At 56.5% G+C, this 110083-nt stretch carries 126 protein-coding genes and 2 pseudogenes (2 of these 128 cut by a window edge); 73 read left to right on the top strand and 55 right to left on the bottom strand.

All coding sequences use genetic code 11. The features are described 5' to 3' along the window. A protein-coding gene (locus QN399_RS01475) for a sensor histidine kinase N-terminal domain-containing protein (protein ID WP_322181541.1) crosses the window boundary here: on the top strand, nucleotides 1-1213 show its 3' portion. 197 nt of this gene lie to the left of the window's left edge; 1213 of the gene's 1410 nt are visible here — the last part of the coding sequence; its start codon lies off the left edge, out of view; its stop codon occupies nucleotides 1211-1213. Here the strand turns inward: QN399_RS01475 and QN399_RS01470 are convergent. Both QN399_RS01470 and QN399_RS01465 read right to left on the bottom strand, forming a co-directional pair. Next, nucleotides 1207-2028 carry an HDOD domain-containing protein gene (locus QN399_RS01470; protein ID WP_322217663.1) on the bottom strand — a complete coding sequence of 274 codons (822 nt, stop codon included), beginning with the start codon at nucleotides 2026-2028 and terminating at the stop codon, nucleotides 1207-1209. The two genes, QN399_RS01475 and QN399_RS01470, sit on opposite strands and share 7 nt — an antisense overlap. A gap of 106 nt (nucleotides 2029-2134) precedes the next feature. Then, complete coding sequence (locus QN399_RS01465; protein ID WP_322181537.1) at nucleotides 2135-3076, bottom strand: folate-binding protein YgfZ; 942 nt, start codon at nucleotides 3074-3076, stop codon at nucleotides 2135-2137. 159 nt (nucleotides 3077-3235) lie between these two features. Between QN399_RS01465 and QN399_RS01460 the strand changes: the two genes are divergently transcribed. Both QN399_RS01460 and QN399_RS01455 read left to right on the top strand, forming a co-directional pair. After that, nucleotides 3236-3490: a succinate dehydrogenase assembly factor 2 gene (locus QN399_RS01460; RefSeq protein WP_322181535.1), complete on the top strand. Its 255-nt coding sequence runs from the start codon at nucleotides 3236-3238 to the stop codon at nucleotides 3488-3490. Continuing rightward, nucleotides 3474-3942 (top strand): annotated as a pseudogene (locus QN399_RS01455) (protein YgfX). Before QN399_RS01460 ends, QN399_RS01455 begins: the two are co-directional and overlap by 17 nt. Here the strand turns inward: QN399_RS01455 and nadB are convergent. Next, nucleotides 3911-5527, bottom strand: a complete 1617-nt coding sequence (gene nadB / locus QN399_RS01450; RefSeq protein WP_322181531.1) for an L-aspartate oxidase — start codon at nucleotides 5525-5527, stop codon at nucleotides 3911-3913. The pseudogene QN399_RS01455 and the gene nadB sit on opposite strands and share 32 nt — an antisense overlap. Nucleotides 5528-6035: 508 nt before the next feature. On the opposite strand from nadB, the gene rpoE reads away from it, so the two are divergent. The 11 genes from rpoE to pdxJ all read left to right on the top strand — a co-directional run bounded on the left by rpoE (nucleotide 6036) and on the right by pdxJ (nucleotide 16451). Then, nucleotides 6036-6617 carry an RNA polymerase sigma factor RpoE gene (rpoE, locus tag QN399_RS01445; protein WP_219062107.1) on the top strand — a complete coding sequence of 194 codons (582 nt, stop codon included), beginning with the start codon at nucleotides 6036-6038 and terminating at the stop codon, nucleotides 6615-6617. A 31-nt stretch (nucleotides 6618-6648) separates the two neighbouring features. Further along, on the top strand, nucleotides 6649-7242 hold the full coding sequence (locus QN399_RS01440; RefSeq protein WP_322181529.1) for an anti sigma-E factor RseA C-terminal domain-containing protein: 594 nt from the start codon (nucleotides 6649-6651) through the stop codon (nucleotides 7240-7242). Between the two features lie 8 nt (nucleotides 7243-7250). Continuing rightward, a complete protein-coding gene (locus QN399_RS01435) occupies nucleotides 7251-8219 on the top strand; it encodes a MucB/RseB C-terminal domain-containing protein (protein WP_322181527.1) in 969 nt (322 codons plus the stop codon). A 312-nt stretch (nucleotides 8220-8531) separates the two neighbouring features. Continuing rightward, nucleotides 8532-9953, top strand: a complete 1422-nt coding sequence (locus tag QN399_RS01430; protein WP_322182832.1) for a DegQ family serine endoprotease — start codon at nucleotides 8532-8534, stop codon at nucleotides 9951-9953. Nucleotides 9954-10132: 179 nt separating this feature from the next. Next, a complete protein-coding gene (gene lepA, locus QN399_RS01425; RefSeq protein WP_322181525.1) occupies nucleotides 10133-11932 on the top strand; it encodes a translation elongation factor 4 in 1800 nt (599 codons plus the stop codon). Nucleotides 11933-11937: 5 nt separating this feature from the next. Next, a complete protein-coding gene (gene lepB, locus QN399_RS01420; protein WP_322181523.1) occupies nucleotides 11938-12792 on the top strand; it encodes a signal peptidase I in 855 nt (284 codons plus the stop codon). 109 nt (nucleotides 12793-12901) lie between these two features. Then, nucleotides 12902-13279, top strand: coding sequence for a DUF4845 domain-containing protein (locus QN399_RS01415; protein ID WP_322181521.1), 378 nt, complete (start codon nucleotides 12902-12904; stop codon nucleotides 13277-13279). After that, a complete protein-coding gene (gene rnc / locus QN399_RS01410) occupies nucleotides 13276-13965 on the top strand; it encodes a ribonuclease III (protein ID WP_322181519.1) in 690 nt (229 codons plus the stop codon). Before QN399_RS01415 ends, rnc begins: the two co-directional genes overlap by 4 nt. Further along, nucleotides 13958-14860 (top strand): GTPase Era, encoded by a 903-nt coding sequence (gene era, locus QN399_RS01405; protein ID WP_322181517.1) that lies wholly within the window; start codon nucleotides 13958-13960, stop codon nucleotides 14858-14860. The genes rnc and era overlap by 8 nt, the downstream gene beginning before the upstream one ends. Nucleotides 14861-14968: 108 nt before the next feature. Then, nucleotides 14969-15652: a DNA repair protein RecO gene (recO, locus tag QN399_RS01400; protein ID WP_219062098.1), complete on the top strand. Its 684-nt coding sequence runs from the start codon at nucleotides 14969-14971 to the stop codon at nucleotides 15650-15652. A gap of 52 nt (nucleotides 15653-15704) precedes the next feature. Further along, nucleotides 15705-16451 carry a pyridoxine 5'-phosphate synthase gene (gene pdxJ / locus QN399_RS01395; RefSeq protein ID WP_322217638.1) on the top strand — a complete coding sequence of 249 codons (747 nt, stop codon included), beginning with the start codon at nucleotides 15705-15707 and terminating at the stop codon, nucleotides 16449-16451. A gap of 56 nt (nucleotides 16452-16507) precedes the next feature. On the opposite strand, the gene cmoB is transcribed toward pdxJ, so the two are convergent. The 5 genes from cmoB to QN399_RS01370 form a co-directional block, all read right to left on the bottom strand. Next, on the bottom strand, nucleotides 16508-17467 hold the full coding sequence (cmoB, locus tag QN399_RS01390) for a tRNA 5-methoxyuridine(34)/uridine 5-oxyacetic acid(34) synthase CmoB (protein WP_322217636.1): 960 nt from the start codon (nucleotides 17465-17467) through the stop codon (nucleotides 16508-16510). Beyond that, on the bottom strand, nucleotides 17464-18207 hold the full coding sequence (gene cmoA, locus QN399_RS01385; protein WP_322217634.1) for a carboxy-S-adenosyl-L-methionine synthase CmoA: 744 nt from the start codon (nucleotides 18205-18207) through the stop codon (nucleotides 17464-17466). Before cmoA ends, cmoB begins: the two co-directional genes overlap by 4 nt. 116 nt (nucleotides 18208-18323) lie before the next feature. Then, nucleotides 18324-18716: a protease inhibitor I42 family protein gene (locus QN399_RS01380; protein WP_322181508.1), complete on the bottom strand. Its 393-nt coding sequence runs from the start codon at nucleotides 18714-18716 to the stop codon at nucleotides 18324-18326. Nucleotides 18717-18833: 117 nt separating this feature from the next. Beyond that, a complete protein-coding gene (lon, locus tag QN399_RS01375) occupies nucleotides 18834-21224 on the bottom strand; it encodes an endopeptidase La (RefSeq protein WP_322182829.1) in 2391 nt (796 codons plus the stop codon). A 306-nt stretch (nucleotides 21225-21530) separates the two neighbouring features. Continuing rightward, entirely contained in the window at nucleotides 21531-23975 is a 2445-nt protein-coding gene (locus QN399_RS01370; RefSeq protein WP_322181506.1) for a glucose/quinate/shikimate family membrane-bound PQQ-dependent dehydrogenase, read from the bottom strand. A 485-nt stretch (nucleotides 23976-24460) separates the two neighbouring features. Here QN399_RS01370 and QN399_RS01365 point away from each other — a divergent pair, with 485 nt between their 5' ends. Continuing rightward, a complete protein-coding gene (locus tag QN399_RS01365; protein ID WP_219062087.1) occupies nucleotides 24461-24688 on the top strand; it encodes a VF530 family DNA-binding protein in 228 nt (75 codons plus the stop codon). A gap of 42 nt (nucleotides 24689-24730) precedes the next feature. Then, the gene (locus QN399_RS01360) at nucleotides 24731-25393 is read left to right on the top strand and encodes a Pr6Pr family membrane protein (RefSeq protein WP_322181503.1); all 663 of its coding nucleotides are present in this window, start codon (nucleotides 24731-24733) and stop codon (nucleotides 25391-25393) included. 39 nt (nucleotides 25394-25432) lie between these two features. Here the strand turns inward: QN399_RS01360 and QN399_RS01355 are convergent, their stop codons facing one another. The 3 genes from QN399_RS01355 to QN399_RS01345 form a co-directional block, all read right to left on the bottom strand. Beyond that, nucleotides 25433-26203, bottom strand: a complete 771-nt coding sequence (locus tag QN399_RS01355; RefSeq protein ID WP_322181500.1) for a siderophore-interacting protein — start codon at nucleotides 26201-26203, stop codon at nucleotides 25433-25435. Then, a complete protein-coding gene (locus QN399_RS01350; RefSeq protein ID WP_322181498.1) occupies nucleotides 26203-26790 on the bottom strand; it encodes a PadR family transcriptional regulator in 588 nt (195 codons plus the stop codon). Before QN399_RS01350 ends, QN399_RS01355 begins: the two co-directional genes overlap by 1 nt. Nucleotides 26791-26867: 77 nt before the next feature. Then, nucleotides 26868-29993, bottom strand: a complete 3126-nt coding sequence (locus QN399_RS01345; RefSeq protein ID WP_323565659.1) for a transglycosylase domain-containing protein — start codon at nucleotides 29991-29993, stop codon at nucleotides 26868-26870. A 532-nt stretch (nucleotides 29994-30525) separates the two neighbouring features. Between QN399_RS01345 and QN399_RS01340 the strand changes: the two genes are divergently transcribed. Next, nucleotides 30526-31947, top strand: coding sequence for an amino acid permease (locus tag QN399_RS01340; RefSeq protein ID WP_322217629.1), 1422 nt, complete (start codon nucleotides 30526-30528; stop codon nucleotides 31945-31947). Between the two features lie 53 nt (nucleotides 31948-32000). On the opposite strand, the gene QN399_RS01335 is transcribed toward QN399_RS01340, so the two are convergent. Together QN399_RS01335 and QN399_RS01330 are read right to left on the bottom strand one after the other, a co-directional pair. Continuing rightward, nucleotides 32001-32459: a hypothetical protein gene (locus QN399_RS01335; protein ID WP_330200465.1), complete on the bottom strand. Its 459-nt coding sequence runs from the start codon at nucleotides 32457-32459 to the stop codon at nucleotides 32001-32003. 112 nt (nucleotides 32460-32571) lie between these two features. Further along, on the bottom strand, nucleotides 32572-33699 hold the full coding sequence (locus QN399_RS01330) for an OpgC domain-containing protein (protein WP_322217624.1): 1128 nt from the start codon (nucleotides 33697-33699) through the stop codon (nucleotides 32572-32574). A 242-nt stretch (nucleotides 33700-33941) separates the two neighbouring features. On the opposite strand from QN399_RS01330, the gene QN399_RS01325 reads away from it, so the two are divergent. Beyond that, complete coding sequence (locus QN399_RS01325) at nucleotides 33942-35534, top strand: glycosyltransferase family 39 protein (RefSeq protein WP_330200464.1); 1593 nt, start codon at nucleotides 33942-33944, stop codon at nucleotides 35532-35534. 66 nt (nucleotides 35535-35600) lie between these two features. On the opposite strand, the gene QN399_RS01320 is transcribed toward QN399_RS01325, so the two are convergent. Then, the gene (locus QN399_RS01320) at nucleotides 35601-37217 is read right to left on the bottom strand and encodes an FMN-binding glutamate synthase family protein (RefSeq protein ID WP_322181484.1); all 1617 of its coding nucleotides are present in this window, start codon (nucleotides 37215-37217) and stop codon (nucleotides 35601-35603) included. A gap of 239 nt (nucleotides 37218-37456) precedes the next feature. Continuing rightward, a complete protein-coding gene (metR, locus tag QN399_RS01315; protein WP_322181482.1) occupies nucleotides 37457-38374 on the bottom strand; it encodes a transcriptional regulator MetR in 918 nt (305 codons plus the stop codon). 107 nt (nucleotides 38375-38481) lie between these two features. On the opposite strand from metR, the gene metE reads away from it, so the two are divergent. The 3 genes from metE to QN399_RS01300 all read left to right on the top strand — a co-directional run bounded on the left by metE (nucleotide 38482) and on the right by QN399_RS01300 (nucleotide 42638). Continuing rightward, the gene (gene metE / locus QN399_RS01310) at nucleotides 38482-40794 is read left to right on the top strand and encodes a 5-methyltetrahydropteroyltriglutamate--homocysteine S-methyltransferase (RefSeq protein WP_330200463.1); all 2313 of its coding nucleotides are present in this window, start codon (nucleotides 38482-38484) and stop codon (nucleotides 40792-40794) included. A 122-nt stretch (nucleotides 40795-40916) separates the two neighbouring features. Beyond that, nucleotides 40917-41909: an alpha/beta hydrolase gene (locus tag QN399_RS01305; protein WP_322181478.1), complete on the top strand. Its 993-nt coding sequence runs from the start codon at nucleotides 40917-40919 to the stop codon at nucleotides 41907-41909. A 72-nt stretch (nucleotides 41910-41981) separates the two neighbouring features. After that, on the top strand, nucleotides 41982-42638 hold the full coding sequence (locus tag QN399_RS01300) for a DsbA family oxidoreductase (protein ID WP_323565661.1): 657 nt from the start codon (nucleotides 41982-41984) through the stop codon (nucleotides 42636-42638). 5 nt (nucleotides 42639-42643) lie between these two features. Here the strand turns inward: QN399_RS01300 and QN399_RS01295 are convergent, their stop codons facing one another. From QN399_RS01295 to QN399_RS01275, 5 genes are all read right to left on the bottom strand, one after another. Next, on the bottom strand, nucleotides 42644-44041 hold the full coding sequence (locus QN399_RS01295; RefSeq protein ID WP_322181474.1) for a sigma-54 dependent transcriptional regulator: 1398 nt from the start codon (nucleotides 44039-44041) through the stop codon (nucleotides 42644-42646). Next, nucleotides 44038-45789: an ATP-binding protein gene (locus QN399_RS01290; protein WP_322181472.1), complete on the bottom strand. Its 1752-nt coding sequence runs from the start codon at nucleotides 45787-45789 to the stop codon at nucleotides 44038-44040. Before QN399_RS01290 ends, QN399_RS01295 begins: the two co-directional genes overlap by 4 nt. A gap of 165 nt (nucleotides 45790-45954) precedes the next feature. Continuing rightward, nucleotides 45955-46830 carry an alpha/beta fold hydrolase gene (locus tag QN399_RS01285; RefSeq protein ID WP_322181470.1) on the bottom strand — a complete coding sequence of 292 codons (876 nt, stop codon included), beginning with the start codon at nucleotides 46828-46830 and terminating at the stop codon, nucleotides 45955-45957. Next, nucleotides 46827-48221, bottom strand: a complete 1395-nt coding sequence (locus tag QN399_RS01280; protein ID WP_322181467.1) for an aminotransferase class III-fold pyridoxal phosphate-dependent enzyme — start codon at nucleotides 48219-48221, stop codon at nucleotides 46827-46829. Before QN399_RS01280 ends, QN399_RS01285 begins: the two co-directional genes overlap by 4 nt. After that, entirely contained in the window at nucleotides 48214-48912 is a 699-nt protein-coding gene (locus QN399_RS01275; protein ID WP_322181465.1) for an MtnX-like HAD-IB family phosphatase, read from the bottom strand. The genes QN399_RS01280 and QN399_RS01275 overlap by 8 nt, the downstream gene beginning before the upstream one ends. 248 nt (nucleotides 48913-49160) lie before the next feature. On the opposite strand from QN399_RS01275, the gene QN399_RS01270 reads away from it, so the two are divergent. Beyond that, the gene (locus QN399_RS01270) at nucleotides 49161-49946 is read left to right on the top strand and encodes a MipA/OmpV family protein (RefSeq protein WP_322181463.1); all 786 of its coding nucleotides are present in this window, start codon (nucleotides 49161-49163) and stop codon (nucleotides 49944-49946) included. A 28-nt stretch (nucleotides 49947-49974) separates the two neighbouring features. Here QN399_RS01270 and QN399_RS01265 read toward each other — a convergent pair whose 3' ends face one another. The 13 genes from QN399_RS01265 to QN399_RS01205 form a co-directional block, all read right to left on the bottom strand. Continuing rightward, a complete protein-coding gene (locus QN399_RS01265; protein WP_322181460.1) occupies nucleotides 49975-50373 on the bottom strand; it encodes an EamA family transporter in 399 nt (132 codons plus the stop codon). A 7-nt stretch (nucleotides 50374-50380) separates the two neighbouring features. Next, nucleotides 50381-50755: a transporter gene (locus tag QN399_RS01260; RefSeq protein WP_322181458.1), complete on the bottom strand. Its 375-nt coding sequence runs from the start codon at nucleotides 50753-50755 to the stop codon at nucleotides 50381-50383. A 115-nt stretch (nucleotides 50756-50870) separates the two neighbouring features. Then, nucleotides 50871-51200, bottom strand: a complete 330-nt coding sequence (locus QN399_RS01255; protein WP_219062347.1) for a GlpM family protein — start codon at nucleotides 51198-51200, stop codon at nucleotides 50871-50873. Between the two features lie 48 nt (nucleotides 51201-51248). Next, nucleotides 51249-52574 carry a sigma-54 dependent transcriptional regulator gene (locus tag QN399_RS01250; RefSeq protein WP_322181456.1) on the bottom strand — a complete coding sequence of 442 codons (1326 nt, stop codon included), beginning with the start codon at nucleotides 52572-52574 and terminating at the stop codon, nucleotides 51249-51251. Between the two features lie 24 nt (nucleotides 52575-52598). Continuing rightward, on the bottom strand, nucleotides 52599-54509 hold the full coding sequence (locus tag QN399_RS01245) for a cache domain-containing protein (protein WP_322181455.1): 1911 nt from the start codon (nucleotides 54507-54509) through the stop codon (nucleotides 52599-52601). Nucleotides 54510-54575: 66 nt separating this feature from the next. Further along, nucleotides 54576-55310 (bottom strand): amino acid ABC transporter ATP-binding protein, encoded by a 735-nt coding sequence (locus QN399_RS01240; RefSeq protein ID WP_219062062.1) that lies wholly within the window; start codon nucleotides 55308-55310, stop codon nucleotides 54576-54578. Next, the gene (locus QN399_RS01235; protein WP_322182827.1) at nucleotides 55307-55975 is read right to left on the bottom strand and encodes an ABC transporter permease subunit; all 669 of its coding nucleotides are present in this window, start codon (nucleotides 55973-55975) and stop codon (nucleotides 55307-55309) included. Before QN399_RS01235 ends, QN399_RS01240 begins: the two co-directional genes overlap by 4 nt. Next, a complete protein-coding gene (locus QN399_RS01230; RefSeq protein ID WP_330200462.1) occupies nucleotides 55972-56718 on the bottom strand; it encodes an amino acid ABC transporter permease in 747 nt (248 codons plus the stop codon). Before QN399_RS01230 ends, QN399_RS01235 begins: the two co-directional genes overlap by 4 nt. Before the next feature lie 88 nt (nucleotides 56719-56806). Then, the gene (locus QN399_RS01225) at nucleotides 56807-57721 is read right to left on the bottom strand and encodes a glutamate/aspartate ABC transporter substrate-binding protein (protein WP_322181453.1); all 915 of its coding nucleotides are present in this window, start codon (nucleotides 57719-57721) and stop codon (nucleotides 56807-56809) included. 320 nt (nucleotides 57722-58041) lie between these two features. Next, nucleotides 58042-59580 carry a glycerol-3-phosphate dehydrogenase gene (glpD, locus tag QN399_RS01220; RefSeq protein WP_322181451.1) on the bottom strand — a complete coding sequence of 513 codons (1539 nt, stop codon included), beginning with the start codon at nucleotides 59578-59580 and terminating at the stop codon, nucleotides 58042-58044. A 299-nt stretch (nucleotides 59581-59879) separates the two neighbouring features. Continuing rightward, nucleotides 59880-60635 (bottom strand): DeoR/GlpR family transcriptional regulator, encoded by a 756-nt coding sequence (locus QN399_RS01215; RefSeq protein ID WP_219062058.1) that lies wholly within the window; start codon nucleotides 60633-60635, stop codon nucleotides 59880-59882. A gap of 113 nt (nucleotides 60636-60748) precedes the next feature. Beyond that, entirely contained in the window at nucleotides 60749-62254 is a 1506-nt protein-coding gene (gene glpK / locus QN399_RS01210) for a glycerol kinase GlpK (RefSeq protein ID WP_322181448.1), read from the bottom strand. Between the two features lie 30 nt (nucleotides 62255-62284). Then, on the bottom strand, nucleotides 62285-63151 hold the full coding sequence (locus QN399_RS01205) for an MIP/aquaporin family protein (RefSeq protein ID WP_322217606.1): 867 nt from the start codon (nucleotides 63149-63151) through the stop codon (nucleotides 62285-62287). 385 nt (nucleotides 63152-63536) lie between these two features. On the opposite strand from QN399_RS01205, the gene ybaK reads away from it, so the two are divergent. Continuing rightward, nucleotides 63537-64007, top strand: a complete 471-nt coding sequence (ybaK, locus tag QN399_RS01200) for a Cys-tRNA(Pro) deacylase (RefSeq protein ID WP_322181444.1) — start codon at nucleotides 63537-63539, stop codon at nucleotides 64005-64007. A 95-nt stretch (nucleotides 64008-64102) separates the two neighbouring features. Further along, the gene (locus tag QN399_RS01195) at nucleotides 64103-64885 is read left to right on the top strand and encodes a PhzF family phenazine biosynthesis protein (RefSeq protein WP_322181442.1); all 783 of its coding nucleotides are present in this window, start codon (nucleotides 64103-64105) and stop codon (nucleotides 64883-64885) included. A gap of 16 nt (nucleotides 64886-64901) precedes the next feature. Here QN399_RS01195 and QN399_RS01190 read toward each other — a convergent pair whose 3' ends face one another. The 17 genes and pseudogenes from QN399_RS01190 to QN399_RS01110 form a co-directional block, all read right to left on the bottom strand. After that, nucleotides 64902-65966 carry an ABC transporter ATP-binding protein gene (locus QN399_RS01190; protein ID WP_322181440.1) on the bottom strand — a complete coding sequence of 355 codons (1065 nt, stop codon included), beginning with the start codon at nucleotides 65964-65966 and terminating at the stop codon, nucleotides 64902-64904. Continuing rightward, nucleotides 65963-66883, bottom strand: a complete 921-nt coding sequence (gene argF / locus QN399_RS01185; protein ID WP_322181438.1) for an ornithine carbamoyltransferase — start codon at nucleotides 66881-66883, stop codon at nucleotides 65963-65965. Before argF ends, QN399_RS01190 begins: the two co-directional genes overlap by 4 nt. 216 nt (nucleotides 66884-67099) lie before the next feature. Beyond that, nucleotides 67100-68230, bottom strand: coding sequence for a tyrosine-type recombinase/integrase (locus QN399_RS01180; protein ID WP_330200461.1), 1131 nt, complete (start codon nucleotides 68228-68230; stop codon nucleotides 67100-67102). Nucleotides 68231-68475: 245 nt separating this feature from the next. Further along, entirely contained in the window at nucleotides 68476-69033 is a 558-nt protein-coding gene (locus tag QN399_RS01175) for a hypothetical protein (RefSeq protein WP_330200460.1), read from the bottom strand. A 175-nt stretch (nucleotides 69034-69208) separates the two neighbouring features. Beyond that, a complete protein-coding gene (locus tag QN399_RS01170) occupies nucleotides 69209-69799 on the bottom strand; it encodes a hypothetical protein (RefSeq protein ID WP_330200459.1) in 591 nt (196 codons plus the stop codon). Nucleotides 69800-69853: 54 nt separating this feature from the next. After that, nucleotides 69854-70513 carry a hypothetical protein gene (locus tag QN399_RS01165; RefSeq protein ID WP_330200458.1) on the bottom strand — a complete coding sequence of 220 codons (660 nt, stop codon included), beginning with the start codon at nucleotides 70511-70513 and terminating at the stop codon, nucleotides 69854-69856. Beyond that, entirely contained in the window at nucleotides 70506-70865 is a 360-nt protein-coding gene (locus tag QN399_RS01160; RefSeq protein WP_330200457.1) for a hypothetical protein, read from the bottom strand. Before QN399_RS01160 ends, QN399_RS01165 begins: the two co-directional genes overlap by 8 nt. Continuing rightward, nucleotides 70862-72502: a YqaJ viral recombinase family protein gene (locus tag QN399_RS01155; protein WP_330200456.1), complete on the bottom strand. Its 1641-nt coding sequence runs from the start codon at nucleotides 72500-72502 to the stop codon at nucleotides 70862-70864. Before QN399_RS01155 ends, QN399_RS01160 begins: the two co-directional genes overlap by 4 nt. Next, nucleotides 72499-73386, bottom strand: coding sequence for a recombinase RecT (gene recT, locus QN399_RS01150; RefSeq protein ID WP_330200455.1), 888 nt, complete (start codon nucleotides 73384-73386; stop codon nucleotides 72499-72501). Before recT ends, QN399_RS01155 begins: the two co-directional genes overlap by 4 nt. A gap of 55 nt (nucleotides 73387-73441) precedes the next feature. After that, entirely contained in the window at nucleotides 73442-73639 is a 198-nt protein-coding gene (locus QN399_RS01145; protein WP_330200454.1) for a hypothetical protein, read from the bottom strand. Continuing rightward, on the bottom strand, nucleotides 73636-73839 hold the full coding sequence (locus tag QN399_RS01140; protein ID WP_330200453.1) for a hypothetical protein: 204 nt from the start codon (nucleotides 73837-73839) through the stop codon (nucleotides 73636-73638). Before QN399_RS01140 ends, QN399_RS01145 begins: the two co-directional genes overlap by 4 nt. Beyond that, complete coding sequence (locus tag QN399_RS01135) at nucleotides 73836-74255, bottom strand: hypothetical protein (RefSeq protein WP_330200452.1); 420 nt, start codon at nucleotides 74253-74255, stop codon at nucleotides 73836-73838. Before QN399_RS01135 ends, QN399_RS01140 begins: the two co-directional genes overlap by 4 nt. 26 nt (nucleotides 74256-74281) lie before the next feature. Continuing rightward, nucleotides 74282-74584: a hypothetical protein gene (locus QN399_RS01130; protein WP_330200451.1), complete on the bottom strand. Its 303-nt coding sequence runs from the start codon at nucleotides 74582-74584 to the stop codon at nucleotides 74282-74284. A 694-nt stretch (nucleotides 74585-75278) separates the two neighbouring features. After that, complete coding sequence (locus QN399_RS01125) at nucleotides 75279-75608, bottom strand: hypothetical protein (RefSeq protein ID WP_330200450.1); 330 nt, start codon at nucleotides 75606-75608, stop codon at nucleotides 75279-75281. 50 nt (nucleotides 75609-75658) lie between these two features. Beyond that, nucleotides 75659-75865, bottom strand: a pseudogene (locus QN399_RS01120) (repressor LexA); the annotation flags it as partial. A 60-nt stretch (nucleotides 75866-75925) separates the two neighbouring features. Next, the gene (locus QN399_RS01115; RefSeq protein WP_330200449.1) at nucleotides 75926-76423 is read right to left on the bottom strand and encodes a hypothetical protein; all 498 of its coding nucleotides are present in this window, start codon (nucleotides 76421-76423) and stop codon (nucleotides 75926-75928) included. 59 nt (nucleotides 76424-76482) lie between these two features. Continuing rightward, the gene (locus QN399_RS01110) at nucleotides 76483-76884 is read right to left on the bottom strand and encodes a hypothetical protein (protein ID WP_330200448.1); all 402 of its coding nucleotides are present in this window, start codon (nucleotides 76882-76884) and stop codon (nucleotides 76483-76485) included. 172 nt (nucleotides 76885-77056) lie between these two features. On the opposite strand from QN399_RS01110, the gene QN399_RS01105 reads away from it, so the two are divergent. Beyond that, nucleotides 77057-77251 carry a hypothetical protein gene (locus tag QN399_RS01105; RefSeq protein WP_330200447.1) on the top strand — a complete coding sequence of 65 codons (195 nt, stop codon included), beginning with the start codon at nucleotides 77057-77059 and terminating at the stop codon, nucleotides 77249-77251. On the opposite strand, the gene QN399_RS01100 is transcribed toward QN399_RS01105, so the two are convergent. The 3 genes from QN399_RS01100 to QN399_RS01090 all read right to left on the bottom strand — a co-directional run bounded on the left by QN399_RS01100 (nucleotide 77241) and on the right by QN399_RS01090 (nucleotide 79819). Next, nucleotides 77241-77414 carry a hypothetical protein gene (locus tag QN399_RS01100; protein ID WP_330200446.1) on the bottom strand — a complete coding sequence of 58 codons (174 nt, stop codon included), beginning with the start codon at nucleotides 77412-77414 and terminating at the stop codon, nucleotides 77241-77243. The two genes, QN399_RS01105 and QN399_RS01100, sit on opposite strands and share 11 nt — an antisense overlap. Nucleotides 77415-77915: 501 nt before the next feature. Then, the gene (locus QN399_RS01095) at nucleotides 77916-78926 is read right to left on the bottom strand and encodes a ParA family protein (protein ID WP_330200445.1); all 1011 of its coding nucleotides are present in this window, start codon (nucleotides 78924-78926) and stop codon (nucleotides 77916-77918) included. Between the two features lie 164 nt (nucleotides 78927-79090). Next, the gene (locus QN399_RS01090; protein ID WP_330200444.1) at nucleotides 79091-79819 is read right to left on the bottom strand and encodes an XRE family transcriptional regulator; all 729 of its coding nucleotides are present in this window, start codon (nucleotides 79817-79819) and stop codon (nucleotides 79091-79093) included. A gap of 52 nt (nucleotides 79820-79871) precedes the next feature. On the opposite strand from QN399_RS01090, the gene QN399_RS01085 reads away from it, so the two are divergent. The 4 genes from QN399_RS01085 to QN399_RS01070 are packed head-to-tail and all read left to right on the top strand — an operon-like array spanning nucleotide 79872 to nucleotide 80798. Next, nucleotides 79872-80084 carry a Cro/CI family transcriptional regulator gene (locus QN399_RS01085; RefSeq protein ID WP_330200443.1) on the top strand — a complete coding sequence of 71 codons (213 nt, stop codon included), beginning with the start codon at nucleotides 79872-79874 and terminating at the stop codon, nucleotides 80082-80084. Between the two features lie 31 nt (nucleotides 80085-80115). Beyond that, nucleotides 80116-80322 (top strand): hypothetical protein, encoded by a 207-nt coding sequence (locus tag QN399_RS01080; RefSeq protein WP_330200442.1) that lies wholly within the window; start codon nucleotides 80116-80118, stop codon nucleotides 80320-80322. A gap of 19 nt (nucleotides 80323-80341) precedes the next feature. Then, complete coding sequence (locus QN399_RS01075; protein ID WP_330200441.1) at nucleotides 80342-80563, top strand: hypothetical protein; 222 nt, start codon at nucleotides 80342-80344, stop codon at nucleotides 80561-80563. Nucleotides 80564-80600: 37 nt separating this feature from the next. Next, nucleotides 80601-80798 carry a hypothetical protein gene (locus QN399_RS01070; protein WP_330200440.1) on the top strand — a complete coding sequence of 66 codons (198 nt, stop codon included), beginning with the start codon at nucleotides 80601-80603 and terminating at the stop codon, nucleotides 80796-80798. Here QN399_RS01070 and QN399_RS01065 read toward each other — a convergent pair. Further along, nucleotides 80770-80964, bottom strand: a complete 195-nt coding sequence (locus QN399_RS01065; RefSeq protein ID WP_330200439.1) for a hypothetical protein — start codon at nucleotides 80962-80964, stop codon at nucleotides 80770-80772. The two genes, QN399_RS01070 and QN399_RS01065, sit on opposite strands and share 29 nt — an antisense overlap. Before the next feature lie 156 nt (nucleotides 80965-81120). Here QN399_RS01065 and QN399_RS01060 point away from each other — a divergent pair, with 156 nt between their 5' ends. The 38 genes from QN399_RS01060 (at nucleotide 81121) to QN399_RS00875 (ending at nucleotide 105317) form a co-directional block, all read left to right on the top strand. Continuing rightward, nucleotides 81121-81924, top strand: coding sequence for a phage antirepressor protein (locus QN399_RS01060; RefSeq protein WP_330200438.1), 804 nt, complete (start codon nucleotides 81121-81123; stop codon nucleotides 81922-81924). Beyond that, nucleotides 81924-82745, top strand: a complete 822-nt coding sequence (locus QN399_RS01055) for a DUF1376 domain-containing protein (protein WP_330200437.1) — start codon at nucleotides 81924-81926, stop codon at nucleotides 82743-82745. Before QN399_RS01060 ends, QN399_RS01055 begins: the two co-directional genes overlap by 1 nt. Beyond that, nucleotides 82726-83511 carry an ATP-binding protein gene (locus QN399_RS01050; protein WP_330200436.1) on the top strand — a complete coding sequence of 262 codons (786 nt, stop codon included), beginning with the start codon at nucleotides 82726-82728 and terminating at the stop codon, nucleotides 83509-83511. The genes QN399_RS01055 and QN399_RS01050 overlap by 20 nt, the downstream gene beginning before the upstream one ends. Continuing rightward, nucleotides 83511-83732, top strand: coding sequence for a hypothetical protein (locus tag QN399_RS01045; RefSeq protein ID WP_330200435.1), 222 nt, complete (start codon nucleotides 83511-83513; stop codon nucleotides 83730-83732). Before QN399_RS01050 ends, QN399_RS01045 begins: the two co-directional genes overlap by 1 nt. A 151-nt stretch (nucleotides 83733-83883) precedes the next feature. After that, the gene (locus QN399_RS01040; protein ID WP_330200434.1) at nucleotides 83884-84123 is read left to right on the top strand and encodes a hypothetical protein; all 240 of its coding nucleotides are present in this window, start codon (nucleotides 83884-83886) and stop codon (nucleotides 84121-84123) included. 89 nt (nucleotides 84124-84212) lie between these two features. Next, nucleotides 84213-84353: a hypothetical protein gene (locus tag QN399_RS01035; RefSeq protein ID WP_330200433.1), complete on the top strand. Its 141-nt coding sequence runs from the start codon at nucleotides 84213-84215 to the stop codon at nucleotides 84351-84353. After that, the gene (locus QN399_RS01030; RefSeq protein ID WP_330200432.1) at nucleotides 84350-84574 is read left to right on the top strand and encodes a hypothetical protein; all 225 of its coding nucleotides are present in this window, start codon (nucleotides 84350-84352) and stop codon (nucleotides 84572-84574) included. Before QN399_RS01035 ends, QN399_RS01030 begins: the two co-directional genes overlap by 4 nt. Further along, nucleotides 84571-85236, top strand: coding sequence for a hypothetical protein (locus QN399_RS01025; protein ID WP_330200431.1), 666 nt, complete (start codon nucleotides 84571-84573; stop codon nucleotides 85234-85236). Before QN399_RS01030 ends, QN399_RS01025 begins: the two co-directional genes overlap by 4 nt. Then, on the top strand, nucleotides 85233-85415 hold the full coding sequence (locus QN399_RS01020; RefSeq protein WP_330200430.1) for a DUF1382 family protein: 183 nt from the start codon (nucleotides 85233-85235) through the stop codon (nucleotides 85413-85415). Before QN399_RS01025 ends, QN399_RS01020 begins: the two co-directional genes overlap by 4 nt. Continuing rightward, complete coding sequence (locus QN399_RS01015) at nucleotides 85408-85923, top strand: hypothetical protein (protein ID WP_330200429.1); 516 nt, start codon at nucleotides 85408-85410, stop codon at nucleotides 85921-85923. Before QN399_RS01020 ends, QN399_RS01015 begins: the two co-directional genes overlap by 8 nt. Further along, complete coding sequence (locus QN399_RS01010; RefSeq protein WP_330200428.1) at nucleotides 85920-86171, top strand: hypothetical protein; 252 nt, start codon at nucleotides 85920-85922, stop codon at nucleotides 86169-86171. The genes QN399_RS01015 and QN399_RS01010 overlap by 4 nt, the downstream gene beginning before the upstream one ends. 186 nt (nucleotides 86172-86357) lie before the next feature. Beyond that, nucleotides 86358-86882, top strand: a complete 525-nt coding sequence (locus QN399_RS01005; RefSeq protein ID WP_330200427.1) for an HNH endonuclease signature motif containing protein — start codon at nucleotides 86358-86360, stop codon at nucleotides 86880-86882. Further along, the gene (locus tag QN399_RS01000) at nucleotides 86879-87208 is read left to right on the top strand and encodes a hypothetical protein (RefSeq protein WP_330200426.1); all 330 of its coding nucleotides are present in this window, start codon (nucleotides 86879-86881) and stop codon (nucleotides 87206-87208) included. Before QN399_RS01005 ends, QN399_RS01000 begins: the two co-directional genes overlap by 4 nt. Further along, the gene (locus tag QN399_RS00995) at nucleotides 87205-87789 is read left to right on the top strand and encodes a recombination protein NinG (protein ID WP_330200425.1); all 585 of its coding nucleotides are present in this window, start codon (nucleotides 87205-87207) and stop codon (nucleotides 87787-87789) included. The genes QN399_RS01000 and QN399_RS00995 overlap by 4 nt, the downstream gene beginning before the upstream one ends. Further along, complete coding sequence (locus QN399_RS00990) at nucleotides 87786-88448, top strand: hypothetical protein (protein WP_330200424.1); 663 nt, start codon at nucleotides 87786-87788, stop codon at nucleotides 88446-88448. The genes QN399_RS00995 and QN399_RS00990 overlap by 4 nt, the downstream gene beginning before the upstream one ends. After that, entirely contained in the window at nucleotides 88445-88765 is a 321-nt protein-coding gene (locus QN399_RS00985) for a hypothetical protein (protein WP_330200423.1), read from the top strand. Before QN399_RS00990 ends, QN399_RS00985 begins: the two co-directional genes overlap by 4 nt. Before the next feature lie 697 nt (nucleotides 88766-89462). Beyond that, entirely contained in the window at nucleotides 89463-89789 is a 327-nt protein-coding gene (locus QN399_RS00980) for an MFS transporter (protein ID WP_330200422.1), read from the top strand. Continuing rightward, on the top strand, nucleotides 89786-90115 hold the full coding sequence (locus QN399_RS00975; protein WP_330200421.1) for a hypothetical protein: 330 nt from the start codon (nucleotides 89786-89788) through the stop codon (nucleotides 90113-90115). The genes QN399_RS00980 and QN399_RS00975 overlap by 4 nt, the downstream gene beginning before the upstream one ends. Then, nucleotides 90112-90381 (top strand): hypothetical protein, encoded by a 270-nt coding sequence (locus tag QN399_RS00970; protein ID WP_330200420.1) that lies wholly within the window; start codon nucleotides 90112-90114, stop codon nucleotides 90379-90381. Before QN399_RS00975 ends, QN399_RS00970 begins: the two co-directional genes overlap by 4 nt. Nucleotides 90382-90392: 11 nt before the next feature. Next, complete coding sequence (locus tag QN399_RS00965; protein WP_330200419.1) at nucleotides 90393-90851, top strand: terminase; 459 nt, start codon at nucleotides 90393-90395, stop codon at nucleotides 90849-90851. Further along, the gene (locus QN399_RS00960) at nucleotides 90832-92040 is read left to right on the top strand and encodes a PBSX family phage terminase large subunit (RefSeq protein WP_330200418.1); all 1209 of its coding nucleotides are present in this window, start codon (nucleotides 90832-90834) and stop codon (nucleotides 92038-92040) included. Before QN399_RS00965 ends, QN399_RS00960 begins: the two co-directional genes overlap by 20 nt. After that, the gene (locus QN399_RS00955; RefSeq protein WP_330200417.1) at nucleotides 92037-93506 is read left to right on the top strand and encodes a DUF1073 domain-containing protein; all 1470 of its coding nucleotides are present in this window, start codon (nucleotides 92037-92039) and stop codon (nucleotides 93504-93506) included. Before QN399_RS00960 ends, QN399_RS00955 begins: the two co-directional genes overlap by 4 nt. Nucleotides 93507-93546: 40 nt before the next feature. Further along, nucleotides 93547-94185: a phage minor head protein gene (locus tag QN399_RS00950; RefSeq protein ID WP_330200416.1), complete on the top strand. Its 639-nt coding sequence runs from the start codon at nucleotides 93547-93549 to the stop codon at nucleotides 94183-94185. Between the two features lie 6 nt (nucleotides 94186-94191). Continuing rightward, entirely contained in the window at nucleotides 94192-95472 is a 1281-nt protein-coding gene (locus QN399_RS00945) for a DUF2213 domain-containing protein (RefSeq protein ID WP_330200415.1), read from the top strand. A gap of 14 nt (nucleotides 95473-95486) precedes the next feature. Further along, the gene (locus QN399_RS00940) at nucleotides 95487-95981 is read left to right on the top strand and encodes a hypothetical protein (RefSeq protein WP_330200414.1); all 495 of its coding nucleotides are present in this window, start codon (nucleotides 95487-95489) and stop codon (nucleotides 95979-95981) included. Nucleotides 95982-95994: 13 nt separating this feature from the next. Further along, a complete protein-coding gene (locus tag QN399_RS00935) occupies nucleotides 95995-96993 on the top strand; it encodes a DUF2184 domain-containing protein (RefSeq protein WP_330200413.1) in 999 nt (332 codons plus the stop codon). A 12-nt stretch (nucleotides 96994-97005) separates the two neighbouring features. After that, nucleotides 97006-97272 carry a hypothetical protein gene (locus QN399_RS00930; protein WP_330200412.1) on the top strand — a complete coding sequence of 89 codons (267 nt, stop codon included), beginning with the start codon at nucleotides 97006-97008 and terminating at the stop codon, nucleotides 97270-97272. Nucleotides 97273-97274: 2 nt separating this feature from the next. Next, nucleotides 97275-97658: a DUF4054 domain-containing protein gene (locus tag QN399_RS00925; protein ID WP_330200411.1), complete on the top strand. Its 384-nt coding sequence runs from the start codon at nucleotides 97275-97277 to the stop codon at nucleotides 97656-97658. After that, complete coding sequence (locus QN399_RS00920) at nucleotides 97655-98143, top strand: hypothetical protein (RefSeq protein WP_330200410.1); 489 nt, start codon at nucleotides 97655-97657, stop codon at nucleotides 98141-98143. The genes QN399_RS00925 and QN399_RS00920 overlap by 4 nt, the downstream gene beginning before the upstream one ends. A gap of 3 nt (nucleotides 98144-98146) precedes the next feature. Beyond that, complete coding sequence (locus tag QN399_RS00915) at nucleotides 98147-98518, top strand: hypothetical protein (protein ID WP_330200409.1); 372 nt, start codon at nucleotides 98147-98149, stop codon at nucleotides 98516-98518. Between the two features lie 3 nt (nucleotides 98519-98521). Next, nucleotides 98522-99073, top strand: a complete 552-nt coding sequence (locus QN399_RS00910; RefSeq protein ID WP_330200408.1) for a hypothetical protein — start codon at nucleotides 98522-98524, stop codon at nucleotides 99071-99073. A gap of 18 nt (nucleotides 99074-99091) precedes the next feature. Then, entirely contained in the window at nucleotides 99092-100573 is a 1482-nt protein-coding gene (locus QN399_RS00905; protein ID WP_330200407.1) for a DUF3383 domain-containing protein, read from the top strand. A gap of 16 nt (nucleotides 100574-100589) precedes the next feature. Continuing rightward, the gene (locus QN399_RS00900) at nucleotides 100590-101030 is read left to right on the top strand and encodes a phage protein (RefSeq protein ID WP_330200406.1); all 441 of its coding nucleotides are present in this window, start codon (nucleotides 100590-100592) and stop codon (nucleotides 101028-101030) included. Further along, on the top strand, nucleotides 101030-101491 hold the full coding sequence (locus tag QN399_RS00895; RefSeq protein WP_330200405.1) for a phage tail assembly chaperone: 462 nt from the start codon (nucleotides 101030-101032) through the stop codon (nucleotides 101489-101491). Before QN399_RS00900 ends, QN399_RS00895 begins: the two co-directional genes overlap by 1 nt. Nucleotides 101492-101677: 186 nt before the next feature. Further along, nucleotides 101678-103426, top strand: a complete 1749-nt coding sequence (locus QN399_RS00890) for a phage tail tip lysozyme (RefSeq protein ID WP_330200404.1) — start codon at nucleotides 101678-101680, stop codon at nucleotides 103424-103426. Nucleotide 103427: 1 nt separating this feature from the next. Beyond that, nucleotides 103428-104030, top strand: coding sequence for a phage baseplate protein (locus QN399_RS00885; protein WP_330200403.1), 603 nt, complete (start codon nucleotides 103428-103430; stop codon nucleotides 104028-104030). Beyond that, nucleotides 104023-104334 carry a hypothetical protein gene (locus QN399_RS00880; protein WP_330200402.1) on the top strand — a complete coding sequence of 104 codons (312 nt, stop codon included), beginning with the start codon at nucleotides 104023-104025 and terminating at the stop codon, nucleotides 104332-104334. Before QN399_RS00885 ends, QN399_RS00880 begins: the two co-directional genes overlap by 8 nt. A gap of 2 nt (nucleotides 104335-104336) precedes the next feature. Further along, nucleotides 104337-105317, top strand: a complete 981-nt coding sequence (locus QN399_RS00875) for a hypothetical protein (protein WP_330200401.1) — start codon at nucleotides 104337-104339, stop codon at nucleotides 105315-105317. Here QN399_RS00875 and QN399_RS00870 read toward each other — a convergent pair. Continuing rightward, nucleotides 105314-105745, bottom strand: coding sequence for a hypothetical protein (locus QN399_RS00870; RefSeq protein WP_330200400.1), 432 nt, complete (start codon nucleotides 105743-105745; stop codon nucleotides 105314-105316). The two genes, QN399_RS00875 and QN399_RS00870, sit on opposite strands and share 4 nt — an antisense overlap. A 12-nt stretch (nucleotides 105746-105757) precedes the next feature. Between QN399_RS00870 and QN399_RS00865 the strand changes: the two genes are divergently transcribed. The 6 genes in view from QN399_RS00865 to QN399_RS00840 are tightly spaced (at most 16 nt apart) and all read left to right on the top strand, a layout consistent with a single transcriptional unit that may run on beyond the window. Beyond that, the gene (locus QN399_RS00865) at nucleotides 105758-106477 is read left to right on the top strand and encodes a Gp138 family membrane-puncturing spike protein (protein ID WP_330200399.1); all 720 of its coding nucleotides are present in this window, start codon (nucleotides 105758-105760) and stop codon (nucleotides 106475-106477) included. Nucleotide 106478: 1 nt separating this feature from the next. Then, entirely contained in the window at nucleotides 106479-106832 is a 354-nt protein-coding gene (locus QN399_RS00860) for a hypothetical protein (protein WP_330200398.1), read from the top strand. After that, nucleotides 106832-108010, top strand: a complete 1179-nt coding sequence (locus tag QN399_RS00855; RefSeq protein ID WP_330200397.1) for a baseplate J/gp47 family protein — start codon at nucleotides 106832-106834, stop codon at nucleotides 108008-108010. The genes QN399_RS00860 and QN399_RS00855 overlap by 1 nt, the downstream gene beginning before the upstream one ends. Before the next feature lies 1 nt (nucleotide 108011). Then, nucleotides 108012-108671, top strand: a complete 660-nt coding sequence (locus QN399_RS00850) for a DUF2612 domain-containing protein (RefSeq protein ID WP_330200396.1) — start codon at nucleotides 108012-108014, stop codon at nucleotides 108669-108671. 16 nt (nucleotides 108672-108687) lie between these two features. Then, nucleotides 108688-110034: a hypothetical protein gene (locus QN399_RS00845; protein WP_330200395.1), complete on the top strand. Its 1347-nt coding sequence runs from the start codon at nucleotides 108688-108690 to the stop codon at nucleotides 110032-110034. Nucleotides 110035-110044: 10 nt separating this feature from the next. Further along, nucleotides 110045-110083, top strand: the 5' end (the start) of a protein-coding gene (locus tag QN399_RS00840; protein WP_330200394.1) for a tail fiber assembly protein. Its footprint extends 318 nt past the window's final position; only the first 39 of its 357 coding nucleotides appear in the window; the start codon lies at nucleotides 110045-110047; its stop codon lies beyond the right edge, outside the window.

Here is a 110083-nt window from a genome sequence, read left to right as displayed (position 1 = left end):
TTTGAGCGCGGATGTGCCGTATGTCGCACTGGACACCTTTGCGTATGACAGTGCGGGGCGGATCTATTACCAAGTCAACGACATCGACAAAAAGCTGATCTCTGGCTACGAAAATCTACCCGCGCCGCCGCCGGGCACCTTGCGCACAGATGACTACCCGGCGCTGGCGAGCTTTTACAATGGGCGGTATCAGGGGCAGGACGTACGGGTGGTCAGCCTGCTCAAGCCCGTCAGTGAACCGAACATGAACGGTATGGCGGAGATTCGCGTGGCCGAGACGGAGGAAGCCCGGGTGCGTATGGCGCGCAGCCTGATGGCTGACACGTTATTGCGTCTGGGCATGCTCGGCATGGGCGCGTTGGTGTTGGTGTGGTTCACCGTCAGCGCGGCGTTGCGTCCGCTGGAGCGTTTGCGTACTGCGGTCGAAGAGCGCCAGCCCGACGATCTAAGGGCGTTGCCGCTTGTGGAAGTCCAGCGTGAGTTGCGCCCGCTGGTGGGTGCGCTCAATCACTTCACCGAACGTCTGCGCGTGCAGTTTGAGCGTCAGGCGCAATTCATCGCAGATGCCGCCCATGAGTTACGCACACCATTAGCCGCGCTCAAGGCGCGTATCGAATTGGGGTTGCGTGATACCGATCCGGCAAACTGGCGCACCACTCTGGAATCAGCTGCGCAGGGCACTGATCGTCTGACGCATCTGGCCAATCAATTACTGTCTCTGGCACGTATCGAAAACGGTGCGCGGGCGATTGCTGAAGGGGGCGCCCAGTTGCTCGACTTGAGCCAACTGGCTCGCGAGCTGGGCATGGCCATGGCGCCGCTGGCCCATGCGCGTGGTGTTGCGTTGGCGCTGGAGGCCGAAGACCCTGTGTGGCTGCGCGGCGAGCCGACATTGCTCAACGAATTGCTGAGCAATCTGGTGGATAACGCCCTGGCGCATACTCCGACGGGTGGCAATGTGATTCTGCGGGTGAGGGCACCCTGCATTCTTGAAGTCGAGGACGACGGCCTGGGGATCCCTGAAACAGAGCGTGAACGGGTGTTTGAACGCTTCTATCGGCGTCAGCAGCAGGGTGCGGGGTCAGGCTTGGGTTTGGCGATTGTCGGTGAGATCTGTCGCGCACATCTGGCGCAGATCAGCCTGCATGACGGTGCCGAAGGCGGTTTGAAGGTGCGGGTGAGTTTTGTCCCTGTTCAAAACGGCGCTCAATAGAGCATGTTCATGGCTTCATTCATTTCGGAAACAAGACGGCCATCGCCAAGGTCCAGACCCAGCCGGGCGAAGGCAGGCAAGCTGCTCAGTTCAATTCCAGCATAAGGATGGCTGGTGCCGTGGTAGCTGTGCACCGTTGCAATCTGCACCAGATCGACGTAATCGGCACACTCCGACTGGCGGGTGAAATCCTGGAACTGCCCCGGCACCTTGGCGAGCGGCTCCGGGAACTCCCAGCTGATGAGCAGTTTTTCACCGATAATCGGGTGAATATGCTCGATCACATGGTTGAGGCTGACGGAGTCCGAGAGCAGTTCGTAATGGTCTTCGGCGTACGTCAGGATTGGCAGTACACCAATCAGGTGCACCATGCCCGCCAAGGTCGCTTGATCCGGTTTAAGCTTCGAGTAGGTGCGGCACAGCTTGTAGCTGATACCCGCAACTTGCAGGCTTTGCTTCCAGATATCGCGCATCTTGCGCTCTACCACCTTGGATTTGGCCTGAAACATCTGCTCCACCACCAGTCCGATTGCCAGATTGCAGCTGTAATTGATCCCCAGCCGGGTGATGGCGGTGTGCAGGTCGCTGACCTCGACACTGGCGCGCATCTGCGGGCTATTCACTACTTTGATCAGGCGTGCTGAAAGCGCGGTATCGCCGCCGATTACCTTGCTCAGTTCGCTGACGCTGATGTCAGGATTTTCGGCGGCGAGACGAATTTTCAGCGCAACTTCCGGCAGTGTTGGCAGAAACAGAGCATCGTTATTGATCGCCTTGATCAAGTCCGCTTGCACGTTGTCAGCCATGTCGCTCATGTCGAATCTCTTGGTATTGCGTGATCCGAGCCCTAAGCGCTCGACGAGCGCTTGGGGTGATTTTTCGGTTTTTTGGTTTGAGCGGGGAAGAGGGTACTTGCCGCGATCAACGCTGGGTTTCGAGCTTGGCGTCCAATGTATAAGGCAGGTCGGTCAACAGCAGCGCCGGGCCTTCCAGAGTGCCGAGTCGGATATTCCCGTCCTCCACCGCTTCGGCCTGCAACACCGCCAACAGCTCGATACCGTTGGTTGCCTGCGCGGCAATCACGACTTCGCCCACGGCGCTGGCATGAACCGGCGAGAACAGTGGCGTGCCGGGCTCAGGGATTTCAGCGCCAGTCAGGGTCAAGCGATACAGTCGTCGCTTGAGTTTGCCCAGGTACTGCATGCGCGCGACGATTTCCTGGCCGGTGTAGCAGCCTTTCTTGAAGCTCACGCCGCCCACGGCTTGCAGGTTGATCATCTGCGGAATGAAGGTTTCCCGAGTACCGCCCGTCACTTGACCGATGCCGGCGCGAATCTGACCCAGCAGCCAGTCATTCAATGTGCCCTGAGCCAGTTGCGCCGCAAGACGAGCCCGTACGTTTTCGGCCTGATCGGCCGGCACCCACAGTTCAGTACGGGCAGGAGATACGCGAATGGCGATCAGGCCATTGGCCCGCGTCACGCTGTCTGACGCTTGCGGCACATCCAGCCCCAGCGCTATCAGTGTGTCGTCGCCGTTGCTGAGGCCGAAACGGACCCAGGCCGGGCTTTCGTCGGTCAGCTTTGATTTGGAGAACACCGCATATTTCTTTAAATCAGCCAATTGCGGCTCAATCAGTTCAGACGCCATTGCCAGCAGGCAGCCATCGCCTTCAAGCAGGATGCGGAAGCTCGATTGCATGCGGCCTTTCTGCGTGCAGCGTGCACCCAGGGTCGCGGTGGTGTCGTTCAGGTAATTGAGATTGCAGCTCAATTGGCCCTGTAGGAACTTGCTGGCGTCAGGACCGCGGACGGCGAGAATGCCCTCGTGGGACAGCGTGCAGAAAAAAGCTGAGTCGGCCATTAGTCATCGCAGAGTAAAAAGTCTGGGCACCATGATAGTGCGGTGTCTGCAGAATGGGTACAGGCGCGATCACACGTCGTTGAAAACTGCTGCGACCAAAGCGCAGTGCGCCTTCTGGAACTGCGCCTGTATACTTGCCGCCTATTTGAGGAGCGCTCCATGGTCGATGACGTTGAACTCAACCGGCTTTATTGGCACAGCCGTCGTGGCATGCTTGAGCTGGACGTGTTGCTGGTACCTTTTGTAAGGGAGGTTTATTCCACCCTTAATGCCGAAGATCGCGATCTTTATCGCAAATTGCTGACGTGTGAAGATCAGGATATGTTCGGCTGGTTCATGCAGCGCGCCGAATCTGAAGATCCGGAGCTGCAGCGCATGGTTCGCATGATTCTGGATCGTGTCCAGCCGAAGTGATCGTTTCGAATGCCGTTGGCAGGCCTCACGGCTCCTGCTGACGGCCTATCTGATCGCTCAGGCGTTGGCCCTGGTTTCGTTATATTTTCTTGATGTCCCCGACTGGGCAGGCGCGCTCGGTGTTTTGCTGTGCCTGATGCATGGAGGCTGGGCACTGCCGCGCTTCATTTTACTGAGCAGTCCCTCGGCGTTCACCGGTTTACGCCGTGATGCTGACGGTTGGCAGCTTTGGAGTGCTCGTTCAGGCTGGAAGGCGGTGCAACTGCGTCGAGACAGTCTGGCGCTGCCCTTTGGCGGTGGTGCTGCGTTTTCGTCTGGCAGGAGCGTCTGGCGTCGTTGGGCGGCGGGTGCGCAGTGTGTGCATTCCACGCGACGCGTTGGCGCCGGAAGTACACCGGCGTTTGCGCGTGCGGTTGAAGTTCAGCCGACGTAGGTGGGCGGCACCAGAATAGTGTCCAGGGCCTCAGGCAGCATGTCTGGGTAGTCCAGCGTGTAGTGCAATCCCCGGCTTTCCTTGCGTTCCATGGCCGAGCGGATCATCAACTCTGCCACTTGCGCTAGGTTGCGCAGTTCGATCAGGTCGCGGCTGACTTTATAGTTGCTGTAGAACTCGTCGATCTCGTCCAGCAGCAAGCGCACCCGATGCTGGGCACGTTGCAAGCGCTTGTTGGTGCGCACGATACCCACGTAGTCCCACATGAACCGCCGCAACTCATCCCAGTTGTGGGCAATGATCACGTCTTCGTCGGAGTCGGTGACCTGGCTTGCATCCCAGGTCGGTAGCGCCTCAGGCTGGGGTACATTGGGCAGTTGCTCAACGATATCGGCGGCGGCAGAGCGGGCGTAGACGAAGCATTCCAGCAGCGAATTACTGGCCATGCGGTTGGCGCCGTGCAGGCCGGTGAAACTGGTTTCGCCGATGGCGTAAAGGCCTGGCACGTCGGTGCGGCTCTGTTCGTTGACCATCACGCCGCCACATGTGTAATGCGCGGCCGGCACCACCGGGATCGGCTGCTTGGTGATGTCGATGGAAAACTCAAGGCAGCGCTCGTAGACCGTCGGGAAATGGGTCTTGATGAATTCTGCCGGTTTATGGCTGATGTCCAGGTACACGCAATCAACGCCCAGACGCTTCATTTCATGGTCGATAGCTCGGGCCACGATGTCTCGTGGCGCCAGTTCGGCCCGAGGATCGAAGCGCTGCATGAAGCGCTCGCCGTTCGGCAGTTTTAGCCAGGCGCCTTCTCCGCGCAGGGCTTCGGTTACCAGAAAACTTTTGGCTTGTGGGTGATACAGGCAAGTAGGGTGAAACTGGTTGAATTCCAGATTCGCCACCCGGCAACCGGAGCGCCAGGCCATCGCTATGCCGTCACCGCAGGCTCCGTCAGGGTTGCTGGTGTACAGGTAAACCTTCGCCGCGCCACCGGACGCCAAGGCGGTAAAGCGCGCGCCGTAGGTGTCGACTTCGCCGGTGGCGCGATTGAGCACGTAGGCGCCCAGGCACCGTTGACCGTCCAGACCCAAGCGACGTTCGGTGATCAGATCGACCGCGACGCGCTGTTCCAGTAGTTCAATGTTGGGCCTGAGCCGGGCTTGCGCGAGCAGGGTTTTGAAAATCGCAGCGCCTGTTGCATCGGCGGCATGGATGATACGCCGATGGCTATGGCCACCTTCTCGGGTCAGGTGAAACTCGAAACCGCCGTCTTCCGTGGTTGACTGGTCATCGCGAGTAAACGGCACGCCTTGGTCGATCAGCCACTGAATGGCCTCGCGGCTGTGCTCGACGGTGAAGCGCACAGCGTCTTCATGGCACAGGCCACCGCCAGCATTCAGGGTGTCTTCGACATGGGATTGCACGGTGTCGGTGTCGTCCAGCACGGCGGCAACGCCGCCCTGGGCCCAGAATGTCGAGCCGCTGGCCAGGTCGCCCTTGCTCAAAACGGCAACGCGTAAATGGCTCGGTAAGGTTAGCGCAAGGCTCAGCCCTGCGGCACCGCTGCCAATTACCAGGACGTCGTGTTGGAAATGTTGGCTCATGTCTGAATTCCGAGCTTGGCGGCCACTAGTATATAGAGGGGTGGATCGGCACAATAGCCGCGCTTTTATGGCATTGTGAAACCACGGCGGGCTCGGATTGTGCTCCAGTCGGAACGATGATGCACACCGTTTTCCCTGCAAAAGGGTCCGTGTTGCGATTGTTTCAAGGCTGAATCAGCATTTACTCGAGAGCCGCAGTGAGCTTCTTACACCTGAGCGCGGACCCCGGGAACTTTTCATGCACGCCTGGGCTCAATAGCAGGTTGCCTATAAAGGAACATGTTGGGTATTTGCGGGGGGTCAAAAGCAGCTTCCACCACGCGCGTATTCGACGACAAGATTATTCACGTAGCCGGCCATGTCCGGGCTGCGTTTTTCGTGCGGGTCTGATGACTGCCCGCAGGAAACTTGCTGAGAGGGGAGAACTTTTGCGCAAAGCCCGAGTCTATGTTTGCAAGCCTGTTCAAGGGTTGATGCAACACTCCTTCAGCTTCAATGAGGAGCGTTCATGTTGACCCAGGAAGAAGATCAGCAGCTGGTCGAGCGCGTACAACGCGGCGACAAGCGAGCTTTTGATCTGCTCGTGCTGAAATACCAGCACAAGATTCTTGGTTTGATCGTGCGATTTGTGCACGACACCCATGAAGCGCAGGATGTTGCACAGGAGGCCTTTATCAAGGCTTATCGTGCACTGGGTAACTTTCGCGGCGACAGCGCTTTTTATACATGGCTGTACCGCATCGCTATTAATACGGCAAAAAACTATTTGGTGTCGCGCGGTCGGCGACCACCGGACAGCGATGTAAGGTCTGAAGACGCGGAGTTCTACGATGGCGATCATGGCCTCAAGGATATCGAGTCGCCAGAGCGCGCATTGTTGAGGGATGAGATCGAGGGCACTGTCCATCGAACTATCCAGTTACTTCCAGAAGATTTACGGACAGCCCTAACTTTACGTGAATTCGATGGTCTGAGTTACGAGGACATTGCGAGCGTCATGCAGTGTCCGGTGGGTACCGTGCGCTCTCGCATTTTCCGCGCTCGGGAAGCCATAGACAAAGCCCTGCAACCCTTGTTGCAGGACTCCTGAGACAGCGGCGATAGCCAAGAGAGGAACCGCCATGAGTCGTGAAGCCCTGCAGGAATCGCTGTCCGCGGTGATGGATAACGAAGCGGATGAATTGGAATTGCGCCGGGTATTGAATGCCTTCGGCGATGCGGATACACGTGCCACATGGTCGCGTTATCAAGTTGCCCGTGCAGCCATGCACAAAGACTTGTTGCTGCCTCATCTGGATATATCGGCGGCTGTTTCTGCTGCGATCGCCGATGAAGTTACTCCGCTCAAGACAAGCCGTAGCCCTTGGCGCAGCTTGGGCCGACTGGCCGTTGCCGCGTCGGTAACCGTTGCTGTGTTGGCCGGTGTACGTTTGTACAATCAGGATGAAATCGCGGGTGTTGAATTGGCGCAGCAAGCCGCTCAGCCAGCGAATCTGTCGGTACCACAAGTAAAAGGCCCTGCAGTATTGGCCGGTTACAACGAAAGCGCCGAGCAAGCCCCGGGTCCGATGGCCAGTGGTGTCTTGCAAGGTCAGACTGGCTGGCATGATCAGCGTCTGCCAGGCTATCTGCGTCAACATGCTCAGCAAGCCGCTTTGAAGGGCACCGAAAGTGCCTTGCCGTATGCTCGTGCTGCCAGCCTGGAAAACCGTTAAGGAGGATCATGCGCGCCATCCCTCTATTACCGCTTCTACTCGTTGGATGGCTGGTTCTTCCGGCGCATGCCGATGACGCGCAAAACATGCTCAAGCGTTTTGCGCAGGCTGACCAGACACAAAGTTTCCAAGGCACTTTCGTTTACGAGCGTAACGGTAGTTTCTCTACCCACCGTATTTGGCATCGTGTGACTGATGGCAAGGTTCGTGAGCATCTGCTTCAGCTGGATGGTTCTGCACAGGAAGTGCTGCGCGTTGATGGGCTTACCCAATGCGTCAGCGGCACGCTTGTAGCCGGGGTAGTCAATGTGCGCGACTCGTCGGCACGGGGTCTTGACTCGAAAAAGCTATCTGCTTGGTATGATATGAAAGTCGTCGGGAAATCGCGGGTTGCGGGTCGTGATGCAATCATCATTTCGATGACGCCTCGAGATCAACACCGCTACGGCGTCGAATTGCACCTGGACAGCGAAACAGCATTGCCGTTGAAGTCGTTGCTGTTGAACGATAAAGGTCAGCTGCTCGAACGCTTCCAGTTTACCGAGCTTGATACCCGGGACATCCCAACCGATCAAATGCTTGAAGTCAGTCCTGATTGCAAGCCGGTACAGATGGTCAAAACCAGGGACGAAGCACCGAATGTTCGTTCCACGTGGCGCTCTGACTGGTTGCCGGACGGCTTCGAGTTGAGCAGCAGTGCGGTGCGCAAGGATCCGGTTACCAAGACTTTGGTGACTAGTTTGATGTACGACGACGGGCTTGCACGATTCTCTGTTTTTATCGAGCCGTTGAACGGAGATGCTGTTACTGATATCCGGACCCAGTTCGGTCCGACAGTGGCGGTGTCGCGTCGGGTGACGACAGCTGTCGGAGACGCCATGGTCACTGTGGTGGGAGAAATACCGATAGGCACCGCAGAGCGGATTGCGCTCTCGATGCGTAGCGCTGATGATCAAGCCCAGCCAGCCACCAAGTGAGCGGCTGGGTAAGCAAGGATTGGAGGCAGTGCCCGGGATGAGAGACGTTTATTTCAGGCTGTTTTCTCTGCAAGGCAAGCCTGTGCTTGTCTTGCGGCCGAGATGCTGACATGTTTGGTGATACTTCCAGGTTGCAAAAAACTTCGATTTTTTTTATAGGTCATGGCTTGGCAGCTCTGGCCTTCGTCGTTTCTGGGGTAAAAAAATGCCCCACAGAGGCGCGCAGCGATTGCTTGTGATGCGCACATGCTCCGCGGGCCCCTTGGCCCGTACTGTTTAACCATGCTCGTTGTGAACGGGAGCCGTATGTTGATTCCACGCTTGAAGTCTTACCTGTCAATTGTCACTGCAGTCCTGATACTGGGTCAGATGGCCACCGCGCAGGCGGAGGCTTTGCCTGACTTCACCGATCTGGTTGTGCAGGCCTCGCCCGCTGTAGTGAACATCAGTACCCGCCAGAAAATGCCTGAGCGCTCTGTCGCGAACGCTCAAATGCCTGATCTGGAAGGGTTGCCACCTCAGCTTCGAGAGTTCTTTGAACGCAACATGCCTAAGGGGCAACGCACGCCCAAAGGTGATCGTCAGCGCGAAATCCAGTCTTTGGGTTCCGGCTTTATTATTTCTGCCGACGGTTATGTGTTGACCAACAACCATGTCATCGACGGCGCGGATGAAATTCTCGTGCGTCTTTCCGACCGTAGCGAGTTGAAGGCCAAATTGATTGGCACTGATCCGCGTACGGATGTCGCGGTCTTGAAGATCGAGGGCAAAGACCTGCCAGTCGTCAAGATTGGCAACTCCGACAAACTGAAAGTCGGTGAGTGGGTGCTGGCCATTGGTTCACCATTCGGCTTCGATCACTCGGTGACCAAGGGTATCGTCAGCGCCAAGGGCCGCAGCCTGCCGAACGATACTTATGTACCGTTCATCCAGACCGATGTCGCGATCAATCCGGGTAACTCCGGCGGTCCGCTGTTCAACATGTCTGGCGAAGTGGTCGGGATCAACTCCCAGATATTCACCCGCTCCGGTGGTTTCATGGGTTTGTCGTTTGCCATCCCGATCGACGTCGCGATGGATGTCGCGAACCAGTTGAAAGCGGGCGGCAAGGTCAATCGTGGCTGGTTGGGGGTGGTGATTCAGGAGGTCAACAAAGACCTGGCTGAATCCTTCGGTCTGGATAAGCCGGCCGGTGCGTTGGTGGCTCAGGTGTTGGAGAACGGTCCTGCGGCGAAAGGCGGCGTGCTGGTGGGTGACGTTATCCTCAGTGCCAATGGTCAGCCGATTGTGATGTCTGCCGACTTGCCACATCTGGTCGGCAATCTGAAAGACGGCAGCAAGGCCGATCTGGAAGTGATCCGTGACGGCAAGCGTAAACACTTGACCGTGACCATCGGCGCGCTGCCCGAAGAAGGTCAGGAAATGGATGTTCCGGATTCTGGCGTCGAGCGCAGCAGCAATCGCCTGGGTGTGTCGGTAGCCGATCTGACCGCTGAACAGAAAAAAAGCTACGACCTCAAGGGTGGCGTGGTCATCAAGGAAGTGCAGGACGGTCCTGCAGCCTTGATCGGCTTGCAACCGGGCGATGTGATCACTCATCTGAACAATCAGGCGATCACGTCGGCCACGAACTTCACCGAGGTTGCCAAGGAGTTGCCGAAGAATCGTTCCGTGTCCATGCGCGTTCTGCGTCAGGGTCGGGCTAGCTTCATCACCTTCAAATTGGCCGAGTAACAGATTGGCGTGACGAAAAGGGCGGTGATCACCGCCCTTTTTTGCACCTGTCGTCCAGAGAATGCGGTTACTGACCGCTGGTGTGGCCTGCGAACGTGACGCCCCAGTCTTCCATCAGGTACAATTCCCGGCTATTTTTCGGCGGGCAATCTGCCTGCAACCTTTTTGAGTGTTGATCCGTGAGTGATTTGAGTCATATCCGCAATTTCTCCATCATCGCCCACATTGACCATGGCAAGTCGACGCTGGCCGACCGCTTCATTCAGATGTGCGGTGGCTTGTCCGAGCGCGAAATGGAAGCTCAAGTCCTCGATTCCATGGACCTGGAACGCGAACGCGGCATCACCATCAAGGCCCATAGCGTTACCCTGTATTACAAAGCGCTGGACGGCAAAACCTACCAGCTGAACTTCATCGACACCCCAGGTCACGTAGACTTCACCTATGAAGTCAGCCGGTCTCTTGCGGCCTGCGAAGGCGCGTTGTTGGTTGTCGATGCGGGTCAAGGGGTCGAAGCCCAGTCCGTCGCTAACTGCTACACCGCTATCGAGCAGGGCCTTGAGGTCATGCCGGTACTCAACAAGATCGACTTGCCGCAGGCCGACCCGGACCGCGTCAAGGAAGAAATCGAGAAAATCATCGGTATCGATGCAACCGACGCGGTCGCCTGCTCGGCCAAGACCGGTCTGGGCGTCGATGAAGTGCTTGAACGTCTGGTTCACACCATTCCCGCGCCGACCGGCAACATCGAAGATCCGCTGCAAGCGTTGATCATCGATTCCTGGTTTGACAACTACCTGGGCGTTGTCTCGCTGGTGCGTGTACGCCACGGTTGCGTACGCAAGGGCGACAAAATCCTGGTCAAGTCCACCGGCAAGGTGCATCTGGTCGACAGCGTGGGTGTTTTCTCCCCCAAACATACGCAGACCGTTGACCTGAAAGCCGGTGAAGTAGGCTTCATCATCGCGGGTATCAAGGATATTCACGGCGCCCCTGTCGGCGACACCCTGACCTTGAACACTACGCCCGACGTGGATGTACTGCCAGGCTTCAAACGTGTTCAGCCGCAGGTGTATGCCGGTCTGTTCCCGGTCAGCTCGGATGACTTCGAGGACTTCCGCGAAGCGTTGCAAAAACTGACGCTCAACGACTCGTCCCTGCAGTATTCGCCAGAAAGCTCCGACGCACTGGGTTTCGGCTTCCGTTGCGGATTCCTGGGCATGCTCCACATGGAGATCATCCAGGAGCGTCTGGAGCGCGAGTACGATCTGGACCTGATCACCACCGCGCCAACGGTAATTTTTGAATTACTGTTGAAGACCGGTGAAACGATTTACGTCGACAACCCGTCCAAGCTTCCTGATCAGTCCGTAATCGAAGACATGCGCGAGCCGATCGTGCGGGCGAATATTCTTGTGCCGCAAGAGCACCTGGGCAACGTCATTACATTGTGCATTGAAAAGCGTGGTGTACAGCACGACATGTTGTTCCTGGGGACTCAGGTGCAAGTGACTTACGACCTGCCGATGAACGAAGTGGTCCTGGACTTCTTCGACCGTCTCAAGTCAGTGAGCCGTGGTTATGCGTCTCTGGACTATCATTTCAACCGTTATCAGTCAGCAAATCTGGTCAAGCTCGATGTATTGATCAACGGTGAAAAAGTCGACGCCCTGGCGTTGATCGTGCATCGCGATACGGCGAATTATAAAGGTCGCGCGTTGACCGAAAAGATGAAGGAACTGATCCCGCGGCAGATGTTCGACGTAGCAATCCAGGCCGCCATTGGCGGGCAGGTTATAGCGCGTACATCCGTCAAGGCACTCAGAAAGAACGTACTGGCCAAATGTTACGGCGGTGACGTAAGCCGTAAGCGTAAACTGCTCGAGAAGCAAAAGGCCGGTAAAAAACGCATGAAGCAAGTAGGTAACGTGGAAATTCCACAGGAAGCCTTCCTTGCAGTGCTCAGGTTGGATAGTTAGGTCCTATGTCACTAAATTTCCCGCTGTTGTTGGTCATCGCTGTCGTCGTATGCGGTTCACTTGCATTGCTCGATTTGCTCATTCTGGCACCACGCCGGCGGACTGCCATCGCGACTTATCAGGGCAGCGTCAGCCAGCCGGATGTCGCGGTATTGGAACGCCTGGACAAAGAGCCTTTGCTGGTTGAATACGGCAAATCATTCTTTCCGGTGCTGTTTATCGTGCTGGTGCTGCGCTCATTTCTGGTCGAGCCCTTCCAGATCCCTTCAGGGTCGATGAAGCCAACACTGGACGTGGGTGATTTCATCCTCGTGAACAAGTTCTCCTACGGTATTCGCCTGCCGGTGCTGGATCAGAAAGTGATTCGGATCGGTGATCCTCAACGCGGCGATGTGATGGTGTTCCGTTACCCAAGCGACCCGACCGTCAACTACATCAAGCGTGTGGTCGGTTTGCCAGGTGATCAGATCCGTTACACCAGCGACAAGCGTCTGTTCGTCAACGGTGATTTGGTGGCCAAACAACTGATTGGCTCCGAGCCGGGGACCTTGGGCAGCGCGGATCTTTATCTTGAGCAGCTTGGTGCCGTTGAACACCAGATTCGCCAGGAAATGAGCCGCTACCGTGCACCACCAGATCATGAGTGGACTGTGCCGGCCGGGCACTACTTCATGATGGGTGACAACCGGGACAACTCGAACGACAGCCGTTTCTGGGATGATCCAAACATTCCCAAGGATGAGCTGGGCATGGTTCCCGACAAGAATATCGTCGGCAAGGCCTTTGCTGTCTGGATGAGCTGGCCTGAGCCGAAACTGAGCCACCTGCCGAACTTCTCGCGGGTTGGGCTGATCAAGTAGCCAATACGGCGCTGTACTCAACAGCGCCGTACGTCGTTTGGGCTGCGTTGAAACGATGGCAATGGAACACCTTGCCGGCACTATGGAACAGCTACGCTTGAGGTCGAACATGACACCTGCCGGTTCGCAGAAAGGCTTGTCGTTCGTGGGGTGGTTGCTGGCTTTGGCTTTGATCGCGTTTGCGGCAAGCACGGCCTTCAAACTGATTCCGCATTACCTCGACTATATGTCGATGAAGAAAATCATTAGCTCGGTCGAAACCGACAAAACGCTGGAAATTACAACGGTCAGCGATTTTTACAGCCATGTCAGTAAAGGCATGCAGGTCAACAGCATTCGGGATTTGGATTTGAACAAGGCGTTAAGTGTGACGGTGGAGAACAACAAGTTTCTCGCCCATTTGAAATACGAAAATCGTGAGCCACTGATCCAGAACATTGATCTGGTGGTCAAGTTCGACCACGAATTCAGCGTGGGCAAACCGTGAGCGTTTCCTTGAGTCGCCTGGAGCGTCAGCTCGGCTACACCTTTAAAGACCAGGAACTGATGATCCTGGCCCTGACTCACCGCAGTTTTGCCGGGCGTAATAACGAGCGCCTGGAATTCCTCGGCGATGCCATTCTCAATTTCGTCGCCGGTGAAGCCTTGTTCGACCGCTTCCCTCTGGCGCGCGAAGGCCAGTTGTCGCGCTTGCGGGCGCGGCTGGTGAAGGGCGAGACACTGGCCCTGCTGGCCCGTGGTTTCGACTTGGGCGAGTACTTGCGCCTGGGCTCCGGCGAATTGAAAAGCGGTGGTTTTCGCCGCGAATCGATTCTGGCCGACGCCCTGGAAGCGCTGATCGGTGCGATCTACCTGGATGCTGGCATGGACATGGCGCGTGAGCGCGTGTTGGCCTGGCTGACCACCGAGTTCGACAGCCTGACCCTGGTCGATACCAACAAAGATCCTAAAACCCGGCTGCAGGAGTTTCTCCAGTCGCGTGCCTGTGACCTGCCGCGTTACGAAGTGGTGGATATCCAGGGCGAGCCGCACTGCCGAATGTTTTTCGTCGAGTGCGAGATTAACTTATTGAATGAAAAAAGCCGGGGTCAGGGTGTTAGCCGTCGTATTGCCGAACAGGTAGCAGCGGCCGCAGCACTCATTGCCCTTGGCGTGGAGAACGGCCATGACTGATTCAACTGCAACACGCTGTGGCTATGTTGCCATTGTTGGCCGGCCCAACGTGGGCAAGTCCACGCTGCTGAACCACATCCTTGGGCAAAAACTGGCGATCACGTCGCGCAAGCCGCAGACCACTCGCCACAACATGCTCGGTATCAAGACCGAAGGCTTGGTACAGGCGGTCTACGTCGATACCCCGGGCATGCACAAGAACGGCGAGAAAGCGCTCAACCGTTACATGAACAAGACTGCCTCGGCCGCGTTGAAAGACGTCGACGTGGTGATTTTCGTGGTTGACCGTACCCGTTGGACCGATGAAGACCAGATGGTGCTCGAGCGTGTGCAATACGTGCAAGGCCCGGTGATTCTCGCGATCAACAAGACTGACCGCCTTGAAGACAAAGCCGCGCTGATGCCGCACCTGGAGTGGCTGCAAGGCCAACTGCCGAATGCGCAGATCGTGCCGATTTCTGCTCAACAGGGTCATAACCTCGAAGCACTTGAAGGCCTGATCGCCGCCCATTTGCCGGAAAACGATCACTTTTTCCCGGAAGATCAAATCACCGACCGCAGCAGCCGTTTCCTGGCCGCCGAGTTGGTCCGCGAGAAGATCATGCGTCAGCTCGGTGCCGAGTTGCCATACCAGATCACCGTGGAAATCGAAGAATTCAAGCAGCAGGGCAAGACCCTGCACATCCACGCGCTGATTCTGGTCGAGCGTGATGGTCAGAAAAAAATCATCATTGGCGACAAAGGTGAGCGGATCAAACGTATCGGCACAGATGCACGCCGGGACATGGAGTTGTTGTTTGACTCCAAGGTCATGCTCAACCTGTGGGTCAAGGTCAAAGGTGGCTGGTCCGATGACGAGCGCGCCCTGCGTTCGTTGGGCTACGGCGACCTGTAAGTCTCATGGCCTGGTGATTGGTCGCTTAGCCGTCGATCACCGGGCAACGCCGCATCTTTTCCTGGCTATGCCCTTCCTACTGCTGCGATCTGCGAGCCTGCCTGAACGATGAGCACGCCCACCGGCCAACTTGCTTATGTGCTGCACAGCCGGGCGTACCGCGAAAGCAGCGCATTGGTCGATTTCCTTACCCCGCAAGGCCGATTGCGAGCTGTGCTGCGCAGCGCTCGCGGCAAGGCCGGCACCCTGGCACGTCCCTTTGTCCCGCTTGAAATCGAGTTTCGCGGGCGGGGCGAACTGAAAAATGTCGGGCGCATGGAAAGCGCAGGCCTTTCCACCTGGCTGGTTGGCGAAGCCTTGTTCAGCGGTCTTTACTTGAATGAACTGCTGATCCGTCTGCTGCCCGCCGAAGATCCTCACCCCGCTGTTTTCGATCATTACGCCGCCACCTTGCTGGCACTGGCTGAAGGTCGGCCGCTCGAACCCTTGTTGCGCTCCTTTGAATGGCGACTGCTCGATGATCTGGGCTACGGCTTCGATCTGGACGCTGACATCAACGGTGATCCGGTGGAAGCCGACGGCTTGTATCGCTTGCAAGTGGATGCCGGGCTGGAGCGAGTATGGTTGTTGCAGCCGGGGCTGTTTCAGGGGGCTGAGTTGTTGGCCATGGCTGAAGCCGATTGGAGCGCCACGGGTGCCCTGGCAGCAGCCAAGCGATTGATGCGTCAAGCGTTGGCCGTGCACCTTGGCGGTCGCCCGTTAGTCAGCCGTGAACTGTTTCGCAAGCCGTGAGCAAGCTTTATGCTTGCGCGGTCTGTTTTGATCAAATTTCTAGGAGCGATCCGTGACCCATAACACTCGCATTCTTCTTGGCGTGAACATCGACCATGTCGCCACCCTGCGTCAGGCCCGTGGTACCCGCTATCCGGACCCGGTGAAAGCAGCGCTGGATGCTGAAGAGGCGGGTGCCGATGGCATCACCGTGCATTTGCGTGAAGACCGTCGGCATATTCAGGAGCGCGACGTACTGTTGCTCAAGGATGTACTGCAAACACGCATGAACTTCGAAATGGGCGTCACCGAAGAAATGCTCGTGTTCGCCGAGCGTCTGCGTCCGGCACACATTTGCCTGGTCCCGGAAACCCGTCAGGAACTGACCACCGAAGGCGGTCTGGACGTTGCCGGTCAAGAGGCGCGGATCAAGGCTGCAGTGGACCGTCTGGCGAAAGTCGGCTGTGAAGTATCGTTGTTCATCGACCCTGATGAGCGGCAGATAGCCGCGTCGAAACGCATAGGTGCGCCCGCCATCGAGTTGCACACCGGCCGTTATGCCGACGCGCAAACACCGAGCGAAGTCGCGGAAGAATTGAAACGCATCGCTGACGGGGTGGCGTTTGGCCTGGCCCAGGGCCTGATCGTCAACGCGGGTCACGGTTTGCACTACCACAACGTCGAAGCGGTGGCGGCGATTAAGGGCATCAACGAGTTGAACATTGGCCACGCGCTGGTGGCTCATGCGCTTTTCGTCGGCTTCAAGTCCGCCGTGGCTGAAATGAAGGCATTGATACTGGCAGCGGCTGCCAAGGGCTGAATTAGATAGACCTCCATTCAACCCATTCGCGAAGACCGATTTTCAGACGATGAGGTCTAAGGCTTGCGCGCCACGATCACCGCGCGCATCGGTGCGGGCAGGCCTTCCACCGTGCGACTGTGGTCGGCCGGGTCGAGGTAGTCGCTCAATGACTGAAAGCGCATCCAGTCGGTGCCACGCTGTTCCTCGACGGTGGTAATGCTGACATCCACGCAGCGCACATCGACAAATCCGGCACGGCGCAACCATAGTTCAAGGGCCGGTACCGACGGCAGGAACCAGACGTTGCGCATCTGCGCGTAGCGATCTTCCGGCACCAGCACTTGCTGCACATCACCTTTCACCACTAACGTCTCCAGCACCAGTTCGCCACCTTTGACCAGGCAGTCTTTCAACGCCAGTAAATGGTCAATGGGAGAGCGCCGGTGATAAAGCACGCCCATGGAAAATACTGTGTCGAAGCCTTCGAGATTGGCTGGCAGGTCTTCCAGGGCGAACGGCAGGTGCCAGGCAGGCAGGTCGGGCAAATAGCGTTGCATCGCCTGGAACTGGCAAAAGAACAGCCAGTTTGGATCGACGCCGATCACGCTGTCGGCCCCGGCACCGAGCATGCGCCATTGGTAATAGCCGTTGCCGCAACCCACATCCAGTACGCGCTTGCCCTTTAAATCGAGGTGCGGTGACACCCGCGACCATTTCCAGTCCGAGCGCCATTCGGTGTCGATATGCACACCAAACACATCGAACGGTCCTTTGCGCCACGGTGACAGGCCCATCAGCGCTTTGTGCAACTGCGCCCGCGTATCGGCATCGCAGTCGTTATCAAGGGTGAAGCTTTCAACCAGATCAATGCGTGTCGGCACTAATTCAGGCAGGGCGTCCAGCGCGCTTTGCCAGCGCTGCAGGTCGCCGTGGCTTTTGCTCATTTTGGCATCAAGTTGTGCTTGCAGGCCGTTGGCCCATTCAGCCAGGGGAGTGCCCGCCAAACGGCGGACCAGTGGAGCGAGATCAATCATGGCAGGGCAATCAACGAGGCAAAGTTAAGGCATTGAAACCATGGGACCACCTTGGAAAACCCGGCCGCCAATAGGCGATCACGGTGTTCTTCGAGGCTGTCTGGTTTCATGACGTTTTCAATGGCGCTGCGCTTCTGGGAAATCTCCAAGTCGCTGTAGCCGTTGGCGCGTTTGAACGCGATGTGTAAATCAGTGAGCAGGGCATGTTCCTGATCATCGTTAAAACGCAGTTTTTCCGAAAGAATCAGCGCGCCACCGGGCACCAGTGCCTGGCGGATGCGACCGAGTAAAGCCAACCGTTGTTCCGGGGCAACGAACTGCAAGGTGAAGTTCAGCGCCACCACCGAAGCGGGCTGGAATTGCAGCGCAAGAATATCGCCCTCAATCACTTCAACCGGCAACAACTCCTGGAACATCGAGTCTTGAGCTTTCAGGTATTCACGGCAGCGCTCAACCATCGCGCTCGAGTTATCCACAGCGATCACGCGACAGCCTTCACTGCGCACGTGACGGCGCAACGATTGGGTGACGGCACCGAGGGAGCTGCCCAGGTCATAAAGAATGCTATTAGGTTGAGCGAATTGCGCCGCAAGCACACCCAGGTTTTCGACAATAGTCGGGTAGCCCGGTACCGAACGTTTGATCATGTCCGGAAACACCCGCACCACGTCCTCGTTAAAGGCGAAGTCCGGCACCTGGGCCAGGGGCTGGGCGAAAATGCGGTCGGGTTCTTTGCTCACGGCGGTTCCAGCGGAGAGGGCGAAAAGGCGGGCATTTTAGCCAGTTTGCGCTCAGGATGCGACGTGTCCTGTCAGACGGGTCGCATCAGGGCTTTCGCGAATGTGGGCGCTGAGCCTCAGTTAACCGTGATCGCACAATCGAAGGTCTGAACAGGTGCCACTTCAGGCGCCCACGGCTGTTGATACATCATCAACAGCTGCCCATCTCCCGCGCTGGCAGCCTGGTAGCGCCATACCGATTGCCCGGAGCTCCCCACAAGCCCTGCCTCTTCCGGGTTGCTATAGACCTCCGGCCCTAAACTGCGCAGCACGCCCGACGCAGGCGTCTGCACCTTCCATCGATAACCGGTAGTGGGTGTACTGGGCAGGGTCAGGATCAAGGTTTGCCCGGTTTTCAGCTTCAACGGGCACTGGCTTTGCTTTTCAACGGAGACGATTTGCCTTGGTTGTTGCGCACACGCAGCAAGCAGGACAAGGCTCAGAGGGACGAGCAGGCGGACAGCAGTCATGGAAGCTCCAGTCGTTTTCAACGAACAGGGAGCATAACCTTTCTCACCATCAAGTTGGCGCCTACAGATAAGCGAGGTCTTCTGTAGGGGTCAACGTGCTGGCGAGACCATTGGCGCTTAGAACAAAATCTTCGCGACGTCAGCAAAGCGTTTAGCGAAGTGCACGGTGATGCCTTCCTTGAGGTAGTCGGGCAGTTCTTCGAAGTTGCCACGGTTTGGCTCAGGCAAGATCAACTCGTGGATCTTCTGCCGACGCGCCGCGATAACCTTTTCGCGCACACCGCCAATCGGCAATACATGCCCTGTCAGTGTCAGTTCGCCGGTCATGGCCACGCCTTTTTTTGGCGCTTGATTGCGGGCCAGGGACAGCAACGCGCTGGCCATGGTCACCCCTGCACTCGGGCCGTCTTTAGGCGTCGCGCCTTCGGGCACGTGCACGTGCACAAAAGCCTCGTCAAAGAAACGCGGATCACCACCGAATTGCGCCAGGTTCGCGCTGATGTAGCTGTAGGCAATTTCCGCCGACTCTTTCATCACATCGCCCAGCTGCCCGGTGAGTTTGAAGCCGCGGTTGAGCGTGTGGATTCGGGTCGCCTCGATCGGTAATGTGGCACCACCCATGCTGGTCCACGCCAGACCGGTGATGACGCCGGTACCTGACAGCACTTGTTCGTTACGAAATACTGGCATGCCCAGCGAAGCTTCCAGGTCTTTGGGCGCGATCTTGATCACCGAATTCGGCTCATCCAGCAGCTTGACCACGGATTTACGCACCAGCTTGCCCAGTTGTTTCTCCAACTGCCGGACCCCGGCTTCACGGGCATATCCATCGATGACGGCCCGCAACGCAGTGTCACTGATGGACAGGCTGCTTTTGGCCACACCAGCCTTCTCCAATTGCTTAGGCCACAGGTGGCGTTTGGCGATGGCGACTTTCTCTTCGGTGATATAGCCAGACAGGCGAATCACTTCCATTCGGTCGATCAATGGGCCGGGGATTGAATCCAGGGTGTTGGCGGTGCAGATGAACAGGACTTTCGACAAGTCCAGACGCAGGTCCAGGTAGTGATCGAGGAATTCCACGTTCTGTTCCGGGTCGAGGGTTTCCAGCAACGCCGAGGCTGGGTCGCCCTGGTAGCTCTGGCCCATCTTGTCGATCTCGTCGAGCATGATCACCGGGTTCATCACTTCGACGTCTTTGAGCGCCTGGACCAGTTTGCCCGGTTGCGCGCCGATGTACGTGCGACGGTGGCCCTTGATCTCTGCCTCGTCGCGCATGCCGCCGACGCTGAATCGATAGAACGGCCGACCCAATGATTCGGCAATCGAGCGGCCTACGCTGGTTTTGCCCACGCCCGGCGGGCCGACCAGCAAGACGATGGAGCCGCTGATCTCCCCCTTGTAAGCGCCCACCGCGAGAAACTCGAGAATTCGGCTCTTGATGTCATCCAGGCCCGCATGGTGCTGATCGAGCACCTTGCGCGCGTGCTTCAAATCGAGCTTGTCCTTGCCATAAACGCCCCACGGCACCGAACTGGCCCAATCCAGATAGTTGCGCGTCACCGCGTATTCCGGTGAGCCGGTTTCCAGTATCGAGAGTTTGTTTATTTCTTCGTCGATCCGCTTGCGTGCCTGAGGCGGCAGGGTTTTGCCCTCCAGGCGCTGCTCGAACTGCTCGATGTCGGCGCTGCGATCATCTTTGCTCAAGCCCAGCTCTTGCTGGATCACTTTGAGCTGCTCCTTGAGGAAAAATTCGCGCTGGTGTTCACCGATCTTGCGGTTCACTTCAGCAGAGATTTCTTTCTGCAGGCGCGCGACTTCGACTTCCTTGCGCAGCATAGGCAGGACTTTGCCCATGCGCTTGAGCATGGGTACGCAATCGAGCACTTCTTGCAGTTCGACGCCGTTGGCCGAGGTCAGTGCTGCTGCGAAATCGGTGAGCGGCGACGGATCGTTTGGGCTGAAGCGGTTCAGATAGTTCTTCAGCTCTTCGCTGTACAGCGGGTTGAGCGGCAGCAGTTCCTTGATCGCATTGATCAGGGCCATGCCATAGGCCTTGACCTCATCAGTCGTCTCATTGGGTTGATGCGGGTACTCGACTTCCACCAGATACGGCGGGCGATGGTGCTTGAGCCAGGTGCGAATACGTACCCGACTTAGACCCTGGGCCACGAATTGCAGTTTGCCGTTCTCGCGACTGGCGTGGTGGACCTTTACCAGCGTGCCGTATTCAGGCAGGGCATTGGTGTCGAAATGGCGGGGATCGTCGGGGGGCGTGTCCATGAAAAACAGCGCCAGTGAATGATGGTCCGACTTGCTGACCAGCTCGAGGGTCTCGGCCCAAGGCTCTTCGTTGACAATGACCGGCAGCACTTGAGCCGGGAAGAACGGGCGGTTGTGGATCGGGATGATGTAGACCTTGTCCGGGAGGTTTTGCCCCGGAAGGGCCAGGCTGGTGTTGGTTGAACCCTGGTCTATGTCGTGCTCGGCATTAACGTCATCTGACAAATTTTGTGAGTCTGTTTGCTGGTCGCTCATGGGGCACCTGCACAATTGAACATGGAGTTTAGATGGGGCGCAGCAGCAAGGGTTTCAATGGTGAGTACAAATAGATTCGGTCGAGCCTGGATTCTCGTTCAATGCGCCGATAATTTTTTGTAAGCCCTGGCAGGATGATAGTTAAAGGCCGTGCTCAGTATAGGAGCGCTTGTGGCAACCCCATGGCAGATGTCCACAAAGCTCCGAACGGGACAAGCCCTGCAAAAAAGGCGGCTACTTTTCGGTAGCCGCCTTTTTCATTGGGTCACTGCATCATCAGTCCGGCAGTTTGAACGCCAGGATGTAATCGCCTTGTTTGGTGCCCAGTGAACCGTGACCGCCCGCCATGACCAGCACGTACTGCTTGCCGTCCTTGCCGGTGTAGGTCATCGGCGTGGTCTGGGCGCCTGCTGGCAGGCGACCTTCCCACAGTTGCTTGCCGTTACGAACATCGTAGGCGCGCAGGTACTGGTCGAGGGTGCCGCTCAGGAACGCCACGCCACCCTTGGTGACAAACGTTCCGCCCAGGCTAGGTACGCCCATGGTCAACGGGATCGGTACTGGCGCACTGTCACGCACAGTGCCGTTCTGGTGTTTCCAGATCGTGGTGTGATTGGTCAGGTCCACGGCTGCGACGTAACCCCAGGCTGGCGCTTGGCAAGGCAGGCCCATCGGCGACAGCATCGCTTCGAGGATCACACCATAAGGTGCTCCTTTGTTGGGTTGTACGCCTTGGGTTTCGCTTTTACGGCCTGGGCCACCTTCAACTTCGGCTGCTGGAACCAGTTTGGATTTGAAGGCCATGTAGCTTGGGTTTACGAACGCGATCTGACGCACCGGATCAACCGATATACCGCCCCAGTCGAACACGCCGAAATTGCCTGGATAGACGATCGAACCTTGCAGCGATGGGGGAGTGAAGGGGCCGTCATAGCGCAGGGATTTGAAGTCGATCCGGCACAGCATTTGATCGAATGGCGTCACGCCCCACATGTCGCGCTCTTTCAGGGGCGGCGGCATGAAGTTCAGGTCGGACTTGGGCTGGGTCGGCGACGTGTGATCGCCGGCAACCGCGCCTTGTGGTACCGGGATTTCGTTGATCGGCACGATCGGTTGACCGTTGCTGCGGTCCAGCACGTAGATGCTGCCCTGCTTGGTCGATGCCAGGACGGCTTGTTTCATGCCATCCGCGGTTTTCATGTCCATCAGCGTCGGTTGGCCGCCAACGTCCATGTCCCACAAATCGTGATGGGTGAACTGGAAGTTCCAGCGTACGTGGCCGGTAGCGATGTCCAGCGCAACGAGGCCGGCGCTGTACTTCTCTGATTCAGGGGTGCGATTGCCGCCCCACTGGTCAGGCATCTGGTTACCCATCGGCAGGTAAAGCATGCCGAGTTTTTCGTCGACGCTGAACATCGACCACATGTTGGGAGAGTTACGGGTGTAGGTTTTGCCCGCAGCAATCGGCGTGGTGTCGTTCGGATTGCCGCTGTCCCAGTTCCAGACCAGACGACCGGTGTGCACGTCGAACGCGCGAATCACCCCGGACGGCTCATCGGTGGAGAGGTTGTCAGTGACATGACCACCGATGACGACCAGATTTTGGGTCACGGCAGGCGGCGAGGTGGAGTAGTAGCCACCTGGCGTGAAGGCACCGATGTTGGCGCCCAGATCAATCGAGCCGTTAACACCGAAGTCTTCGCACGGCTTGCCGGTGTCGGCGTTCAGCGCGATCAGACGGGTGTCCGCGGTTGGCAGTAACAGGCGACGTGGGCACGAGTTTGCGCTGGTCGCCGATGTTGCTGCTGGCACGGGGCTTCGCGCAGGTACTGCCGACGGCGCGGGAGCGGGAGCGGGAGTCGCAGCGTAAGCGGCGTCATCGTGATACGACACGCCGCGGCAGGTCATGTGCGCCCAACCCTTGAAGTTAGCCGCTTTCTGCGTGCTGATCTTCGGGTCGAAACGCCAGATTTCCTTGCCTGTGTCCGGGTCCAGTGCGATCACCTGGCTGTGCGGTGTGCACACATAGAGCATCCCGTTGACCTTGAGCGGGGTGTTCTCGGCTGTGGTTTCACCCGGATCGTTCGGTCCAGGGATATCCCCTGTGCGGTAGGTCCAGGCAGGCACCAGCTTACCCGCGTTTTCAGGAGTTATCTGCGCCAGCGGCGAATAGCGATCACCGAACGCGGTGCGCCCATAGGATTGCCAATCACCGTCGGGCATGGCCGGGGCGGTGTTGGTGGTGCCTGCGGTTTCGCGGTCCAGTTGGCCTTTGATCTCACCAGGGTGGGTGAACTGGCTGGCCAACGCTGTAAGGCCGGCCAGCACCACGGCGATGCTTAATGCGCCGGTGGCCATGGGGGCGGGTTGCCCACGCAGCAGGGGACGACGGAACCACGGCAGCAAAAGCACGATGCCCAACGCGAACCACAGCGCCAGACGCGGCACCAGTTGCCACCAATCCAGGCCCACTTCCCACAGCGCCCAGAGCGTGCTGGCGAGCAGAAGCAGCGCGTACAGGCCTAGCGCGGCACGGCGTGCTGCGATGAGCAACACGCCAGTCAGGGCAAAGCCGATACCGGCCAGCAGGTAGTACAGCGAGCCGCCCAGCAGCGTCAGCTTGATGCCTCCTGCCAACATGGCCAGGCCCATCAGCAGCAACACCAGACCGAGCAATGTCGGTAACAGGCGTGTTCTGCTTAAAGCACCATCAGTGCTCATAATGTGTTTCTCCAGGACGATTAAGGGGATGTCGCTTGGTGCGTAACGTCTGTTTGTGAGCCTAGTCCAGTCACATGCATGCGCATTGAAGCCACTGATTTTGGCGATTGGATGCGTTCCATCGGCGGGGGCGCAGTCAGGATTTGACGGGGTTATTTCATAGGCAGCTATCGATGCACAGAGTTCAGGCCTCTGTGCCAAACATGAGGCGTATTCGTTGATTAATCGATTCAGCAGTGATTTGTAATGATAGAGACCTGAGCCAATAAGCGAAAGGGAAGGATGCGCCAAGGTTTGTTGCGGATTTAGTAACAGTGAAAGGCAGGCAGTGCAGGTGACGGGGTTATGTCCTACAACTTCTATCGGTGTTCGTCTGATGCCAATCTGATGCCTTGGGGCGTTAAGCTCTTCCCGCTACGGGGAGGCTCGGCTAAGGTGCGCACCTTACGGGGCAAACCCCGCTTAAATCAGTTCGAAGGCCTGGTATGACGACATCCAACAACAACCCTCTGCATGGCGTAACACTGGAGCAGATCCTCACCGCGCTGGTGGCGCACTACGAATGGTCGGGATTGGCGGAGCGCATTGATATTCGCTGTTTCAAAAGCGATCCGAGCATCAAGTCCAGCCTGACGTTTTTGCGCAAGACCCCGTGGGCGCGGGAGAAGGTCGAAGGTTTGTACGTGAAGCTGGCACGCAGCAAAGGCTGGTGAGGGCCCTGCTTTCTCTGCCGATACCCAAGGATGATTAAAACGATGCACAGCGAACATTCGCAACAGTCGCAAGGACAGCGCAGCTTCATCATCATCGCAGCACTGCTGGGATGGTCGGCATTGGCTATCCAGCTGTATCTGATTTTTTTCGCGCGGTGGGCGGATCAAGCGAGTCTGCTCGGTGGGCTGGTAAGGTTCTTCAGTTTTTTTACCATACTCACTAACACCTTGGTGGCGATTGCCCTGACCTGCGCGGTCGTTAGCAGAAGCGATGGTGTTCATCGCTTTTTCCGAACGCCTTGGGTGTGCAGCGGCATTGCTGCCAGCATTGTCCTGGTGGGGCTCGCTTACAACGTGCTCCTGCGCCATTTGTGGCAGCCCCAGGGCTGGCAATGGATCGCGGACGAATTGCTGCACGACATCATGCCGCTGCTGTTTCTTGTGTACTGGTGGCTATACGTCCAGAAAGGGGGATTGCGCTTGAGCCACGTGCTGCTGTGGGGGATTTACCCGCTGGTGTATTTCGCTTACGTGCTGTTGCGGGGGGATTTGATTGGCGACTATATGTACCCCTTTATTGATGTCGGCACCCTCGGTTATGCCAAGGCCTTTATCAATGCAGGTGGCGTGCTGGCCGGGTTTTTCATGATCTCGCTGGTACTGGTCGGGCTGGACAGGGTCAAGGGCCACAGCGTCAGACGGTGAAGGAATGCGGTCTGTTCAAGACCGCATCGCCGACATCGTTCAACCGTTGTCGGCCTCATTCAGGCGCCAGTAACCGACGGTTTTTACCAGACTTTCCTCCAGGCCAAATTCATTCAGCAATACACGACGAATCTTGCGTGACAACGCCGCTTCAGTTGCCACCCAGGCGTATAGCTTGCCTTCCGGCATTTCCAGCCTGCGGGTAACCTTCACCAGATCCTGCTCGCCCCGCACAATCCAGATCACGTCGACCTGAGCCAGACTGTGCAAGGTCTGCTGCTCGGACGAGTCGGCGATCTCGACCACCACCAGCGCACTGCGGTTTGCCGGCAGGCTTTCTACACGGCGGGCAATGGCGGGGAGGGCGGTTTCATCGCCGATCAGCAAGTAGCTGTCGAAGATATCCGGGACGATCATCGAGCCCCGTGGCCCGGCGATGTACAGCGTTTGCCCCGGTTTGGCCTGCGCTGCCCACGTGGCGGCAGGCCCCTCGCCGTGGAGGACGAAATCGATATCCAGTTCGCCAGCCTCTGCGTCATGGCGCCGAGGCGTGTAGTCGCGCATCGCCGGGCTTGGGCCATCGCTTGGGGAGCCGGGGACGAAGGTCTCGAGTGCCGCCTGCTCTTCGGCCGTTTGCGCGAAGATCAACTTCACGTGGTCATCGGTGCCCAGGCTGACAAAGCCCTGCAGTTGCGGCCCGCCCAAGGTGATGCGGCGCATCCGGGGTGTCAGGTCGATGACGCGCAGCACCTCCAGCTTGCGGCGTTTGATGTCATGGCTGACGCGGTGAATGGTCTGTTGCAAATTCATCAAGACTTCTCCGTGGCGCTGACAGGGCCGTCAACGATAGCTTTGGCGGTGTCGTTCAGCAGGGTGCTCACGCGCAGGATTTCTGCCGCATCCCAGCGCCCGTGATGCAGTTGCAGCGCATGCCGCAGGTTGTGCACGGCTTCATGGATTTGCGGCGGCCGATCATGTCCGCGCAAGGCGCGCTTACTGACGTCGATGCGCATGTGCACCCCCTCCAGCGCGATGGCCTGTTCAGTCAGCGAATGCTCACCACTCGGGGTCACGACGTAGCGTTTTTTCCCGCCGAAGGCGTCGCCGAGGATCATTTCGCTTTCTTCAAGAAAGGTCAGTGTCGGGTAGATCACCCCCGGGCTTGGGCTGTAGGCGCCGTCGAACATACCTTCGATCTGGCGGATCAAGTCATAGCCGTGGCTGGGTTGTTCGGCGATCAACGCGAGCAGCAGTAATTTCAGGTCGCCGGGAGCAAAGACCCGCGGGCCGCGTCCTCCGCGCTCACGGCCGGGACGTTTTTCGAAACCATCGCGGCCGTCACCGTGATCGCGGTGGTCTTGATGGGCATGGTGAGTGGGGTCACCTGGTTCGCTCATTTCTCTGTCTTCTGCGTAAGTTAGATATACCTTAAGATATATCTAACTTTTAGCGCAAGAGATAAATAGAATCATTATTATTGAGTGCTGGCCTGCAATGACACGGGCGGGGCGTTACAGGCGGTGTGGCTGCCCGGCACGAGATAGGGGTTAAGGATCGGCGCCATGCCTTTGAGCACCTGCACGGGCAACGCTGACGTGAACTTGAAGGCTTCGGACGCGCGACCGGGTACGAACGCCGTCAACGTCCCGAAGTGATTGGCGCCGATGTAGAACACAAACGTCGCCGTGCGGTTGATTGACCGCGACCCGAGGATTCTGCCTCTGGCGCCAATGCTCTCGATCCGGTTGTCACCGGTCCCGGTTTTGCCGCCCATGGCCAGCACGGTGCCGTCCTCGAGTTTGAAGCTGCCCTGTACACGCCGCGCCGTGCCGGCATCCACCACTTGCGACAGCGCTTCACGCATGGCCGTTGCGACCTCGACCGGCAGCACACGCTTACCCAGATTGGGATTATTCGCCAACTGCGTTTCGTAGGGCGTGCCGGCAGCAAAATGCAGGCTGTCGACGCGCAGTACAGGCAGGCGGATACCATCGTTCTGAATGATCCCGATCAACTCGGCCAATGCTGCCGGACGGTCCCCCGAGCTGCCGATGGCGGTCGCCAGTGACGGCACCAGATGATCGAACGGATAACCCAGTCGTTGCCAGCGGCTATGAATATCGAGGAACGCTTCGATCTCCATCATCGTGCGAATCCGCGTGTCGCGGGCGCTTTTGTGCCGACTTTTGAACAGCCAGCTATACACCTCTTGACGCTCGTTTTGACTGGCGACAAGTGCTTCGCTGAACTTCGCTTGCGGGTGTTGCAGCAGGTAGCCCACCAGCCACAGATCCAAGGGGTGAACCTTGGCGATATACCCTTGATCCGGCAGGTTGTACGCGCCCGGCCCGTAGTTTTGATACAGCTCGCCAAGGCGCTTGTCGGTCAATTTGTCGACCGCCGCTTTGTCATCGGCCAAGTGCGCGCGAACGAAAGCGTTAAACGCGCTCTGATCGGCATTGGGCAATAAGTAACGGTGCACGGCGGCCAGGCGAATCGCCGTGGGGTGCATGCCGTCGAGGAAGGTATCCAGCCGGTCCTGGGTGGACTTGTTCTTGTAGCGCTTCCAGAAGCGCAGAAGAAACACCGTGCCCTCGCGATCGGCAAACTGGCTCAGGTATTCCTGGCGTCTGGGGTCGTTATCATCCTTGAGCAACAGGGCGTTGCTGTTGGCCGACTGATAGATGCTGTAACGCACAAGGTCACGCATCAAGCGTATGAACGGCAGGTTGATGGACTCGCGTATCGCGTCGCGCAAGCTTGGGCTCCGACCATTGTCTTCTTTGCGAAAGTTATTGAAGTGATGCATCCCGCCGCCAGTGAAAAAACTTTCGCCGGGGCTGGCGGAGTACTGCCGATCCAGCGCTGCGGCGAGCATCTTCGACAGGTCTTGATCCTTGTTCTGCATCAGGTAATCGAGGGCCCAGCGGGTTAGCCGGTCCTGGTCTTCGACCGGGACTTTTTTCAGTTCGGAGGGCATTTTTCCGGCGTAGCGTTGATGCAGCTCAGACATGATTTCCAGGTAGGTGGTCAGCACCCGCATTTTTGCAGTAGAGCCCAGTTCCAGCTTGCTGCCCTCGTTGATGTCGAACGGTTGGTCGGTGCTGTCGGTCTGCACCCGCACCCGAGAACCATCCGGGTCGCGTTCGAACAAGGTGAAGCTGTAACGCACCTCCTGGGTGCTGGTCGGCGTCAGCAAATGTTCACCGATCAAGCCCATTTTTGTGGCGAAGGCCGGGTCCGCAAGATCCCGCAGGTATTGACTGACGCTGGTTTGCAACTCCCCTTGCAAGGTACTGGTCGCCGCCAGATCCAGACGGTCGAGGTCATACAGAGGGCGATTGAGCAGAGTGGACAGACGACTGCGGGCGACACTGATGCCCTTGTTGGTTTCGATGGGCTGAAGGGTCGGTTGCTGGGCCCAGTCACGATAGGTCACAGCGCTGGCCAGCGCTGCATTCGACAGCGCTTGATCAATGACATTGTTCTGCGCCAGCAGGCGGATATGGCTGTCAGTCAGTTGCGCCAACTCTTCGCGACCTCGGGCCAGATAATGCGAAGGCCGACGTTGGGCGATCACCAGTGACAACACCTGACGCAACGCCAGACCGCGTTCAGCGAGGCTTTTCGGGTCGTTGGCAGTGTCAGTCAGTTGCTGATTGACCTTATCGAAGTCTGCGCCATACCAGACGCGTAAACCCTCAGCCAGGCCATGCACTTCACCATGCCCCGGCACGGCTGACAGCGGGACACTGTTGAGGTAATCACGGACCACGCGCTGCCGTGCCTCCAGTGTCTGCGGGCCATCTTGATAGGCACGGACGCTGGCGGAAATCATCTGCCGCAGCTTCTCTGCACCGGACTGGGTCAATCCATCGGGTGAATGGCGATACTTTTCCAGTTGCGTGGCGAGTGTACTGCCGCCAGCGGATTGGCCGGGCAGGGCGAAAAGCTTGGCGACCTGGGAGAGCGCGGCCTTGGCAAAGCGCGGCCAGTCGACGGCAGGGTTGGCCAAGGGTTGTTGCGGGTCAAGCAGGTCGCGGTTCTCGATAAACAGCAAACTGTGGACCACCAAGGGCGGGATCGCCGCAAAGCTGGAATAGAGCTGCTGCGGATAACGGAACTGATAGAGCGGAGCTCCCCGACAATCAGTAATCGACAACCCTGCCTGAATTTTCTCTTGATAGGGCACGAAGAAACCGCGCTGGCTATAGGCGAGCAGGTCGGGAGAGAACCGGGTTTGCCGGGTCACTAGATAATCGCGTTTGAGCAAGCGTGGCAGAAACTCACCCAGCGCCGAATACCCCAGACGTCGATCGAACGGGCCCTCGCCGGGGTACATGATTGAGTTGCTCGGACCGGGCTGCATCGAATAACTGAGCGTGGCGGCGAAGCGGCTGAACTCACGGGCTTGCAGTTTTGAACTGCGGGTTTCGGCAGATATGGCAAGCCCTAGAGCGGCCAGCCCTATCAGCGACAGCAACCAGAACAGACGCCAGCCATACCGTTTACGGCGTGGACGTTTAGGCAGGGGAGCGTCATCAGGACCGTCAGCAGGAACCACGGTCTTCTTTGAATCGGAATGCCATAAAGCGCCCATAGTCGATTGGCCCGGTTAAGCGTGTTAATCGCACCTGTCACAAGCTTAGACGCTGGTCGCGATTGGTGAAAACTTTGTCATACGCATGTAGGCAAATTCCCTTGAAACCTCTCGCTCGATATCGAGGCATCAACCGTGCGTCAGGGTAGGGCGTGTGGGCGATACAAACCCTGTTTGCGCACGAGATAGATTAAAACCCTGCGGCAGAATATATCCCTCTTCTAAAGCGGTTTTTGCCGTGAATTATCGCCAAATTTAAGTGTTTATATAGTGAAAGCCACTGGCTGTGGATTTTTATACTGCGCGACCATCGCGAGAGTACGTATCTGGCCTTTTCCGATGGATGTTCTTTTTTGAGGCGTGATGCGCACGTTTGTTGTGCTGGGCTCGCCTCCGATTTCAGTAGGACCATTCGCGCATGACGGGCTCGCTCATAAGGACGAACCTGATAATGCGACGCGCAGGCTTACCCGCCGGTGCTTTGAATCGTCGACTGACTACATATCCAATAACAATATGAGGTTGTAAATTTATGCCAGTCGGCAAGCACACTTTGCACACCGAGACCGCTCAAGGCGGGCCTCTGAAACGAGAGTTGGGCGAGCGCCACATTCGTCTGATGGCCTTGGGTGCCTGTATTGGTGTCGGCCTGTTTCTCGGTTCCGCCAAAGCCATCGAGATGGCCGGGCCCGCGATCATGCTGTCGTACATCATCGGTGGCCTGGCCATCCTGGTGATCATGCGCGCGCTCGGCGAAATGGCCGTGCACAACCCGGTCGCTGGCTCTTTCAGCCGCTACGCACAAGACTATCTCGGCCCCTTGGCGGGCTTCCTTACCGGCTGGAACTACTGGTTCTTGTGGCTGGTGACCTGCGTTGCGGAAATCACCGCCGTGGCCGTTTACATGGGTGTCTGGTTTCCCGAGGTTCCGCGCTGGATATGGGCGTTAGCGGCACTGATCAGCATGGGCTCCATCAACCTGATCGCAGTCAAAGCCTTCGGTGAATTCGAGTTCTGGTTCGCCCTGATCAAAATCGTCACCATCATCGCCATGGTCGTCGGCGGTATTGGCGTCATCGCCTTCGGTTTCGGTAATGACGGTGTCGCGTTGGGCGTTGCCAACCTGTGGAGCCACGGCGGCTTCATGCCCCACGGCGTGCAAGGCATCCTGATGTCACTGCAAATGGTGATGTTCGCCTACCTCGGCGTTGAAATGATCGGCCTGACCGCCGGTGAAGCGAAGAACCCACAGAAAACCATTCCCAGTGCCATCGGTTCGGTGTTCTGGCGGATTCTGTTGTTCTACGTTGGTGCGCTGTTTGTGATCCTGTCGATCTACCCGTGGAACGAAATAGGCACCCAGGGCAGCCCTTTTGTGATGACCTTCGAGCGTCTGGGTATCAAGACCGCCGCCGGCATCATCAACTTCGTGGTCATCACTGCGGCACTGTCGTCCTGCAACGGCGGCATCTTCAGTACCGGACGCATGCTCTACAGCCTGGCGCAGAACGGCCAGGCACCGCGTGGCTTCGCCCAAACCTCGAGCAACGGCGTACCACGTCGTGCACTGCTGCTGTCGATTTTTGCCTTGTTGATCGGCGTATTTCTCAATTACCTGGTGCCGGAAAAAGTCTTCGTCTGGGTAACGGCCATCGCGACCTTCGGTGCGATCTGGACCTGGACCATGATCCTGCTGGCGCAACTCAACTTCCGCCGAGGCCTGAGCAAAACCGAGCGCGACCAACTGAAATTCCGTATGTGGCTATGGCCGCTCAGCTCTTATCTGGCGCTGGCGTTCCTGATCCTAGTGGTAGGCCTGATGGCTTACTTCGAAGAAACCCGCATCGCGTTGTATGTCGGGCCAGCGTTCCTGGTACTGCTGACGGTACTGTTCTACGTGTTCAACCTGGCGCCGAAAAACGAAGCAGTGGGCGCTATACGTCCGGCGTTGTAACACCGCCTGAAACGCAAAAAGCCCTGGTCGGTTCATAATGATCGGGGCTTTTTTTACCCCTCACTGTCTCCGGTATTTGGTGGGCTGATTTCGCAGGCGAGCCTGCTCCCACAGTTCTTGTAGTTTTTTGACAATTCAGCGTTCGACAAACCAAGATCGGCTTTGAAAAGGATCAGTTCGGATTTTATGTGTTCAAGCTCTATCTCGGCATCCCATCTCAATGCCCATGTTTGGAACATACGGCATGTCCAGCAGCACTCTTTTTCTGTCAGCGGGATCATATCGGTTCCCCACGGATCTACCTCTCTCGTGTTGATCTCTGAAAGTTGGTCCTCCGACAGGGTTACAGGAAAACAACTTTTGGGTAAAAGCTTTTCCAGGGTATACATTTTAGGGCGCGTCATTGCCGCCAGATCTTCCGGACAATTCCAGTTTTCAGGCAGCGGTAGCAGCGGCTCCTCAATTGCCTGATATCCCCCTACCCAAACGGCAGTACCTTTGATTTCCATCATCCTTCCCTCACTGATTCGTTCACTCTCCTTGCATAACGACCCACCTTCAAAAAACTTGGCCTGATAAACCCGTAGGAAATTTCCGAGAGTGCGTTTCAGTGAGACGGCGTTCTCAAACTGCCACCACCTGCCCCGGCGTCCCCAGCCTTTTATTCAATTCCAGCCCGCTCGCCATGAGCATCATCAAGCCCAAACCCAGCAGAGCGGTAAAGACTTGCATCGGCCAGGTGTCGCCAGCGAGAGCGTTGGCCATGTCGGCCAGCGGCGCGAGCAGGACGCTGAGGCAGAAGACTTCCAGGGAATAGCGACCCATGCGGCAGGTTTGCTGGGCCGGCCAGTTGTTCAGCCATGCCTGACCTGTCGGCAGCAGTTTCGCGGCGCAGTAAGCCAGCGCCAGAAAGTGCAGCAGGCGCGCGGGCGAGAGGTCGGTTTTGCTGATCGGGTACAGCAGGTCGGAGATGGCTTTTGGTATCAACATCTCGTGCAGCCCCGGCCATTTCCACGACAGGGTAATCAGCCCGGAGATCACCACGTATGTCGCGCAGACGATGAACAACGGTTGCTGCTTCAGCGGGCGTGGTTGCGGGGCGCTCGGTCGTTGCCCACGAATTGCGCAGGCACCGCCGAGGACGAACAGCAGTTGCCAGGCCACGGGGTTGAAGTACCAGACGCCGCCTTCATAAGCCGAGAGATTCCAGCCAAATAGCGGCACCATCAGGTACAACGCAACGGACAGTCCGACCACGTATTCGGTCCGGCGCAGCATCCAGGGCAGGATCAGTGGCAAGGCCAGCAACAGCAGAATGTAGAGCGGCAACGGGTCAGTCAGGTTGGGTTTGAAGCGCAGGAGTAACTCATCGGCCAAGGCTTGTTGCGGGTTTCTGACGAAGTAGCTCAAGCCCATCTCCTGGATCATGTCGCGGGTTTCGACATGATTGTTGGCGACGAACACGATACCCATCAGCAGCGTCAACAGGAAGATATGCACCACATACAGCACCCACGCCCGCCGCAGGATGCGGACGCAGGCGACGACAAAACCGTCGCGCAAGGCGATGCGTCCATAGGCCAGCACTGCTGCATAACCGGCGAGAAATACAAAGATCTCCGCCGCATCGCTGAAGCCGTAGTTGCGTACAGTAAGTTGGGCGAAGGGGTTGCCAGGCACGTGATCCCAGAAAATGAAGATCAGCGCCAGACCTCGAAAGAAATCGATTCGAGGATCGCGTCCGTTAATCATGTCAGCGGGCTCTTCAGCGGGTGTTCGATCGGGAGGTGGGTGCGGCCTTGGAGGTTCCAAGTAGCACATCGGCGGCGCGCAGGGTGGCGTCATTGGTGAATAAATGCAAAAACAGGCTATTACTTAATGTCTCAGGAACATGGGGGCTGCTGCGGTAGAACCTTAGGCAATGGTCACAGTCTGCAGGGTATGCAGTGCTCATGATCGGTCTGGAAGCTTAAGCGCAAGTCGGGGGGATTCGCATGATGGAGCTACTTCAGCCCCAAAAAAGCACGAGTGCTGAACGTGTTGCATGGTTATTTCGGGAGCGCTGGGTGCTGCTGACCATCCTGGCCCTTGCAGCTTTGGTGCGCTTTTATGAAGTGACCGGGCCGGCCATCTGGTACGACGAAGCTGCCAGCGTGCTGATGAGTGAGTTTTCGTTCCCTCTCATCTGGTCTCACACCACATACGATGTTCATCCGCCTCTTTACTACCTGCTGCTGCATGGGTGGACGGCTGCATTTGGCAGCGGGGTTTTTGCGCTTCGGGCCATGAGTGTGTTGGCGGGCGGGGTGACTGTTGGGTTAGGTGTCTGGCTGGTGAGGTTGATTGCAACGCGTCGTGCCGCGATGCTGGCCGGGCTGCTTCTGGCACTTCTGCCTATTGCCGTGCGTTACAGCCAAGAGGTGCGGATGTACGCACTTCAGGGGGCCTGGCTGATGGGGGCGACGATAGCCCTGATTTACTGGATTAAACATCCGCAGCAGCGTCGATACCTGATCGTCTACACGCTGCTAATGGCTGCGGGGCTTTATACCCACTATTTTGCGGGGCTGTGTGTGGTCTCGCATTGGCTCTATCTGCTGTTGCTACGTTTCCAGCACTCGCGTACATGCCACCTCATTTCACGACCTGCGTGGTGGACCGCCAACGCTGCCGTGGTGGTTCTTTACTTGCCCTGGGTCCCTCATTTAATCAATCAATTGTCGTTGACCGGGGAAGTGGGCTGGATACCGCCTGTCACAGTCTTCAGCGTGCCTTCCATTATTTGGGAATCGTTAACGCTCGATGATGGGAGAAGTCTGCCCTGGCCGATATTTATTGCCCTGCCTGTGTGGGTGTTGCTGGCTTCCGGATGGAGTGTCCTGCGCGACAATCAGCCTTACAGGCTTCATGCGTTACTGGCCATCTATACCTTTGTGCCAATAGGGGTAGTGTTTTTAGTTTCGTTTAAACATTCGTTTTTTGTGCCCCGTTATTTCATGTTCGCGGTGATCGGGTTGCCGCTGATCCTGTCCATCGCACTGGATCGACTGGCGCATCGGTATCGAACGCTTGCCATTGTATGCCTGACAGTTTTAGTCAGTGGGGAGGGGGTAGGGCTCTACAACGTTTATAACCAGACGAATAAATTGAATGACACAGTCAATCAACCAGACAATCAGATCGACAAGACGACCGATTACATTAATCAGCACTTCGCTACGGGTGACCGCATCGTGGTAAACGATATTTATTGGTACTTGAGCGTTGCCTACTACAACAAAACCGGGACGATTCCGTTGCTCTACACCCCGCCGTTGCCGACTGGGGAGTCTGGACGTCCTGGCGAACAGGCTGAGGGTGCTCTGTTGTATCAAGATGCGGACGCGCTGTATGTCGATAACCTTGGCTCACTGCCTTCCGAGACAAGGCGGGTATGGGTGGTCCAGGGCAGTGAACCGGACGAAGCCATGACAGTCCCGAAAAACTGGCTGCCAGTCAGCGCGTTGACCACGGGTGACACGCAAGTCTGGCTTTACGCCGTCTGCACAACGGCCGTGTGTGGGCCGTTGAGAGCAGCCAGTAACTAAGTGCAGTGTCAGTAACGTTGAGCCTCGACCATCGTTCCTCGTCGGGGCTCAACGCATCAATCGGCCTCAGGCTGCGGCAGTGTTGGGCTCAAAACTGTCGGCTCGCGCCATCTGCCACATGTTCGAGTAGAACTCGCCATCCACTTCGCCGGTCAGCAATTCGCCAGGCTTGAGGAATACGTGGGACTGGGAGAACAGTTTGATCTCTGTGGCGGACATCCGTCGGACCAGATGCTTGGCCTCAAGCTGCGAAGGGTGATCGAGGCCGGCTGCAGCCAGCATTTCGGCCAATGCCTTGAGCGTGCTGCGGTGGAAGTTGAACACCCGCTGCGCTTTGTCTGGCACTACCAGTGCCCGTTGACGCAATGCATCCTGGGTGGCAACGCCGGTCGGACATTTGTTGGTGTGGCAGCTTTGCGATTGAATGCAGCCAATTGCGAACATGAAGCCGCGTGCCGAGTTGGCCCAATCGGCACCAATCGCGAGCACGCTAGCGATATCGAACGCGCTGACAATCTTGCCGCTGGCACCCAGCTTGATTTTGTCCCGCAGGTTCAGGCCGACCAGGGTGTTGTGCACGAACAGCAGACCTTCACGCATAGGCACGCCCATGTGGTCGGTGAATTCCACGGGTGCCGCGCCGGTGCCGCCTTCTTTGCCGTCGACCACGATGAAGTCTGGAAGGATGCCGGTCTCGAGCATGGCTTTGGCGATGCCCATGAACTCCCACGGATGCCCCAGGCAAAACTTGAAGCCCACGGGTTTGCCACCAGACAGTTCGCGCAGTTGAGCAATGAAGTGCATCAGTTCGCAAGGGGTCGAAAACGCACTGTGTCGCGAGGGTGAGATGCAATCTTCGCCCATCATGATGCCGCGGGTTTCGGCGATTTCCTTGGTCACTTTGCCTTTGGGCAAGATGCCGCCGTGGCCCGGTTTGGCGCCTTGGCTCATCTTGATTTCGATCATTCGCACTTGCGGATCTTTTGCCTGTGCGGCGAAGCGCACCGGATCGAAACGGCCATCCGATGTCCGGCAGCCGAAGTAGCCGCTGCCCAGTTCCCAGGTCAAATCGCCGCCGTTTTCCCGGTGATACGGGCTGATGCTGCCTTCGCCGGTGTCGTGGGCGAAATTGCCGAGTTTGGCGCCCTGATTCAGCGCGCGAATCGCATTGGCGCTAAGCGAGCCGAAGCTCATCGCCGAGATATTGAAGACCGAGGCCGAGTACGGTTGTTTGCACTGCGGACCACCGACCAGCACGCGAAAGGCGTGGGGATCGCTCAACGGTGCGGGGCGCATCGAGTGGCCGATGAATTCGAAACCTGTCTGATAGACATCGATCAACGTGCCGAAAGGCTTGTCCGCCGTTTCATTTTTGGCGCGCGAATATACCAACGAACGCTGGGCCCGAGAGAAGGGCAGAGCGTCGCTGTCGGACTCCAGCAGGTATTGGCGGATCTCCGGGCGGATGCCTTCGACCAGGTAACGGATGTTGCCCAGAATCGGGTAATTGCGGCGTATCGCGTGCGGGGTCTGCAGCAGATCGCCGATGCCGATCAGGCTGAGTACACCGGTGACCAGGGTGAATGGCCAGAGCCATTCGTGGTGCCAGAACGGAATGCTGGCGAAGGTGAAACATACGCAAAACACAAAAAAAGCGTAACGACTGAGGAGGGACAGGCTCATGCGGAATCCTGGGGCTTTATGACGGTTAATGACGAAAATGCTGGCGCTGTTCCGCGCCTATCAATCAGTGGTTTCACCCCGGGTCTCTATGGACCGGCAATGAAACCTTCCCTCGGTGCAGACGAATGTAGCGCCGATAATACTCTGTCAGCTCAAAGTGTTTCGGCGAAGATCACGCTAAGCCCATCGGATAACGGCCTGTCTCTGCTTCCGGGGAGGCGCTAGCGGGCCGTACATCCTCACCTGACTGCACTCACCCCATCCAGCGTCGAGAACGAGGTGTCTTTGGCGGTCAGCAGGAAATCACGCATGTACGGCGCATCGAGCATGTCGGCGCGGATGCCGGCATACAGCGTGGCGAACAGGCCTTTTTCGCCTAATCGCTTGGCTTTCACATAGCCCCGCGAGCTGTATTCATGCAGCGCCCAATGGGGCATGCCACACACGCCGCGTCCGCTGGCGACCAGTTGCATCATCATCACCGTCAGTTCTGAGGTTCGCACCTGCGCCGGTTCAACATCGGCCGGCTCCAGAAAGCGGGTGAAGATGTCCAGACGGTCGCGCTCAACCGGGTAGGTGATCAAGGTTTCCTTGAGCAGGTCTTCCGGGACAACATACGCCTTGTTCGCCAGCGGATGCTGATTGGCCACCGCCAACATGGCTTCGTAGGTAAACAATGGGACGTAGGTGATGCCCACCAGCTCCAGTGGGTCGGAGGTCACCACCAAGTCCAGATCGCCGCGGGCCAGTGCCGGCAGCGGCGCGAAGGAAAACCCGGACGACAGGTCCAGCTCGACTTCCGGCCAGGCATCACGGAACTGGTCGATGGTCGGCATCAGCCACTGGAAGCAACTGTGACACTCGATAGCCATGTGCAGGCGCCCCGCAGTTCCGCCCGCCAGACGGGCGATGTCACGCTCGGCACCCCGCAATTGCGGGAGGACTGAATCAGCCAGCTGCAACAGGCGCAGCCCTGCACTGGTGAACCGTACGGGTTTGGTTTTGCGCGTGAACAGCGACATACCCATGCGCTCCTCCAGCTCCTTGAACTGATGGGACAAGGCAGATTGCGTCAAGTGCAGGCGCTCGGCCGCTTCCACAAGGCTGTCGGCCTCGCGCAAGGCGTGGAGGGTTTTCAGGTGGCGGATTTCCAGCATGGAGGTCTCCATGAATAAACTTTGTGATCAATACGAATACAATGAGTTTGTCTCATGTTGGTCGAGCTGTCGACAATAGCGCCATCTTTTATTGGGAGGACGTTGTCATGGCCTTGGCCCACACGCTTGGATTTCCGCGCATCGGCGCAGACCGTGAATTGAAAAAAGCGCTGGAAGCGTACTGGAAAGGCGACCTTGATCAAGCGGGCCTGCGTGCAGTTGGTCGTGAGTTGCGTGCTACCCACTGGCGTTTGCAGAAAGACGCCGGGATTGACCTGCTGCCAGTCGGCGACTTTGCCTGGTACGACCAGGTGCTGGCGCATTCGCTGACTTTCGGCGTGATCCCTGAACGCTTCGCTGGCGCCAAAGACGATGCTGGCTTGCCAACCCTTGATACGTTGTTCGCCATGGCCCGTGGCGCCAGCGATCATTGCTGCGGCGATAGCCACGGCAAGGCGCAATACGCTCAAGAGTTGACCAAGTGGTTCGATACCAACTACCACTATCTCGTCCCTGAATTCACTGAGGACCAGCGTTTCCAGCTGAGCTGGGAGCAGTTGTTCGAGGAGGTCGACGAAGCCCGGGCGCTGGGTTATGCAGTCAAACCGGTATTGATCGGCCCTTTGACGTACTTGTGGCTGGGTAAAGCCAAGGGCGACAGCTTCGACAAACTTGATTTGCTGGAACGCCTGCTGCCGTTGTACGGCGAAATTCTCGGACGTCTGGCGGCGCAGGGCGTTGAATGGGTGCAGATCGATGAACCGATCCTGACCCTCGACCTGCCACAAGACTGGAAAAACGCGTTCGAACGGGCGTATCACAGCCTGCAATACTCGCCGCTGAAAAAGCTGGTCGCCACTTACTTCGGCGGCCTGGAGGACAACCTTGGGTTGGCGGTGGCGCTTCCGGTAGCGGGGTTGCACATTGATCTGGTGCGCGCGCCGGAACAGCTGGCGGCAGTGCTTGACCGTCTGCCGACCTATAAAGTGCTGTCGTTGGGCGTGGTCAACGGGCGTAACGTCTGGCGCTGCGACCTGGACAACGCACTGGAGCAACTGCAACACGCGCACGTCCGCTTTGGCGACAATCTGTGGGTCTCCGCGTCATCCTCGCTGTTGCACAGCCCGGTGAGTCTCGACCGCGAAGACACGCTGGATGCCGAACTGAAAAGCTGGCTGGCCTTTGCCGTGCAGAAGTGCGAAGAAATCGCGGTGCTCAGCGCGGCCTTGAACGATCCGCAGGCTACGACAGTGCAGGCCGCTTTGGTTGCGAGTCGCGCTACACAGCTCAGCCGCCAGCAATCACCGCGTATTCACAAACCCCACGTCGAGGCACGTCTGGCGGCGATCACTGCGGCTGATAGTCGGCGTCAGTCAGTGTTTGCCGAACGCATTGAGCTGCAACGTGCGCGGCTGAATCTGCCGCTGTTTCCGACGACTACCATTGGCTCGTTCCCACAGACCGCGTCCATTCGTCTGGCGCGTCAGGCGTTCAAACAGGGCACCTTGTCGGCCGCTGATTACACCGAAGCCATGCACCGGGAAATACGTCATGCGGTGGACGTTCAGGAGCGTCTTGGGCTGGATGTACTGGTGCATGGCGAGGCTGAGCGTAACGACATGGTCGAGTACTTCGCCGAGCAATTGGACGGGTATGCGTTTAGCCGGTTTGGCTGGGTCCAGAGCTACGGTTCGCGCTGCGTGAAGCCAGCGGTGATATTCGGTGACGTGAGCCGTCCGCAGGCGATGACCGTTGAATGGACGCGCTACGCGCAGAGCGTGACCGGCAAGGTCATGAAGGGCATGCTCACAGGCCCGGTGACCATGCTGATGTGGTCGTTCCCGCGTGAAGATGTTTCACGCAAGATTCAGGCGCAACAGCTGGCGCTGGCGATCCGTGACGAAGTGCTGGATCTGGAGCAGGCGGGAATCAAAATCGTGCAAATCGACGAAGCAGCCTTCCGCGAAGGATTGCCGCTACGCCGTGCACAGTGGCAGGAATATCTGGAGTGGGCGGTGGAGGCTTTTCGCCTGTGCGCGTCTGGCGTGCGTGATGAAACCCAGATCCACACCCACATGTGTTACAGCGAATTTAACGACGTGATCGAATCAATTGCTGCCATGGACGCCGACGTAATTACCATTGAAACGTCACGCTCGGACATGGAGTTGCTGGAGGCCTTCAACGCATTCGACTACCCGAATGACATCGGGCCGGGGGTCTATGACATTCATTCGCCGCGCGTGCCGGAGACCGCCGAGATGGTCAAACTGATGACCAAGGCGGTCAGGCACATCCCTGCTGAACGGTTGTGGGTCAATCCGGATTGCGGCCTGAAAACCCGCGGCTGGGTCGAGACAGAAGCCGCGTTGGCGAACATGGTGGCGGCGGCACGGCAACTGCGGTGCGAATGGGTTTGATCGCAGGCTGAACCCCGACCACCGGGCAGCATTCATCAAATTGTCATGCAACTGTGGCGGCGCGCTTTGAAAAACATCATCAAACTTCGCACCTACTGGGGATTTGCGGCTTGGTGTTTTTCATGCGGGTGTTAATTTTCTGGATCGCACTGTTGTGCGGCCTGCCGTCTTTTGCGGCTTCTCGATGCGACGTCAACGTCCCCACGCAAGTGGCCGACCTCAAAGAGGTGCACCTGGCGTATCAGAGCATCGGGCGTAACTCCGATCCGGCCCTGGTTTTGGTGATGGGGCTGGGAGGCCAGTTGATTCACTGGCCGGACGAGGTGGTGGTCGCGCTCTGTCAGCAAGGCTTTCGGGTCATCCGTTACGACAACCGCGACGTGGGTTTGTCCACCTGGACACAGGCGCCAGCCAGTCCCAACCTCACCTATGAAGTCCTGCGCTACAAGCTTGGCTTACCGGTTTCTGCACCGTATAGCCTGACAGATATGGCCGACGACGCCCTGGGCTTGATGGATTCGCTGCATGTTCGGCAATTCCATGTGCTGGGCGCGAGTATGGGCGGGATGATCGCTCAGCACCTGGCGGACATTGCGCCTGATCGCGTAGAAAGCCTGACCCTGATCATGACCAGTTCCGGCGCGCAGGGGTTGCCTGCACCGAGCCCGGCGTTGCTGCAACTGCTGGCCAGACGCAGTGCGCCGAGTCGCGAGGTGGCCATAGAACAACAGGCCGACTTGCTTGCCGCACTGGGCAGCCCTCAGGTGTTGGATGATCGCAAGAAGCTGTTGCAGCAGGCGGCAACTTCTTATGACCGCGCCTTCAATCCTGATGGCGTAAAGCGCCAGATTCTGGCGATTCTGGCCGAGTCCAGCCGTGTCGAACTGCTCGACCGTTTGCGCCTGCCAACGCTGGTGGTGCACGGCACCGCCGATCCGTTGTTGCCGGTGATGCACGGCATCCATGTCGCTGCGCATATCCAGGGCAGTCAGTTGCGCTTGATTCCGGGGCTGGCTCATCGCTTTCAGGAAGCGTTCAAGGCGCCGCTCCTGGCGGCGGTTCTGCCGTATCTGAAAGCGCATCAACACGACGGCAGTCACGTCGCGCAGTTGTAGCTCAGGTGAAAAGGACGCCGACGAAGGTGTAAGGTGCGAGCTTTCCCACTGCAATACGTGAGCGAGGGTTCCATGAGCACACCCCTGAAAATCGATTTCGTTTCTGATGTGTCCTGCCCTTGGTGTGTGATCGGCCTGCGCGCTTTGACCCAGGCGCTGGAAGGGCTGGGTGATGAGGTCAAGGCCGAGATCCATTTCCAGCCGTTCGAGCTCAACCCGAACATGCCCGCTGAAGGTCAGGACATCAACGAGCATATCTTCGAGAAATACGGTTCGACGCCCGAACAGTCCCGGCAGAATCGCGAAGTGATTCGCCAGCGCGGTGCCGAGCTGGGGTTTACCTTCTCACAGGGTGACCGACGCATCTACAACACCTTCGACGCCCACCGCCTGTTGCATTGGGCTGAACTGGAAGGCAAGCAGCAAGCGTTGAAAGAGGCCTTGTTTGCAGCGTACTTCACGGATCATGCCAACCCTTCGGATCATAACGTGCTGGCAGCCGTGGCTGAACGGGTGGGCCTGGACCGCCAGCGTGCCGAAGCAATTCTGGCTTCAGGCGAATATGCCGCCGAGGTCCGTGAGTTGGAACAGCTGTGGGTGTCGCGTGGGGTCAGTTCAGTGCCGACCATCGTCTTCAACGACCGCTATGCTGTGTCTGGCGGGCAACCGGTGGAAGCGTTCACCGACGCCATTCGTCAGATCATTGCGGAGGCTGCCGAGCCGCAATAACGCGTCTACCGGACAATCTTATCCACGTGGATGGCCAGTTTTTTCAGGCGATACCATAGGCTGCGCTCGGAGACCCCGATCAAGTGTGCGGCAGCGGCCTGGACGCCGTGGGTTTCATGCAGGGCGGCGAGGATGTAGGCTTTTTCCACTTCGGCGAGGGCCGCATCCAGATCTTTCGGGATATTTGCCCCTTCGCTGACTAGATTGATGACGCTGCTGTCTAGCGGGCGCGAGCCGAACAGGTAGGCCGGTAGGTCGCTTTCTTCAATGATGTGGCTGGAGGCGACGATGGTGGCGCGCTCTACACAGTTTTGTAGCTCGCGAATATTGCCCGGCCAAGGGTAATTGGTCATCGCCAGCATGGCTTCCGGGCTGAAACCGGTGATGCGTTTGCCTGCTGCGGCGCCCAGGGTGTGGGCAAAATGCATGGCCAGTGGTGCGATGTCGTCGGCCCGCTCGCGCAGGGGGGGCAGGGGGATCGGGAACACATTCAGGCGGTAGTAAAGGTCCTCACGGAACTCCTTTTTCGCCACGGCGTCGAGCAGGTCTTTGTTGGTCGCGGCAATCACCCGCACATCAACCTTGCGCTCACGTGAATCACCCACGGGCTCGATCACCCGTTCCTGTAAGGCACGCAGGATTTTCGCCTGCAGTGCCAGCGGCATGTCGCCGACTTCATCAAGAAATAGTGTGCCTTTGTCGGCCTGCATGAACCGTCCGACGCGATCAGCCACTGCGCCAGTGAAGGCGCCCTTGCGATGGCCGAACATTTCGCTCTCAAGCAAGCCTTCAGGGATTGCCGCGCAGTTGACCGCAATAAAGGGCTGGTCCGCGCGGTTGCCGTGTTTGTGGATCGCCCGTGCGACCATTTCTTTGCCGGTCCCGCTTTCGCCGGTCAGCAAGATGGTGGCGTTGCTTTCTCGCACCGAATCCACTGCCTGCAGCACCCGCTGAAAGGCCGGACTCTCGCCCACCAGGCTGTCGATCTGCTGATGCTGATCGAGTTCGGCGCGCAGACGTGCGTTGTCACGCAGGATGTCGCGAAATTGCAGGGCCTTGTTGACCGTGATGTCGAGTTCATCGATATCAAAGGGCTTGCTGATGTAGTCATACGCGCCGTTGCGCATCGACTGCACAGCGTTTTTCACCGTGCTGTAAGCGGTCATGACGATCACCGGCAGCAGAGGGAAGCGGAGTTTTATTTCAGCCAGCAATTGCGGGCCATCCATGCCTGGCATGCGCCAGTCAGTGATCACCAGATCGATCTCTTCGCGTTCGAGCACCGCCAAGGCATGCAGGCCGTTGCCGGCAGTGAACACCTGGATATCATTCTGGCTCAGGGCCGAAGCCAGCAGTTCGCAGAGCTTGGGCTCATCATCAACCACCAGCACGTTATGGCTCATGACCACTCTCCATCATAGGCTGGGATATACAGATTGAAGGTCGCCCCGACCCCCACCTGGCTGACGCATTCTACCCGGCCATCGTGGTTTTCCATGATCGAGAAGACCTTCGCCAGGCCCAATCCTGTGCCGGATGCCTTGGTCGTGACAAATGGGCTGAAGATACGTTCGATCATGTCCGGTTCAATACCGTGGCCTGTGTCGGAAATACTGATGACCGTAGTGTCTTCAACGATAGCAATACCGATCGTCAAGCGACCGCCCGAGGGCATCGCGTCGATCGCATTGAGGACCAGGTTCAGACAGGCCTGGGTCAGTTGCCGGGCGTCGGCATAAATCATGGCATTGGCATCGTGCTCGACGATCACCGCTTCGATATTATGGGTCGATAGTTCCGGCGCACAAAACCCCAGCAAGTCATCCAGCAGAGGCCTGGCCCGTTGCGTGGAGCGGATCGGCGCACTGGGTTTGGCGAAGTCGAGGAACTCGGTGATCAGGTCGTTGATCCGGGTGACCTCTGAAATCACATACTCCAGGTGGCGCTTGTCGGTTTCCGGCAGCTGCGCACGGCGGTGCAGCAATTGGGTGGCCGTTTTGATGATGCCCAGCGGGTTGCGGATCTCGTGGGCCAACCCCATCGCCACTTCGCCCAAGGTATGCAGACGGTCACGGCGGCGCAGTTGTGCTTCCAGATGCTGAAGCTCTTTGAGGCGTTCGGTCATGTCGTTGAAGGTCACGCTGAGTTCAGCCAATTCGTCAGTGCCGATGACCTCGACGCGCTGACGGTAATCGCCAGCGGTCACAGCCCTTACGCCTTCGGACAAACCGCGCAGTGGCTTGGTCAGTCGTTGTGAAATCAACCAACCGACGCTCAGCGACAGGGCCGAGCCCAACAGCAGGATCAGCATGAATAAATTGGTCTGATTGACCAGTCCGACCAGAGAGGTATGCCGTAGCAGGCCGCTGAAAATGATGCCTTGAAGCTCCCCGGTGTCATTGAAAATCGGCGTGTAAAGACCGGCATAGCTGGTGGTGAACTGCTCGCTGGGCTCTTTAGTCTCGCGCAATGTCTGTTCGATTTCGGGTGGCACGATCGCCGGGTGGTTCATAAAGCGCTGTGTTGAAAAAATCTCGCTGAAGCCGCCCGTGTCTTTCATGTACAGCCGCAGGTCGAGGGAGTGCACATCAGCCACGCTGGTAAGGAAGCTGTTGTCCAGATAGGTCCCGACCAGTAACTCATAATCGACGTCATCCTGAGTCGACTGATAGGTCGAAACAACGACGCCCGTGAACACGCTGCCGTTATGGATGGTTTGCATTACAGCGTTGGGCGCGATACTGATCTGCTCGATGATATTGTCGGCAACGGTGGAGAAAACCACTTTGTGGTCACTGCTGCGGATCAGCGCGACAACTTCGATGCCCATCGCATTAGCGAGGTCGGTGGTCAATTTGTTGTGCCGGGCGGCAGAGGGGGCCGACGGGCGGGTATTTTGCAGGAACAACTGAGAGACCCTGTTGTTAACCCGCAGGATTTCGCTGATCTCGTCCTGGACGATCCGGGTCGATTCCTGCAACCAAACACTGACGTTACTTTCAAAAATCTGCGACACGGTGGTCGCCGCCAATTCGGCGGCGATCATTGTCGGAATGACGCTGACCAGCCAGAACGCGAGGACCAGTTTGCGCTGTACGGTCCAGTGCGAAAGGGTAAACGTTTTTCGGGTGCGGCTTTTTTCTTCGCTCATCAACGCTCGCTTATTGCAGCAGCCGTGCCAGGGTCGAATCGCTCCTGTGTACAGCGAGTTTGCCCCGTTTCAATACAGTGCTCCAGCGCCCCGGGAAAACAATTATTGCAGGCGGCGCTGCTTGCCCAAAGACGGAAGAAGGCAGGTGGGGTGAGCATGTTGAGCTCAGGCCAGTTGCCGATGATCATTCAGAGGAACAGCCTGGAGGGACGGTTGCTCGGTCAGGCTGTCGATAAAGTCTGCGCTCAGCGTGATCACCTTACGGTACTGCAGGTCGACGGTAATCATGTGATAGCAGTTGTCGAGCAGTACTTTAGTGACCTTGCCGCCAAGGTGCTTCTCGACATAATCAGCATTCCAGCGGCTGGTGATGTCGTCTTCGATGGAGTGCAACACTAACGCAGGCGTGGTGACCGAAGGCATTTCTCGTTTCACGACGGCAACCAATCGATGCAGTTCGCGAACATTGACACCTGACATGGTCAGTAATCCGGCATTGCTGCTTTCGCCGGCTTTCATCTGGCGTTCGACGATAGCCCGCAAGCGCTTGTCTTTGATGCCGTAAGGCGATGTTTCGTTGAAACGGCACAGGTGCACGCCGAATGGAATGGCCATCAGTAGCGGTGTCAGTACCGCAGCTTTTGGCATGTTCCAGCCGTCGTAGCGCAAGGTCGTCGAATACAGCAGCAGGCCGGCGATTTGCCCCGGATGCTCGGCAGCCATGTGCATGGACATCACGGCGCCCATCGACAGCCCGCCGACGAACACCTGCGCGTGGCGTTGGCGTATGCCGACAAAGGCCTTGCGCGCGCTCTCGTACCAGTCTTTCCAACCTGTGGCTTGCAGGTCGGCGTTGTCGCCGCAGTGCCCGGCAAGCGTGGGTACGTACACGGTGTACCCACGCTTGGCCAAGCCTTGGGCAACCCGACGTAACTCCGTCGGGGTGCCGGTCAGGCCGTGGATCAACAACACCGCGACCGGACCACTGCCGAGAACGAAACTGGCGTTACCTTCGCCCATATCGATCTCTGGCAGGTTCACCGCTTCATGGCTCTATGCAGCAGGCGGTCGAGCAGGGCAATGCCCAGATCGATTTCTGCGTAGCTGATTTCCAGCGACGGAGCCAAGGTGATGACGTTCTTGTAGTAACCGCCCACATCGAGGATCAGGCCTAAGCGCTTGCCGTCGATTTCGATGTCGCCCTTCATGCCTTCGTCAACCATGAAGTCGAGTGTGGCCTTGTCCGGGGTGAAGCCATCCGGGCCGCAGATTTCTGCGCGCAGTGCCAAGCCCAAGCCGTCGACGTCGCCGATGATCGGGTAGCGTTTTTGCAGGTCTTGCAGGCCAGCCAGGAAGTACTTGCCCTTTTCCATGACCATCGCGCCGTAGTCGACTTCGGAGGTCATTTTGAACATTTCCAGACCTACCGCAGTACCCAGTGGGTTGGAGGCGAAGGTGGAGTGAGTCGAACCTGGCGGGAAGATTTTTGGGTTGATCAGTTCTTCGCGAGCCCAGATACCGCCCAATGGGTTGAGGCCGTTGGTCAGCGCTTTGCCGAACACGATTACATCAGGTTTGACGTCGAAGTGCTCAATGGACCACAGCTTGCCGGTGCGGAAGAAACCCATCTGGATTTCGTCGACCACCATCAGGATGCCGTGCTGATCCAGCACTTGCTTCAGTTCTTTGTAGAAGTTCATCGGCGGGATAACGTAGCCGCCAGTGCCCTGAATCGGCTCGACGTAGAATGCCGCGTATTCACACTGGTTGGTTTTCGGGTCCCAGACACCGTTGTATTCAGTCTCGAACAGGCGGGCGAACTGCTGTACGCAGTAGCTGCCATATTCTTCTTTGGTCATGCCTTTCGGACCACGGAAGTGGTAAGGGAAAGGAATGAACTGCGCTCGCTCGCCAAAATGGCCGTAGCGGCGACGATAGCGATAGCTGGAAGTGATTGACGAAGCGCCCAGGGTACGGCCGTGATAACCGCCTTCGAAAGCGAACATCAAGCTTTTGCCGTTGCTGGCGTTACGGACCACTTTCAAGGAGTCTTCGATGGACTGCGAACCGCCGACGTTGAAGTGAACTCGACCGTCAAGACCGAACTTGTTCTTGGCGTCTACGGCGATCATTTCTGACAGCTCGATTTTGCCACGGTGCAGGTATTGGCTGGCAATCTGCGGCATGGAGTCGATCTGTTGCTTGAGTGCGTTATTCAAGCGTGGGTTGGCGTAACCGAAGTTGACCGCCGAGTACCACATTTGCAGGTCGAGGTAAGCCTGGTCACTGGTGTCGTAGACGTACGAACCTTCACAGCGATTGAAAATGCGCGGCGGGTCGATGTAGTGAACGGTGTCGCCAAAGGAGCAATACTTAGCTTCTTTCTCCAGAAGAATCTGGTCTTCAGGGGTTGCGATACGAATTTCAGACATGGTGGAAGAGTTCCTGCTGTTCAAGAGGGAGGCTGATTGCGCGGGCCGGTTCGCTGTGAGGCAAGCGGGCGAGCAAAGCGGGTAAGTCGGCGAACGAGTCGAAGCGGGCATACGGAATGCCAGTGCGTTCGCAATGTTCGGCCAGGCGATCTTTGGCGAAAACGAAGTCGGCGGTCCCGGCCACGCACATGTCGGATTGACCGTCACCGATCACCAGGATGCGTTTGCCTTTGGGGGCGGACTTGCATTTGCAGTTGCCGGAGGCTGCGCGGCAGGCATCGCTGGAATGCGGGAACTCGATGCGCCAGCTGTCCTGATCGACCTGGCGCAGGCGATTGGCAATGATTGGCAGCAGCGGGCACTCATGCCGCGAAAGAACGCGGGCGATGCCTTGTTCGATGCCGTCGCTGACGATGTCCAGCGTCGCGCCGCGACTCAGGATAAGTTCGACGAAGTCAGGAAATGCCGGGTCTATATCGACGGTGTCGAAATAGCCGAGGAGCTGGGATGGTGAGGCTTTCACCAGCGCGAGCTGCCGACCCAGGCATTCTCGCGAGCCGATCTTGCCAGAGAGCCATTCGTCTTCGATGGCCTCCCAGCTAGGGTCGGCGAAACGCTCGAGGATGTTATCCACAGCGTCGGTCCGGGTGACGGTCCCATCGAAATCACACACGATATGCCAGTGCATCATCTGCAGGTGCCTATTTGATAAGGTCGATCAGGTAAGTAGAGCGCGCGCTTTGCGCTTGCAGTGGGGTACAGCATGGACTGTGCCAATATGCGCAAATCCCTCTATCAGTGGTTTTTGGCAGCCGCCGCCGAGCACAGCAGACCAGCAAGCTACAATTTTTGTAGGTTGCTACAAACAACATAAGTGCTTGCATTGGGGGGGTGTTTAGGCATTGATGCGCGCATGTTTTTCTGTTTGAGTTAGTTTTTATGCCTACTTTCGGGCTAAATCGCTGTTTTTTACTCACAAGTTTTGCGTGTATTTTCGGTTTCAGCTCGCCTGGACAGGCTGAGCCAATCGTTGGCGATCTTGGTATGGCTCTTAGCTATGGACCTCATGATCCCAGCGGGAGCAGTTACGAAGTCCGGCCTTTGCCCTATATGGACCTGACCTGGGGTGACCTCGGTCTCAGTTCGGACGATGGCTTGTCCTGGAAGGCGCTGAAGGGGGGTGGCTGGAGCGCCGGGCCGTTCCTTAACTATGTTCCGGGCCGGAATGCCAATGGCTTATTGCGCGGCTTGCGTGATGTATCGGACATGGGCGAGGCCGGTGGTTTCGTGCAATACAGCCCTGATGATTTCTGGCGTGTATATGCCCAAATGGGGCATGCGCTGGGTGGTAGCGATGGTCAGGGCGGGGTGCTGGGCCGGATAGGTGGTGAGCTGGGTTATCCACTGGGGTTGGGCATTATTGGCGATACGTCGGTGACGGCGAATTATGCGGATGGCCGGCAAGCCCAAACTTTTTACGGCGTGAGTGCACAGGAGGCCCAGGCCTCGGGCATTCGTCAATACGACGCCAGCGGCGGCCTGCAGAACGTTACCCTGACCCAGAGCGCGCAGTTCCCCCTTGGCCGAGGCTGGCTACTGCTGACCAGCGCCAGCTGGACTCATCTGGTCGGTTCAGCTGCGGACAGTTCAATCGTCAAACAACGAGGCAACGATAACCAGGGCGAGGTCAGTATCGCCGTGGCTTATCATTTCAACGGCCTCTAGAGTCGTCGGTTAGAAGCGGGCACGACCCTTACGTGGCCGCTGGTTGTTGCCCTTCCGCCAGCAGCACAATCCCGCCAATGATCACGCACACACCCAGCCAGTGCATCGGGCTGATGGTTTCGCCCAAGCCGAGCCATGAGCCGAGCAGTACTACCACGAACACCAGTGAGCTCAAGGGAAAGGCCAGCGATAGGTTGCTGCGGCGCAGGATCAGCATCCAGCTGAGGAACGAGCCGATATAGCAGACAATTGCGACCATGACCGCCAGATTGCTCACCGCAGCCAGTAGCCAGCTCACACCGAACGGAATGGAGGCCAGTCCGTCTCCGCCCACTTTCAGTGATATTTGCGCGCCGCTTTCAAAGGCGATCAATAGTGCCCAGAGGCCAATGCTTGCGCCACGCCCTTCAATCCAACTCTTTGTCATAGAGGCCTCAAATGCCCGTTGCGCAAACCAGCATGACGCCGGTAGTGATGACGAAAGTGCCGAGCCAGCGCCGTCGACTGACGGTTTCGCCCAACACCAGGCGTCCACCCAGCACCACGCCGCAATAGCTCAGGCTGATCGCCGGAAACACCAGGCTCAGCGGTGCCAGTGACAGTACCTCCAGCCAGGCAACGAAAAGAACGGAATAACAGGCGACCCCACACCATAGCAGGGGCGCACCGGCGATTTGTCGCCAGAAATTGCGCAAACGAAAGCCGCCCACGTGCTCGGGCAGCCGATCCAGGCCGAGCTTGAAAGCGAGTTGGCCAATTACATCGAGCACGATGCATAGCGCGATCAGCAGGATCACGGTTGGGGTCAAGGGAGCAGCTCCTGCCAGTTGGCTGAGGGGAAGTGGGTCGGATGAATGCAAGGGATGGGCCAGTGCAGGAATGCGCCGGCCTGGGTACAGGCTGTGTGCGAATGTGTCGACGCGCTTACCCGTGAAACCGAATCCAGAATGTCACCAGCAAGGTTGCCGCGACCAGCCAGGCCAGTGCCGCAAGGGCAAGGGATACTTCCAGACGCCAGCGGTCGACCATCAGGTACAGCGCTGCCAGGTAGATGAAGTAGGGAATGATCGACCACATGCCGAACAGGATGGTGGTCTTCAAATCGTCCAGTGAGCGACCCTTACCGACGATGTAGTGGGCGATCAGGGCGAAGGTCGGGAACAGCGGCACCAGGCCGGCGATGTAGTAATTTTTGGTTTTTGCCAGCGCGGCCAGAATCACCACCACAGCAGCGCCCAGCAGGGCTTTGAAAATCAGGTCCACGATGGCCTCTTAATTCAGATGGCAAAGGGGGCGGGACGATCAACCCAACCCGTATTTTTTGACCTTGTCGAACAACGTGGTCTTGGCCATGCCCAGTTCCTGACTGGCCTGACTGAGGTTGCCGCCGCTGCGTTGCAAGGCATCGCTGAGCAGGTTCTTTTCAAATGCCTCCACCGCTTCGGCAAAGTCCAGGCTGTTGCCAGCTATGCTTGCGCCGGACTTCTTGAACGCCGGCAAGCCGAGGGCGTAACGCTCGGCGACGTTACGCAGTTCGCGCACATTGCCCGGCCAGTCGTGGCTCATCAGGCTCGACAGGGTTTGACGATCCAGCTCCGGGGTTTCGCGATCGAAGCGTAACGATGCGAGCTGTAAGAAGTGCTCGAACAACTGCAGGATGTCCTCGCGGCGTTCGCGCAACGGAGGCAATTCCAGAGTGACCACGTTCAGCCGGTAATACAGGTCGCTGCGAAACTGACCGACCTTGCTCAACTCATCCAGATCGGACTTGGTCGCGGCAATCACCCGGCAGTCCACTGCGACGCTCTGGTTCGAGCCCAGGCGTTCCAGCGTGCGCTCCTGCAACACCCGCAGCAGTTTGATCTGCAGGGTTATCGGCATGCTTTCGACTTCATCGAGAAACAGTGTGCCGTTGTGGGCATGTTCGATTTTGCCAATGCGACGCTTGCCTGCGCCGGTAAATGCGTTGGCTTCGTGGCCGAAGATCTCGCTTTCGAACAGGCTCTCCGGCAGACCGCCACAGTTGAGCGCGACGAACTGCTGAGAATGGCGGCGACTGAAGTCGTGCAGGCAGCGGGCAACCAACTCCTTGCCCGTGCCGGTTTCGCCTTCGATCAGGACGTTGGCTGAGGTGTCTGCAACATTGGTGATCAACGCCCGCAGGTTTTGCATGGCCGGCGATCGCCCGATGATTCGGCCTTCCAGTGAGTTTCGCTCGGCCAGTTGTCGGCGCAGCGACCACACCTCACGCGCCAGGCTGCGTTGCTCCAGAGCGCGTCGGGCAACGTCCACCAGACGCTCGGGGGAGAAGGGTTTTTCCATGAAGTCGTAAGCGCCGTCGCGCATTGCGTTGACGGCCATGGAAATATCGCCGTGACCGGTAATCAGCACCACCGGCAGGCTGCGGTCTCGCGCCTTGAGGCGGGTCAGCAATTCCAGTCCGTCGATTCCCGGCAAACGGATATCGCTGATGACGATGCCGGCGAAGTCTTCGCCAATCCTAGCCAGCGCCTCTTCGGCACTGCCCACGCCTTCGCTGGGAATGTCTTCCAGGGCCAAGGCTTGCTGGCAACCCAGGAGGACGTGTGGGTCGTCTTCGACGATCAGAACGGTCAGGTCGCTGTTCATGCTGTTCGGCTCATTAATAGCGGCTCATATCGGCTCGGCTTCAGGAGGTGCGGGCGTATCGAGCAGTGGCAGGCTCAGGATAAAAGCGGTGCCGCCGCTGGAAGGATGCTCGGCGCTGAGACTGCCCCCGGCTGCGGCAGCGAGGCTGGCAGAAAGGGTCAGGCCAAGGCCAAGGCCATGTTCACCGGGTTTGGTGGTGAAGAACGGTTCGAACAGATGCTTGCGCGCTTCGGGTCCGATACCGTGACCATTGTCGCGCACATAGAGGCGGTAGCGGCCGTCGGCGATTTCACCTTCGAGCCACAACTCGGGCAAGGGCTGGGCCTGCATTGCATCCAGGGCATTGCCGACGAGGTTGACCAGGATTTGTTCCAGGCGCGTTTGATCGATTCGCAAGGACACGTCTTCAAAATGCTCATGCAGCGTGAGGTCGAAGTTCTCCAGTCGGCCATTGAGAACCTGCAGTGCGGCGTCGACGGCCTTGCGCAACGACGCCTGGCCTTTGTCATCTCCACGTCGGGCAAAGGCGCGCAGGCTGGCGGTGATCCGGCCCATGCGATCGACCAGCTCATTGATGGTTCGCAGGTTAGTGCTGGCGGTGTCCAGTGCGCCGCGCTCAATGAAGCGTACGGTATTGCCGGACAAGGTGCGCAAGGCGGCCAAGGGTTGATTGAGTTCGTGGGCGATGCTGGTGGACATCTGGCCGATGGCGGCAAGTTTGCCGGCCTGGACCAGTTCATCCTGAGCGCGACGCAATGTGTCTTCGGCGAGGCGCCGTTCGCGGATCTGCGCTTTTAGGCGTTCGTTGCTGGCACGCAGATCGGCGGTTCGCTCGGCAATTTTGCGCTCGAGTTCATCGTTGGCTTCTTGCAGGGCTTCGCGGGCAGCCAGTCGAGTGGCGATCACTTTGCGTCGCTCATTCCAGGCGATCAGCAGAAACGCCACCAGTGCGCAGGCCACCGCGACCAACATTCCCTGGCGTGCGGCTTCGCTGCGCAACTCCTGCAATGGTGTCAGCAGGGTCAAGTGCCACGGCGTATCGTTCAGCCGTCGGGTCTGGGCCAGGTAGCTGACGTCGGTAGGGTCGTGATCGACGCTGGTATTGGCGGGGAAGGTCAGTTTCTCGACGCCCTCGGCCAGTTGCTCCCGGGCCAGCGGAACCAATTCATTCAGCGGCCACCAGTAATACTGCAGACTGCGCGCGAGCCGCTCCTTGGTTTCCGGCGTCAGCGGGCGAACCGATTTCAGCCGGCGCGACGGGTCGCTGGACAGAATGATGATGCCATTCTCATCGGTAACGAAGGCTTCCAGCCGAGCCCGTTGCCAGCGCTCCTCCAAGGCTTCGAGGCGCACTTTGATCACGGCGACGCCAATGATCTTGCCTTGCTGTTCCAGGCCATGGGCCAGGTAATAGCCGGGCTCTCCGGTGGTGCTGCCAATCCCGTAGAACCGACCGGGGAGGCCGCGCACCGCGTCCTGAAAGTAAGCGCGGAACGACAGGTCCTCGCCCAGATAACTGTCGGCATCACGCCAGTTGCTGGTGGCCAGCACGCGACCGGTGGTGTCGAGGACGTAAATCGCTCGGCTACGACTGCGGCGATTCAGGCCTTCCAGGTATTCGTTGACGTCCTGACGCAGCTCCGGCGCAGGGTCATTCAATAGACGCGAGACGTTGGCTTCGAGCTCGAGAACGCTCGGCAGGTAGGTGTATTTGCTGATCTCGCTTTCTACGGTGCGGGCGTGCAGCTCCAGTTGCCGTTCACCGTTCTCGCTCAGGGCTTGAACGCCGTTGTGCTCGCTGATCAGATAGCTGACATAGCCCAGCGCGACCATCAGCAAGACGACCAGCGGGGGCAAAAACAGATGGCGTATCAGGCGGGGTTTCACGGCAAGTGATGGCGGCGCGGCGCGATAGAGGTTGGGATCGCATTTCATCACAGTCGTCCGGGACCGACCAGCAGCCTGTGCCCAATAAAGGTGGGCACAGACAGCCGGACTTACTTAGTGTTGCAGGATCTTGGCAAGGAAGTGCTGGGCGCGCTCGGAGCGTGCGGTCACATCACCAAAGAACTCTTCTTTCTCGCAATCTTCGACGATTTGCCCCTGATCCATGAAGATCACTCGGTTCGCCACTTTGCGGGCGAAGCCCATTTCATGGGTCACGCACATCATGGTCATGCCTTCGTGGGCCAGTTGCACCATGACGTCGAGCACTTCGTTGACCATTTCCGGGTCCAAAGCCGAGGTCGGTTCATCGAACAGCATGACCACCGGGTCCATCGCCAACGCCCGGGCAATCGCCACACGTTGCTGCTGACCACCGGAAAGTTGCCCCGGGTGCTTGTTGGCATGCGCGGACAAGCCGACACGCTCAAGCAGCTTGAGGCCTTTTTCGGTGGCTTCGGCCTTGCTGCGGCCAAGGACCTTGATCTGGGCGATGGTCAGGTTTTCGACGATGCTCAGGTGCGGGAACAGTTCGAAATGCTGAAACACCATGCCGACCCGCGAACGCAGTTTGGGCAGGTTGGTCTTGGGGTCGCTGATCGAGGTGCCATCGACAATGATGTCGCCCTTCTGGAAGGGTTCCAGCGCGTTCACGCACTTGATCAGTGTCGATTTGCCAGAGCCGGATGGGCCGCAAACCACCACCACTTCACCTTTTTTGACCTCGGTGCTGCAGTCAGTCAGCACCTGGAAGTCTCCGTACCACTTGTTGATATTCTTGATGGAAATCATACGGCAAACCTTTTTTGCAGACGCTTCACCAGCAGCGAGGCGGCAAAGCTGATCGTGAAATACACCAGACCGGCGAAGATCAGGAACTCATTGGAACGGCCAATGATGTCGCCACTGGAGCGCGTGGCATTGAGGAAGTCCACCAGGCCGACTGCATACACCAGCGACGTGTCCTGGAACAAAATGATGCTCTGCTGCAGCAGCAGCGGGGTCATTTTGCGAAACGCCTGAGGCAGGATGATCAAACGCATCATTTGCCCGTAGTTCATCCCTAACGCCTGGGCTGCGCCCATCTGGCCTTTTGGGATGGACTGGACACCGGCCCGTACGATTTCGCAGAAGTACGCGGCCTCGAACATCATGAACGCCACCAGGCAGGAGGTGAACGCTCCGATCGGGGTGTCCTCGCCAGTGATCCAGCGCAGCACAAACGGCACCGCCAGATAGAACCAGGTGATTACCAGCAGCAGCGGGATCGAGCGAAAGTAGTTCACGTAAGCGCCAGCGAGCCTTGCCAGCAACTTGCTCGATGACAAGCGCATCAATGCCAGGACAGTGCCAAGCGCAATGCCGCCGATGACGCCCAGCGCCATCAGTTGCAGGGTCAAGATCATGCCGTTCCACATCCCCGGCAGGGCGGGAACAATTCCACTGAAGTCCATTATTTACCTCCCAGGGAAATCAGCCCGGGCACTGCAATTTTCTTCTCGATCATGCGCATCAACAGCATCAGGCTCATGTTCAAGGTGAAGTAGATCAGCGTCGCCAAGGTGAAGGCTTCGAACAGGTTGGCGGAGAACTCGGCGGTCTGTTTGGTCTGCGCAAGCAGCTCCATAAGGCCGATCAACGAGGCTACGGACGAGTTCTTGAAGACGTTCAGGAATTCCGAGGTCAGGGGTGGAATGATGATGCGATAGGCCTGGGGCAGCAGCACGTTCCAGTAGATCTGTGGCAGTTTGAAGCCCATGGCTCTGGCCGCCGATTCCTGGCCGCCAGGCAGCGCCTGGATACCGGTGCGCACTTGTTCGCAAACCCGTGCAGCAGTGAACAGGCCAAGACAGACCACGACGCTTAGAAAAGCCGATGTCGTGGGGTTGAGGTCTTGCTTGTACCACTGCTGAAGGTTGTCAGGCAGCAAATCCGGCACCAGGAAGTACCAGATAAACAATTGCACCAGCAGCGGAACATTGCGGAAAAGTTCCACGTAAACCGTGGCAATGCCCGACACCCAGCGGTTAGGCACAGTACGCATGACCCCGAGCACAGAGCCCAGCAGTAAAGCGATGATCCAGGCGGCGACGGCAATAGCGATGGTCCAGCCCAGACCGGTGAGGTACCAGTCCAGATAGATTTCTTTGCCGATACCGGTGGACTTGAGGAATACGCCCCAGTCCCAGTTGTAATCCATCAGGGTCTCCCCTCAGTTTGATTGATTCACAGGCACCGTCGTTCACTTGAGCGCGCGTTTGCGTGCCCAAGTGAAGATTAACCAGTGCTTAGATGGCTTTGTCGGGAGCTGGCTTATCGGTAGGGTTGGCGATCAGGTTTTTCAGCTCGTCGCTCATCGGGAAGTTCAGGTTCAGACCCTTCGGCGGGATCGGCTGCATGAACCACTTGGCGTAGATCGTGTTGATCTCGCCCGAGGTGAAGGTTGCCTTGATCGCGTCATCGACAGCTTTCTTGAACGGGGCGTCGTCTTTACGAACCATGCAGCCGTAGATTTCATAGGACTGCGCGGTGCCGGTCACTGCCCAGTCATCAGGCTTCTTGGCTTTGGCCATTTCGCCTGCGAGCAGTGCATCATCCATCATGAACGCGACCGCACGGCCGGACTCGAGCATGTTGAAGGATTCGCCATGGTCCTTGGCAGAGATGACATTCATGCCCATCTGCTTGTCGGCGTTCATCGATTTGATGATGCGCTCGGACGTGGTGCCCGCAGTGGTCACGACGTTCTTGCCTTTCAGATCGGCGAAGTCTTTGTACGGAGAGTCTTTTTTGGCCAGCAGGCGCGTCCCGATTTCGAAGATGCCTACTGAGAAGTCAACTTGTTGACCGCGTTCGGCGTTGTTGGTGGTGGAACCGCACTCAAGGTCTACAGTGCCGTTTTGCACCAGCGGGATACGGGTTTGCGACGTGACCAGGTTGTATTTGACCTTCAGGTCAGGCATGGCCAGGTCTTTCTTGATGGCTTCGACGACTTTCAGCTGGATATCGTGGGAGTAGCCGACCGGAATCCCGGAAGCGTCAGCGATATAGGAGAACGGGATGGAGGCGTCGCGGTGTCCGAGGGTGATGGTGCCAGACTCTTTGATTTTCTTCAGTGTGCCGGTGAGTTCGGCAGCGAAAACTGGAGTGCTAATCAGAGCGGCAGCGATTGCTGCGCCCAAAATATGGGGAACGATGCGCATCAGTTGATCCTCGGCTTTGTTTTTTTTATGGGGACCTGTGTGGAGGTCCTCTGAATAAACGAGTGTGTTCAACGGCGGCCCAATCAGGCGCACGCTACAGTCGGCACATTCGACATTGAGTGTAGAGCATGACTCATGCCAAAGCGGAGATAAGGATTAAACTATTGATTTGTATCGTTTTTATTTGATGCTATGACGCAGGAGAATCTGGCCGCGTCCGGCAGTCCGAACTAATCGGGGCAGCGCGTTCGGAAAACCGAATGACTTGAGGCTGCTGCACAACAACCTCCCCTTTGCGAGGAGGCTGTTGGCGGGGAGGGTCAGGCGGCTTCGATGCTGCTTTTATTGCGCGTGACCGTGTTGAGGTAGTCCTGCACGCGCACCTGCTCGCTCGGTGTGGTGAATAGACCCAACTTGCTGCGACGCCAAAGAATGTCTTCGGCATCCAGAGCCCATTCCTCGCTGCACAGATAATCGACTTCGCGGGTGTAGAGGCCGCCCCCGAGGTGCTCGCCCATATCGGCGAGGCTCTGCACACCTTCGAGCAGGCGCCAGCTGCGGCTGCCGTAGGTGCGGGCCCAGCGCTGGGCAACGTCGCTTGGCAGCCAGTCGAAGCGTTTCGTCAATTCATCACTCAGGGCCTGTGGCGTGCTCATGTCTTCGCCCCCGGGCAGGCTGGCAGTGGCGGTCCAGCTTGGTTTCATGTGCGGGAAGAAGGGCGCAAGGTGGGTCATCGCCGATTCAGCCAGCTTGCGATAAGTCGTCAACTTGCCGCCGAACACCGATAGGATCGGTGCTTCTTCAGCGCTGCCCGAGAGTGACAGCGTGTAATCGCGGGTCACCGCCGAAGGGTTGTCCGATTCGTCATTGCACAGCGGACGAACGCCCGAGTAGGTTCGCACGATGTCGCTGCGGCTCAGTTGTTTCTTGAAGTGCTCATTGACCACTTTGAGCAGGTAGTCGATTTCGTCTTCGGTAATCGTCACCTTGCTCGGATCGCCCTGATATTCACGGTCCGTGGTGCCAATGATGGTGAAGCGTTCCAGGTAAGGAATCGTGAAGACGATGCGCTGATCTTCGTTTTGCAGAATGAACGCGTTTTCGCCCTCGTACAGTTTGGGCACGATCAGGTGGCTGCCCTGAATCAGGCGGATCCCGTAAGGGGAGTCGAGTTTAAGGTCATCACGAATGAATTTGGCAACCCAAGGCCCGGCGGCGTTGACCAGCGCTTTGGCGCGAATGGAAAACAGGCTGCCGTCGGAACGTTCCATGTTCATGTGCCACAGGCCCTTACTGCGACGGGCGTTGATGCAGCGCGTTTGGGTATGAACGTGCGCGCCGTTTTCACGCGCGGCCATGGCGTTGAGTACCACCAGGCGGGCGTCGTCGACCCAGCAATCGGAGTATTCGAAACCACGGGTTATCGTCGCGTTTAGCGGGCTGTCGCTGCCAAAGCGCAGGCTGCGCGAGGCGGGCAGTTTTTCCCGCTTGCCCAGATGATCATACAAGAACAGGCCGGCACGGATCATCCACGCAGGGCGCAGATGCGGACGATGAGGGAGCACGAAGCGCATCGGCTTGACGATATGCGGCGCTTTGGCCAGCAGCACTTCACGTTCGGCGAGCGCTTCTCGTACCAGGCGAAACTCATAATGTTCGAGATAGCGCAGTCCACCATGGATCAGCTTGCTGCTGGCTGATGATGTATGGCTGGCCAAGTCATCCTTTTCGCAAAGGAACACCGATAAACCGCGACCGGCAGCGTCCGCGGCTATCCCTACGCCATTGATACCACCGCCAATGACGGCGATGTCGTAGATTTCGGAAAGCGGTGGCACGGGCAAGGTGGTGTGGGGCATTTGATGGCCTCCTGTCTGGATCTTCAAAACATAGCTTCGAACGGCGAATCCGAACATTTATGTTCAATTTCGAAAATCATAGCGCAATAAAGAGCGCGCATCCAGTCTGCATTCATTGAAAATACTGATGGGAGGGGAGGTAAGTGAATAAATTCGAACATTTTAATTCAGTGTGCCAGGCACGCGCGCGTCGCGTCCCTCGCGAATGAACTCGCTCCCATAGAGCGTTTGTGGTCTCTGGGGGACGAATTTATTCGCGATGAAAGCTGAATGTCAGACGATAGATAGATGTCGGGAGGTCAGACCACTTCCAGACGAATCTTGTACTGGGTCAATAACTGCATCAGCGCAGGGACGGGGGCCTCGTCGGTGACCAGGCAGTCGATCAGGCTGATCGGTCCCAGGCGGACCATGGCGTTGCGTCCGAACTTGCTGGAGTCGGCGGCCAACAGTACTTTTCGGGCGTTGGCGATGATCGCCTGGGACACCCGTACTTCCTGATAATCAAAGTCCAGCAAACTGCCGTCTTCATCAATGCCGCTAATACCGACCAAGGCGAAGTCGACTTTGAACTGATTGATGAAGTCGACACAGGCTTGACCCACCACGCCGCCATCGCGGCGAACAGTGCCGCCAGCCAGCAGGACTTCAAAGTCATCCTTGGCGCTGAGGATCGAGGCCACATGCAGGTTGTTGGTGATGATTTTCAGGTTGTTGTGATTCAGCAGCGCGCGGGCAATGGATTCGGTGGTGGTGCCGATATTGATGAACAGCGAGGCGTGGTCCGGGATCTGCGCGGCAATGGCCTCGGCGATCCGTTGTTTCTCGTCGCGCATCTGGTCTGCACGCATGGCGTAGGCTGTGTTCTCGATGCTCGAGTCATAGGCTGCGCCGCCATGGTAGCGGCGCAACAGGCTCATTTCCGCCAATTGATTGATATCACGGCGGATGGTTTGCGGGGTCACGACAAACAGCTGAGCCATTTCTTCAATGCTGACATAGCCGCGTTCGCGTACCAGCTCGAGGATCTGCTGCTGGCGGGGAGGCAGGTTCATTGTTTTGATTTTCCTATCGGGCTGCCAAACGAATGGCGACCATCATGCCGCAGCCTAATAGCGCTGTCAGCCGGAAACTCATACCGCTCCCCGCCCTTGCGGGCAGTCGTCGATCAGTTGCTTTCTTCGTGCGGTTCCCAATCGCGGGTGCGGCTCACGGCTTTTTTCCAGCCGGCATAGAGTTTTTCTCTTTCCTCTTCGGCAAGTTGCGGTTCGAATTCGCGCTCGATCACCGCTTTGCTGCGCAACTCGTCCAGGCTGCCCCAGAAACCGATGGCCAGGCCGGCGAGATAAGCAGCGCCCAGTGCGGTGGTTTCACGCATTTGCGGACGTTCGACCATCGTCCCGAGAATGTCGGCCTGGAACTGCATTAAAAAGTTGTTGGCCACAGCGCCGCCGTCCACACGCAAGGCTTTGAGGCGCTCGCCGGAATCCTGCTGCATGGCGTCCAGCACGTCACGCGTCTGGTAGGCGATCGATTCAAGCGCGGCACGAATGATGTGGTCGACCTTGACCCCGCGCGTCAGGCCGAACAATGCACCACGGGCATACGGGTCCCAGTACGGCGCGCCCAGTCCGGTAAAGGCGGGGACGAGGTAGACGCCATTGCTGTCCTTGACCTTGCCGGCGAAGTACTCGGTGTCCAGCGCGTCATTGATGAGTTTCAGTTCGTCTCGCAGCCACTGGATGGTGGAGCCACCGTTGAACACAGCGCCTTCAAGGGCATAAGCGACTTCGCCGCGCGGTCCGCAGGCGATGGTGGTCAGCATGCCGTGTTGCGACTTCACGGCTTTCTTTCCGGTATTCATCAACAGGAAGCAGCCGGTGCCGTAGGTGTTCTTGGCCTGACCGGGTTCAACGCACATCTGGCCGAACAAGGCCGCTTGCTGGTCTCCCGCAATACCGGCGATAGGGATGCCGCTTTTGCTGTGGCCGTAAACCTCAGAGGAGGACCGTACCTCAGGCAGCATCTCGCGTGGAATATCCAGCACCTTCAGCATTTTTTCATCCCATTCCAGGGTATGAATATTGAAGAGCAGGGTGCGCGAGGCGTTGGTGTAGTCGGTGACGTGAACCTTGCCGCCGGTGAATTTCCAGATCAGCCAGCTATCAATGGTGCCGAACAGCAGCTCGCCTTTGCGTGCGCGCTCTCGGCTGCCTTCGACGTGATCGAGAATCCACTTGAGCTTGGTGCCGGAGAAGTAGGGGTCGGTGACCAGCCCTGTCGTTTCCTTGATGTAGTCTTCCAGTCCGTCACGCTTGAGTTGCTGACAGATTTCGGTGCTGCGGCGGCATTGCCAGACAATCGCGTTGTAGATAGGGCGGCCGGTTTCTTTTTCCCATACGACGGTGGTTTCCCGCTGATTGGTGATGCCGATGGCCGCAATCTGATCATGATGCAGATCAGCTTGGGCGAGTGCCTTGGTCATGCACGCGGTCTGGGTGGCGAAGATTTCCATGGGGTCATGTTCGACCCATCCCGCTTGCGGGTAATGCTGGACGAACTCGCTTTGCGCGGAACTGACCACGTTGGCATCGCGGTCGAAAATAATGGCGCGTGAACTGGTCGTACCCTGGTCAAGGGCAATGATGTAGTTCTTATTCTGTGTGTCAGTCATGTCGATTGCCTTGCACTGGATGGGTGAGGTTCAAGATGAAGCCTGAGCTTTGCTGCGAACGACGTTAGCGTCCTTATTCTCTACAACAAGGGCGCTGGGCAGGTGGCGAGCGATCAGCCCGCGATAGCTTGCAGCGCCCAGACAGGCACCAAGGATTGGCGCGAAAATCGGGATCAGAAAGTAGGGGATTTCACGGCCGCCAGTAAACGCCATCGGACCCCAGCCTGCGAAGAATGTCATGAGCTTGGGACCGAAATCCCGCGCCGGGTTCATCGCAAACCCGGTCAGTGGTCCCATGGCGCTGCCAATCACGGCGATCAACAAGCCAATCAGTAGCGGCGCCATCGGGCCTCGAGGCAAGCCGTTGTTGTCGTCGGTCAGGGACATGATCACGCACATGAGAATGGCGGTGATCACCACTTCAACCAAAAAGGCTTGTCCGGTGGATATCGCCGGATTGGGGTACGTGGAAAAGATTGAAGCCAGCTCAAGACTGGCTTGAGTCCCGCGAATCATGTGGTGTACGTGTTCGAATTCGAAGAACAGGCTGATGTAGAGCAGGTACACCAACGCGGCCGCGCAAAAGGCGCCGGTCACTTGGGCGAGAATGTAAAGTGGCAGCTTTCTCTTTTCAAAGTCACCGAAAATACATAACGCAATGCTTACTGCAGGATTGAGATGCGCGCCGGATACGCCGGCGGTCAGGTAAATCGCCATGCTGACGCCAATGCCCCAGATGATACTGATTTCCCACAATCCAAAGCTGGCGCCAGCGACCTTGAGCGCTGCAACACAACCGGTACCAAAAAAAATCAACAACGCGGTGCCCAGAAATTCAGCCAGGCATTGACCCGTCAGCGTGGGTTGTTGCAGGGGTTGCGGTATAGCCGTTGTCATGGAAACCTCTTTTTTTGTTGTTCTAAAACGCTGAAGGAAAGTCATCAGCGCTTATTTTTTTCCACATCAGAGAAGTCCTCGTCTCCGAGCAGCCAACGATCCTTAGTCACCACCAAATCGAAAATATTCGTTATCGAAAAAATATAGACAAGAAAGAATGCTGTCAAAGGTCGAAAGTGAACCATAGGCCATAATCTGACCGCCAGTCTTTAGTTCGTTGCCCATTTCTATGTAGGAAACATCTTATTGCTGACCTGAAATTTTTTTTGGTACCGTCCATGACGGCGACATAGCTTGAATATCGCTGCCGATAAGGTGTTTTGGCTGGAGATGTCCTAAAGTAGGCGTCTTGATCTCAACGTCCCGCGACATCCCGGAGAGCTGCATGACCCCCGCATTGGATTTGTTGAAAAAAGTTCGCGCAGATCACCGTGTGCACAGTTATGAACACGACCCGAAGGCGGCCTCTTATGGTCTGGAGGCGGCTGAGAAGCTTGGTCTGGAGCCTGCGCAGGTGTTCAAAACCCTGTTGGCGGTTACTGAAAAAGGCGAATTGCTGGTGGCGGTGGTCCCGGTCGTCGGAAGTCTTGATCTCAAAGCGCTGGCGCATGCAGCGGGGGCAAAAAAAGTCGAAATGGCTGATCCCGCAGCTGCTCAGCGCGCCACAGGCTATTTATTGGGCGGCATTAGCCCGTTAGGGCAGAAGAAGAGATTGCGTACTTTCATCGATCAATCGGCACAGTCCTTCGCCACTCTCTTCGTCAGCGCCGGGCGTCGAGGCCTGGAGGTGGAGCTTTCGGCTGCCGTACTGGCCGGGCTCACCCAGGCAACATTTTCCGGGATTGGTCGCGCCTAGCGCTCTGTATTGTCGATAACGACACGTTCTGTGACTGGCGGTGCATCCGGCGGACGCGCATGCTGGGGCAACTAATGTCAGGGATGGGCCCACTCATGCAGCTTGAATTTCACCAGGTTGACGCTTTCAGTAACCGCCCGTTCAGTGGCAACCCGGCGATGGTTTATCGACTGGATGCCTGGCTGGCGGATGAGTTGATGCAGCAGATTGCTGCCGAGCACAACCTGGCGGAAACCGCGTTTCTGGTCCGTGAAGCTCAGGGCTGGCACATCCGCTGGTTCACTCCAGCCACCGAAGTCCCATTGTGTGGTCACGCCACCCTGGCCAGCGCTTACGTGTTGTTCGAGGTCTACAAAGAGCCGGTCGAGCGGATAGATTTTATTGGCAAGTCCGGCGCCATGAGCGTCACCCGCGAAAACGATCGGTTGTTGCTGGACTTTCCGGCCCTGATGCCCCACGAAGTGGGGGTAACTGTCGAGCTTCAGCGCGCGCTGGGCGTCGATATCGTCGATGTGTTGGGCTCGACCGAGTTGCTGGTGGTCCTGGAGTCCGAACAGGCGGTGCGCGACTGCACGCCCGATATGGCCGCGCTGGCGCGTTTACCGTGGCCAGGCGTTATCGTCACGGCCATGGGCACCCAGCATGATTTTGTCTCCCGCTACTTCGCACCGGCCATCGGTATCCCCGAAGACCCGGTGACCGGCTCGACCCACTGCAGCTTGATCCCCTATTGGTCGAAGCGTCTTGGCAAGCAGGGGTTGACCGCCTACCAATGCTCGGCCCGTGGCGGCGAACTGTTCTGTCGACTGGAGGGAGGGCGGGTCAAAATCGGTGGGCATGCAACCTTGGTGGCGAGCGGGAAGTTATTGCTCGGTTGATGCCCCGATAGAGGCGTTAGATATACCTGAGACTGCCGGCGGCCTGGAACAGCACCAGATGATCAGCCGCCACACGAATCCCGACCTCGTCACCTGCGCGATAGTCGACGTGGCTGGGGAAGATCGCTTCCAGTTGGCTGCCTGTTGGCATTTGCAGTCGATACAGTGTCGAGGCGCCTTGAAAGGTCTTGCTCACAACGTGCGTCTTGAGTGTGCTGTCTGGCGCGTAGACGATGTCATCTGGTCTTAGCAGCACATCCACGGCGCTACCGATCGCCCACATGTAGGCGCGATTGCCACGCAACAGGCCCAGCTCGGTCTGCACTGCTTCCGGGCTGACGAGTTGCCCACGAATGAAATAGCCCTTACCGATAAAGCTGGCAACGAAGGGGGTCAGCGGTTCGTGATAGAGGTTGTAGGGCGTATCCCACTGCTCAAGGCGTCCCTCTTTGAAGACTCCGACGTGATCGCTGACAGCAAAGGCTTCCTCCTGATCGTGAGTCACCAGAATTGCGCTGGTGCCACGTGCCTTGAGGATCTCGCGGACTTCATGACTGAGGCGCCGCCGCAGCTCACCGTCAAGGTTGGAAAACGGCTCATCCAGTAACAGCAGCTGAGGCTCCGGTGCCAAGGCTCGAGCCAGTGCGACACGCTGTTGTTGGCCGCCTGACAACTCATGCGGGTAACGTTTGCCCAGCGTGCCGAGGTTGACCAGTTCGAGCAGTTCGTCGGTGACCTGCTTGAGGCGGGGGTGTTTGCGAATGCCGAAGCCGATGTTTTCCGCGACACTCAAGTGCGGGAACAGCGCGTAGTCCTGAAAGACCATGCCGATCCGGCGCTTCTCGGGCGCCAGGGTGAAGCCTGGGCGCGAGATCACTTCGCCAGCCAGCGTGATTTCACCTTCATACACCGGCTCAAAACCGGCGATGGCTCGCAGTGTGGTGGTCTTGCCGCACCCTGAGGAGCCCAACAAACAGCCGATATCGCCGGTATTGAGGTGCAGGTTAAGGTCCTGCACCACCCGTTGATCCTGATAGCCACACGCCAGATTGCGCAGATTCAGCAGTAAAGGCTGGCTCATGCGTGGTGGTAGGCCGGCTCGACCAGAAACTCAAGCAGTGCTTTTTGCGCGTGCAGGCGATTTTCGGCTTGATCCCAGGCCACAGCCCGAGGGTCGTCGAGCAGATCGAGGCTGATTTCTTCGCCACGGTGAGCGGGCAGACAATGCATGAACAGGACGTCTTCGGCGGCCAGATCAAGCAACTCGCGCGTCACTTGGAAGGGGGCGAACAAGGCCAGTCGCTTGGCGGTTTCCTCTTCCTGACCCATAGAGGTCCAGACATCGGTGCTGACCAGGTGTGCTCCCGCCACGGCTAGCCGAGGATCTCGAACGACGCTGACCCTGTCACCGGCCAGTGCGAGGAATTCGGCGTTGGGCTCATAACCTTCGGGGCAGGCGACACGTAGCTGAAAATCGAACTGGATCGCGGCTTCTATATAGCTGTTACACATGTTGTTGCCATCGCCGATCCATGCCACGGTTTTGCCCTGAATCGAACCGCGATGTTCGAGAAAGGTTTGCATGTCTGCCAGCAGCTGGCAGGGGTGCAGGTCATCGGAAAGGCCGTTGATCACGGGCACGCGGGAATTGGCGGCAAACTCCGTCAGGTTGCTGTGGGCGAACGTCCGGATCATCACCGCATCGACCATGCGCGACATGACTTTAGCGCAGTCGCTGATCGGTTCGCCTCGACCCAGCTGGGTGTCGCGAGGCGACAAAAAGATCGCCTGACCGCCCAGCTGGATCATCCCTGCTTCGAACGAAATACGCGTCCGCGTCGAGGATTTCTCGAAAATCATGCCGAGAACCCGGTTTTTCAGTGGCTCGAAGAGTACGCCGCGGTTACGCAGGTCCTTCAGCTCTATGCCGCGACGAATCACGCTGACTAGCTCTTCTGGCGTGTAATCCATCATCGAGAGAAAGTGCCTTGCGCTCATCATTAACTACCTTTTTGCAACAGACCGCAGATACTCAAAGCCGGGTTTTATCAGGAAAACGGGCGAGACCTGCGGCGAAAGCCGCACGGGGCGACGAATAGGGAAAGGCGCGATGTTATAAGCAAATGTCGCGTATTGCCAATAGCGCCTTTGATCTGTAAGGGTTTCTATCTGTTTCGAAATTGCCGTGGGCCAATAGTGGGCCAAAGTGGACATTTATAGCTTGCTCAGCTCGGCCCAGTCCGATGTCGAGTTGATCCACTTCGCATAGGTCGAGAGCAGCATTTGTACACTGTGACCAAGCTGGTTGGCAATAAAGGCTGTGTTCATGTTCGCCATCAGGCACATCGTCGCGTAGGTATGGCGGCAGTCATATTGACGGCGACGGCGAATGCTAAGTCTGGATAGGGCTGCCATGAAATATTTCTTGGTCGTGCTGTCGGATGCAATCCAGCTTCCAGGTCCCTTTGCTGTGGTAAACACGAACTCCGCACCATCGCCAGCCATCGAGCGCGCCACCTCGATCGCATGAAGTGCTCGATCATTCAGCAACACATCCCGAACAGTCTTGGTCTTGATTCGCTCGACCAGCTGGCCTTTCACGATCTGCCTGCAGACGTGAACCCTCTTTTTCTCCTCGCTTACCTCCGACCACTTCAGCGCCCGGACTTCACCTGGACGCATGCCTGTAAAAAAACAAAACTCAAAATAAGCTGCATAGATCCGCGTACGGCCAATAAGCGCTTCATACATGCTGGTAATAATCCGTTCAGCCTCGTCACGCTCGAAGGGGTCAACCTGACGCTTCGGGAGCTTCGCGCGCGGCATGGACTTGCACGGGTTGCGTGGCATGTGGCCGTCCATCACGGCGGTGGCCAGCACGCTCGACAACTTGTCCATCGCATTGCGGCGAATCCCCGGAGAATCCCACTCGATAGAAGCTACGATCTTGCGGATGTCGGCCGAGGTGATGTCATCGATTCGCCTGCTCGACAAAGTAGGCATCCACACGCCATTCAGGATCGTCAGGTAGTTGTCGCGCGTCTCCTTCACGATGTCCCGGCTATTAAGCCATGTCTGCGAGAACTCACCGAACGTCGGGGTCTTTCGGTCCAGGTTGTAATTTGAGTTCGGGAACATCTGGGCGTACATATCATCAGTCATGACGCCCAGCTTGATCATTTCCTTTACACGAGCACAGAGACTGCCTGCCGAGGCGAGCCCTTTCGCGGTCGGCTTATGGGGAGTCGGCTCACTTCTGCGCTGGCCGTTCCACGTAAAACGGATACGGACCGCTTTGCCACGGGCCTCGACGCCATCAGGGAGACCCATTGATTTTCTGCCCATGCGTTGTATCGCTCCAAGCTGAACATGATGCGTCCGTTAACTTTCTCCCAGACGCCTTGCGGGATGATTCCGGTGAGCCGCTTGTACTCAAGCGCTCTGGAGGTTGTACCGATCAGCTCGGCCAACTTTGATTCAGGGATCTTATCGACCTGAAATGATTCAAGGTCATCCAAGATCAATGGTTTTTTCGAAGACATGCGCGTACTGCTCCATGCCGCGCGTGGCGGCAGAAGGTAGTGAGGGGGTTAGGCTTTGAATTCGGCCGCAGGGCACAATTTGCGAGCGTGATCGAGCAATTCAGCCGACCAGTCGCGACCTACGCCGTCATCGAAGGCGAAAAGCATTCCGCCCAAAGCCTTGCGCAGTGCTTCGTTTTCGGCGCCGTACTCAATCGCCAAGGCGCGCAATCGCTTACACTCACTCTGCTGCTCAAGCGCCATCTCTTCGAAGTGCTCGTCTGGCTCCCATGGGGACGGGATGATCTCGGCCTTCCAGTCGTAAAAAAACTCGACATTCTCGCCTCGCGCAATCATCTGAGCCTTGATGGTGCGGCCCGACTCAATCAAATCCTTCGCCGCCTCCTCTGCATCCTCCTTGCTGGCAAACGCATATGTTTCGCAAGGCCCCGGAGTGAACATTGCCCAGAGCTCCAGCTTTGGCTCGCTCAGGCGCGCCCTCAGGTAAGTAACGATGGGGCGGACGGGATCTTTCTCCTCGAGCTCGATCAGGATCGTTTCAACCGTAGTGCGATCAAGTGCCAGGACCTCTATGGCGGGCTCTGGCGGGGCCATCAAAATGTTCATTTGCTGCTCAATCGTGGACATAGCTTTGCCTCGCCCGCTATTCACCGGCAGGCTGGTAGTTGAATTGGGGTTTCCTGCAAGCGAAGGGGGTGCTCGCGGGTATTACTTGGCGGTGGAGCTCATTACCGCTACCCAGCGCAGATACTCCAGGCCACGTAGGCGATGGCGTGGAGGGTCACGGCGTAACCTTCGGCGTGTAGGCTAGTGTGCCGTTGAGGATCGCCGTCTTTATGGCTTCGAACTCCCAGGCGTAATACTGTGATTCGACGTAGACGCGCATCTTGCCGTAGTCGTGCTTCTTGCGCCGGATGAACGCCTCGGCGGCATCCTTGGTGAAGTGGCTATTGATGATCTCCCAGCGCTCCTGCCATCCAGTCACGGTGTAGTCTTCCAGAGCTTCAAGAATGTCCCACTGATCGCTTTCACACAGGCTAGCAAACTCGCACTCGCTTTGCTCTTGAGCAGATGCATTCAGAGATGCCTGCTGGCATTCGTAAGCATCTTCATAGAACTCGCCAGGGCTGAACCACATGTCGCCTCCGTCGTGATCAACGATGCAGGCTTGATCTGGATTGAAGTCTAGGTCGTAGCCCGTGTCGATGCGCCTGGCCTGTACCGTGAAAATGGCAGCGGCGGTGTGATGGTCGCGCACGCCAGCCCCGACGCAGTCGTGCTTGAGGCGCTGGACGAAGTCGGCCCACGTCGCGGCGTCGAGATCATGACCGGTTGCCAGGCTCGGTTCCGGATCAGTGATTTGGTTTTCCATTGGGCAATACCTGTCCTTACCGCTATAGCAGCTGACTTTGAATTGGGGGAGGGGTTACTTGGTGTTGAGGGTGTTACTTAGCTTGCCGAGTGCGCCGTATGCAGCCCATGCGTCGTCGCGGTTGGCGAACTGCATATTGATCCGGTACTTTCCTCCGGCTTGCTCCAGCGTGTTGAACCCTTTGGCAAAGGCTTTGGCTGCGTCCTCCGCAACCGGCGCGGGCTGCTCGACCATTTTCGTGGCGTCGCGCAAATGCTCGGTTGGGTGGCGATCACGCATGCACTCAAAGCCCTGACGTATCTCGCTCAGCCGCACCTCACCGACAAGATCAACATTGCGCAGCGCCACACCCAAGAAGTCAAGAACCTGCCGGTCCGTCCAGTTGCATGGATTGAATGCTACCGGCTCGCCCTGGTGCTGGGCGACAGGCTCATCGTAGAGCCATTTAACATTGAAGCCGAATTCGTGGTTAATCGAGTTTTGTACGTCGCGCTCTGACTCCCCTTCCACATACGAGAAGAAAGCTCCTTGCAGGGGATAGCGCTTTGGTACACGCCACCAGCCAAACGGCTTACGCTCAATTTGTGGCTTAGCGAGAAGGGCGCGCAGCTCATCCAGCGCATCACGATGGTCAAACAGATACTCGGGAGTTCGCAGCATCGGAACCGCTAACCGATCCGCCAGCTCCCGCGTGATTTCGAGTTTATTACTCATGGCTTGCTCCCGATTCGGAGGGTTTGGCTGGTGGCTCCGACGTGGTTTTTGCCAGGTAAAGCAGAATTGCCCCGCTGACTGGCTTCAAGAAGTTTTCATACCATGCCGACCGAGTTACTTGATCGGAAAACCCAACTACATGGTTGAATGCATGCATACACCTGAGTAGCAATTCTTCACGCTCCGCATTCCTCCGCTCGGAGGCTGCAAGGCTCAGCGTTAAATCGATATTGTTGTGGATGTTCGTATCAAGCTCGTCATTTGCCTCGGCCAGTTCCTCCAGCGCCTTCACCTCCCCAGCCAGCGCATTATTCAACTGCAACTGAAGGTCAGCCACTTGCTCGGCGGTCATGCTGCCGCCTTATTCAGGATTACCCCGGCCATACTGAAGTTAGAACCTTGATCGGCGACCATGGCATCAAGCGCATTCCAGTCGATCATCAGGACCGAGATAGGCGCCTGACCAAATGCGACGGCCTTTATTAGCGCCTCAAAGTCGGTTACCGATGCTTGGTAGCTCACTGGTTTGGTGGCAGGCTTCGATTGAACGGCTTGTGCCGGGGTGGGCCTTGCTGCTACAGGCTCAACCTTGACCGGCTCAGCAACTACAACCGGATCAGGCTTGATCGCTGCCAGACGCTCAGATTCTTGCTCGTCGGCAATGCGCTGCAGTTCCTGTTTCCTAATGTCTTCCCGCAGAGCTTCAGCCTTAACCTCTTCAGCCTTTTGATGCTCATTGATCCGAACCTTGATCAGCGATACCAGGTCGTCATTGGCTTTCACCACAAGTTGCTGAATATCGTTGAACAAGAAGGCGTAATCGGCCGCCAGTTCGGCCAAGCTCGACAGGTTGAGGCGAATACAATCAGCGGACTGACTTGCATCGATCTTCGCCCGGGAAAGCTCGGTATCAACTGCATCCTGCAGGCTTGCGATGGTGCGCTTACCCTTCATGGCGCCATTAAAGTCGGAGGTGACGGCAGGCAGAACGATTCGCCCCAGCGTCTTGTTGATCGCCGCTACGTGATCAGCCAGAGCTTGCTCGGCTTTGTTCTTGATATTTACCTTAACCTGGAGCTCTTGAGCTTTAACCAGTTTGTCGACTTTCAGGCGAGTTTCCCGGGCGTGAGCGCTGATCCGGTCGAGCGAGGCAAACAGATCGTCGATAGTTTGTGTCTGCGACAGAGCCTGCTTCTTGGCCGCCGTTACAGCTTCCTCGACATCGCTACACCACTTGACGGCCTTCTTGGCGTCTGCGAAGTCTTGATCGGTTGCAAGCGTGGTTTTTACCGCATCGATAACCGCTAGCGCTGATTGCTCGAACACTTTCAGGTTGCTGGCGGTAACCATGCCGGTCAATTCAATGCGCAGCGCTGGCAGCTCGTCAGGCGCCTTGCCGACAACGATTGATGGCGCTTCTGCTGCTTCGAAGTTAGCCAGATCAGTTTCGAACTGAGCCCATCCGGCGACTAGTTGTTCTGCGCGGCCCGCAACAGGCCGATATTCCATCGACACAAAGTTTTCGCTGGTGCCGTCGGAGCAAACAAAAATAACTCGCTCGGCACCGCTTACCAGTAGCTGCTGCTCAAGCTGCCAGTAATAGTGGGGCGCCAAGTCTTCGGCCTTCACCTGGGCGACCAGCGATTCATTCCAGAGCTTATGCTCGAACAGTGTTTCGCCCAGCATTGTCGCGCCGTCCATCGATGCCAGCAGGTTGCCCTTAGTACCAACGACCGGGTAAAGCTCTTCGCCGATCATCGCTTCGACAATGGGTCGCGCTGCCGCTTCCGAGGCGTGGCCCTTATCGAAGATATATTGCTGCGATGGCGTCACTTCCGGGCTGATGCCGGTCTTTTTCAGCGCCAACAATTCGGTACGTGTTTGGTATTTTGAGGCGCCCTTCATTGCTGGAGCTTCGGAGGCGGTGAAGTGCTTGGCCCGAAGTGCGTGCCACTCGGCAGATCCCTGCGCTACGTTATGGATGATCATGCGGCTTCCCCTTCGAGTGGTTTCAGTTGGTTGATGGAGTCGATTTGTTCGGCGGTGAGCGTGTATTTGCTGCTTACCGTGGCAATAAGGTGCTCTGGCGATGACTTGCCTTCTTCAATTGCCTTGCGCCACTTCGGAAGGTTCTCGTCGAGCTTCTCGTCCGGGTAGTCGGGTAGCGAATCAGCGATTGCATCTCGCTTCGGCGAAACGTCTCGAATAAGCGGAGTGCTGTCTTCGAGTTCGTCAGGGCTATAGACGCCAAGAATTACGTCAGGGCAATACAGGCGAGACCAGCGCTTGGTAGCCAGATAGGCAAGTTGCTGGCGGGGGTCGTCAGCCCATAGCGTGCTGTTGCGAGTTCGGGCCTGCGCCAAAAGAAGCTCAAGCACTCTTGGCTCATCCTCTCCTTTGAAGGTCGCCCAGACCTTGACGCCCAACCCCTCTTCGTCGGCCAACTTCCATCCGGGCTGGCGATACTCGCCCTTGTCTCCCGACTTGATGACGAACTTGCCGATGACCTTGCTCCAGTCGCCGTACCACTCGTAATGCAGTCGATCCAGTGTAGGAGCGCAAGTAGTGATGACCGCATTTACCAGCTGGGCTTCATAGCCAAGCACGCCGTTGACCAGATGTGTCTTCTGCGCAACAGCGAAAGGGTTCATCTTCCACTGCATGGCCTGCATAACCACGGCCAAGCAATCAGCCGAGTTACCGTTGAAATGCTTTGGCAGAGTTGCGCGGCCGAGAGCCATGACCTCAGCCAGGCGCATCATCTTGTCGAGACTGTCGCCATCAAGAACCAAGCTGCTTGTGCTGGTAGCGGCATGCGGCAATACATGTAATGTTGATTCGTTAATAACCGACGCTACGTTTTGTGAGCTCACGGAAAATCCTCGCCGCGAATTCCGCAGCCTTAAATAATTGGGTTTATTGGGTGACTTAGATGGTGTTGCGCTGATCTTGCCGGGCTTGATAACGAAGAAGCCAGATGCCCGGTGCTACCCAGCCATAACGGAACGGATTGCCGGTGAAGCCTTGGCGCTCAGCAAGTCGCAGTGCGATATCCTTGGTCTTTCCTGCGAATTCGATTTCTTCAATCTGCTCATCAATGAGCGATTTCACTGGCGAAGTTGTCATGTTGAAACTCCAGAGCGAAAGTCGCTTATCCGGCGCACCCGCTCGCAATAGTGTTTGAATTCGTCCGCGGTAATCGCGAAGACGGATAGGTAAGCGATGGCCAGCGTTTCAGCTACCGTGCAACTGGGCTGTACTTGGCCGGTCGCAATGTTCTGGATGGCTGCCTCGATGGCGTCGACTGCGATTTCGTGAGCGCTCACAGATCATTGCCCTCAGCCATGGCGATAACGCCATCTTTAGCGAGATGGCGAACAAGGGCCTCTGCGATCTGTCCACGCATACCGTATGGGTGGTCACTATGGCCGATCAGTTCTTCCGCCTGGGACTGCGTCTTATAGCCGCTGAGAGCATTCAGGACCATGAGCCCGAGCGCTGAGGTGGTTACCTTATGATCTGCTAGGCGCCCATTAACGTGCTCATCGACGGCTAGTTCGAACTGGGCGACGGTGACGCCCTGCTTAGGGCGCAGTCGGCGCTTGAAAGCCACGTCATTGCCAATGATCAACTGACTGACCGCCTCAGCAATCCACGCCTCGACTGCCCGCTTATGTATTCCTGTATCTGGCGGCAGTCGATGGTCATACGCTTGTTGAGCTATTTGTATTGCATGGTTCATGACTGCCTCCATAGGCGGTTATTCGGTTAGGAATTCCGGTTGCTTGCCGCGATCTTCTCCAGCGCAATACGTCCGCTTGGAGAATTGATAAGCGGCGCTCTCCATGCCTTGTCGAAGTCGGCCATTGCTGCTTCCGGCGTATCACCAAAGCCCGCTACACCGGATTGCAGATCAGCACCGAATAGAGCGCAGTACTGATTGCCATCAACGCTCAAGGCCGGGTGATACACGGCTGAGGGGCGGGTATAAGCGGCGTTTATGTCGTAAGCGGCCTGAGTTACTTGCTCAATAAACTTGCCTGCCGCGTAAGCACTTTCGTGATCGTTCATAACTCTCTCCATTCATTGATTACCAAATCCATTCGTCCAGCCCTCAGCCGCTCGCTGTCTGCCGTTGGGTGCAAGGGGAGGGTTGGCGGGTAGATTCGGGACAATAAAAACCCGGCCTAAACCGGGTCTGCGCTGATGCTTGGCTCGCTCACATTTGGGTGGCTGCCGGTGAATGGCTTAGACCATGATCAAATCTCCTATTGCTCGCTCACTGGGCAGGCAGTGGCTACCTATCGAAGCTGCATTGGAATGTCGGTCCTGACCAAGATGCCTAACTACGTCCGCCCGTTCGCATACAAACAGTTGGCCTGGATCAGCTTTTTTCATGGGGCGCCGACATTCCGATGCAGCCTCTTTCGAGGTGATCGGGCCGTCTATTCCGGCTGTCACACTACCTGTGCTTTATCGACGAACCTTCGCAGTGATTCCCGTCGTATGCAGGTGTCCAGCGTGCGCTGGGTTTGCGTCCGCATGAGAGTGTGATCTTGTGGTCAATCGCCAATTCGGGGGATTCCAAGGCTGCTATCCACGACTGCCTTGGCGGACGGAGTTAACACCGTCCCGCTCATTTGCGTTTTAGCTGATGAGCTCCGCTACGAGCTCTTGTCGCCATGAAGGCTGCGCCCGCTGGATTGAAGATCACACTCCGATGCATCCTCTTTCGAAGAGATCGGTACTCTTGCCCATAGGGCGGTTATGCGGTGGCTTTCTGAATTGCGAAGTTCGCCATATCTTCGGCACCAACCAATCCAGATATGGCGCCATGAACGTTGATACCGTCCTTCATGGCTTCATTCATGAGTGCGACTGCAAACATGTAACTCTTTAGAGCTTCCAGCAGATCGGGCGCCGCCACCATAAGCTGCGCCACGGCATAGCACTCATCAGCCGATGTGCGACCGCCTGTATCCGTGTAGCCCGACGCGACTATTGCACTGAAGATGTTCACGCCGTCCTTGCTAAGCTTGTAAACGCAAGATCCGTCACGCTCATACGGCCCCGGCGTAAATTTCAACTCACTCATCATTCATTCCTCTGTATTCACCGCTACCGGTATGGGTGGGGCTAGGCAACAAGCTGAATGCCGCGACTAACCTTTGGCACCATGATGATTTGACCCTTGCGAACCAATGCTTTCAGGTGCTCTTCGGCGCCGTTTGGTGATGCGCAGCCAAGCGCAGTTGCCAGTTCTGCGCGGGTTGGTGGCCATCCGTTATCGGCGATCCAGCCTTTGATAATTTGCAGAACAACCTTCTGGCGATCTGTAAGTTCTCGCTTCATGAATTACTCCCGTTAATTTCCAATACAGCCAGCTACCTAGCTGCATGAGAAATGCGTGGGTTAGGCTGCTTTCGGTGTTTCTGCCGACTGAATTCGTTGAAGGCTACGCAGGTAGTACAGGGCCGCTTCAATTTCAGGCTCGGTCAGGTCACGACCAAGCTGGCTTCGGCGGATGCCGATAGAGAAAATCACGCTACCGTGAGATGGCCCCATACCGTAGCTGCATTCAATGAATTGTCCGTGCCAATGGGCGTAAGACTTGGTGCCTACATAAGCCTTTCTCAGTGACTGCGCGCCAGTTGCAAGGTCGTCAATTGCCTTTTGGAGAGCGCGGGAGCGATCATCACCAGCCTTGTCGTAGCTGCCGCGCACTTCAAGTACCGATTCGGCAAGCTTTAGTGCGTCAAGATCAATGCCATCAGCCGACGCGCTGATCAGCCGATTTGTTTCGGTCAGCTCAGCCTTGAAACCGTCCGAGGTTGCTTTGTGACGTGCCAACTCATCGCTGATCGACTTCGTTAGGCTGATGCGCGTCTTTTCCAGATCTGCAATTTTCATCTTCCATCCCTCCACTTGAATTCAACAAAGCTCCCGATGCGGGCGCTTGGGCAGGGTGTTTAGCTCCAGTAAGCGCCGCCCAATTGCTGCTTTAGCGACTTAACCTCGTCCTCGAGCTGTTTGACCCGAGCACTCACAATCTCTGGCCCCATCAGGTCGCACAGCGGCTTTACGAGGCCGTCGTAGCTGTTGATGTGGACGTAGTGGTCACGACCGTAGCTGTCGCTTACCGACACCATGGAGTCCGATTTCTTTTCGAACTTCCCGGCGACCAGATTGCGGATCACACCGTCAACCCGATTGCCGATGTTCGACTCGGTATCGGTATCTACGTGAGGCAGGTAGTCGCAATACAGCTGGCCCATTACGTCAGCGACCACCTGAGCGGCCTTGGTCTTCAATTCGGTCAGCGCTGCCATGAGCAGGTCTTGCCGAATTTCTTCTGCGGGTTTGATTTCCATCGTCTTGCCCTCCGTTAATTTCCAATGCCGCCTCATCGAAGCGGCATTAGTAAATCTGTGGCGCCGTGACCCGCTACTGGCGTCGGCCACCGGCTTGAATTCTGTACCCGGATATTTACCCACGCCGGGCCGTGGTAGCCTCTCAAGTCCCTACAACCGTTGAGGCAACAACATGGAAATTGCTAAACCGAAATGCTCGGCATGCGGAGTCGAAGGACTGACCAAGGTCGCCATCCAGCCCGCTCCTGCAAACAAGAACATCCTGATTGCAAGCTGTGGCGACTGCGGGAACATCCATTCGGTGTTTGCAAAGCCTTTTGAGCCGCCTCAGATGCCGAGAGCGAACCAAGTCGAGATCATTCAGTAGCCAAGAACTGAGGGTAATTGGCGGCGGGGTTCTGCTCGGCACCTTGTCGCCACAACTCAACAAAGTGACGGTAAGCAGATTCGGCGAACTGCTTGGCCAACTGATCGAATTCATCGGTGCCCGGCTTTGGAATTACTTCAATCTTCAGTCCATCAATCTTCATTTCACTCTCCTGCTTTCCGCGTGGTCCTGAGTAGGGCCACCTGGAGAACATCCTGCCCGCTGGTAACGGGCAGGTAATCTCTATTCCTTGCACAGGCCAACGGTCGATTTCCCGTCAACTCCCATCGGGCCTTTGGCCGTCAAGTCATTACGCAGCTCACCGCTACGCCCTCCGAATGAGGTCTCCTGTGCCCAGCGCCGACATAAGGTCGAATCGCTGCCTACCGTTACGCGGTAGGTCTGCTGGCTATGCATCGGCCAGCTCGGCGTCCATCAGGTTGTTAAAGAGCGAAGACCTTAATGAGGCCCTATCGCTGCTTCGGTGGTTTGTCGCTGCGATGGGGTGAATATAAGCCTGCTTATTCGTCGAGTCAATAAGGAAGCTTATATATTTTCATGGAGGCGTAAAAAAGCCCGCTCAGTCAGCGGGCTCATGGATCAGGTCAGGCGGGGAGGGCGAATCGCAGGCAATAAAAAGCCCGGTGGTTGGCCGGGCTTTATCTCAGAGGCTCATCACTAGATCTGATATAGCCTTCTGGTAACGCTCGATGGGCTCGCTATTCACCTGAGGCCGCGTGTCGTAGACCTCATAACTACCAGGCTTTACATCGCATAACGGAAGCCCTAGGTGAGAGGATACGATAGCTACAGAGTGATTGTCCGGAACCTCAAAACGCTGAAGTTCGCCACTCTGGAAAGCGCTCGGCATCTTAGCTTTCAGATTCCGCGCTCTGATCTCAATATTATCAAACATTGCCGAAAAAGCCTTGCTGGCACGCTTGTCATACTGAGTGGATCGATTGAAGACGAATGAGTGAATTACAGGAACCGGGGCGCCAAAGCTGTTGCTTCTGTCAAAGAAGCTGACTGCCTTATAGGCATCCTGCACATCAATTCCATAGACAAGCTGACCTAGGTTGTCGATCGCTCTAGCCGAGGATCCGTCACTTGAGCATGGAACGATTATTTGATTTGCAGCTAGCAGGGCAAGCTCTGTATACGCTGCAAAGCTGGGGTTGCAGTCTATAAAACAGGTAGTTTCATGCTCGCCGAGGTAGTTTCCGCAGGCATTTACCAAATCCTTTAGCCAGAGATGCACGCTCTTCCAGGAATCAGCAGGAAGGCTCACAGCGCTTAGCTGGTTGATTACTGGCGCCTGCACTTCTAGGCTTGGATCCCCAGCAAGACAGTAAAGATTATCCGGCATGTTCGGATTGAAGTCGCGACCCTTGATGAGAAACGAGGTCTCACTCCCGGTTATGGTATGAGCGCTCCGGGTTCTAGCGTCAAAGTAGCCGCCAATTGTCTTCCTGGCCTTGATCAGCTTTCCTAGCGCTGCCGCACCCTTGCCGTTACCGCCCAAGATAATCTCAGATAGATTAGCCTGCGGGCACATATCTGCCACGATTACGCGCTTATCCGGATGGATCCGTGCATATTCAGAGGCAATCGCGAAGGTTAGATATGTCTTCCCGACCCCGCCTTTGTTATTCCAGATTGCGTACGATTTCATGCTTGCCCCTGATGTGCCCTTCGACGCCTTACGACTGGCCATAATAACAGACGTTCCCTGTGCATTTTTCAAATTATCGCTAGAAAAGACCAGCACAATATGTTTTGCCTACAAATCCCCGCCACCCATCCCGCCTACCCGACACCGCCGCCGCGCCAGATCGGCTAGAGTCCGGTCACTTTTACATCTACCACCCGACCAATCACCTGCCACTCATCAGCATCAAGCTCAATCGTCTTATAGGCAGGATTGAGCGGGGCCAGGTACTCAGCTCCGGCGTCATAGATGTACTGCTTGAAAGTCGTCTCGCCATCCATGTGTTTTGCGATGTAGTACTTCCCGCTAATCAGATCAAAGCCTTCTGGCTGAACAAGGACGAATGTACCCGGCAGGAAGCTAGGGCTAGAATCTGAAGTCATCGACTTCCCCTTCACTTCAAGCCAGTAGCCGCAATCCCCTGCGTTTTGATCTGAAACAAGCCACACGTCCGCATCCCCTGGATTGAAATTGTCGGGCGACTCCGCCCTGCTTCCTGCTGCAACCCAGCTTATTACCGGGTACGGATTTGACTTCCTTTGACGCAAAAACGTTGGCTTTACGTTTGATCCCTCGTGAGAAATTGCAGGATCTTCATCTGCCGTATTTCCATCGACCATTTCCCCGACATTGTCTGAAAGCCATATAGAGCTGACTCCGCAGACGTGGGCGATTTTTGATAAATGAACGCTTTGCAGGTTCTTTCCTGTCTCCAGTTGAGAAATTACAGGCTGCTCAACGCCAACCCTAGAAGCCAATGCCTTCTGGGTTAGGCGCGCATGAGCGCGGGCTAATTTGACGCGTTCGGCGAGTGTGCTCATGGCGTTAAATTTATAAGTTCCCTTATCTGCTTGCAAATAAGCCTCCTTCTTCATACGATATAAGCAGGCTTATCAGGAGGGCTCTCAAATGACCCCCATCGAAAAGCTCGTCGAACACTTTGGCGGGCAAACCAAAACAGCTTTAGCTCTCGGCGTTTCCCAGGCCGCTGTTTCGTACTGGATGGCCGGGATTCACTTTATGAGCGCCCAAAAGGCGTTCAGAGCAGAAGAGCTTACCGGCGGGAAAGTTACCGCTCGGGAGCTTTGTGCTCGACCTCAATCATCTCTTTCAGCCGCTTAAACCAATTTCACCAAAGCAAGGAGCAACACAGATGGCCTACAAAAATAACCCAGAAGACAAGCGCAATAAGCGCCGTCAAGTCAGTTTCAACCAAACCCTAGACAAGATCCTGGCTCGTGCCGCATGCCGGGCTCATACGCAGCACGCGACATTTCTCCTCGAAATCATCGAGTGGGGCGTTGAGAACGGCGCAATTGAAGGCCTGCTTAAGGAAGAAAAGAAGTTTAGCGCTGCTTGAGCAGCCTAAGGAGGGTCAATTGCTCGACTACGAAAGCCTGAGTCCAGGCACAAGAGAGCGAGTGGAAAAACTCGCCAAATACAAGCAGTACAGCCTCGATGAGGCTCTTGAAGAAATCGTTATTGAATCAATCGCAATGGGCGGACTAACCCTTTCGAGGCGCCCCAAAGCGACTTTGATAGCTATCACGGGGAAGCCGAAAGGCGATCACCTAATCAGGGTCACTACTGAGCCTAATTAGGACCACCAAATTCCAGACACTAGATACGGAGAAGGGCATGAGTAAAGAACTGATTGCACTGAATGATCCTCGCGAAGACGTCACCGAAACCCTAAAGGCGGTTCTCACGCTAACGCTTCCGCATATCCCGGATGCTGAGAAAAAAGCGCATGCCATTACCTGCGCACGCGCCATCAGTCGCGGGTTTCTGGAGCTACATATCCAGGCTACGCCCTCGACAAGAGAGGCTGACTGATCTTCATGGGGTCCGTCTTCGGCTTATCCAGCGCCCGAGAAATAATCTTATGCGCTTGGGCTATCTCGTCCGCGTCATACGGGATGAATCCGGCAGTGATAAGCGCTGCAACTATCGGAATAGCTGCTTCTGCCGGATCTTTCACGAAGTACTTTTTTTCAGTCATGTCAGGCCTCCAGGGCCATCGTTTCGAGTGGAATCAAAACGATATCACGGATGCGCCTGACGCCCATTTATCTCCCACCCAAACCGCAGGCGAAAAAAAATCACCGGGCCTGGTGATTTCTTCAACTGCTTTCTGCAAAACGTTCTGGAGCTGATTATGCATACCTCTATTACATCCGGCAATACCCCCAACCAATCCGCGACACGTTTTCTGCAAACGCAAAACGTGTCGCGCACTATGTCCAGCATTGAGCTGCGCGAGCTGATCAATGCAGAGCGCGAGAATGCTGGCGAACCAAAAGTCCGCAATGACCAGTTCATTGCCCGCGTCGAAGATGAGATTGGTGACGAGCTAGGGGGGTGCAAAAAAATTGCACATCCCCAAACCCGCGTCCCGATGGATTCGTACGACCTGACTCTTGATCAATGCACGCTGGTCGGCATGCGGGAGTCGAAGGCTGTTCGTCGTACCGTACTGCAAAAGCTCAAAGCAATGGAGACGCCCCGCGAACTCTCCACCATGGACATTCTCCAGATTGCAATGGAGTCGGAAAAGGCCCGATTGCTTCTTACGATCCAGGTCGAAGCTCAAGCCGTGAAAATCCACTCCATGGAAAATCTCTTTAAAGAGGGGATGACTCACACCCAATTCTGCAAGGGCCTCAATGGGGTCAACGTCATGCAAGTGGGCAAATCCCTTGAGGTCCGCAACTGGCTGTTCAACGAGAGCAAATCCGGTCTTCGGTGGCGCGTTGCTTCGTACGCTCGCGACAAGTACATGACTGAGCATCAGGTTGAAATAACCCCGCACGGCAAAGACCCTTTTGTGTCCTTCACGCCAGTCCTGCTGAAGAAGGGGGCTGCGAAGCTGTACGACCTCTACTTGAGTGGAGATCTGCCTATGAAGAAGACGTGGGACGGCCTATTCACTCACGACAAGGCGCTGAAGGAGGCCGTGTGATGGCAGCCCTACCGTACATGCAACTTTATGTCGCCGACTATCTGGCCGACACCTCGCACCTCACCGCAGAGGAGCACGGCGCATACCTGCTGATCCTTTTCAGCTACTGGCAGACAGGCAAGCCAGTGCGTATTGATCGCCTTTCAACAGTCGCACGCATCCCCAACGACCGTTGGCCTTCCGTTGCCGAAACGTTGAGTGAGTTCTTCCATGTCACCGAAACGCACTGGATTCAGTTCCGCGTTGAGTCTGACCTTGAGTCAGTAAACAGCAAGGTTGTGACCGCTTCGAACGCAGGAAAGGCCTCAGCGAAGGCAAAAGCACTCAAAAAACAACAGGAACTCAACGACCGTTCAAATTCCGTTGACGATCCGTTGCAACGGAATGGCAACCATATAGATACAGATACAGATACAGATACAGATACAGATAAGAATAAAACCCCCTTACCCCCAGAGGGGGATGGGCAGGAGACGGAAGGCCTGTTCGCTAGCTTCTGGAAGCTCTATCCGCGCAAGCAGGACAAAGCCAAAGCGCAGAAGGCATGGGCGAGACTCAAAGTCACTGACGACCTGTTCAACCTGATCGCCAAGGGACTGTCAGCGCAGGCGGTATCGGCCGACTGGCTCAAGGAGGGCGGCAAGTACGTCCCGATGCCGACTACCTGGATCAACGGCAAGCGCTGGGAAGACGAGGTTAAGTCCATCAGCAACGTGCACCAGTTCCAAAAACCTGCCGCCGTCTCACGCCACCTCCTGACCGACACTCGCGACTACCGCGAAGGCACCAAGGAGAACGCCAATGGCACGTTCCGTCTCTGATCTTGGTGCGCACATGGACCGCAAGCTTGGCGTGATAGGCCGCCAAGCTGTGATCTGCGAAAAGCACGGCGAGTACTCGGCCGTAATCTTAAAATCGTCTAGCGAGCCTTCTGGGTGCCCTGTGTGCGCAAGCGACAAACGCGAAATGGAAGAGTTTGAGCGCAAAAAATGGCAGTTTGCGATGGTTCAAAAGGGTAGTGCGCGCATTCCGAAACGGTTCACCGAGAAGTCTTTTGCTGACTACCGCGTAGACCGTCCAGAACAGCAAATCGCGCTCGATGCCTGCGTCGATTACGTCGATGACTTTCCGAAACACAAGCGTGATGGCCGATGCATGTTACTGCTCGGAAAGGTCGGAACCGGCAAGACTCACCTGGCCATCGCCGCAGTTAATTTCCTGATCGAAGAATGCTCGGTCAAGGCGATTTACCGCACTGTCGGCACGGTCATTAGCGACATCCGGGCGACGTTCAGCGACCGCTCTGGCTCGTCTGAGGCCTACATCATGGCCGAAATCATTGGTGCCGATCTGCTGGTGCTGGATGAGGTTGGAGCTACCAAACAAAGCGAGTTCGAGCTGGCCACACTTTTCAGCATCATCAACGGCCGTTACGAGCAGTCACGCCCGACGATAATCGTCAGCAACCTTTCCTCCACTGAACTGAACGAAGCCATTGGCGTGCGTTGCGTTGACCGTATCCGCGAGAACGGCTGCATCGGCGTGCGGTTTGAGTGGGAATCACAACGCGGCAAGGAGGGATTCTGATGACTATTCCAGTGAAGAAACTTGTCCCCGCCTCTGAGGATCTTGTCCGGCTTCGCGATGAGATCGCCATGCATGCCCTTGGCGCCATGATCGTCGCCAAAAGTTGGGGCTGCACGGATAAAGACGGTTCGTTCAAAAAGCATTCGAACTATCGCGATCACTCCGATGCAGCGTACCAATTTGCTAACGAGATGCTAGCTGCACGGGAGCGCAAATTATGACCCCCGCCCAAAAATCAAAAGTCTCCGAACTCCAGCTCCAAGGCTTCTCAATCGTCTTCAAGCACAAGGACTTCATCGCCATGCAAAAGGGTGCAGACAACCGACTTGTGCGGACGGATGGGAGTCAGAAGCGGGCGAGTGGGGTGAGGGCATGAAAACCAAGATCGTGCATTTCATATCGCACTGCTGTGGCCAGCAAGAATGCGACTGCCGCCCAAGATGTTTCCAGCGGGAGGGTGACGAGATTCAAGTGACCACCACCGCTAAAAACGTGACCTGCAAGAACTGCCTGAAAGGTTTGGCGGCTGACCATAAGCGCAAATGGGCGCGGGAGTCTGCGCAGATCAGATCGCACGAGGCATGGATGAATGAAGCCGGGGGTGGGGCATGAGTAAGCCAACAGTTCGAACAACAACCGGCGCCGTCGTAACGCTGACCGTTCAAATCTCAAACGTCGGAAGTTGGGGGCCTGAGTGCCAAATGGATCAGGTTTATCGCCAAGCGCTGGAGTCGGCTATCGGCCGCGTCCGTAACGCATTCGCCAAAGACCCTCGCGGGATCAAGATCGTCGGTACGCCAAGCGTGCAGGCCGTGACAACTGACATGGAGAAACGGTCATGAGCGAATCCAAAATGCACCAATCATTCGAAGCGTTCTACGGCTTCAAATGGATGTCCGTCAGCGATACCGCTCAGCAAGCGTGGGCAGCAGCATGGCAAGCATCCCGCGAGGCGCTGGTGATTGAGCTGCCTAAGGCGTGGCAAACCAATGTTGGCGGAATGCTGACTCCTAATGGCGTTCGATTCGCCATCGAATCTGCAGGCCTGAAGGTGAAGTCATGAGCGATTTGAAATCGCTTAAGGAATTGGCCGAGGCTGCAGTCGAGCAAAGCGACAACATCGGCGAGGCGGCTTGGTATACGGCTGACTGCCTGCAACACTTGCTCAGCGCCGGGGCGCCAGACGCCGACTTTATTGCTGCTGCCAATCCAGCGGTAGTGCTGGGGCTGATTGCTGAGAACGAAATCCTTCGCGAAGCCTTGGAGCTATCAAAAGGAACTCGCGAGACTGAAGGTCGGAACCATGAGTTGCGCGCACAAATAATCGAAAAGATGGAAGAGCAGATAGGGCTGCTGACCGCGCAGAAATCCTACGAAGACGGTATTGCCTGCGCCTTCGATAGCCTGATGTTTGCGGCAGCTAATACCAGTGACGAGTACCGTTCCGACCTTCTTGAGGAGATGGCGGAAGACATTATCGAGAACGCTCCAGCTTACAAAAAGCAATGGAAAGATATCACTGGTACTTCAGCCGAAAACCGACAGCTCAAGGCTGAGTGCGAAGGGTTGCGGGCTGCTCTCACATCCTCCAGCGAATTCCTCATGCATGACGCCAAGGTGCGCGGAATGCTTGATGGTGCTGGACGTATATCGCCAATGTTTCCCCTCCGCAGGTTGGTGATGGAGCAGATAGACGTCGCGCTGAGCAAGGGAGAGCGGTCATGAATCGCGCCAGTCCAGTTGATCTGCGCAAGGCTATGGAAATGGCGAGCGCACTCACCAAAGCTGGGATTCGATTCGTATGCATGCCTGCTGATAGCGATGCAGAGCACACGTCACTGCTGATTCAGGCGGATCAGCGCCTGGAGCAGATAGCCCGGGAAGCGGAGGTGACTCATGGCTAAGCCAGCCAAGCCCCGCCCGATGCCCGTGTACCTGGTACTGCGCCGTCTTGTCGATCCAGTCACCGGCAAGGACGTAGCGGCATTCGTTCCGTCCTCCGATGCAGACCGATCAATCCTTCGGGAGCGGGACTTCAAGATCAACACGAAGATCCGCGCCGACCTCAAGCAGCCGCGCAACCCGAAATTCAACAACCTTGTGCATGGGCTGGGCCGAGTTCTATCGCAGAACATTGATCGGTTTTCCGGGAAGCTTTCCCATGACGCCATCAAGTTACTCCAGACCGAATCCGGCGTGTGCTGCGACGAAGAGGTGTTCGACATCCCAGGCCTCGGCCAGTTGACCAGCAAGATCCCGCAAAGCCTGTCCTACGACTCGATGGGTGAAGAGTTGTTCCAGGACTTCTGGCGCCAGTGCTGCGCGTACCTGGTGCTGCATGACTGGCCGACGCTCACCGAGGAAAGGCTGACTGAAATGGCTGAGTTCGAATCGTTTAAGGAGGCCGCATGAGCGAAGGACTTGGTGTCACCACACAAACAACCGTTTTCCTATCCGTCGACAAGCTGGTCAAGGAGATGGACGCAGAAGACATCGCTGGCTTCTGTAGCGCAGTCGCGCTTCGGCTTGACAAGGAGTACAGCGAGCGAGCGGGGGCCGCGGCTGAGTTCGCTGGCGGGCTTTCTGAGTTTGGCGCGCGCTTCCTTGCTGAGGTAGTTACCAGTTTCTACATGAGACAGCCTCGGGAGCCTCGTCAATGATCATTCAGGCCCTCATTCGGGTCGCAATCCGCCTCATCGTCCTCGCCGAGTGCGCTTATCAGATGCCGGTTACTCCGGCTGAGTTTCAGATGGGGGTGGGGTTGTGACCGACTTCAATTTTATCGACTTCATGCAGGCTCTGACCCTGCTGATTCTGTTCGCGTGGTTCTGTTTGGAGAAGCGGGTATGAGCATGAAACTAGATCAGGCTCGACTGAAGCATCTACTGAGTTACGACAGGGGTACTGGAATCTTCCGATGGAATGTGAGGGCGGCACGTAGCATTCACATCGGACAAGTAACCGGATGCCCAGCAGGCGATGGTGGATATCTTCAAATCGTGCTGGATGGGAAAAAGTATTTTGCGCACAGACTTGCCTGGCTTTATGTCTACGGACACATGCCGGGCAAAGAGGTATTCCACAAGAATGAAAATAGGCAAGACAACAGCATAGAGAATCTCGAAGTCAGAACAGCTACAGAACGAGCTCGAAGCCTCGGGATCGACGTTAGGAATAAAAGCGGCCATCTCGGTGTCGCCTGGACAGAAAGCAGAAAGAAGTGGAGGGCATCAATTCGGCTGAATGGAAAGAGCAAAAGTCTTGGCTATTTCCAGCACAAGGAAGATGCGATTAGCGCACGCGAGACCGCCATCATTCTACGGAACAAGAGCTGCGTAGCCGAGCTGAATGGTCAGGAGTCGCTCAAATGACTATCCGCAAACACTCGCATTACTTCAAAGACGTGTCGCACATCAAAGAGCTCGACGTTTACCGGGTTCTGGACCTGTTTGAAGTCGCCAACCCATGCATTCAGCACGCCACGAAGAAGCTGCTCTGTGCTGGCAACCGAGGCGCCAAGGATTACGAGAAGGATCTGCGTGAGGCAGCCGACTCAATCCATCGTGCACTGCAGATGATCTCCGAGGACTGCAGCAGGGTGCACCCCATCGAATGGCCGGCTAATGAAGTTCGCATCGATGTGATCGGACAGAACGGCAATGACGGCGAGCACTACGAATCGGGGATGACGGAATGATCGCCCGCAAGAAGAAGACCTGCGCAAACACCGAGTGCAGCACTCAGTTCGTACCGTCTCAGCTCGGCCAGAAGGTTTGTGGCTGGGCGTGCGGCTTAGCCATCAAGGAAGTGAACCGCGAGAAGGCGCACAAGGCCCTGGCTGATGTTGGGCGCCGGGAGATCAAGGTTCGCAAGGAGAAGCTGAAGAGTCGCGGTGACCACGTTCGCGAATGTCAGCAGGCATTCAACGAATACATCCGGTGGCGTGATCAGGTGGCGGGGCACGCGTGCATCTCCAGCGGCCGGCCATTGGACTGGAGCGGTAACGCCGTAGATGCAGGTCATTACCGCAGCGTTGGTTCGGCACCACACCTGCGCTTCGATGAGCGCAATTGCCATGCGCAAAGCAAGGCAGATAACCGGTTTCTGTCGGGTAATGCGGTGGATTACCGGATCGGGCTGATTGAGAGGATCGGGCTGGATGCGGTCGAGGGGCTGGAGGCTGATCAGTCAGTGCGCAAGTACACCGTCGAGCAACTGCAAGAGATCAAAGCCAAGTACCGGGCACTGACCAGAGAATTGAAGAGGATTGCCGCATGACTTATCGCAACGTAGTGTCAGCAGTTGTCCGGGCCTTGGCTGCCGAAACGATGACAAGCGCTGGCGGTGACTTCGAGCCCAAGATTCAATGCGCGAAACAGAAGGGCGCCATTGTCGGGAAAGAAGCCGCGCTGCTCAGTGATTGCATCGTGAACAAGCTGCTCCATGACGGCCTGTCGCCGCGCCAATGGAATGCCCTGGTAGCGAAATACTCCACGCACAAGGTCAATAAGCTTGGGTGCACGGCCAAGCTGATCGCGATCATCTCCACAACAGCCCCCCATCTGTTCCTGCGCAAAGCTGTGACGGCGTGGGCCATACCGCAGATCAAGGGCATCAAGATGGTGCCGCGCAAGATCGCAAAGCCGGAATTTCATAAGGCCACCGAGTCTTGGCGCATCGAAGCCAGCTTTGAAGCTGTCAGACGCGCCGCCGAGAAAGAGCTGCAAAAGTGCGATTCCCGGTCGAGCGACATGATTGTACTGGCCGACTCAAACTACGATATGGCGACGTGGGACAATCAAGGGCTGACCGAGCGGACTTACCGTCGCTGGAATCAAGGTATTCGCGCCGCACTGGAAAACCTTGTTAACGAGGCTTTGGTGGAGGCACAATTGATTCTTGAACTGGCTGGCGTACTTGGGGAGGAAGCGGCGTGACCGATATGGAATTGTTGGAGTTGGCTGCCAAAGCCGCAAGCATCTATCTTGACTGGGATGCCCCCGGAGATCCGATTGCGCGCGATGGTGACGAGTGGAATCCGCTTACTGACGACGGCGACGCGTTAAGGCTGGCGCATAAGCTCAGCATCGAAGTGAGTCCCATCCAAAAATCAAGAAGCACCCATACGATATACGGCTCCCATAACGATGTTAGAAGCTTCGTTGAGCGCTGGCCTGATAGTGGCGACGGCCTTGAGTGTACTCGCCGCGCCATCGTTCGCGCCGCAGCAGAGATAGGGGAGGCGATGCCGTGAAGCTTGAGCATAAAATCATAGAGAGACCTCGCGTAGTGCTGCAGGACCCGGATGGTCGTCGACTTTACAGGGCTGCAGGACAGATGGTTTCGTCTGGCGATGCCATTTCAGCGGAGTACGAAAGCTTGGTGATGACGGGGCCGGATCAGTTGTTGTGGTAATGGCTGCGCCAGTTAGCTACGTCACTATCTCGGTGGATATTTTAGGATGATTATCCGAAAGCTACGCCTCGCATTTTCCCTATGGCGAATCAGATCAACGCGCAGCGATAGATACGGCGCAGCCCTTGATCGAGAGATAGCCAGACGCAAGGTAAAGGATTAAATTCAAGAGGCCCCAAATAGTCCTTGCATTCCATGTCCGCATGTCCGAATATTCCACCATCCTGTCACATCTGCGCAATTAGATTGGCAGGACAAGTGTGTGAGGGGAACTCGCTTACGGCGATACGGTATACCCACCGAGAGATGAGCTGCTTGGCTAACGATAGTGATAGGGTTTGAGACCCTTAGCTCTGCCGGTTCAAGTCCGGTCACACTTACAAATTTAGAAGGTCGCCTCGGCGGCCTTTTTTATTGCCCAAATTTCCCCCAAAGACCTCCAAGCCTCTTGCTCCGGCAATGCGTAGAAGGGAGGCACCTATTCCTTTGGCTGGCAGTCAGCCTTTTTTATTCACGTCACGCCAAGAGGTCCGAGCATGGAGTTTCTTAGTTTCCTGCGCGATAAATCCTCTTTGGTTATTGCGGGCCTCATTGGGGCCGTTATAGCCAGTTGGTGGCACAAGGATGATCTGACCAGCGTTCAAGCATGGGTCGTATTCCTGCTCACTGGGTGCGCCTGCTCCCTGTACCTGACAGGAATCGTCAGCTCACACCTTGGAATTGTCGAGCCCAGCAACGTTGCCGGTGTCGGCTTCCTGTTAGGCACCTTCGGCGGCTCGCTCATGGCTGCCATCAACCGAGCCATAAAAGCCGCTGACCTCTGGGCGCTCATACGCCAGAAGTTCGGAGGGGGCACACCATGAACATCGAACTATTCAGCGAAGTCGTGATAGCGATCATCTCAGGGTGGGCCTGCTGGTGCTGCCTGAGCCGCAAGGTCAATGACGGCATCGTCGGTAAGTTGATCTACGGCATCATCGCCATATCCGGTTACGCCATCGTCACTCGCACCGAAACCATGTTCTTCAGTCCGTCTGTAGCGGGCGTCACCTTTCACGCGGGGCTGGCCATGGCAGGGTTGCGGCATTACTTCCTGGTGAATCACTGGGCGAAGGTCAAAGCCTGGGTGTGCAGATATTTGCACTGTGATAGCTGCGCCAACCAAACGGATGGCAAGGGGTTGAAATGAAACTCCCCAAATTCCTGAAACCCTTCATCGCACGGATTGCGAAAACCCCTAAAGAGGTAATTGCAATGCCCGATGAGACCGTAGTGATCAACGCTGGTGATCAGCTGCCGCCCGTAACCGCCGCGACCCCAATGCCTGCAGTGCAGCCTCCTGCCGCCGCCCCGGTACTAAACACCGACACCCTCAAGGCTGTATTGGCCGCATTGGGCTATCCGGTTCCTGCTGTGTGGGATGAGGCAATCGCCATATCCAAGAAATCTGCCTAATCGGAGTAGTTATGGCTCGTCCAACCAAGTACAGGGCGGAGTTCGCCGAACAGGCTAGAAAACTCTGCCTGCTTGGCGCGACGGATGATGAGCTGGCCGACTTCTTCGAGGTAGTGGTCACGACCATTGATAACTGGAAGCGCGACCATAAGGAGTTTTTGGGGGCCCTAAAAAAGGGCAAGGCGTTAGCTGATGCTGAGGTAGCCCACAAACTGTTTCATCGCGCCACCGGTTACGAGCATGCCGAAGTGGATATCAAGGTTATTGATAGCCAGATAGTCATGACCGACCTTGTCAAGCATTACCCTCCCGACACTACCGCCGCCATCTTCTGGCTAAAGAACAGACAGAAAGAGAAGTGGCGCGACAAGATCGATCACGGCCTTGAGGGTCCTGGAGGGCAACCATTAGCTCCGCCTGTATTCAATGTGACGTTCGGAGCAAAAGGAGATGGGAGCGATCAATCTTGAGTTCGCTCCCAAGTTCGCACCCCTGTTCATGCCGATGCGCTACAAGGTCTTCCATGGAGGCCGAGGTGGTGCCAAGTCGTGGGAGATAGCTCGCGCACTGGTGCTGATCGCCAGTAGCAAGAAGACTCGAATCCTCTGCGCTCGCGAAGTACAGAACACGATCAAGGACTCTGTTCACAAGCTGCTCAAGGATCAGATCGAATCACTTGGTCTGAACGCCTGGTTCACGATCACCGACAAGGCGATCACTAGCTCAGTCGGATCAGAGTTCATTTTCAAGGGCTTGCGGTTTGATGTGCAGGGTGTCAAGTCTACTGAAGGCGTGGATATCTGCTGGGTTGAAGAAGCCCAGACGGTCACCTCTGCGTCGTGGGACGTACTGACCCCCACCATCCGCAAAAATGATTCAGAGATATGGATCAGCTTCAACCCGAATGAGGCCACAGACCCAACCTATATGCGGTTTGTTGCAAATCCTCCTGACGATTCAATCGTCATCGAGGTGAATTACCCGGACAACCCTTGGTTCCCAGAAGTGCTCCGCAAAGAAATGGAGTACTGCAAGCGCGTTGACTTTGAGGCTTATGAGCATATTTGGCTCGGTAAGCCAAAGTCGATCAGCGAGGCTGTCATCTTCAGTGGCAAGTATCGCGTCGAGGCATTCAGTGATGATTTGTGGCTGCAGGCTGATCGCCTGTTCTTCGGCGCCGACTTCGGATTTGCCCAAGACCCAAGCACGCTGATCCGCTCATTCATTTTAGGTAACAAGCTTTACATCGAATACGAAGCATACGGCGTCGGTGTCGAGATTGACGAGATGGCTCAGCTGTACGACAGCATCCCTGATGCCCGCGACTGGCCGATCAAGGGTGACTGTAGCCGCCCTGAAACGATTAGCTATATGCGCAGACAGTCTTTCAGCATCGAGGCCGCTGCTAAGTGGTCAGGTTGCGTTGAGGACGGCATAGCCCACTTGCGCGGCTTCGAAGAAATCATCATCCACGAACGCTGCAAGCACATGGCTGCTGAAGCGCGACTGTATTCATACAAGGTCGACAAGTTGTCTGGCGATGTCCTGCCGGTCATTGTCGATAAGCACAACCACTGTTGGGACGCCGTTCGGTACAGCCTTGATGGTTACATCCAGGCACGCGGCGGACTTGGCGTCTGGCAGAGACTCGCAGAATGAGCAAACGACACACAATCAATGCTCGGGCAGCCAAGATCGCCCAGCAGACGGATGCCGCACGCCGCGTGTCAACCGGCGACAGCTTCCAGAACTTCGCTGCACGCGTAGGGCTTGGTACTGACAACCAGAGCGCCAATAGCTCTTACGGCTTCAGCTTTGTCAGCCGTAACCGCATCCAGATGGAGGCGACTTACCGCTCAAGCTGGATTGCCGGGCGCGCTGTAGACGTCGGCGCCTCTGACATGACGCGCGAAGGTATCGAATTCAACTCGATCATGCCGCCAGATGAAAAGGACAAGATGTCCCGCGCTTTCGAGCGCCTGCAGATATGGAAGTCCCTGTGCGACAACGAAAAATGGAGTCGTCTCTACGGTGGCTCGATTGCCGTGATGCTGATTGACGGGCAGAAGCCTGAGACGCCTCTGCGCCTCGACAGTATCGGCAAAGGTCAATTCAAAGGCTTGCTCGTTCTGGATCGCTGGCTTGTACAGCCATCGCTTGAGAATCTGGTGACCGAGTACGGCCCAGACATGGGCAAGCCGAAGTTCTACACAGTGATCGCGGATGCCCAAGCACTCGTTAACCAGAAGATTCACCACACGCGTGTGATCCGTCGCGGCGGTGTTGAGCTTCCGTACTGGCAGCGCATCAGTGAGAACGGATGGGGCCAATCAGTACTCGAGCGGCTGTGGGATCGATTGATTGCATTCGATAGCGTCACTCAGGGTACGGCTCAACTGGTCTACAAAGCCCATCTGCGCACGTACAAGGTAGAGAAGCTGCGTGAGTTGATCGCTACCGGTGGCCGAGCATTCGAAGCGCTTCTGAAGCAAATCGACATGATTCGTCAGTTCCAGTCCAATGAAGGGATGACCCTCATGGATTCAACTGATGAATTCGAAACTCATCAGTACGCCTTTGGTGGGCTTTCTGACGTCATGCTGCGCTTCGGTGAGCAGGTTGCTGGGGCGCTAGAGACCCCGAGCGTGATCCTGTTCGGCCAATCACCAGGCGGCCTCAGCTCAAGCAGTGACAGCGAAATACGCATCTATTACGACAACGTGAAGGCCAAGCAGGATTCTGACCTTCGCCCTGGCGTAACGACGCTGTGTGACGTTATTAGTCGCTCAGAGCTTGGTAAGCCGCTACCAGAGGGCTTCGCGTTCGACTTCGCGCCACTGTGGCAGCTCAGTGATACCGAGAAGGCAGACATTGCCGGAAAGGACACGACTACCGTTCTGGATGCATTCGAAGCCGGTCTAATCAGCCGCCAAACAGCACTTAAAGAACTTCGTCAGTCCAGCAACACCACCGGTATGTGGTCGAACATCACTGACGAAGAGATTGACAAGGCTGAAGACGAGCCACCACCGCCGCCAGATTTAGAACCCGAGGCTCCCGATAATGCGAACCCGGACGGCGGACAGGCGAAAGAAACAAAGCCCGGTCAGAACGCACCGAGCTGAGCGCCAATTTCAGTCACAACTGTCTCAAGTGGCGCGGCAGGTGGGGAGCATCATTAACGGCTTCCCGCCTGGCGATCCATCAGTTGAGCCGACCATCAATCACATGCTGAACCGTTACGCCGACTTGCTCACGGATTGGGCGGTATCGACGTCGAGCAAGATGATTGAAGAGGTCAATCATCAGGACCGTAAAGCATGGGTCTTGATGACTGAAAATATGGCTCGGTCGTTGCGCGAAGAGATTCGCACAGCTCCGACTGGCAAAGTGATGCAAAGCCTTCTGGCTGAGCAGGTCACCCTGATCAAAAGTATTCCTCTTGATGCTGCAAAGCGCGTGCACGAACTCACCTTGCAAGGTATTGAGGACGGCACGCGCGCCAATGAGATAGCCAAAGAGATACAGCGCTCTGGCGAAGTATCTGAGAGCAAAGCCAAAACTATCGCCCGAACTGAAGTGTCGCGCACTGCGTCGACGCTTACCCAGGCCCGCGCCCTATCAATTGGCAGCGAGGGTTACATCTGGCGTACCTCTGGCGACAGCGACGTCCGTCACTCGCACCAAGAGATGAATGGCAAGTTCGTTCGTTGGGATTCACCCCCAACGCTCGACAAGATGACCGGCCACGCTGGTTGCTTCCCGAACTGCCGCTGTTATCCAGAACCTGTCATTCCCGAGTAAACCCCTATGCGAGTGAGAACCCAAGACGAGGCTTTGTCCGCGCGCTACTTCGTGCCCGAACAAATCAGCCCGCGTCAGCACTTCACGCCCGAGGGCTTTCTGCTGTGCGAAGGCGTTCCTATTGCCCGCACCGGCACGCTGATCTACGGCGAGCATGAAGTGCCAGTAGAGGCGAACTTCTCGGGACTGGTAACCATTGAGCGCAACGCCGAGGACGTTTTTCGTCCTGAGACATTGGCGAGCTTCGAAGGCAAGTCAGTAACGATCGATCACCCGGAAGAAGGTGTAACGCCGCAGAACTGGCGAGAGCTCACCGTCGGCACCGTGCAAAACGTGCGTCGTGGCGAAGGTGTCGAGCAAGACCTGGTCATTGCAGACCTTCTGATCACTGACCACGAAGCAATCACAGAAGTGCGCGCCGGCTTACGCCAGGTGTCGTGCGGCTATGACGCAGATTACGAACAGCTGAGTCCCGGTCGCGGGGCGCAGCGCAACATCGTGGGCAACCACGTTGCCCTGGTAGAGCGCGGCCGCTGTGGCTCGCGATGTGCAATCGGAGACAAGGAAACTGAAATGAAGAAACCCATCAAAAGAACGTTTGCTGATCGCCTGCGTGCAGCCTTCATGTCTAAGGACGCCGAAGCAGCTGAAGCGCTGGCAAAAGAAGTAGAAACAGCTGATGGCGAGGAAGAAGAGGAAGAGAGCAAGTCTACCAAGACTGGCGATTCCAAAACCCTCGACTCGCTCGTCAAGGCTGTTGGCGCACTGACAAAGCGCTTCAGCGACATGGAGTCCGAGTTGAAAGAGTCGAAAACCTCAGACGAGGAAGAAGACCCGGACATGACTCAGGATGACGTTCTGAATGCCGAGGTGGCCGCTTCTACCCCTGAAGCCAAGGGCGTCACTTATACCGGTGACTCCGACGCATGGGCTGATCTGCTGTCGCGCGCTGAAATTCTGTCGCCAGGCATCAGCTTTCCAACCCGAGACAGCAAGGTCAAATTTGCCGATGCGGTGTGCTCATGCCAGCGCCAGGCGCTGACCAAGTCTGCGCTTACCGAAGATGGTAAGTCGGCCGTGAACACCTTCTTGTTTGGCCGCCAGATTGGCGCCTTGACAGCTGATCAGGTCGCTACCGCGTTCATGGGTGCATCGGAGCTGATCAAGGCGCAAAACAACTCGCAAGGTAATCGCACGAAAATCGCCACGAACGACTTCGGTCTGCCTGGTGATATCGCAGCGATCAACAAGCGTAACAACGAATTCTGGAACGGCGCCCGCCGCTAACTGAGGTATTACCAATGGGTAACGCATTTTTGTATCGCATGCCTTCGGGCATTCCGGGCGACGTAAGCCGTCCATCTCAATCCACCATCGAGCCTTGCATTCTCGACTCGACGAACGTGTTCGCGGGTTACGGCCTGTTTGGCAAAAACGTTGCCGGCAAGTTTGTTCCTGTCGGTGCAGGTGATGTTGCCACTGCTGTTTATGGCCTCTATGTACGGCCATACCCAACCACTGGCGGCGCTGCTTCTGACCCGCTAGGCACTTCGACGCCACCAACCAAAGGTGTTGGCGACAACATGCGCCGTGGCTACATGACCGTGAAGAGTAACGCAGGCACCGCCTCGCTCGGCTCTCAGGTCTATGTCCGGGTTGCTACCGCTGGTGCGGGCAAGCCAATCGGCGGCATTGAAGCCGCTTCTGACACCACCAACACCATTGCCATTGTTGGCGCAACGTTCATGGCAGCTGCTGACGCCGCTGGCAACGTTGAAATCGCCTACAACATCTGACGGAGATAGCTCGATGAGCCAATTGATTTTGCCGCGTGCTATCAAGCGCGCCTACACCCGCGACGGCCTGATGACGTTCGATAGCCAGACCATCGACTCCGCAGGTGTGTTCCTGATTGGCGAGCTTGAGCGCCTGGATCAGAACCTCCACATGCCTTTGGCGTCCGTGACCTGGTCGCGTGACATCATGCTGCGCGAAGACGTCAGCATTGCTGATGAGCTGTCTTCGTTCACCAACTCCACCTTCGCTGCTGCTGGTGGCGCAAGCCCTAGCGGTAAAAGCTGGATCGGCAAAGATGCCAACGCCATCGCCGGTATCGCGCTGGACATCGGCAAGACAGCCACCCCGCTGACCCTGTGGGGCATGCAGCTGGGCTGGACACTGCCTGAGCTGTCGTCCGCACAGAAGCTGGGCCGCCCGGTTGATCAGCAGAAGTTTGCTGGTATGAACCTGAAGTACCAGATGGATGTGGACGAACAGGTTTACATCGGTGACAGCGTTCTTGGCTTGACTGGCATGGTTAACGCCGCCGCCGTCACCAACGTGAGCAACGCTGTAACTGGTGGCTGGGGCACCGCATCAGCCGCTCAGATCCTGGCAGACATCAACGAAATCCTGAACAGCTCTTGGGCTGCATCCGGTTTCGCTATCTGCCCACGCGAACTGCGCCTTGATCCAGTGAGCTTCAGCCGCCTGGTGTCTCAGATAGTTTCCACTGCGGGCAACATCTCGCTGCTGGAATACCTCAAGGTCAACAGCTTGTCGAACACCCTCAACGGTGTTCCGCTGAACATCCTGCCGCTGAAATGGCTGACCGGTCGTGGCACCTCGACCACTAACCGGATGATGGCATACACCAACGACATCGACCGTATTCGCTTCCCGCTGGTGCCGCTGCAGCGTACTCCGCTGGAATACCGCGACATTCGCCAACTGACTACCTATTTCGGTCGTTTGGGTGGCGTAGAAGTCGTTTATCCTGAAACAGTCGCTTACCGCGACGGCATCTAACCGGAGAGCACCATGAAATTTATCAACGTGCTCGAAGGTTTCAAGCTCAACCTGGCCGAAGGTGTCCGAGAAATCGGCGCAGGCATCCAGGAAGTGGAGGATGAGATTGCGGCTCACTGGTTCGTGGTCGCAAACTCCACTCCATTGACCGCCAAGCAAGCAAAAGCCAGGCAGCCTGATGAGCCTGCCGCAGAGGCCGTGTCGGAGTCAGCAGTTGATCCGGCCGCCGAACAGGCTGCGACAAATGAGCCTGCAACTGAACCAGAACCAGTGAGTTGACCATGAATTCCGACCAGTTTCGTCAGGACTTCCCAGAGTTTGCAGATCCATCCAAATACTCGGATACGTCCGTGAATCTCTGGCTGACACTGGGCGGAAAGACTCTCGACCCTGATCGGTGGTGTGACTACCTCGATCTTGGGCTTGAGTTGTTCGCAGCGCACAACCTATCCCTTGCAGCAGGCAATCAGCTTGCTTCGACGGTAGGTGGCACGCCAGGACAGATAAAGGGGCCTGTCACCAGCAAATCCGTGGATAAGGTCAGTGTCGGATATGACTCGGGCGCCGCTGTGCTAGAGGGTGGCGGATTCTTTAACCTCTCAACTTACGGCATTCAGTTCTTACAGATTGCTCGCATGGTGGGGTCTGGCGGTATTCAGCTATGACGATGAAAATCACGGTTGATAGGGTTTCGCAGGTTCTAGCATCAATCCAGGAGCTTGCAGGGAAGCAGGTTCTGGTCGGTATTCCAGCGACTAAAGCGTCTAGGGATAACGAGGACAAGTCTCCGCTGAACAATGCGCAGATTGGATACATCATGGAGAACGGATCGCCCATAGCCAATATCCCCGCAAGACCATCCTTGATACCTGGTGTCGAGGATCAGATGGAAAGCATCACGGCCCATCTGGAAAAGGCGGCAAAGGCAGCAATGTCTGGAAATGCAGAGAAAGTCGACGACGAGTTAAACGCCACCGGCCTGATCGCCCAGGCTGGAGTCAGGAACAGAATCACTAACGGTGACTTCGCGCCCCTGGCAAAATCCACGCTTGCAGCGAGACGAAAGCGCGGCAGAACTGGCGTCAAGCCTCTTATTGATACATCCCAGCTTCGCAATGCAATGACCTACGTCATCCGCAAGAAGGACTAAAACATGGCTCTTCTTGATGTCACGGATGTACTGCTTGACCCTGATTTTATGGATATGGGCCTAGCCTGTGTTCGCACTACAGAGACGGTCGGAGACAATGGCCGCCCCACAACAACGACTGTTAGATCTGTCTTTGCAGGTGTGATCACCAGTGACAGCGGAGACATCCTTGAGCGGCTTGCCGGTGGCGAGCGCAAGAAAGGGTCAATCACGATTCACACCATATTCCAGCTCACGTCAGGCTTCGACAACGTCACTGCCGACACCGTTACTTGGCGCGGGAATGAATACGTCGTCTCCAACGTCAACGACTATGCCCACTTCGGTCGAGGCTTCGTGTCGGCGACTTGCGATTTAAAACCTCTGGCTGGATAGACCATGGCAAACACTTCGGCAACCGGTGGCTACTTGGTCCCTGGCGGGTCGAGTGCGCCCGAAGAAGACCAAGACCTTGAGGACATTCTTCAGGGAATGGTCAGTGGAATATCAGGGATACCCGGAAGCATGGTCCGTCCTCGATGGCAGTCGCTACCACCCAAGCAGCCAGAACCAAGTGTCAATTGGTGCGCTATTGGCGTTCAGGAAACAAAGACGGTCGCGAATCCGGCAATTGATCACAACTCATCTGGCGACGGCAATGACCAATACCAGATGCATGAGGGCCTGACGCTGCTAGCGACGTTCTACGGCCCAAACTCGCAAAGATACGCATCCATCATGCGCGACGGGATTTTCATCCCTCAGAACGCCGAGGCTATTAAGGCCAAAGGCATGGCCTTCGTGAGCGCTTCATCCATTCGCCCAGTCCCTGAACTGGTCAATCAGCAATGGATACGACGCTACGACCTTTTCATCGAGATGCGCAGGAAAGTAACGCGCGTCTACCCAGTGCTCAACATTCTGTCGGCACCGGTAACCATCGTCGACTGATATACCCCGGAGAAAAAAATGCAGACTCTTGCCATTTCGGACGTCGTGAACGTCCAGATCGTCATGTCTCCGAAGGCAGCTGCTGTGCGCAATTTTGGCGCTCTGCTGATCCTCGGCTATTCACCTGTAATCGATGTTTCTGAGCGCATTCGCCAATATTCCAGCATAGCTGGCGTGGTAGCGGACTTTGGGAGCACGGCGCCAGAATACCTGGCCGCAAGTCTGTTCTTCAGTCAGTCGCCCCAGCCGTCAATTCTGTACGTTGGTCGATGGGCCAAGACCGCAAGCTCGGGCATCCTTAAGGGCGCTTCGCTATCGGTGGCGCAGCAAGCGATGAGTTTGTTCACGGCTATCACTACTGGCGGCATGAAGGTAACGATTGATGGCACGCTGGTAACCCTAGCCGCAATCAACCTTTCATCCACCACCAACCTGAACGGCGTAGCGTCGGCTATCACTGCAGGCCTTGGTGCTGCCGGTACTTGTATCTGGAACGCCGTGTATAGCCGCTTCGATATCCGCAGCGCGACAACCGGCATACTTTCCACTGTCAGCTACGCGACGGCACCAGTGTCTGGCGTGGATATCAGTGGCCTACTCGGCCTGACCACTGCAATGGCTTCGGTGCCAGTAGGCGGAATTGTTGCCGAAACACCATTGGCAGCCATTACCAATCTGGCATCAGCATCGAATGACTGGTACGGATCGATGTTTGCTGACTCCACCATTGCGAATTCGGACCTGCTGGCGGTCGCTGGCTTCATTGAGGCTACCCCGCAAAGCCGTATCTTCGGCGTCACCACTACTGCATCAGCAGCAATGGACCCGACCAGCACTACCGACATCGCCAGCCAGATGATGGCAGCGACCTACAAAAGGTCGTTCGTGCAGTTCTCCAGTGCGTCACCGTATGCTGCCGCGTCGATGTTTGGCCGAGCGTTCACGGTGAATTTCTCAGGGAACAACACCACCATCACCCTGAAATTCAAGCAGGAGCCAGGCATTACTGCTGAAAACCTGAATGAAACCCAGGCCGCCACCCTGAAAGCAAAAAACTGCAACGTGTTCGTCAACTACGACAACGCTACCGCGATCATTCAGGAAGGCACCATGGCGAACGGGTACTTCTTCGATGAGGTGCACGGCCTGGACTGGCTGCAAAACGACGTCCAAACCGCCGTCTACAACCTGCTTTACACCAGTGCAAACAAGATCCCGCAGACCGATACCGGCATCAATCAGATCGTCACCACCATCGATAGCGAGATGGAGCGAGCGGTAACAAACGGACTGTGCGCTCCTGGCGTATGGAGTGGCCCTGCATTTGGCGCTATCGCATCCGGTCAGTACCTGACTAAAGGCTATTACGTGTTCGCCCCATCTGTAGACACCCAATCCCAAGCCGCCCGCCAGGCCCGTCAAGCACCAGTCATCCAGGTAGCCGCAAAGCTTGCCGGTGCCGTGCACTTCGCCAACGTCATCATCAACGTAAACCGTTGATCGGAGCTGATCAAACATGGCTACCTATAGCTTTCTGGATGTAAACGCCACGCTCGTTGGCGCTGGCGCAGTGCTTGATTTGGGTGCTGGATCTGCTAACGCAGAAGAAGGCATAACCATTACTCGCGCCGATGACAAAAACACCATGACCATTGGTGCTGACGGCGAAGGCATGCACTCGCTGCACGCTGGAAAGTCTGGCACGGTGGTATTCCGCTACCTGCAAACCTCGCCAACCAACGCCAAGCTCATGGCTCTGTATGATGCGCAGAGCCTTAGCTCTTCGTTATGGGGTCAGAACATCATCACCGTCACGAACAGTGCGAGTGGTGACGGTCACGGCTGCCGCTCTTGTGCATTCAAGAAGGTCCCAGACCTCACGTACAAGAAAGACGGCGGCGTCTACGAGTGGGTTTTTGACTCGATCAAAATTGACTCGATCCTTGGTACGTACTGATGAGCGAATTCGACCTCGACGAGAATACCTACCGCGTCGGCAAGCTTGACGCATTCAAGCAATTCCATCTGTCGCGCAAGATTGCTCCGATCATTCCCACGCTGATTCCAGTGTTCATGAAGCTCCAGGCTTCCTCCGCAATCGCCAAGGATAATGGCTCGACGCCGTCTCCGCTCAGCGGTGACCTGTCATCAATGGCGGAGGTAATGATTCCGTTCGCGGATGGTATCGCCGCGATGCCTGATGCCACTGCAGAATTCATCTTGGCCACTTGCCTTGGTGCTGTATCGCGCAAACAAGGTAACGCATGGTCTCCAGTCTGGAGTGCATCGCAGAACATCTGCATGTTCGATGATCTGGATATCGGCGTAATGATCCGGCTATCGGTTCGCGTAATAACTGAATCCCTCGGCCCTTTTTTACGCGGGATGCTTACCGGCCAGAGTACTCCCAAGGCCTGACGGTCGAACTGGCAAAGCTTCCAGGCGACGAGGATTGGCTGCTTATCCCAGTGCATGAGGGTATGTGCCGGTATGAGTCGCTACTTGATTGCACGCTGGACCTGGCCGACATCGCCAAAATGAATGATTCGCTACTGGTCCGAGCCGAAAACAAGGAGCGGATGAGGCGCGCGACGGAGAAATAGAATGGCTGACCAAGACGTCATCAAGGAGTTTCTGGTTGGCCTTGGCTTCAAGGTTGATCAGAAAGGCGCGAAGGACTTCACCTGGGGCATTGAAAACGCAACCAAAAGTGTTGCCAAGCTGGTAGCAACCATTGCGGGCGCGTCACTCACTGTTGCAGCCGGTGTAGCCGCGTTCGCGTCAAACCTTGAGGGCTTATACTTCGCCGCTCAGCGTACCGGAGCATCTGCTGAAAGCCTTAAGTCTGCCGAGTATGCCGCTCGCGGTCTTGGCGCTTCAGCTGAAGAGGCTCGCGGATCCATTGAGGGATTGGCTAAGTTCCTGCGTGACACCCCTGGCGGCGAAGACTTCCTGAAAGGCATTGGCGTGCAGACGCGTGACGCCAACGGAAACCTGAAAGACACTGCTGACATGCTCGTCAACATTGGTCAGAAGCTTAAGGCTATGCCTTGGTATCAGGCCAATCAGTACGCTGGCGTGCTCGGCATCGATGAGAAAACCCTGCGCGCCATTCAGGATGACAAATTTGGCGCGCAACTCGAAAAGAACCGCAAAAAGCTTAATGATAGTGGACTAGACCAGGCTACCAAGGATGCTCACGCATTCATGGATACGCTGCGAGATGTAGGTCTTCAGTTCGAATCGTTCTCGATCCTTGTGCAGTCGGCGCTGATGCGCAAGCTTGGGCCTGACCTTCAAAAATTTGAAATATGGTTCGAGAAAAACGGGCCGATGATTGCTGAACGGATCGCGGATATAACTCTGAAGCTATTGCAGCTTGTCGAACGATCAGGCCCTTATCTCCAAAAAATATGGGACTTCTTTTTGCAGCTTGATAATGCCACGGACGGCTGGAGCACCAAGATTATTGCGCTACTGGTACTGCTAAGCGCGCTTGGAGCAGCTCCATTAGTCGGGGGAATACTCAGTCTAGCAGCATCGTTTCTCAAGCTTGGCGGCTCTATCGCTGGGCTTTCTGGTGCTGCGGCAATTCTGGTTCCGTTGACCAGCGCCGCCGCGCTTATGTACTCGTCCAATCTTAATGAAGGCGAGGATAAAGAAGCCCAAAGGCATAACGACCAGCGCGGGAATGATGATGGTCCAGGAAAAAGCACGGAACCGTGGCGTCTACTGGAGCGCGGACAAACACCAGAGCAGGAAACTCGCGAGCGCGCGCGGTCTGATGCATGGAGAAAGCTGCAGGATGTCGATAAAGACAAGGCCAGTTTCGCGAAAGACTTCTTTAAGTCGGTAGGTTGGACTTCAGAGCAGGCGTCGGGAATAACAGCCAACTTGGCGGCAGAGAGTAATTTCGACCCAAAGGCTCTCGGAGACTTCTGGAGCGCCAGAGGTATCGGGCAATGGCACCCGGATCGGCAAAAAGACTTCAAGAAGTGGGCGGGATTTGATATTTCTGACGCCCGTTCAGACCTCATGAAGCAGCTTGAGTTTGTACATTATGAGCTTACGGAAGGGTCTGAGAAAAAAGCCGGAGCGTTGCTTCGAGCCTCAAAAAACGCCGAGGAATCTGGATCTGTTGTTTCTCGTTACTACGAGCGCCCCGGCTCAGACGAGGACACTAAAAGCAAAGAGGCTTTGACGCGCGGCGAGATGGCGGGCCAGCTCAATCAAACTACCAACATTACTGTTCACGGAGCGCAAGACCCTGCCGCCACTGCAAACGCAGTGGGCGGCGCACAGCAAAGGGTTAACCAGCAATTGGTGCGCAATATGAGCACTCCGGTGAATTGACATGCCTAACTTTGCAGGACTTATCACCATTGATCCAAAGCGATCCATTGGCAGCATCGTTGCCCAGGTAACGATGGAAGAGGTCGCCAATGATGAGCTTCAGATAACTGAGCACCCTGTCGAGCTCGGCGCAAACATCACTGACCACTCATTCAAGAAGCCCCCGGACCTGTACATCAGGTGCGGATGGAGCAATGCTAGTCTTGCTGGTGTTCTGGGTGGAATCACCGGCTTGGTGAGTGCGCTATCAGGAGGCAGTGCCTTCGGATCGGATTACGTATCCAGCGTCTACAACCAGTTGCTCGCGCTTCAGGCGTCACGCATTCCTTTCGATGTCTCAACTGGAAAGCGCCTTTACACCAACATGCTCATGCGTAGCCTTGGCGTGACGACGGACGAGAAAAGCGAATACACCCTGATGGTCATCGCTGTATTTAAGCAGATCATTATTGTGCAAACGCAGGCGACAACGCTGCCGCCGAAGGATGATCAGGCTCATCCGCAAGATACGGCCGAGACCTCTGACGCCGGAACCAAGCAGGCAATCGTAAGTGTGCCGGCGCCTGGCGGGTGGCAGCCACCAAACGGGGTAGGTAATGGCTAACTTTGAAATTCCAATGACGCCGACCCCGCAGACCTTTGTCGTTTCGTTATCTGGCGTCAGCTATCGACTGACCGCTCAATGGCGTAACTCTGAGGGCGCTGGGTGGGTTCTTGATATTGCTGATAATAGTGGCACGCCAATCATTCAAGGGATTCCATTGGTGACCGGCATTAACCTGCTAGATCAATACGACTACCTTGGCTTGGGCGGCGTGCTCTGGTGCCAGACGACTGCAGATCCTGATGCAGTTCCCACGTTTACCAACCTCGGTATCGATTCGCACCTTTACTGGTTTACGGAGTAGCAATGAGCGTACCTCAGTATCTCCGACAGATCAGTTTGAAGATTGGTGACGACAAGTCCGCTATCGACCTATCAGAGATGAGAATTCGGTTCAGCGTCCGGCGCGGCGATATAAGCACGCCGAATACCGCCGACATACGCGTTTACAATCTTAGCGATGCGACAACCAAGAAAATTGAAAAAGAATTTACTCGTGTCGTGCTGCAAGCTGGGTACGCGGGGAATTTTGGGATTATTTTCGACGGAACCATCAAGCAGGCCAGGCGTGGGCGGGAAAGCCAGACCGACACCTACGTGGACATCACGGCAGCAGATGGTGATAGCGCATACAACTTTGCCGTGATGAATGTTTCTCTAGCTGCAGGATCAACGGCTAGCGATCATCTCCAGCAAGCGCTGCAGTCCATGACATCGCGCGGCGTAACAATGGGGGATACCTCTGTACTGTCGGCGGCAAAGCTTCCAAGGGGAAAGGTTTTTTACGGGATGACTCGTGACTTTCTTGATGCCTTGGGGAAAACGCAAGATGTCAGCTGGAGTATTCAGGACGGACAGCTAACCCTAATTCCAAACACTGCGTACCTGCCTGGGGAAGTCGTAGTAGTTACGTCAGCCACGGGCATGATTGGGTTGCCGGAGCAGACTCAAAATGGGGTTACGGTGCGCACATTGCTCAATCCGGGCATTCGGCTTGGGCGACAGCTGAAGATCGATAACTCAAGCATCCAGCAACTCAGGCTAAACCCGGCCCCTCTGACTGAGAAATCTACTTCTCTGAGCCTTGTCCAGATAAGGCTGGATGCCGACGGCTTTTATAAGGTGTTGAATGTGAGTTTTTATGGGGATACCCGAGGCGAAGAGTGGTACTCCGAGGCGATCTGCATCTCAATAGACGCATCGGTAACTAACGGATCAATGATCAAGGCTGGCACTGGCATACCTGGCGCTATTGCAGAGCCAGGATCGGTTAGGCCGTTCGGCTAATGCTGACCCTTTAGACACATTCGTCCATTTTTATCTGCCTCTGTGCATGGCTGATAATTTCGTCGCTCATAAATTGATTTTGTAACCACTCCAAATCCTGATCCATCGACGCTTGCCGCCACATATGCATTTTCGGTGACTTGTAAGGACATGCCGTTTTCGAAGATTTGAGTAACTCCGCCGCCAAGTGTCCTGCCCCAGCAAGCCTCCATTGGCTTGGCCATCGTGGTGGTCGTGTATTGCCTCATATCTTTAGCGTTCACGATAGGTAGCTTACACGGACGAGCCTCATATAAGACCTCCTGCGCAGTTCGGGCGTCGAACTTGTCGCCAACAAACATATGGGTGGCGCCCGGATCTACAAGGATTGTTTCGGCAAGCGCGCATGGCGCCGAGACAACAAAAAGAATAGCTAAAACTCTCTTCAAGGCGATAACCCCATGAACATACTTGAGCGGATAGAAGACCCTCTTTCAGTATTGAAGGTCTCGCTGAGTGGCTGGCAGTCCAAAATCCAAACTTCCATGCCTGGAATAATTCAGTCGTTTAATGATAAGGCAATGACGGTAACCGTTCAGCCTGCGATTCAGGGCACGGTTCGTGATGAGCAGGGAAATATTAGCATCACCAACTACCCTCTGCTGCTTGATTGTCCAGTCCAGTTTCCGTCCGGTGGAGGATGCACGCTTACATTCCCGGTGGCGGTCGGGGATGAATGCTTAGTTGTATTCGCCTCGCGCTGCATTGACTCATGGTGGCAGTCGGGCGGCATCCAGACGCAAGCTGAGCTGCGCATGCATGACCTGTCTGATGGATTTGCTCAGCTTGGTTACCGATCGCAGCCACACGTCATCTCAGGCATCAGTCTATCTGCAGCACAATTGCGGACTGACGATGGTGCAGCGTTCATTGAAGTCAGCTCGGCCACGCATGTGATCAATATAACCACGACGGCGCCAATCAACGTTACTTCGACATCGTCAGCGAATGTGATCGCCCCAGTGATCAACCTGGCTGCATCCGGACAAGCGCTATTGAAGTTCGTGACATCTACCTTCCTGGCGCTGTTCAACAGCCATACCCACGCATCTAGCGGCTCCGGCGTGCCAAACACGCCGATGACTGATGTCCATATGACCACCACTGTTAAGGGCGGCTGACATGAGATACCGAAAGCTAGACGCCAACGGCGATTACTCCTTCGGCAATCAACAGGCCGACTTCTACCGCGATTCGCCCGAGGCAGTTGCCCAGGCGGTAGAGACTCGACTCCAGCTAAACCTAGGCGAGTGGTTCCTTGATACATCGGATGGCACGCCATGGAATAGCGAAGTGCTCGGCGAGCGTACCGTTGCTACGCGCGATGCCGCCATTAAGAAACGCATTCTCGGAACGACCGGGCTTACGCAGATCGATAGCTACGACAGCACCTTCGACCCCAATAGTAGAGCACTGACGGCGTCTGCGACGATTACTACGGATTACGGCACCACCACCATAAGCGAGACAGTCTAATGGCCTCATCGACCGCGCCGACCATCTCGGCAACGGGTATCACTGCGCCGACATATGCCGATGTCCTGAACTACCTGAAGACTTCCTTCCAGTCGATCTATGGCGCCGACACTTATCTGGAAAATGACTCTCAAGACGGTCAATTTCTGAGTGTTATTGCGCTGGCGATCAGTGATGCCAACGCCTCGGTGATGGGCTCGTATTTCTCTTTCTCGCCCAACACCGCGCAAAAGACAGGACTGTCCAGCAACGTTAAAATTAACGGCATTGCCCGCGCGGTACCGACCAACTCAGAGGCTGACCTGACTATTGTAGGCCAGGCTGGTACGCAGATTATTTCAGGAATAGTGCAGGATCAGTCCAGCAACAACTGGGCGCTTCCAGCGTTAGTTACCATTCCCCCATCCGGAACTATCACCGCAACCTCTATCTGTTCGACTCCTGGAGCGGTGGCGGCCGGCATAAACCAGATAAACAAAATAATCACCATGACTCGCGGCTGGCAAACTGCAACCAACGCATCGGCAGCCAGCGCCGGAGCTCCGGTCGAGACCGACGCCACTCTTCGCCAGAGACAGAAGACATCGACAGCGCTGCCATCCCGTACCGTTTTGGAAGGCACTACCGGAGCCGTAGCAAACGTTCCTGGCGTTACCCGTTATGCCACTTATGACAATGACACTGGTGCTGCGGACGCAAATGGTATTCCAGCGCACAGCATTGCGATTGTCGTTGAGGGCGGAGATTTAACTGCTATCGCCGCCGCAATCGCTTCCAAGAAAGGGCCTGGCGGTGGAACATTTGGAACTACGTCAGTAACAGTGCCCGATGCCTACGGCACGCCGATCACCGTCAATTTCTCTCGACCTACGTACAGAGCTATCGGTGCAGCGGTTTCCATCAAGGCGCTCACAGGGTTTGTAACGGCTACGGGAGTTGCGCTACAGCAGGCGGTTTCTGATTATGCAAACCAAGTAGCAATTGGTGGCGGGCCAAGCGGCACTGTTGAGTGGGCCGATGCCCTGACTGTCGCCAATAGCGTCCCATTTAGCTCGACCTTCAAGCTGACGGCTCTAAGCCTTAGTGGCCCCGGTGGTCCCGGCGTTCCGGACGTGCCTTTGACATTCAACCAAGCAGCAAGCTGCACGCCTGCGAGCGTAATCCTGACGGTGAGTTGATATGATAGATATCAGTAATTACACCGCAAAGATTACAAGTGAGCACTCCGATAAGCCTAAGTTCATGTTCATGGTAACGGCGGTCGCTCAGGCATTTGTTGATGTGTCGGCCGTTTCTGATGGCCTGCCTGATGACTTTGATCTGGATAATGCGGTCGGCGTGCAGATCGATGTGATCGGCTTGTGGGTAGGTGTCGGAAGAAACATCTCTACACCGCTGACTAGCGTGTATTTCTCGCTCGATACTGCTGGACTTGGGTTTGATCAAGGGTCATGGAAGGGGCCGTTCGACCCTGCGAATGGAATTACAACCCTAGATGACGAGACATACAAAACGCTAATAAGGGCCAAGATAGGGGCTAATCGCTGGGACGGAACACTTGAGCAGTCCAAGGAAATTATGGACCTGGTGTTTAGCGGGGATTCGCTAGTCTTTATTCAAGACAATCAGGACATGACGATCACCATCGGCGTAGCCGGAAAGGCGCCTTCTGCAATAGAACTCGCATTACTGACTGGCGGGTATATCCCGATCAAGCCTCAAAGCGTGCACGTCAACTACTACATCGCCCCAACAGCAGATGGCCCGCTCTTCGGGTTTGACGCATCCACTCAATATGTATCCGGCTTCGATCAAGGAAGCTGGGGGCAGATCTACTAAATAAATCGGGGTATGTATGGCAACGAATGACTTTCTGCCGTTCGGCGGAGCCGTGGGCGCTAATGTGATGACCCAGGCCGCCTATCTTGCTCTTGCTGCAAGGACTTCTGGCTTCTCTTCAGGTACTGCGAACTCCGCCCAGCTCAATAAAGCATGGCGTCAGTCTTCAATTATGGCCGCAATGATCGGCCAGTTCATCGCCGATCAATCCGGACAAAATGCTGTAGATGACGGGACAACTGCAACGCTTGAGGCTAACTTTCTCAGCGCCGCTAAAGGCGTCAGCGGTAATGTATTCGCCTTAGATACCGGCGTAGCTAACGCTTATGTTTGCGCCTTTGTGCCGGCCGTTGTTGCCAGATCCGAAGGCCAGGTTCTGCGCTTCAAAGTCAAAACCACAAACACTGGCGCTTCAACCTTCAATGATGGGTTAGGCGCCGTAGCCTTGGTAGGCGGCGCACAGACGGCACTGCAAGGTAGCGAGCTGATCGCCAACGGCGATGCCTGGGTACAGTGGAACACCTCAATCGGTGGCGGCGCTTACATTCTCCTGTTCTGTACCGGAGCGCCAGAACAAGTTGCTCCTGCCATTCAATCGCAGCAAGCTATCCAGCTTTCGCAGATGGCAGCGGTAGTGGGCGGCGTACGCAACGGAAAAATGTCGATCTCTACCGCTAGCGCTACGGCCACCTATACGGCCGATGAGATTGCAGTTAAGTCGTCACTTGGCGGCGCCGCATGGCTACTCAGCAACTTTAACAAAGCAATAAACCTTGCTACTTCCGGCGCTGGCGGGATGGACACGGGAACCGTTCCGGCTACTGGCTATATTGCAATCTATGCCACATATAATCCGACATCGGGTGTTTCGGCTTTACTCGCTGTCAATGCAACATCGGCATCGGCGACAGAGGTCTACAGCGGCGCCAATATGCCGTCTGGGTACACGGCGTCTGCCCTTGTTAGTGTGCAGCGAGTTGCCAGCAGTCTATTTACAGTAGGCTCGCAGACGGACAGGACCGTGTATACCGCGCTCACGACCGTACTCAGCACCTCCACTCAACAAGGCACGGCAACCGCCCTAAACATCAGCACTTACGCCCCCTTAAATGCCAAGTCGTGCCACGGTACGCTAACTCTGACCTCCAGCGCGTCCGGCTCTAACTTGGCGGCCTCAATTGGCGGATCTGGCGCAAGCATAGGGACCTTAACGCTGGCGATCTCTAACACAGGCGTAGGCGGCGGTATTGTTGCGCCGTTCCATGAGATACCAATCTCAACCCCTCAGACAATTTACTACGTGGACTCAGCTAGCACTGGGACCATTAGTTTTGCTGTAGCTCTTTCCGAATACACTTTTTAAGGAATTAAAGATGACTATTGCCTACGTTCAGTTTTCGGATGAAACAGAA

Origin of the sequence: Pseudomonas sp. 10C3, from assembly GCF_036346185.1 — a bacterium.
GTDB lineage: Bacteria > Pseudomonadota > Gammaproteobacteria > Pseudomonadales > Pseudomonadaceae > Aquipseudomonas.
This window is presented reverse-complemented; position numbering and strand designations above follow the sequence as displayed.

What these genes read in the sequence shown, in the direction of transcription:
- cmoB (WP_322217636.1), bottom strand. Translation starts at nt 17,467, where the DNA reads ATGATTGATCTCGCTCCACTGGTCCGCCGTTTGGCGGGCACTCCCCTG.
- QN399_RS00930 (WP_330200412.1), top strand. Translation starts at nt 97,006, where the DNA reads ATGAAATTTATCAACGTGCTCGAAGGTTTCAAGCTCAACCTGGCCGAA.
- QN399_RS00850 (WP_330200396.1), top strand. Translation starts at nt 108,012, where the DNA reads ATGATAGATATCAGTAATTACACCGCAAAGATTACAAGTGAGCACTCC.
- QN399_RS01350 (WP_322181498.1), bottom strand. Translation starts at nt 26,790, where the DNA reads ATGAGCGAACCAGGTGACCCCACTCACCATGCCCATCAAGACCACCGC.
- QN399_RS01030 (WP_330200432.1), top strand. Translation starts at nt 84,350, where the DNA reads ATGAGCGAATCCAAAATGCACCAATCATTCGAAGCGTTCTACGGCTTC.
- QN399_RS01280 (WP_322181467.1), bottom strand. Translation starts at nt 48,221, where the DNA reads ATGTCTGAAATTCGTATCGCAACCCCTGAAGACCAGATTCTTCTGGAG.
- QN399_RS00935 (WP_330200413.1), top strand. Translation starts at nt 95,995, where the DNA reads ATGAGCCAATTGATTTTGCCGCGTGCTATCAAGCGCGCCTACACCCGC.
- QN399_RS01340 (WP_322217629.1), top strand. Translation starts at nt 30,526, where the DNA reads ATGCCAGTCGGCAAGCACACTTTGCACACCGAGACCGCTCAAGGCGGG.
- QN399_RS00925 (WP_330200411.1), top strand. Translation starts at nt 97,275, where the DNA reads ATGAATTCCGACCAGTTTCGTCAGGACTTCCCAGAGTTTGCAGATCCA.
- QN399_RS00915 (WP_330200409.1), top strand. Translation starts at nt 98,147, where the DNA reads ATGGCTCTTCTTGATGTCACGGATGTACTGCTTGACCCTGATTTTATG.
- QN399_RS01100 (WP_330200446.1), bottom strand. Translation starts at nt 77,414, where the DNA reads ATGAAGATTGATGGACTGAAGATTGAAGTAATTCCAAAGCCGGGCACC.
- QN399_RS01240 (WP_219062062.1), bottom strand. Translation starts at nt 55,310, where the DNA reads ATGATTTCCATCAAGAATATCAACAAGTGGTACGGAGACTTCCAGGTG.
- QN399_RS00890 (WP_330200404.1), top strand. Translation starts at nt 101,678, where the DNA reads ATGGCTGACCAAGACGTCATCAAGGAGTTTCTGGTTGGCCTTGGCTTC.
- QN399_RS01025 (WP_330200431.1), top strand. Translation starts at nt 84,571, where the DNA reads ATGAGCGATTTGAAATCGCTTAAGGAATTGGCCGAGGCTGCAGTCGAG.
- QN399_RS01040 (WP_330200434.1), top strand. Translation starts at nt 83,884, where the DNA reads ATGAAAACCAAGATCGTGCATTTCATATCGCACTGCTGTGGCCAGCAA.
- QN399_RS00955 (WP_330200417.1), top strand. Translation starts at nt 92,037, where the DNA reads ATGAGCAAACGACACACAATCAATGCTCGGGCAGCCAAGATCGCCCAG.
- era (WP_322181517.1), top strand. Translation starts at nt 13,958, where the DNA reads ATGACTGATTCAACTGCAACACGCTGTGGCTATGTTGCCATTGTTGGC.
- QN399_RS01435 (WP_322181527.1), top strand. Translation starts at nt 7,251, where the DNA reads ATGCGCGCCATCCCTCTATTACCGCTTCTACTCGTTGGATGGCTGGTT.
- QN399_RS01160 (WP_330200457.1), bottom strand. Translation starts at nt 70,865, where the DNA reads ATGACCGCCGAGCAAGTGGCTGACCTTCAGTTGCAGTTGAATAATGCG.
- QN399_RS01170 (WP_330200459.1), bottom strand. Translation starts at nt 69,799, where the DNA reads ATGGAAAACCAAATCACTGATCCGGAACCGAGCCTGGCAACCGGTCAT.
- QN399_RS01335 (WP_330200465.1), bottom strand. Translation starts at nt 32,459, where the DNA reads ATGATGGAAATCAAAGGTACTGCCGTTTGGGTAGGGGGATATCAGGCA.
- QN399_RS01115 (WP_330200449.1), bottom strand. Translation starts at nt 76,423, where the DNA reads ATGAAAATTGCAGATCTGGAAAAGACGCGCATCAGCCTAACGAAGTCG.
- metR (WP_322181482.1), bottom strand. Translation starts at nt 38,374, where the DNA reads ATGCTGGAAATCCGCCACCTGAAAACCCTCCACGCCTTGCGCGAGGCC.
- QN399_RS01125 (WP_330200450.1), bottom strand. Translation starts at nt 75,608, where the DNA reads ATGAGTGAGTTGAAATTTACGCCGGGGCCGTATGAGCGTGACGGATCT.
- QN399_RS01145 (WP_330200454.1), bottom strand. Translation starts at nt 73,639, where the DNA reads ATGACAACTTCGCCAGTGAAATCGCTCATTGATGAGCAGATTGAAGAA.
- QN399_RS01365 (WP_219062087.1), top strand. Translation starts at nt 24,461, where the DNA reads ATGACGACATCCAACAACAACCCTCTGCATGGCGTAACACTGGAGCAG.
- QN399_RS00990 (WP_330200424.1), top strand. Translation starts at nt 87,786, where the DNA reads ATGACTTATCGCAACGTAGTGTCAGCAGTTGTCCGGGCCTTGGCTGCC.
- QN399_RS00980 (WP_330200422.1), top strand. Translation starts at nt 89,463, where the DNA reads ATGGAGTTTCTTAGTTTCCTGCGCGATAAATCCTCTTTGGTTATTGCG.
- QN399_RS00970 (WP_330200420.1), top strand. Translation starts at nt 90,112, where the DNA reads ATGAAACTCCCCAAATTCCTGAAACCCTTCATCGCACGGATTGCGAAA.
- QN399_RS01270 (WP_322181463.1), top strand. Translation starts at nt 49,161, where the DNA reads ATGCCTACTTTCGGGCTAAATCGCTGTTTTTTACTCACAAGTTTTGCG.
- lepB (WP_322181523.1), top strand. Translation starts at nt 11,938, where the DNA reads ATGTCACTAAATTTCCCGCTGTTGTTGGTCATCGCTGTCGTCGTATGC.
- QN399_RS01110 (WP_330200448.1), bottom strand. Translation starts at nt 76,884, where the DNA reads ATGGAAATCAAACCCGCAGAAGAAATTCGGCAAGACCTGCTCATGGCA.
- rpoE (WP_219062107.1), top strand. Translation starts at nt 6,036, where the DNA reads ATGTTGACCCAGGAAGAAGATCAGCAGCTGGTCGAGCGCGTACAACGC.
- QN399_RS01080 (WP_330200442.1), top strand. Translation starts at nt 80,116, where the DNA reads ATGGCCTACAAAAATAACCCAGAAGACAAGCGCAATAAGCGCCGTCAA.
- argF (WP_322181438.1), bottom strand. Translation starts at nt 66,883, where the DNA reads ATGAGCGCAAGGCACTTTCTCTCGATGATGGATTACACGCCAGAAGAG.
- QN399_RS01060 (WP_330200438.1), top strand. Translation starts at nt 81,121, where the DNA reads ATGCATACCTCTATTACATCCGGCAATACCCCCAACCAATCCGCGACA.
- QN399_RS01215 (WP_219062058.1), bottom strand. Translation starts at nt 60,635, where the DNA reads ATGAACCTGCCTCCCCGCCAGCAGCAGATCCTCGAGCTGGTACGCGAA.
- QN399_RS00895 (WP_330200405.1), top strand. Translation starts at nt 101,030, where the DNA reads ATGAGCGAATTCGACCTCGACGAGAATACCTACCGCGTCGGCAAGCTT.
- QN399_RS00875 (WP_330200401.1), top strand. Translation starts at nt 104,337, where the DNA reads ATGAGCGTACCTCAGTATCTCCGACAGATCAGTTTGAAGATTGGTGAC.
- QN399_RS01035 (WP_330200433.1), top strand. Translation starts at nt 84,213, where the DNA reads ATGGATCAGGTTTATCGCCAAGCGCTGGAGTCGGCTATCGGCCGCGTC.
- QN399_RS00995 (WP_330200425.1), top strand. Translation starts at nt 87,205, where the DNA reads ATGATCGCCCGCAAGAAGAAGACCTGCGCAAACACCGAGTGCAGCACT.
- recO (WP_219062098.1), top strand. Translation starts at nt 14,969, where the DNA reads ATGAGCACGCCCACCGGCCAACTTGCTTATGTGCTGCACAGCCGGGCG.
- QN399_RS01320 (WP_322181484.1), bottom strand. Translation starts at nt 37,217, where the DNA reads ATGAGCCTGTCCCTCCTCAGTCGTTACGCTTTTTTTGTGTTTTGCGTA.
- ybaK (WP_322181444.1), top strand. Translation starts at nt 63,537, where the DNA reads ATGACCCCCGCATTGGATTTGTTGAAAAAAGTTCGCGCAGATCACCGT.
- QN399_RS01180 (WP_330200461.1), bottom strand. Translation starts at nt 68,230, where the DNA reads ATGGGCAGAAAATCAATGGGTCTCCCTGATGGCGTCGAGGCCCGTGGC.
- QN399_RS00965 (WP_330200419.1), top strand. Translation starts at nt 90,393, where the DNA reads ATGGCTCGTCCAACCAAGTACAGGGCGGAGTTCGCCGAACAGGCTAGA.
- QN399_RS01355 (WP_322181500.1), bottom strand. Translation starts at nt 26,203, where the DNA reads ATGAATTTGCAACAGACCATTCACCGCGTCAGCCATGACATCAAACGC.
- QN399_RS01045 (WP_330200435.1), top strand. Translation starts at nt 83,511, where the DNA reads ATGACTATTCCAGTGAAGAAACTTGTCCCCGCCTCTGAGGATCTTGTC.
- QN399_RS00945 (WP_330200415.1), top strand. Translation starts at nt 94,192, where the DNA reads ATGCGAGTGAGAACCCAAGACGAGGCTTTGTCCGCGCGCTACTTCGTG.
- QN399_RS01460 (WP_322181535.1), top strand. Translation starts at nt 3,236, where the DNA reads ATGGTCGATGACGTTGAACTCAACCGGCTTTATTGGCACAGCCGTCGT.
- metE (WP_330200463.1), top strand. Translation starts at nt 38,482, where the DNA reads ATGGCCTTGGCCCACACGCTTGGATTTCCGCGCATCGGCGCAGACCGT.
- QN399_RS01275 (WP_322181465.1), bottom strand. Translation starts at nt 48,912, where the DNA reads ATGATGCACTGGCATATCGTGTGTGATTTCGATGGGACCGTCACCCGG.
- QN399_RS01305 (WP_322181478.1), top strand. Translation starts at nt 40,917, where the DNA reads ATGCGGGTGTTAATTTTCTGGATCGCACTGTTGTGCGGCCTGCCGTCT.
- QN399_RS00940 (WP_330200414.1), top strand. Translation starts at nt 95,487, where the DNA reads ATGGGTAACGCATTTTTGTATCGCATGCCTTCGGGCATTCCGGGCGAC.
- QN399_RS00900 (WP_330200406.1), top strand. Translation starts at nt 100,590, where the DNA reads ATGGCTACCTATAGCTTTCTGGATGTAAACGCCACGCTCGTTGGCGCT.
- QN399_RS01250 (WP_322181456.1), bottom strand. Translation starts at nt 52,574, where the DNA reads ATGAACAGCGACCTGACCGTTCTGATCGTCGAAGACGACCCACACGTC.
- QN399_RS01095 (WP_330200445.1), bottom strand. Translation starts at nt 78,926, where the DNA reads ATGAAATCGTACGCAATCTGGAATAACAAAGGCGGGGTCGGGAAGACA.
- nadB (WP_322181531.1), bottom strand. Translation starts at nt 5,527, where the DNA reads ATGAGCCAACATTTCCAACACGACGTCCTGGTAATTGGCAGCGGTGCC.
- QN399_RS00880 (WP_330200402.1), top strand. Translation starts at nt 104,023, where the DNA reads ATGGCTAACTTTGAAATTCCAATGACGCCGACCCCGCAGACCTTTGTC.
- glpD (WP_322181451.1), bottom strand. Translation starts at nt 59,580, where the DNA reads ATGCCCCACACCACCTTGCCCGTGCCACCGCTTTCCGAAATCTACGAC.
- QN399_RS01345 (WP_323565659.1), bottom strand. Translation starts at nt 29,993, where the DNA reads ATGGGCGCTTTATGGCATTCCGATTCAAAGAAGACCGTGGTTCCTGCT.
- QN399_RS01380 (WP_322181508.1), bottom strand. Translation starts at nt 18,716, where the DNA reads ATGACTGCTGTCCGCCTGCTCGTCCCTCTGAGCCTTGTCCTGCTTGCT.
- QN399_RS00920 (WP_330200410.1), top strand. Translation starts at nt 97,655, where the DNA reads ATGACGATGAAAATCACGGTTGATAGGGTTTCGCAGGTTCTAGCATCA.
- QN399_RS00885 (WP_330200403.1), top strand. Translation starts at nt 103,428, where the DNA reads ATGCCTAACTTTGCAGGACTTATCACCATTGATCCAAAGCGATCCATT.
- QN399_RS01245 (WP_322181455.1), bottom strand. Translation starts at nt 54,509, where the DNA reads ATGAAATGCGATCCCAACCTCTATCGCGCCGCGCCGCCATCACTTGCC.
- QN399_RS01055 (WP_330200437.1), top strand. Translation starts at nt 81,924, where the DNA reads ATGGCAGCCCTACCGTACATGCAACTTTATGTCGCCGACTATCTGGCC.
- QN399_RS01325 (WP_330200464.1), top strand. Translation starts at nt 33,942, where the DNA reads ATGATGGAGCTACTTCAGCCCCAAAAAAGCACGAGTGCTGAACGTGTT.
- QN399_RS01205 (WP_322217606.1), bottom strand. Translation starts at nt 63,151, where the DNA reads ATGACAACGGCTATACCGCAACCCCTGCAACAACCCACGCTGACGGGT.
- QN399_RS01190 (WP_322181440.1), bottom strand. Translation starts at nt 65,966, where the DNA reads ATGAGCCAGCCTTTACTGCTGAATCTGCGCAATCTGGCGTGTGGCTAT.
- QN399_RS01230 (WP_330200462.1), bottom strand. Translation starts at nt 56,718, where the DNA reads ATGGATTACAACTGGGACTGGGGCGTATTCCTCAAGTCCACCGGTATC.
- QN399_RS01195 (WP_322181442.1), top strand. Translation starts at nt 64,103, where the DNA reads ATGCAGCTTGAATTTCACCAGGTTGACGCTTTCAGTAACCGCCCGTTC.
- QN399_RS01360 (WP_322181503.1), top strand. Translation starts at nt 24,731, where the DNA reads ATGCACAGCGAACATTCGCAACAGTCGCAAGGACAGCGCAGCTTCATC.
- QN399_RS01085 (WP_330200443.1), top strand. Translation starts at nt 79,872, where the DNA reads ATGACCCCCATCGAAAAGCTCGTCGAACACTTTGGCGGGCAAACCAAA.
- QN399_RS00905 (WP_330200407.1), top strand. Translation starts at nt 99,092, where the DNA reads ATGCAGACTCTTGCCATTTCGGACGTCGTGAACGTCCAGATCGTCATG.
- QN399_RS01130 (WP_330200451.1), bottom strand. Translation starts at nt 74,584, where the DNA reads ATGAACGATCACGAAAGTGCTTACGCGGCAGGCAAGTTTATTGAGCAA.
- QN399_RS01225 (WP_322181453.1), bottom strand. Translation starts at nt 57,721, where the DNA reads ATGCGCATCGTTCCCCATATTTTGGGCGCAGCAATCGCTGCCGCTCTG.
- QN399_RS01070 (WP_330200440.1), top strand. Translation starts at nt 80,601, where the DNA reads ATGAGTAAAGAACTGATTGCACTGAATGATCCTCGCGAAGACGTCACC.
- QN399_RS00860 (WP_330200398.1), top strand. Translation starts at nt 106,479, where the DNA reads ATGAGATACCGAAAGCTAGACGCCAACGGCGATTACTCCTTCGGCAAT.
- QN399_RS01155 (WP_330200456.1), bottom strand. Translation starts at nt 72,502, where the DNA reads ATGATCATCCATAACGTAGCGCAGGGATCTGCCGAGTGGCACGCACTT.
- QN399_RS00845 (WP_330200395.1), top strand. Translation starts at nt 108,688, where the DNA reads ATGGCAACGAATGACTTTCTGCCGTTCGGCGGAGCCGTGGGCGCTAAT.
- QN399_RS01000 (WP_330200426.1), top strand. Translation starts at nt 86,879, where the DNA reads ATGACTATCCGCAAACACTCGCATTACTTCAAAGACGTGTCGCACATC.
- QN399_RS01440 (WP_322181529.1), top strand. Translation starts at nt 6,649, where the DNA reads ATGAGTCGTGAAGCCCTGCAGGAATCGCTGTCCGCGGTGATGGATAAC.
- QN399_RS01015 (WP_330200429.1), top strand. Translation starts at nt 85,408, where the DNA reads ATGGCTAAGCCAGCCAAGCCCCGCCCGATGCCCGTGTACCTGGTACTG.
- QN399_RS01165 (WP_330200458.1), bottom strand. Translation starts at nt 70,513, where the DNA reads ATGAGTAATAAACTCGAAATCACGCGGGAGCTGGCGGATCGGTTAGCG.
- QN399_RS01135 (WP_330200452.1), bottom strand. Translation starts at nt 74,255, where the DNA reads ATGAACCATGCAATACAAATAGCTCAACAAGCGTATGACCATCGACTG.
- QN399_RS00865 (WP_330200399.1), top strand. Translation starts at nt 105,758, where the DNA reads ATGAACATACTTGAGCGGATAGAAGACCCTCTTTCAGTATTGAAGGTC.
- QN399_RS01370 (WP_322181506.1), bottom strand. Translation starts at nt 23,975, where the DNA reads ATGAGCACTGATGGTGCTTTAAGCAGAACACGCCTGTTACCGACATTG.
- QN399_RS01265 (WP_322181460.1), bottom strand. Translation starts at nt 50,373, where the DNA reads ATGACAAAGAGTTGGATTGAAGGGCGTGGCGCAAGCATTGGCCTCTGG.
- QN399_RS00960 (WP_330200418.1), top strand. Translation starts at nt 90,832, where the DNA reads ATGGGAGCGATCAATCTTGAGTTCGCTCCCAAGTTCGCACCCCTGTTC.
- QN399_RS00975 (WP_330200421.1), top strand. Translation starts at nt 89,786, where the DNA reads ATGAACATCGAACTATTCAGCGAAGTCGTGATAGCGATCATCTCAGGG.
- QN399_RS01105 (WP_330200447.1), top strand. Translation starts at nt 77,057, where the DNA reads ATGGAAATTGCTAAACCGAAATGCTCGGCATGCGGAGTCGAAGGACTG.
- QN399_RS01175 (WP_330200460.1), bottom strand. Translation starts at nt 69,033, where the DNA reads ATGAACATTTTGATGGCCCCGCCAGAGCCCGCCATAGAGGTCCTGGCA.
- glpK (WP_322181448.1), bottom strand. Translation starts at nt 62,254, where the DNA reads ATGACTGACACACAGAATAAGAACTACATCATTGCCCTTGACCAGGGT.
- QN399_RS01020 (WP_330200430.1), top strand. Translation starts at nt 85,233, where the DNA reads ATGAATCGCGCCAGTCCAGTTGATCTGCGCAAGGCTATGGAAATGGCG.
- QN399_RS00910 (WP_330200408.1), top strand. Translation starts at nt 98,522, where the DNA reads ATGGCAAACACTTCGGCAACCGGTGGCTACTTGGTCCCTGGCGGGTCG.
- QN399_RS00855 (WP_330200397.1), top strand. Translation starts at nt 106,832, where the DNA reads ATGGCCTCATCGACCGCGCCGACCATCTCGGCAACGGGTATCACTGCG.
- QN399_RS01050 (WP_330200436.1), top strand. Translation starts at nt 82,726, where the DNA reads ATGGCACGTTCCGTCTCTGATCTTGGTGCGCACATGGACCGCAAGCTT.
- QN399_RS01465 (WP_322181537.1), bottom strand. Translation starts at nt 3,076, where the DNA reads ATGGCCGACTCAGCTTTTTTCTGCACGCTGTCCCACGAGGGCATTCTC.
- QN399_RS01330 (WP_322217624.1), bottom strand. Translation starts at nt 33,699, where the DNA reads ATGATTAACGGACGCGATCCTCGAATCGATTTCTTTCGAGGTCTGGCG.
- QN399_RS01065 (WP_330200439.1), bottom strand. Translation starts at nt 80,964, where the DNA reads ATGACTGAAAAAAAGTACTTCGTGAAAGATCCGGCAGAAGCAGCTATT.
- QN399_RS01415 (WP_322181521.1), top strand. Translation starts at nt 12,902, where the DNA reads ATGACACCTGCCGGTTCGCAGAAAGGCTTGTCGTTCGTGGGGTGGTTG.
- QN399_RS01005 (WP_330200427.1), top strand. Translation starts at nt 86,358, where the DNA reads ATGAGCATGAAACTAGATCAGGCTCGACTGAAGCATCTACTGAGTTAC.
- QN399_RS01295 (WP_322181474.1), bottom strand. Translation starts at nt 44,041, where the DNA reads ATGAGCCATAACGTGCTGGTGGTTGATGATGAGCCCAAGCTCTGCGAA.
- QN399_RS01010 (WP_330200428.1), top strand. Translation starts at nt 85,920, where the DNA reads ATGAGCGAAGGACTTGGTGTCACCACACAAACAACCGTTTTCCTATCC.
- QN399_RS01290 (WP_322181472.1), bottom strand. Translation starts at nt 45,789, where the DNA reads ATGAGCGAAGAAAAAAGCCGCACCCGAAAAACGTTTACCCTTTCGCAC.
- QN399_RS01300 (WP_323565661.1), top strand. Translation starts at nt 41,982, where the DNA reads ATGAGCACACCCCTGAAAATCGATTTCGTTTCTGATGTGTCCTGCCCT.
- QN399_RS01470 (WP_322217663.1), bottom strand. Translation starts at nt 2,028, where the DNA reads ATGAGCGACATGGCTGACAACGTGCAAGCGGACTTGATCAAGGCGATC.